Annotated in this window: 112 protein-coding genes and 1 riboswitch (2 of these 113 running past the window's edge); of the genes, 65 read left to right on the top strand and 47 right to left on the bottom strand. The window is 64.9% G+C overall.

What is annotated here, in order from left to right:
* Positions 1-823, bottom strand: the 5' portion of a protein-coding gene (locus tag AC1RNN_RS10070) for an ammonium transporter (protein WP_493088664.1). The gene continues 380 nt to the left of window position 1, outside the view; the window shows 823 of its 1,203 coding nt (coding positions 1-823); it begins with the start codon at positions 821-823; its stop codon lies beyond the left edge, outside the window.
* Between the two features lie 128 nt (positions 824-951).
* Positions 952-1,150, top strand: a riboswitch (yybP-ykoY riboswitch).
* Between the two features lie 6 nt (positions 1,151-1,156).
* On the opposite strand from AC1RNN_RS10070, the gene AC1RNN_RS10065 reads away from it, so the two are divergent.
* The 10 genes from AC1RNN_RS10065 (at position 1,157) to AC1RNN_RS10020 (ending at position 11,239) form a co-directional block, all read left to right on the top strand.
* Positions 1,157-1,714 carry a TMEM165/GDT1 family protein gene (locus AC1RNN_RS10065; RefSeq protein WP_493088663.1) on the top strand — a complete coding sequence of 186 codons (558 nt, stop codon included), beginning with the start codon at positions 1,157-1,159 and terminating at the stop codon, positions 1,712-1,714.
* A gap of 101 nt (positions 1,715-1,815) precedes the next feature.
* Positions 1,816-2,445, top strand: coding sequence for a class I SAM-dependent methyltransferase (locus tag AC1RNN_RS10060; protein ID WP_493088662.1), 630 nt, complete (start codon positions 1,816-1,818; stop codon positions 2,443-2,445).
* 10 nt (positions 2,446-2,455) lie between these two features.
* Positions 2,456-3,430 carry a hypothetical protein gene (locus AC1RNN_RS10055; protein WP_493088661.1) on the top strand — a complete coding sequence of 325 codons (975 nt, stop codon included), beginning with the start codon at positions 2,456-2,458 and terminating at the stop codon, positions 3,428-3,430.
* Positions 3,431-3,574: 144 nt separating this feature from the next.
* Complete coding sequence (gene metX / locus AC1RNN_RS10050) at positions 3,575-4,723, top strand: homoserine O-succinyltransferase MetX (RefSeq protein WP_493088660.1); 1,149 nt, start codon at positions 3,575-3,577, stop codon at positions 4,721-4,723.
* Positions 4,720-5,301 (top strand): methionine biosynthesis protein MetW, encoded by a 582-nt coding sequence (gene metW, locus AC1RNN_RS10045; protein ID WP_493088658.1) that lies wholly within the window; start codon positions 4,720-4,722, stop codon positions 5,299-5,301. Before metX ends, metW begins: the two co-directional genes overlap by 4 nt.
* 5 nt (positions 5,302-5,306) lie before the next feature.
* Positions 5,307-6,134: a 2-oxo-tetronate isomerase gene (gene otnI, locus AC1RNN_RS10040; RefSeq protein ID WP_493088657.1), complete on the top strand. Its 828-nt coding sequence runs from the start codon at positions 5,307-5,309 to the stop codon at positions 6,132-6,134.
* A gap of 77 nt (positions 6,135-6,211) precedes the next feature.
* A complete protein-coding gene (locus AC1RNN_RS10035; RefSeq protein WP_493088656.1) occupies positions 6,212-7,672 on the top strand; it encodes a M20/M25/M40 family metallo-hydrolase in 1,461 nt (486 codons plus the stop codon).
* 17 nt (positions 7,673-7,689) lie between these two features.
* Positions 7,690-8,532: an alpha/beta hydrolase gene (locus AC1RNN_RS10030; protein ID WP_493088654.1), complete on the top strand. Its 843-nt coding sequence runs from the start codon at positions 7,690-7,692 to the stop codon at positions 8,530-8,532.
* Positions 8,533-8,573: 41 nt separating this feature from the next.
* Positions 8,574-10,649, top strand: a complete 2,076-nt coding sequence (locus AC1RNN_RS10025; RefSeq protein ID WP_493088652.1) for a putative bifunctional diguanylate cyclase/phosphodiesterase — start codon at positions 8,574-8,576, stop codon at positions 10,647-10,649.
* Positions 10,646-11,239: a chalcone isomerase family protein gene (locus AC1RNN_RS10020; protein WP_493088651.1), complete on the top strand. Its 594-nt coding sequence runs from the start codon at positions 10,646-10,648 to the stop codon at positions 11,237-11,239. Before AC1RNN_RS10025 ends, AC1RNN_RS10020 begins: the two co-directional genes overlap by 4 nt.
* A 2-nt stretch (positions 11,240-11,241) precedes the next feature.
* Here AC1RNN_RS10020 and AC1RNN_RS10015 read toward each other — a convergent pair whose 3' ends face one another.
* Both AC1RNN_RS10015 and AC1RNN_RS10010 read right to left on the bottom strand, forming a co-directional pair.
* A complete protein-coding gene (locus tag AC1RNN_RS10015; RefSeq protein WP_493088649.1) occupies positions 11,242-11,964 on the bottom strand; it encodes a 16S rRNA (uracil(1498)-N(3))-methyltransferase in 723 nt (240 codons plus the stop codon).
* Positions 11,965-12,033: 69 nt separating this feature from the next.
* Positions 12,034-13,173, bottom strand: a complete 1,140-nt coding sequence (locus AC1RNN_RS10010; protein ID WP_493088647.1) for an aminoglycoside phosphotransferase family protein — start codon at positions 13,171-13,173, stop codon at positions 12,034-12,036.
* A 167-nt stretch (positions 13,174-13,340) separates the two neighbouring features.
* Here AC1RNN_RS10010 and AC1RNN_RS10005 point away from each other — a divergent pair, with 167 nt between their 5' ends.
* From AC1RNN_RS10005 to rsmA, 3 genes are read left to right on the top strand one after another with little or no spacing between them, the layout of a single operon-like run.
* Positions 13,341-15,689 (top strand): LPS-assembly protein LptD, encoded by a 2,349-nt coding sequence (locus tag AC1RNN_RS10005; RefSeq protein WP_493088646.1) that lies wholly within the window; start codon positions 13,341-13,343, stop codon positions 15,687-15,689.
* A 5-nt stretch (positions 15,690-15,694) separates the two neighbouring features.
* Positions 15,695-17,002 (top strand): peptidylprolyl isomerase, encoded by a 1,308-nt coding sequence (locus tag AC1RNN_RS10000; RefSeq protein ID WP_493088645.1) that lies wholly within the window; start codon positions 15,695-15,697, stop codon positions 17,000-17,002.
* Positions 16,999-17,808 (top strand): 16S rRNA (adenine(1518)-N(6)/adenine(1519)-N(6))-dimethyltransferase RsmA, encoded by an 810-nt coding sequence (rsmA, locus tag AC1RNN_RS09995; RefSeq protein ID WP_493088643.1) that lies wholly within the window; start codon positions 16,999-17,001, stop codon positions 17,806-17,808. The genes AC1RNN_RS10000 and rsmA overlap by 4 nt, the downstream gene beginning before the upstream one ends.
* Here the strand turns inward: rsmA and AC1RNN_RS09990 are convergent.
* The 6 genes from AC1RNN_RS09990 to AC1RNN_RS09965 all read right to left on the bottom strand — a co-directional run bounded on the left by AC1RNN_RS09990 (position 17,795) and on the right by AC1RNN_RS09965 (position 24,824).
* A complete protein-coding gene (locus tag AC1RNN_RS09990) occupies positions 17,795-19,888 on the bottom strand; it encodes a PAS domain-containing sensor histidine kinase (RefSeq protein WP_493088641.1) in 2,094 nt (697 codons plus the stop codon). The genes rsmA and AC1RNN_RS09990 overlap by 14 nt on opposite strands.
* Before the next feature lie 75 nt (positions 19,889-19,963).
* Positions 19,964-20,092: a hypothetical protein gene (locus tag AC1RNN_RS09985; RefSeq protein WP_493137390.1), complete on the bottom strand. Its 129-nt coding sequence runs from the start codon at positions 20,090-20,092 to the stop codon at positions 19,964-19,966.
* A gap of 71 nt (positions 20,093-20,163) precedes the next feature.
* Positions 20,164-20,565: a barstar family protein gene (locus tag AC1RNN_RS09980; protein ID WP_493088638.1), complete on the bottom strand. Its 402-nt coding sequence runs from the start codon at positions 20,563-20,565 to the stop codon at positions 20,164-20,166.
* Between the two features lie 34 nt (positions 20,566-20,599).
* Positions 20,600-20,947: a guanyl-specific ribonuclease gene (locus AC1RNN_RS09975; RefSeq protein ID WP_493088637.1), complete on the bottom strand. Its 348-nt coding sequence runs from the start codon at positions 20,945-20,947 to the stop codon at positions 20,600-20,602.
* 196 nt (positions 20,948-21,143) lie between these two features.
* Positions 21,144-23,504, bottom strand: coding sequence for an NADP-dependent malic enzyme (locus AC1RNN_RS09970; RefSeq protein WP_493088636.1), 2,361 nt, complete (start codon positions 23,502-23,504; stop codon positions 21,144-21,146).
* 138 nt (positions 23,505-23,642) lie between these two features.
* Positions 23,643-24,824, bottom strand: a complete 1,182-nt coding sequence (locus AC1RNN_RS09965; protein WP_493088635.1) for an NAD(P)/FAD-dependent oxidoreductase — start codon at positions 24,822-24,824, stop codon at positions 23,643-23,645.
* A gap of 100 nt (positions 24,825-24,924) precedes the next feature.
* Between AC1RNN_RS09965 and AC1RNN_RS09960 the strand changes: the two genes are divergently transcribed.
* Positions 24,925-26,130 (top strand): multidrug effflux MFS transporter, encoded by a 1,206-nt coding sequence (locus AC1RNN_RS09960; RefSeq protein ID WP_493088633.1) that lies wholly within the window; start codon positions 24,925-24,927, stop codon positions 26,128-26,130.
* Positions 26,123-26,806 carry an esterase gene (gene ypfH, locus AC1RNN_RS09955; protein WP_493088631.1) on the top strand — a complete coding sequence of 228 codons (684 nt, stop codon included), beginning with the start codon at positions 26,123-26,125 and terminating at the stop codon, positions 26,804-26,806. The genes AC1RNN_RS09960 and ypfH overlap by 8 nt, the downstream gene beginning before the upstream one ends.
* Before the next feature lie 7 nt (positions 26,807-26,813).
* On the opposite strand, the gene AC1RNN_RS09950 is transcribed toward ypfH, so the two are convergent.
* A complete protein-coding gene (locus AC1RNN_RS09950) occupies positions 26,814-27,200 on the bottom strand; it encodes a hypothetical protein (protein WP_493088629.1) in 387 nt (128 codons plus the stop codon).
* A gap of 1 nt (position 27,201) precedes the next feature.
* Complete coding sequence (locus AC1RNN_RS09945; RefSeq protein ID WP_493088626.1) at positions 27,202-28,596, bottom strand: aminopeptidase P N-terminal domain-containing protein; 1,395 nt, start codon at positions 28,594-28,596, stop codon at positions 27,202-27,204.
* A gap of 194 nt (positions 28,597-28,790) precedes the next feature.
* On the opposite strand from AC1RNN_RS09945, the gene AC1RNN_RS09940 reads away from it, so the two are divergent.
* Positions 28,791-29,252 (top strand): hypothetical protein, encoded by a 462-nt coding sequence (locus tag AC1RNN_RS09940; protein ID WP_493088624.1) that lies wholly within the window; start codon positions 28,791-28,793, stop codon positions 29,250-29,252.
* Between the two features lie 20 nt (positions 29,253-29,272).
* On the opposite strand, the gene AC1RNN_RS09935 is transcribed toward AC1RNN_RS09940, so the two are convergent.
* Positions 29,273-30,055 carry a nucleotidyltransferase family protein gene (locus tag AC1RNN_RS09935; protein WP_493088623.1) on the bottom strand — a complete coding sequence of 261 codons (783 nt, stop codon included), beginning with the start codon at positions 30,053-30,055 and terminating at the stop codon, positions 29,273-29,275.
* Between the two features lie 118 nt (positions 30,056-30,173).
* On the opposite strand from AC1RNN_RS09935, the gene AC1RNN_RS09930 reads away from it, so the two are divergent.
* From AC1RNN_RS09930 to AC1RNN_RS09865, 14 genes are all read left to right on the top strand, one after another.
* Positions 30,174-30,380, top strand: a complete 207-nt coding sequence (locus AC1RNN_RS09930; protein ID WP_493088621.1) for a hypothetical protein — start codon at positions 30,174-30,176, stop codon at positions 30,378-30,380.
* Positions 30,381-30,448: 68 nt separating this feature from the next.
* Entirely contained in the window at positions 30,449-31,483 is a 1,035-nt protein-coding gene (locus AC1RNN_RS09925) for an SPFH domain-containing protein (protein WP_493088619.1), read from the top strand.
* 102 nt (positions 31,484-31,585) lie between these two features.
* Entirely contained in the window at positions 31,586-33,118 is a 1,533-nt protein-coding gene (locus AC1RNN_RS09920) for a DUF4178 domain-containing protein (RefSeq protein ID WP_493088618.1), read from the top strand.
* Positions 33,119-33,159: 41 nt separating this feature from the next.
* Positions 33,160-33,846: a hypothetical protein gene (locus AC1RNN_RS09915; RefSeq protein WP_493088617.1), complete on the top strand. Its 687-nt coding sequence runs from the start codon at positions 33,160-33,162 to the stop codon at positions 33,844-33,846.
* A 43-nt stretch (positions 33,847-33,889) separates the two neighbouring features.
* On the top strand, positions 33,890-34,939 hold the full coding sequence (locus AC1RNN_RS09910) for a hypothetical protein (RefSeq protein ID WP_493088615.1): 1,050 nt from the start codon (positions 33,890-33,892) through the stop codon (positions 34,937-34,939).
* 23 nt (positions 34,940-34,962) lie between these two features.
* The gene (locus AC1RNN_RS09905) at positions 34,963-36,102 is read left to right on the top strand and encodes a transporter substrate-binding and LysM peptidoglycan-binding domain-containing protein (RefSeq protein WP_493088613.1); all 1,140 of its coding nucleotides are present in this window, start codon (positions 34,963-34,965) and stop codon (positions 36,100-36,102) included.
* A gap of 36 nt (positions 36,103-36,138) precedes the next feature.
* Complete coding sequence (locus tag AC1RNN_RS09900) at positions 36,139-36,357, top strand: DUF350 domain-containing protein (protein WP_493088612.1); 219 nt, start codon at positions 36,139-36,141, stop codon at positions 36,355-36,357.
* Between the two features lie 11 nt (positions 36,358-36,368).
* The gene (locus AC1RNN_RS09895) at positions 36,369-37,928 is read left to right on the top strand and encodes a polyamine aminopropyltransferase (protein WP_493088610.1); all 1,560 of its coding nucleotides are present in this window, start codon (positions 36,369-36,371) and stop codon (positions 37,926-37,928) included.
* 50 nt (positions 37,929-37,978) lie between these two features.
* A complete protein-coding gene (locus AC1RNN_RS09890; RefSeq protein ID WP_493088608.1) occupies positions 37,979-38,743 on the top strand; it encodes a CPBP family intramembrane glutamic endopeptidase in 765 nt (254 codons plus the stop codon).
* Complete coding sequence (locus AC1RNN_RS09885; protein ID WP_493088606.1) at positions 38,743-39,204, top strand: thiol-disulfide oxidoreductase DCC family protein; 462 nt, start codon at positions 38,743-38,745, stop codon at positions 39,202-39,204. The genes AC1RNN_RS09890 and AC1RNN_RS09885 overlap by 1 nt, the downstream gene beginning before the upstream one ends.
* Positions 39,201-39,779, top strand: a complete 579-nt coding sequence (locus tag AC1RNN_RS09880; RefSeq protein WP_493088604.1) for a DUF4166 domain-containing protein — start codon at positions 39,201-39,203, stop codon at positions 39,777-39,779. Before AC1RNN_RS09885 ends, AC1RNN_RS09880 begins: the two co-directional genes overlap by 4 nt.
* Positions 39,776-41,398, top strand: a complete 1,623-nt coding sequence (locus tag AC1RNN_RS09875; RefSeq protein WP_493088603.1) for an FAD-dependent oxidoreductase — start codon at positions 39,776-39,778, stop codon at positions 41,396-41,398. The genes AC1RNN_RS09880 and AC1RNN_RS09875 overlap by 4 nt, the downstream gene beginning before the upstream one ends.
* An 88-nt stretch (positions 41,399-41,486) precedes the next feature.
* A complete protein-coding gene (locus AC1RNN_RS09870; protein WP_493088602.1) occupies positions 41,487-43,793 on the top strand; it encodes a penicillin-binding protein 1A in 2,307 nt (768 codons plus the stop codon).
* Positions 43,794-43,931: 138 nt separating this feature from the next.
* Complete coding sequence (locus AC1RNN_RS09865) at positions 43,932-44,561, top strand: PEPxxWA-CTERM sorting domain-containing protein (protein WP_493088601.1); 630 nt, start codon at positions 43,932-43,934, stop codon at positions 44,559-44,561.
* A 43-nt stretch (positions 44,562-44,604) separates the two neighbouring features.
* Here the strand turns inward: AC1RNN_RS09865 and speD are convergent, their stop codons facing one another.
* Positions 44,605-44,976: an adenosylmethionine decarboxylase gene (gene speD / locus AC1RNN_RS09860; protein ID WP_493088600.1), complete on the bottom strand. Its 372-nt coding sequence runs from the start codon at positions 44,974-44,976 to the stop codon at positions 44,605-44,607.
* 8 nt (positions 44,977-44,984) lie between these two features.
* A complete protein-coding gene (locus tag AC1RNN_RS09855) occupies positions 44,985-46,106 on the bottom strand; it encodes an NADH:flavin oxidoreductase/NADH oxidase (RefSeq protein ID WP_493088599.1) in 1,122 nt (373 codons plus the stop codon).
* 159 nt (positions 46,107-46,265) lie between these two features.
* Here AC1RNN_RS09855 and tkt point away from each other — a divergent pair, with 159 nt between their 5' ends.
* Both tkt and gap read left to right on the top strand, forming a co-directional pair.
* Positions 46,266-48,308, top strand: coding sequence for a transketolase (tkt, locus tag AC1RNN_RS09850; RefSeq protein WP_493088597.1), 2,043 nt, complete (start codon positions 46,266-46,268; stop codon positions 48,306-48,308).
* Positions 48,309-48,358: 50 nt separating this feature from the next.
* Complete coding sequence (gene gap, locus AC1RNN_RS09845) at positions 48,359-49,357, top strand: type I glyceraldehyde-3-phosphate dehydrogenase (protein WP_493088595.1); 999 nt, start codon at positions 48,359-48,361, stop codon at positions 49,355-49,357.
* Between the two features lie 42 nt (positions 49,358-49,399).
* On the opposite strand, the gene AC1RNN_RS09840 is transcribed toward gap, so the two are convergent.
* Complete coding sequence (locus AC1RNN_RS09840; protein WP_493088593.1) at positions 49,400-50,329, bottom strand: LysR family transcriptional regulator; 930 nt, start codon at positions 50,327-50,329, stop codon at positions 49,400-49,402.
* A gap of 94 nt (positions 50,330-50,423) precedes the next feature.
* Here AC1RNN_RS09840 and AC1RNN_RS09835 point away from each other — a divergent pair, with 94 nt between their 5' ends.
* On the top strand, positions 50,424-51,611 hold the full coding sequence (locus AC1RNN_RS09835; RefSeq protein WP_493088591.1) for an MFS transporter: 1,188 nt from the start codon (positions 50,424-50,426) through the stop codon (positions 51,609-51,611).
* Here AC1RNN_RS09835 and AC1RNN_RS09830 read toward each other — a convergent pair.
* A complete protein-coding gene (locus AC1RNN_RS09830) occupies positions 51,608-52,312 on the bottom strand; it encodes a Crp/Fnr family transcriptional regulator (protein WP_493088590.1) in 705 nt (234 codons plus the stop codon). The two genes, AC1RNN_RS09835 and AC1RNN_RS09830, sit on opposite strands and share 4 nt — an antisense overlap.
* Positions 52,313-52,431: 119 nt before the next feature.
* Here AC1RNN_RS09830 and AC1RNN_RS09825 point away from each other — a divergent pair, with 119 nt between their 5' ends.
* From AC1RNN_RS09825 to AC1RNN_RS09805, 5 genes are all read left to right on the top strand, one after another.
* Complete coding sequence (locus AC1RNN_RS09825; RefSeq protein ID WP_493088588.1) at positions 52,432-52,962, top strand: Mpo1 family 2-hydroxy fatty acid dioxygenase; 531 nt, start codon at positions 52,432-52,434, stop codon at positions 52,960-52,962.
* Positions 52,959-53,822, top strand: coding sequence for a bile acid:sodium symporter family protein (locus AC1RNN_RS09820; protein ID WP_493088586.1), 864 nt, complete (start codon positions 52,959-52,961; stop codon positions 53,820-53,822). Before AC1RNN_RS09825 ends, AC1RNN_RS09820 begins: the two co-directional genes overlap by 4 nt.
* A 57-nt stretch (positions 53,823-53,879) precedes the next feature.
* Positions 53,880-54,749 (top strand): EamA family transporter RarD, encoded by an 870-nt coding sequence (gene rarD / locus AC1RNN_RS09815; RefSeq protein ID WP_493088585.1) that lies wholly within the window; start codon positions 53,880-53,882, stop codon positions 54,747-54,749.
* A gap of 101 nt (positions 54,750-54,850) precedes the next feature.
* Positions 54,851-55,057: a YgaP-like transmembrane domain gene (locus AC1RNN_RS09810; RefSeq protein WP_493088583.1), complete on the top strand. Its 207-nt coding sequence runs from the start codon at positions 54,851-54,853 to the stop codon at positions 55,055-55,057.
* A gap of 3 nt (positions 55,058-55,060) precedes the next feature.
* Positions 55,061-55,582: an RNA polymerase sigma factor gene (locus AC1RNN_RS09805; protein ID WP_493088581.1), complete on the top strand. Its 522-nt coding sequence runs from the start codon at positions 55,061-55,063 to the stop codon at positions 55,580-55,582.
* 43 nt (positions 55,583-55,625) lie between these two features.
* Here AC1RNN_RS09805 and AC1RNN_RS09800 read toward each other — a convergent pair whose 3' ends face one another.
* Positions 55,626-57,152: a PglL family O-oligosaccharyltransferase gene (locus AC1RNN_RS09800; protein WP_493088579.1), complete on the bottom strand. Its 1,527-nt coding sequence runs from the start codon at positions 57,150-57,152 to the stop codon at positions 55,626-55,628.
* A 142-nt stretch (positions 57,153-57,294) separates the two neighbouring features.
* Between AC1RNN_RS09800 and AC1RNN_RS09795 the strand changes: the two genes are divergently transcribed.
* The gene (locus AC1RNN_RS09795; RefSeq protein WP_493088577.1) at positions 57,295-57,732 is read left to right on the top strand and encodes a universal stress protein; all 438 of its coding nucleotides are present in this window, start codon (positions 57,295-57,297) and stop codon (positions 57,730-57,732) included.
* A gap of 25 nt (positions 57,733-57,757) precedes the next feature.
* Here AC1RNN_RS09795 and AC1RNN_RS09790 read toward each other — a convergent pair whose 3' ends face one another.
* From AC1RNN_RS09790 to AC1RNN_RS09770, 5 genes are all read right to left on the bottom strand, one after another.
* Positions 57,758-58,633, bottom strand: a complete 876-nt coding sequence (locus AC1RNN_RS09790) for a hypothetical protein (protein ID WP_493088576.1) — start codon at positions 58,631-58,633, stop codon at positions 57,758-57,760.
* Between the two features lie 13 nt (positions 58,634-58,646).
* The gene (locus AC1RNN_RS09785; RefSeq protein ID WP_493088575.1) at positions 58,647-59,051 is read right to left on the bottom strand and encodes a 5-carboxymethyl-2-hydroxymuconate Delta-isomerase; all 405 of its coding nucleotides are present in this window, start codon (positions 59,049-59,051) and stop codon (positions 58,647-58,649) included.
* A 92-nt stretch (positions 59,052-59,143) separates the two neighbouring features.
* Positions 59,144-60,568 (bottom strand): MFS transporter, encoded by a 1,425-nt coding sequence (locus AC1RNN_RS09780; protein WP_493088574.1) that lies wholly within the window; start codon positions 60,566-60,568, stop codon positions 59,144-59,146.
* Positions 60,565-60,918: a GFA family protein gene (locus AC1RNN_RS09775; protein WP_493088572.1), complete on the bottom strand. Its 354-nt coding sequence runs from the start codon at positions 60,916-60,918 to the stop codon at positions 60,565-60,567. The genes AC1RNN_RS09780 and AC1RNN_RS09775 overlap by 4 nt, the downstream gene beginning before the upstream one ends.
* Before the next feature lie 11 nt (positions 60,919-60,929).
* Entirely contained in the window at positions 60,930-61,340 is a 411-nt protein-coding gene (locus tag AC1RNN_RS09770) for a VOC family protein (RefSeq protein WP_493088571.1), read from the bottom strand.
* Between the two features lie 96 nt (positions 61,341-61,436).
* On the opposite strand from AC1RNN_RS09770, the gene AC1RNN_RS09765 reads away from it, so the two are divergent.
* Entirely contained in the window at positions 61,437-62,078 is a 642-nt protein-coding gene (locus AC1RNN_RS09765; RefSeq protein ID WP_493088570.1) for a TetR/AcrR family transcriptional regulator, read from the top strand.
* A 140-nt stretch (positions 62,079-62,218) separates the two neighbouring features.
* Entirely contained in the window at positions 62,219-63,067 is an 849-nt protein-coding gene (locus AC1RNN_RS09760) for a pirin family protein (protein WP_493088569.1), read from the top strand.
* Between the two features lie 47 nt (positions 63,068-63,114).
* On the opposite strand, the gene AC1RNN_RS09755 is transcribed toward AC1RNN_RS09760, so the two are convergent.
* A complete protein-coding gene (locus tag AC1RNN_RS09755) occupies positions 63,115-64,578 on the bottom strand; it encodes a GGDEF domain-containing protein (protein WP_493088567.1) in 1,464 nt (487 codons plus the stop codon).
* Positions 64,579-64,788: 210 nt separating this feature from the next.
* On the opposite strand from AC1RNN_RS09755, the gene alkB reads away from it, so the two are divergent.
* Positions 64,789-65,439: a DNA oxidative demethylase AlkB gene (gene alkB / locus AC1RNN_RS09750; protein WP_493088565.1), complete on the top strand. Its 651-nt coding sequence runs from the start codon at positions 64,789-64,791 to the stop codon at positions 65,437-65,439.
* Positions 65,440-65,447: 8 nt separating this feature from the next.
* Here alkB and AC1RNN_RS09745 read toward each other — a convergent pair whose 3' ends face one another.
* The 11 genes from AC1RNN_RS09745 to atzF are packed head-to-tail and all read right to left on the bottom strand — an operon-like array spanning position 65,448 to position 76,073.
* A complete protein-coding gene (locus AC1RNN_RS09745) occupies positions 65,448-66,191 on the bottom strand; it encodes a GntR family transcriptional regulator (protein WP_493088563.1) in 744 nt (247 codons plus the stop codon).
* A gap of 34 nt (positions 66,192-66,225) precedes the next feature.
* Positions 66,226-66,888, bottom strand: coding sequence for a cysteine hydrolase family protein (locus AC1RNN_RS09740; RefSeq protein ID WP_493088561.1), 663 nt, complete (start codon positions 66,886-66,888; stop codon positions 66,226-66,228).
* A complete protein-coding gene (locus AC1RNN_RS09735; protein WP_493088559.1) occupies positions 66,885-68,477 on the bottom strand; it encodes an ABC transporter ATP-binding protein in 1,593 nt (530 codons plus the stop codon). Before AC1RNN_RS09735 ends, AC1RNN_RS09740 begins: the two co-directional genes overlap by 4 nt.
* Complete coding sequence (gene biuH, locus AC1RNN_RS09730; RefSeq protein ID WP_493088558.1) at positions 68,474-69,163, bottom strand: biuret amidohydrolase; 690 nt, start codon at positions 69,161-69,163, stop codon at positions 68,474-68,476. The genes AC1RNN_RS09735 and biuH overlap by 4 nt, the downstream gene beginning before the upstream one ends.
* 15 nt (positions 69,164-69,178) lie before the next feature.
* A complete protein-coding gene (locus tag AC1RNN_RS09725; RefSeq protein ID WP_493088556.1) occupies positions 69,179-70,099 on the bottom strand; it encodes an ABC transporter permease in 921 nt (306 codons plus the stop codon).
* Positions 70,096-71,139 carry an ABC transporter permease gene (locus AC1RNN_RS09720; protein WP_493088554.1) on the bottom strand — a complete coding sequence of 348 codons (1,044 nt, stop codon included), beginning with the start codon at positions 71,137-71,139 and terminating at the stop codon, positions 70,096-70,098. The genes AC1RNN_RS09725 and AC1RNN_RS09720 overlap by 4 nt, the downstream gene beginning before the upstream one ends.
* Positions 71,140-71,175: 36 nt before the next feature.
* Complete coding sequence (locus AC1RNN_RS09715; RefSeq protein ID WP_493088552.1) at positions 71,176-72,282, bottom strand: BMP family ABC transporter substrate-binding protein; 1,107 nt, start codon at positions 72,280-72,282, stop codon at positions 71,176-71,178.
* 56 nt (positions 72,283-72,338) lie between these two features.
* Positions 72,339-72,725 (bottom strand): oxalurate catabolism protein HpxZ, encoded by a 387-nt coding sequence (gene hpxZ, locus AC1RNN_RS09710; RefSeq protein ID WP_493088879.1) that lies wholly within the window; start codon positions 72,723-72,725, stop codon positions 72,339-72,341.
* Between the two features lie 17 nt (positions 72,726-72,742).
* Positions 72,743-74,140, bottom strand: a complete 1,398-nt coding sequence (locus tag AC1RNN_RS09705; RefSeq protein WP_493088550.1) for an AtzE family amidohydrolase — start codon at positions 74,138-74,140, stop codon at positions 72,743-72,745.
* A gap of 6 nt (positions 74,141-74,146) precedes the next feature.
* Positions 74,147-74,359, bottom strand: a complete 213-nt coding sequence (locus AC1RNN_RS09700) for a DUF4089 domain-containing protein (protein WP_493088548.1) — start codon at positions 74,357-74,359, stop codon at positions 74,147-74,149.
* 13 nt (positions 74,360-74,372) lie between these two features.
* Positions 74,373-76,073 carry an allophanate hydrolase gene (atzF, locus tag AC1RNN_RS09695; protein ID WP_493088546.1) on the bottom strand — a complete coding sequence of 567 codons (1,701 nt, stop codon included), beginning with the start codon at positions 76,071-76,073 and terminating at the stop codon, positions 74,373-74,375.
* 143 nt (positions 76,074-76,216) lie between these two features.
* On the opposite strand from atzF, the gene AC1RNN_RS09690 reads away from it, so the two are divergent.
* A complete protein-coding gene (locus AC1RNN_RS09690) occupies positions 76,217-76,561 on the top strand; it encodes a hypothetical protein (RefSeq protein ID WP_493088545.1) in 345 nt (114 codons plus the stop codon).
* A 42-nt stretch (positions 76,562-76,603) separates the two neighbouring features.
* On the opposite strand, the gene AC1RNN_RS09685 is transcribed toward AC1RNN_RS09690, so the two are convergent.
* From AC1RNN_RS09685 to AC1RNN_RS09675, 3 genes are all read right to left on the bottom strand, one after another.
* Positions 76,604-77,359, bottom strand: coding sequence for a tRNA-uridine aminocarboxypropyltransferase (locus AC1RNN_RS09685; protein ID WP_493088543.1), 756 nt, complete (start codon positions 77,357-77,359; stop codon positions 76,604-76,606).
* 13 nt (positions 77,360-77,372) lie between these two features.
* The gene (locus AC1RNN_RS09680) at positions 77,373-77,624 is read right to left on the bottom strand and encodes a hypothetical protein (RefSeq protein WP_493088542.1); all 252 of its coding nucleotides are present in this window, start codon (positions 77,622-77,624) and stop codon (positions 77,373-77,375) included.
* Positions 77,625-77,706: 82 nt separating this feature from the next.
* Positions 77,707-78,291: a DUF1439 domain-containing protein gene (locus AC1RNN_RS09675; RefSeq protein ID WP_493088540.1), complete on the bottom strand. Its 585-nt coding sequence runs from the start codon at positions 78,289-78,291 to the stop codon at positions 77,707-77,709.
* A gap of 75 nt (positions 78,292-78,366) precedes the next feature.
* On the opposite strand from AC1RNN_RS09675, the gene AC1RNN_RS09670 reads away from it, so the two are divergent.
* The 4 genes from AC1RNN_RS09670 to AC1RNN_RS09655 all read left to right on the top strand — a co-directional run bounded on the left by AC1RNN_RS09670 (position 78,367) and on the right by AC1RNN_RS09655 (position 80,819).
* Complete coding sequence (locus AC1RNN_RS09670) at positions 78,367-79,107, top strand: helix-turn-helix transcriptional regulator (protein WP_493088539.1); 741 nt, start codon at positions 78,367-78,369, stop codon at positions 79,105-79,107.
* A 37-nt stretch (positions 79,108-79,144) separates the two neighbouring features.
* Positions 79,145-79,549 (top strand): VOC family protein, encoded by a 405-nt coding sequence (locus AC1RNN_RS09665; RefSeq protein ID WP_493088538.1) that lies wholly within the window; start codon positions 79,145-79,147, stop codon positions 79,547-79,549.
* Positions 79,542-79,961, top strand: a complete 420-nt coding sequence (locus AC1RNN_RS09660; RefSeq protein WP_493088536.1) for a DUF1761 domain-containing protein — start codon at positions 79,542-79,544, stop codon at positions 79,959-79,961. The genes AC1RNN_RS09665 and AC1RNN_RS09660 overlap by 8 nt, the downstream gene beginning before the upstream one ends.
* Before the next feature lie 78 nt (positions 79,962-80,039).
* Positions 80,040-80,819: a substrate-binding periplasmic protein gene (locus AC1RNN_RS09655; protein WP_493088534.1), complete on the top strand. Its 780-nt coding sequence runs from the start codon at positions 80,040-80,042 to the stop codon at positions 80,817-80,819.
* A gap of 4 nt (positions 80,820-80,823) precedes the next feature.
* Here the strand turns inward: AC1RNN_RS09655 and AC1RNN_RS09650 are convergent, their stop codons facing one another.
* The gene (locus AC1RNN_RS09650; protein ID WP_493088532.1) at positions 80,824-82,974 is read right to left on the bottom strand and encodes a TPR end-of-group domain-containing protein; all 2,151 of its coding nucleotides are present in this window, start codon (positions 82,972-82,974) and stop codon (positions 80,824-80,826) included.
* Positions 82,975-83,155: 181 nt separating this feature from the next.
* A complete protein-coding gene (locus AC1RNN_RS09645; RefSeq protein ID WP_493088530.1) occupies positions 83,156-84,055 on the bottom strand; it encodes a LysR substrate-binding domain-containing protein in 900 nt (299 codons plus the stop codon).
* A gap of 152 nt (positions 84,056-84,207) precedes the next feature.
* Between AC1RNN_RS09645 and AC1RNN_RS09640 the strand changes: the two genes are divergently transcribed.
* The 7 genes from AC1RNN_RS09640 to AC1RNN_RS09610 all read left to right on the top strand — a co-directional run bounded on the left by AC1RNN_RS09640 (position 84,208) and on the right by AC1RNN_RS09610 (position 89,306).
* Positions 84,208-84,756, top strand: a complete 549-nt coding sequence (locus tag AC1RNN_RS09640) for a carboxymuconolactone decarboxylase family protein (protein WP_493088528.1) — start codon at positions 84,208-84,210, stop codon at positions 84,754-84,756.
* A gap of 30 nt (positions 84,757-84,786) precedes the next feature.
* Positions 84,787-85,140: a CZB domain-containing protein gene (locus AC1RNN_RS09635; protein ID WP_493088527.1), complete on the top strand. Its 354-nt coding sequence runs from the start codon at positions 84,787-84,789 to the stop codon at positions 85,138-85,140.
* 8 nt (positions 85,141-85,148) lie between these two features.
* Positions 85,149-86,090, top strand: a complete 942-nt coding sequence (locus tag AC1RNN_RS09630) for an HD-GYP domain-containing protein (protein ID WP_493088525.1) — start codon at positions 85,149-85,151, stop codon at positions 86,088-86,090.
* A gap of 3 nt (positions 86,091-86,093) precedes the next feature.
* Positions 86,094-86,717, top strand: coding sequence for a pyridoxamine 5'-phosphate oxidase family protein (locus AC1RNN_RS09625; protein WP_493088523.1), 624 nt, complete (start codon positions 86,094-86,096; stop codon positions 86,715-86,717).
* Positions 86,718-86,801: 84 nt separating this feature from the next.
* Positions 86,802-87,269 carry a CreA family protein gene (locus AC1RNN_RS09620; RefSeq protein ID WP_493088521.1) on the top strand — a complete coding sequence of 156 codons (468 nt, stop codon included), beginning with the start codon at positions 86,802-86,804 and terminating at the stop codon, positions 87,267-87,269.
* An 86-nt stretch (positions 87,270-87,355) separates the two neighbouring features.
* Positions 87,356-88,705 carry a type II toxin-antitoxin system HipA family toxin YjjJ gene (yjjJ, locus tag AC1RNN_RS09615; RefSeq protein WP_493088520.1) on the top strand — a complete coding sequence of 450 codons (1,350 nt, stop codon included), beginning with the start codon at positions 87,356-87,358 and terminating at the stop codon, positions 88,703-88,705.
* A gap of 34 nt (positions 88,706-88,739) precedes the next feature.
* Complete coding sequence (locus tag AC1RNN_RS09610; RefSeq protein WP_493088518.1) at positions 88,740-89,306, top strand: YdeI/OmpD-associated family protein; 567 nt, start codon at positions 88,740-88,742, stop codon at positions 89,304-89,306.
* Between the two features lie 169 nt (positions 89,307-89,475).
* On the opposite strand, the gene AC1RNN_RS09605 is transcribed toward AC1RNN_RS09610, so the two are convergent.
* Complete coding sequence (locus AC1RNN_RS09605) at positions 89,476-91,431, bottom strand: AAA family ATPase (RefSeq protein ID WP_493088516.1); 1,956 nt, start codon at positions 91,429-91,431, stop codon at positions 89,476-89,478.
* A 430-nt stretch (positions 91,432-91,861) separates the two neighbouring features.
* Between AC1RNN_RS09605 and AC1RNN_RS09600 the strand changes: the two genes are divergently transcribed.
* Complete coding sequence (locus tag AC1RNN_RS09600) at positions 91,862-93,022, top strand: GGDEF domain-containing protein (protein WP_493088514.1); 1,161 nt, start codon at positions 91,862-91,864, stop codon at positions 93,020-93,022.
* A 15-nt stretch (positions 93,023-93,037) separates the two neighbouring features.
* On the opposite strand, the gene AC1RNN_RS09595 is transcribed toward AC1RNN_RS09600, so the two are convergent.
* Complete coding sequence (locus AC1RNN_RS09595) at positions 93,038-94,621, bottom strand: methyl-accepting chemotaxis protein (RefSeq protein ID WP_493088512.1); 1,584 nt, start codon at positions 94,619-94,621, stop codon at positions 93,038-93,040.
* A gap of 257 nt (positions 94,622-94,878) precedes the next feature.
* Here AC1RNN_RS09595 and AC1RNN_RS09590 point away from each other — a divergent pair, with 257 nt between their 5' ends.
* The 3 genes from AC1RNN_RS09590 to AC1RNN_RS09580 all read left to right on the top strand — a co-directional run bounded on the left by AC1RNN_RS09590 (position 94,879) and on the right by AC1RNN_RS09580 (position 97,094).
* A complete protein-coding gene (locus AC1RNN_RS09590; protein WP_493088510.1) occupies positions 94,879-95,364 on the top strand; it encodes a GyrI-like domain-containing protein in 486 nt (161 codons plus the stop codon).
* A 5-nt stretch (positions 95,365-95,369) separates the two neighbouring features.
* Positions 95,370-96,230: an AraC family transcriptional regulator gene (locus tag AC1RNN_RS09585; protein WP_493088508.1), complete on the top strand. Its 861-nt coding sequence runs from the start codon at positions 95,370-95,372 to the stop codon at positions 96,228-96,230.
* An 84-nt stretch (positions 96,231-96,314) separates the two neighbouring features.
* Positions 96,315-97,094, top strand: a complete 780-nt coding sequence (locus AC1RNN_RS09580) for a substrate-binding periplasmic protein (RefSeq protein ID WP_493088506.1) — start codon at positions 96,315-96,317, stop codon at positions 97,092-97,094.
* Between the two features lie 6 nt (positions 97,095-97,100).
* Here the strand turns inward: AC1RNN_RS09580 and AC1RNN_RS09575 are convergent, their stop codons facing one another.
* Together AC1RNN_RS09575 and pdxR are read right to left on the bottom strand one after the other, a co-directional pair.
* Positions 97,101-97,724 carry a hypothetical protein gene (locus tag AC1RNN_RS09575; RefSeq protein WP_493088504.1) on the bottom strand — a complete coding sequence of 208 codons (624 nt, stop codon included), beginning with the start codon at positions 97,722-97,724 and terminating at the stop codon, positions 97,101-97,103.
* Between the two features lie 44 nt (positions 97,725-97,768).
* Positions 97,769-99,229, bottom strand: coding sequence for a MocR-like pyridoxine biosynthesis transcription factor PdxR (pdxR, locus tag AC1RNN_RS09570; protein WP_493088502.1), 1,461 nt, complete (start codon positions 99,227-99,229; stop codon positions 97,769-97,771).
* A 101-nt stretch (positions 99,230-99,330) separates the two neighbouring features.
* Here pdxR and AC1RNN_RS09565 point away from each other — a divergent pair, with 101 nt between their 5' ends.
* The gene (locus tag AC1RNN_RS09565) at positions 99,331-99,984 is read left to right on the top strand and encodes a pyridoxamine 5'-phosphate oxidase family protein (RefSeq protein ID WP_493088500.1); all 654 of its coding nucleotides are present in this window, start codon (positions 99,331-99,333) and stop codon (positions 99,982-99,984) included.
* 4 nt (positions 99,985-99,988) lie between these two features.
* Here the strand turns inward: AC1RNN_RS09565 and AC1RNN_RS09560 are convergent, their stop codons facing one another.
* Entirely contained in the window at positions 99,989-100,687 is a 699-nt protein-coding gene (locus tag AC1RNN_RS09560; RefSeq protein WP_493088498.1) for an SDR family oxidoreductase, read from the bottom strand.
* 108 nt (positions 100,688-100,795) lie between these two features.
* Here AC1RNN_RS09560 and AC1RNN_RS09555 point away from each other — a divergent pair, with 108 nt between their 5' ends.
* From AC1RNN_RS09555 to rbp, 5 genes are all read left to right on the top strand, one after another.
* The gene (locus tag AC1RNN_RS09555) at positions 100,796-101,383 is read left to right on the top strand and encodes a TetR/AcrR family transcriptional regulator (RefSeq protein WP_493088497.1); all 588 of its coding nucleotides are present in this window, start codon (positions 100,796-100,798) and stop codon (positions 101,381-101,383) included.
* A 52-nt stretch (positions 101,384-101,435) separates the two neighbouring features.
* Positions 101,436-102,161 (top strand): GntR family transcriptional regulator, encoded by a 726-nt coding sequence (locus AC1RNN_RS09550; RefSeq protein ID WP_493088496.1) that lies wholly within the window; start codon positions 101,436-101,438, stop codon positions 102,159-102,161.
* Entirely contained in the window at positions 102,158-103,285 is a 1,128-nt protein-coding gene (gene nagA / locus AC1RNN_RS09545; RefSeq protein ID WP_493088495.1) for an N-acetylglucosamine-6-phosphate deacetylase, read from the top strand. Before AC1RNN_RS09550 ends, nagA begins: the two co-directional genes overlap by 4 nt.
* A gap of 342 nt (positions 103,286-103,627) precedes the next feature.
* Positions 103,628-103,867: a hypothetical protein gene (locus AC1RNN_RS09540; RefSeq protein ID WP_493088494.1), complete on the top strand. Its 240-nt coding sequence runs from the start codon at positions 103,628-103,630 to the stop codon at positions 103,865-103,867.
* A 101-nt stretch (positions 103,868-103,968) separates the two neighbouring features.
* The gene (rbp, locus tag AC1RNN_RS09535) at positions 103,969-104,265 is read left to right on the top strand and encodes an RNA-binding regulator (RefSeq protein WP_493088493.1); all 297 of its coding nucleotides are present in this window, start codon (positions 103,969-103,971) and stop codon (positions 104,263-104,265) included.
* Between the two features lie 67 nt (positions 104,266-104,332).
* Here rbp and AC1RNN_RS09530 read toward each other — a convergent pair whose 3' ends face one another.
* Genes AC1RNN_RS09530 through AC1RNN_RS09520 form a run of 3 tightly spaced genes read right to left on the bottom strand, consistent with a single transcriptional unit; the run spans position 104,333 to position 107,817 of the window.
* Positions 104,333-105,802, bottom strand: coding sequence for an ATP-binding protein (locus AC1RNN_RS09530; protein WP_493088492.1), 1,470 nt, complete (start codon positions 105,800-105,802; stop codon positions 104,333-104,335).
* A 5-nt stretch (positions 105,803-105,807) separates the two neighbouring features.
* Positions 105,808-106,527, bottom strand: a complete 720-nt coding sequence (locus AC1RNN_RS09525) for a response regulator (protein WP_493088490.1) — start codon at positions 106,525-106,527, stop codon at positions 105,808-105,810.
* 12 nt (positions 106,528-106,539) lie between these two features.
* Complete coding sequence (locus AC1RNN_RS09520) at positions 106,540-107,817, bottom strand: ABC transporter substrate-binding protein (protein WP_493088488.1); 1,278 nt, start codon at positions 107,815-107,817, stop codon at positions 106,540-106,542.
* Between the two features lie 268 nt (positions 107,818-108,085).
* On the opposite strand from AC1RNN_RS09520, the gene AC1RNN_RS09515 reads away from it, so the two are divergent.
* Positions 108,086-108,243 carry the 5' end (the start) of an ABC transporter substrate-binding protein gene (locus AC1RNN_RS09515; protein ID WP_493088486.1) on the top strand. The gene runs 1,090 nt beyond the window's last position, so only the first 158 of its 1,248 coding nucleotides appear in the window; it begins with the start codon at positions 108,086-108,088; the stop codon falls past the right edge of the window.

The following is a 108,243-nucleotide window of genomic DNA, read 5'->3' as shown; positions in this document are numbered from 1 at the left end:
TCAGGTCCGAACCCGCGCACACCGCCACCAGGCCGGCCAGCGGGCCGTTGTGCACAAAGCCGGGGTCGTTTTTGCCCATGAGCAGGGCCACCAGCGTGCCGCCCACCATGGCCATGAGCGAGTTCACGGCGACCAGGCCGCTGATCTTGTCCAGCGTCTGCGCGCTCATGACGTTGAAGCCGAACCAGCCCACGGTCAGGATCCAGGCGCCCAGCGCGAGGAAGGGAATGCTCGATGGCGGGTGTGCCGAGATCGCGCCGTCCTTGCGGTAGCGGTTGCTGCGCGCGCCCAGCAGCAGCACGGCGCCCAGCGCAATCCAGCCGCCCACGGCGTGCACCACCACGCTGCCGGCAAAGTCGTGGAACTCGGCGCCGGTCAGGTCCTTGAGCCAGGCCTGCACGCCAAAGTGCTGGTTCCAGGCAATACCCTCGAAGAAGGGGTAGACCAGGCCGACGATGACGGCCGTGGCAATCAGCTGGGGCCAGAACTTGGCCCGCTCGGCAATGCCACCCGAAATGATGGCCGGGATGGCGGCGGCAAAGGTCAGCAGGAAGAAGAACTTCACCAGCGCATAGCCGTTCTGGGCGGCGAGTTGCTCGGCGCCCACAAAGAAGTGCGTGCCATAGGCCACGCCGTAGCCGACGGCGAAATACACCACGGTGGAGACCGAGAAGTCCACCAGGATCTTGACCAGCGCATTGACCTGGTTCTTGCGGCGAACCGTGCCCAGCTCCAGAAAGGCAAAACCGGCGTGCATGGCCAAGACCATGATGGCGCCGAGCAGGATGAACAAGGCGTCTGCGCCCTGTTTGAGTGCTTCCATACGTTCCTCTATCGTGTTACTGCTGCTTATTGGTGCAAATCCGCTGGGAATTCAACGAATGCACCAAAATGAAGCAAAAACTGCGCCAGTTTGGGACTAGGTGGAAACCCGTGCCTCCGGTTACAATGGCGGCTGTCATTGGGGAGTAGCCGCCCTTCTTCACTGAGAGGGGCTTGCGTCAACAGACTTGTGGTGCCGGGAACGGCGCCCATGGCGCAAGCAGGGCCCGTCACGCGGGTCTTGGCGAGACCTTTGACTGCACGCCTCCGATGTATTTGGCCGGGGGTGTCGTGCAGTCATAGGTATCTGTCCCCGGCCATGGACTTTTCATTCATGGAAGCATTCTTCATCTCCACAGGTATCGTCGCGCTCGCTGAAATGGGCGACAAAACGCAGCTGCTCGCGCTCTTGCTGGCCGCGCGGTTTCGCAAGCCCTGGCCCATCGTGTGGGGCATTCTGGTCGCCACCCTGGTCAACCACGCCATGGCCGGTGCGCTCGGTGCCTGGGTGACCACGGTCATCGGCCCCGACGTGCTGCGCTGTATCCTGGGCGGCTCCTTCATCGCCATGGCGGTGTGGATGCTGATTCCCGACAAGATCGATGACGAAGAGGCTGACGACCAGCCGCGCTGGGGCGTGTTCGGTACCACCGTGATCGCCTTCTTCCTGGCCGAGATGGGCGACAAGACCCAGATCGCCACCGTCATGCTGGCGGCCAAGTACCACGCCTACTTTTGGGTGGTTGCCGGTACCACGCTGGGCATGATGCTGGCCAACGCCCCCGTGGTCTGGCTGGGCGAGCGCATGACGCGCCTGGTGCCGCTCAAGGTGGTGCACATCGTGTCCGCCCTGATCTTTGCGGGACTGGGGCTCTACGCGCTGCTGGCCTGATCCTCTGAAATAGGGGCGTAAGCCCGGCGTTACGCAGGGATGGCGCGCCTGCGCCTCCCATAGACTGCTCCGGGGCCATTCGGCCGTCTTGTGGAGGCACTATGGGTGACGTCAACCAGTTCTTGTTCGCGCAGCGGGTGTTCCGGGGTTTCTCGGGCCGGGTGCTGGAAATCGGCTCCAAGGACTACGGCAACACCCAGCCCTTCCGCGAGCTGTTCAGCCATTGCGAGTACGTCGGTGTGGACCTGGAAGACGGCAAGAACGTCGATTACGTAGTCAACCTCGAGGAGGACCTGGGCCCCATCAAGGACCAGAAGTTCGACCTCATCATCATCTGCTCGGTGCTGGAGCACTCGCCCAGGCCTTGGGTGCTGGCGGCCAACATCCAGACCCTGCTGTCCGAGCGGGGCGTCATCTACTCCTGCCACCCCTGGGTGTGGCGGTATCACAAGTACCCGGACGATTACTTCCGCTTCTCGCCCAAGGGTATCCAGGTGATGTTTGACCAGGTGAACCTGTGGCTGCCCTCCATGTACTCGACCTACAAGGAGGGAGAGTTTCTCTCCTTCAGCCAGGACGAAGGCATTGACAACAAGATGGCCCAGATGGACGACCAAGGCCGCAAGTACCTGCCCTACCTGCAAACCGTCATGGTCGGCACCCGCGACACCTTGCGCTTTGCGGACCTCTACGAGGCTTACCTGGGTTTGAGCGCAGGCGCCCCGGCCTGAGCACGGCCCCATGCGGCACCTGCATTTTCTGATGGCGGGGCACTTCGAGAGTGCCGCTGATCTGGCCCGTTCCAACCTCGCGAGCGTGCGCATGCGCGCGCTGCCCGCCCTGAGGGCGCTGGAGGCTGCGGGCTACACGACGAGCTGGGGCGAGGAGGTGCAGGGTACGCCGGACCGCGTGGTGGTGACCAAAATCGGCGGGCATGACATTGCGGTGCGCCAGCCACAGTGGTTGGCGCAGATTGCGCAGGCCAAAAGCCGGGGCGCTTCCATCTGGGTGGATTACACCGACCACCATCTGGGCTACGCGTCCGTCATGTCGGGCTTCTACGCGTCGGTGCTGCCGCTGGCCGATGCCTATACGGTGCCGTCGTCGTGCATGCAACGCCTGCTGTTTGCCCATTGGCAGGGGCCGGTGCAGGTGGTGCCTGATGCCATTGAAGTGGATTGCGTCGCACCCAAAACAAGCCATGGCGAGCCGGTGACGGCGCTGTGGTTTGGCCACGCCAGCAACGTCGCCTACCTGCGTGCCTTTCTGGAGGAGGGGCTGGTGGCTGACCAGCCCCTGCGCCTGATCGTTCTCTCCAACCAGGCGGGGCTGGAAATACTCACACAGCGGCCCATAGAGGCTAGGGTTCCGCTGGACATTCTGGTGGCCGAGTGGTCCATCGACACCATGTGGGAGGCCGCGCAGCAGTCGGATGTGTGCCTGATCCCGAGTGACCCCCGGGATCCGCGAAAAATGGCGGTCAGCGCCAACCGCCTCGTCACCGCGCTGGCGCTGGGCCTGCCCACGGCGGCGGACCGGCTGGACAGTTATGCCGAGTTCGGTGCGTACTTCACCGACATCCGCAGTGCCGAGTTCGCTTCGCTGCTGGCGCAGCCCACCCGCCATGCCGACAGGGTGGCGGCGGCGCAAACCGCCGTGGTTCCCCGCTTTGCGCAGGCTGCCGTGTCGGCCACCTGGGCGCAGGTGCTGGGCTAGCGAAACAAGGCCCTTTGCTATACTGAATGCTCACAGCGCCAATTTGCTCCAGCTTGCGGGCGCTTAATAAATTCAGCTAAACACGGACCCGCCCTCAGGTATTGCAACCCGGCCCGCGTTTAGCGTTGCCGGGTTTTGTTTTTTATGCTGATTGCCACGCCCCAGTCCATGCGCTTTGACGCCCCTCTGCAGTTGCAGGGCGGGGCGTCCATCCATGGCTATTCCCTGAGTTACGAGACCTACGGCACCCTGAATGCCGACAAGTCCAACGCCGTGCTGGTCTGCCACGCGCTCAACGCCTCCCACCATGTGGCCGGCGTCTATGCGGGGCAGGACAAGAGCGAGGGCTGGTGGGACAACATGATCGGCTCCGGCAAGTCGGTGGATACCGACAAGTTCTTTGTCATCGGCGTGAACAACCTGGGCTCCTGCTTTGGCTCCACCGGCCCCATGCATACGCACCCCAACACCGGCCAGGTCTATGGCGCCGACTTCCCGGTGGTGACGGTGGAAGACTGGGTCAACGCCCAGGCCCGCCTGCTCGACGCGCTGGGCATCCAGACCCTGGCCGCGGTGCTGGGCGGCTCCCTGGGGGGCATGCAGGCGTTGAGCTGGACGCTGCAATACCCGGATCGCATGCGCCATGCGGTGGTGGTGGCCAGCGCGCCCAACCTCACGGCCGAGAACATTGCCTTCAACGAGGTGGCGCGCCGCGCCATCGTGACCGACCCAGACTTCCATGGCGGCCACTTCTACGCCCATGGCGTGGTGCCCAAGCGCGGCCTGCGCATCGCCCGCATGATTGGCCACATCACCTACCTGAGCGACGATGTGATGAACGAGAAGTTCGGTCGCGAGCTCAAGGATGCTGTGCTGGCCAGTGCCAACGGCTACAAGTACAGCACGCAGGACGTGGAGTTCCAGATCGAGAGCTACCTGCGCCACCAGGGCGACAAGTTTGCCGAGTACTTCGACGCGAACACCTACCTCCTGATCACGCGTGCGCTCGACTATTTCGACCCGGCTAAGGCCCATGGTGGCGACCTGAGCCAAGCGTTGGCGCGCGCGGCCTGCAAGTTCCTGCTGGTGAGTTTCACCACCGACTGGCGTTTCAGCCCCAAGCGCAGCCGCGAAATCGTCAAGGCCCTGCTCGACAACCGGCGCGAGGTCAGCTACGCGGAGATTGATGCGCCGCACGGGCATGATGCCTTTTTGCTGGATGACCCGCGTTACATGGGCGTCATGCGCTCCTACTTCGATAGCATTGCGCGCAGCGTGGAGGTCGCAGCATGACGGATATGAACACCTTGCACGCGATTGCCAGTTTGGTGCCCGAAGGTTCGCGGGTGCTGGATCTGGGCTGTGGCGATGGCGCCTTGCTGGACCACTTGCAGCGCGAGCGCGGCTGCAGCGGCTATGGCGTGGAACTGGACGACGCCAATGTGCTGGCCTGCGTGCAGCGCGGCGTCAATGTGCTGCAGCTCAACCTGGACCAGGGCCTGAGCATGTTCGAGGACGCGAGCTTTGATGTGGTGCTGCAGATCGACACCTTGCAGCATCTGCGCAATGCCGAAACCATGTTGCGCGAGACTGTGCGCGTGGGGCGCGTGGGCGTGGTGGCCTTTCCCAATTTCGCGCACTGGCCCAACCGCCTGAGCATCTTGCAGGGCCGCATGCCGGTCACCCGGCGCTTGCCCTACCAGTGGTACGACACGCCCAATATCCGAGTGGGTACCCATGCCGACCTGGCGGTATTGGCGCAGCGCAATGGCCTGCGGGTGCTCGACAGCTTTGGCTTGCAGGAGGGCAGCACGGTGCGCCTGGCGCCCAATCTGCGTGCTGGTACCTCGGTCTACAAGCTATCCCGCTGACTGCCATGCCCCGCTTCGCAGCCAACCTGAGTTTTCTCTACAACGAGCTGCCCTTTCTGGAGCGCTTTGCGGCGGCGGCCGAAGACGGGTTTGCCGGGGTGGAATTCCTCTTTCCCTACGCCTGGGAGCTTGAGGCCATTGGCCAGGCCTTGCGCCAGGCCGGCTTGCAGCAGGTGCTGCTCAATGCGCCGCCAGCGGGGCTAGACCGGGACAGCATGGCGGGTGCCTGGGACCGGGGCGAGCGCGGTACCGCCTGTCTGCCGGGGCGCGAGGCGGAGTTCCGCACCGGCATCCACGAGGCCTTGCGCTATGCCCGTGCGCTGGACTGTCCGCGCATCCACGTGATGGCGGGGCTGGTGGCGCCGGGCGCCGACACGGCCGCGCTGCACGCCACCTATATAGAGAACCTGCGCTGGGCAGCGCAGCAGGCTGCGCCCCAGGGCTGTACCCTGCTGATCGAACCCATCAACCCGCGCGACATGCCCGGCTACTTTCTGCGTCACCAGGCCCAGGCGCATGCCGTTGTTGCCGAGGTAGGGGCAGAGAATGTCAGGGTGCAGATGGACCTGTACCACTGCCAGGTGACCGAGGGCGATGTGGCCAGCAAGCTCCGCCAGTACCTGCCCACGGGGGCGGTGGGGCACATCCAGATTGCCAGCGTGCCCGAACGCCAGGAGCCCGATGGCGGGGAGCTGGACTACGGCTACCTGCTGGAGTTGCTGGACCAGCTGGGCTATGGCGCCTGGGTCGGTTGCGAATACCGGCCCCGCGGCGGAGCCGCGCCTGGCGCGACGCGCGCCGGTTTGCGCTGGCGCAAGTCGTTGGCGCGTTGAGGGTTTGCCACAGCCGAAAGGACTTGCGCCCATGGCATGATGGCGTTTTCGCAATTCCGCCGAACCAGGAGTTCGCTATGAACGCCCGCCTACCATCCGCCGCCTTGAACGCGCCACAAGCGCTGGAACAGGTCAGCCAAGCCTGGGACCGTGACATTGTTCACCGTCTGGAAGACTACATCCGCATCCCCGCGAAGTCCCCCATGTTCGATGCCGATTGGGCGACGGGTGCCTATATAGATACCGTGGTGCGCAACACCGCGCAGTGGATTGAATCCCAGAAGGTCGCCGGCCTCACGCTGGAGGTGGTGCGCCTGGAAGGCCGCACGCCGGTCATCTTCTTCGAGGTTGCGGCCAGCGGCAGTGCCTCGGCCCAGACCGTGCTCATGTATGGCCACCTGGACAAGCAGCCCGAGTTTTCGGGCTGGCGCAATGACCTAGGCCCCTGGACCCCCAAGTACGAAGACGGCAAGCTCTATGGCCGTGGTGGCGCCGACGACGGCTATGCCGCCTACGCCGCCATTGCCGCCCTGCAGGCGCTCAAGAGCCAGAACGTGGCGCACCCGCGCGTGGTCGGCCTCATCGAGACATGCGAGGAAAGCGGCTCCTACGACCTGCTTCCGTATATCGACATCCTCAAGCCGCGCCTGGGCGATGTGGGGCTGGTGGTCTGCTTGGACTCGGGCGCCGGCAACTACGACCAGCTCTGGCTCACCAACAGCCTGCGCGGCATGGCCAGTGGCGTGCTCAAGGTGGAAATCCTCACCGAAGGCATTCACTCCGGCGATGCCAGCGGTCTGGTGCCCTCCAGCTTTCGCATCATGCGCCAGGTGCTGGACCGCCTGGAAGACAGCGCCACCGGCCGCCTGCTGCCGCAAAGCTTCCATTGCGAGGTGCCGGGCGAGCGCCTGCGGCAGGCTCAGGCCACGGCCGCCATCCTGGGGCAGGAGCTGTTCAAGCGCTTCCCCTGGGCGCATTACGACTGCGGCGGTGCTACCACCTTCGCCTTGCCCACTACCACCGACCCGCTGGAAGCCCTGCTCAAGCGCACCTGGCAACCCACGCTGAGTGTGACCGGGGCCGACGGGTTTCCTGACCTGAAGAACGCCGGCAATGTGCTGCGCCCCTACACCGCCTTCAAGCTCAGCCTGCGCCTGCCGCCCCTAGTGGAAGCCGCAGACGCGGTGCAGGAGCTCAAGGCCCTGTTGGAAGACAACGCGCCTTACCAGGCCAAGGTCACGTTTGAAGGCCTCTCCAGCGCCACCGGCTGGAATGCCCCCGACACTGCACCCTGGTTCGAGTCTGCACTCAACGAAGCCTCGCAAGCCCATTTTGGTGCACCCTGTGGTCACATTGGCCAGGGCGGCACCATCCCGCTCATGAACATGCTCTCCAAGGGCTTTCCCAAGGCGCAGATGATGGTCTGCGGCGTGCTGGGGCCCAAGAGCAATGCGCACGGCCCCAACGAGTTTTTGCACGTTCCCTATGCCAAGAAGCTCACTGCGGCCGTGGCGCAGGTGATTTCCCGTTTCCCCTGAACCCTGGACACCCCCGCATGTGCGCTGACACCACCCTCACCACCTTTGTGGCCAGCGATGGCGATAACGTGGTCATTCAGGACTGGCCCCTTGAAGCGGGCGTGCGCCTGCGTGGCGTGGTCATCCTGGTGCACGGTCTGGGCGAGCACGCGGGCCGTTACGACCACGTGGCGCGCAAGCTCAATGAATGGGGCTTTGCGGTGCGGGGGTATGACCAGTGCGGCCATGGGGAGTCTGGAGGTGCGCCGGGTAGCCTGCCCACCGACACCCGCCTGCTCGATGACTTGGCCGACATCGTGGACAGCACGCGCGCCCGCATGGATAAGGACACGCCGCTGATCGTGCTGGGTCACAGCATGGGTGGCTTGGTGGCCGCACGCTTTGTGTCGCTGGGCATGCGTAAGGTGGACGCACTGGCCCTCTCTTCGCCCGCGTTGGACCCAGGGCTCAGCGCCTTCCAGAAGCTCTTGCTGGCGATTCTGCCGAGGTTCCTCCCGAACCTGCGGGTGGGCAACGGCCTGAATGCCGATTACATCTCCCATGACCCGGCCGTCGTCGCCGCTTACCGCGCAGACCGGTTGGTGCACGACCGCATTTCCGGCCGCCTGGCCCGCTTCATTGCCACCGCCGGTCCAGCCACCGTGGCCCTGGCGCCGCAATGGAAAGTGCCCACCCTGCTCATGTACGCGGGAGATGACCGCCTGGTGCGCCCCCAAGGCAGCCGGGATTTTCAGGCGGCAGCCCCCACCGCGGTGGTGAACACGCAGTGTTTCGACGGCCTCTACCACGAGATCTTCAACGAGCTGGACGCCACGCCGGTGTTCGCCGCCTTGCGCCAATGGCTGGACCAGCGCTTTTGAAGCTGGCATCGCCTGTGCTAGGCTGACATGCAAGCTGCCCTATGAACCGCTTTCCCCTGAGCTTCACCAATCTGCGCGCCCGCTGGCGTGCGGGTCTCCCGCTGCGTTACACCATGATGGTGGTGGTCGTGTTGGGCGTGAGCCTGCCCGCCCTGTTGCTGCTTACGCTGGAGCAGGAACTGGCCGAGAAATCGCAGAAAGCCCTGTTGGCGCAGAGTGAGACCGCGCTCATGAAGATTGGCAGCGTCTCTATCGCCGAGCCCATGTGGGTGGTGGACCGGGTGGCGCTGGATGCCGCCGCCGTGCGCCTGCTGGAAAGCCCGCAGGTGGTGGCTGTGCGCATCGAGGATGGGCTGGCCAACACGCCCGAGCTGGAGCGCGTGCGCTCGGACTACGGCAAGAACCTGGTGGCCGAAACTGGCCTGGGTAACCTGACGCGGCGCACCCAGACCGTGGTGCGTTCCGGCGAGGAGCTGGGCACGCTGGTGGTCTGGTTCGACGCCACCTATGGCCAGGGCCTGCTGCAGGCGCGGCGCAGCCAGATGCTGTCGCTTGTGGCCTTGCAGGTGCTGGCGATTCTGGCGGTGCTGATGCCGGTGCTGGTGTCGCGCGTGCTGCGCCCGATTGAACGGCTCAAGGAGCAGGCCTCCGCTCTGTTGGACCATGGGCAGGAAAGCGCCAACGACCGTAGCCGCTTTGTCTGGCGCCGCCAGGACGAGCTGGGCCTGCTGGGCCGCCACCTGAGCCGCGTGCAGGATGAATTGCGCACCCTGTTCGGCCAGCTCGGCACCAAAAATGCGCAGCTGCAGCAGATGGCGTTTTACGACCAGCTGACCGGCTTGCCCAATCGCGCGCTGTTTACTGACCTGGTGCAACGCGAGATGCTGCAGGCGCACCGCAGCCAAGAGCAATTCGGCATCTTCTTCATCGACCTGGACCGCTTCAAGGCCGTGAACGACTCCATGGGTCATGCGGCTGGTGACGAACTGCTGATCGAGACCGCCCGCCGCTTGCGCGATACGCTGCGCGAGGTGGATGTGGTGTGTCGCCAGAGCGGCGACGAATTTCTGGTCATGGTGCGCGATATCGACCACTGGGAGTCGCTGGGCGAGATGGCCGAGCGCATCCTGCGCGTGGTGGAGGAGCCGGTGGAGCTGTCCAACACCACGGTGCGTGTCTCGGCCAGCATCGGCATTGCGCTGTTCCCCGAGGATGCGCAGGACTTCGAGACCCTGGTCAAGCACGCTGACATTGCGGTCTACCAGGCCAAGACCCTGGGCCGTGCGCGCTACAGCTTCTTCCATTCCGAGCTCAACTTTCGCCTGCAGGCCAGCCTGGAACTGGAGCAGCAGCTGGCCCATGCGATTGCCCATGGCGAGCTGGTGCTGCACTACCAGCCCCAGGTGGACGCGAAGACCGGCCGCATGGTGGCCGTGGAGGCGCTGGTGCGCTGGCAGCACCCCACGCGCGGCCTGCTTTACCCGGGCCAGTTCATTGGTCTGGCCGAAGAGTCCGGCAAGATCGCCGAGATGGGCGTCTGGACCCTGCGCGAGGCCTGTCGCCAGCTCGCCGACTGGAAGGCCCGCGGCATCCAGGTGGGCAATATGGCGGTCAATGTGTCGGCGCTGGAGTTCCGCGACCACCGTCTGCTCGACAGCTTGCAGGCCGCGCTGGATGCCAGTGGTATTGCGCCCAGCGAGCTGGAGATCGAGATCACCGAAAGCGTGCTGATGGCAGAAACCGAGACCAGCCAGCGCATCATCGAACGCCTGCGGCAGCTCGGCGTGGGCATTGCGATTGACGATTTCGGCACCGGTTATTCCTCGCTGGCCTACCTCAAGCGCTTGCGCCCCAACCAGCTCAAGATCGACCGTTCCTTTGTGAACGATGCCGATGTGGACAGCGACTCGCGCGCCATCGTGCGCGGGGTCATCGGCCTGGCCGATGCCCTGGGCCTCAACGTGGTGGCCGAGGGCGTGGAGACCGTCGAACAACAGGCATTTTTAAGAGAGAGCGGCTGCCATACCCTGCAGGGCTTCTACATCGCGCGTCCGCTCGCGGTGGAGGCCCTGGAGTCCTGGATGGCGAACCGCCACACCAAGGAGGCTGTTCTATGACATTGATGTACCGCCGCGCTTGCGCAGCCCTGATGGCCGCGACCCTGTCGGGTATGGCGATACAGATGCCGGCCCAGGCCCAAAGCACGGTAAGCAGCACCTTCCCCCCTACACAGGTGGTGCAAGGGACCACGCTGTCCATCAATGGCATGGGCACGCGCTACCGGGCCATCTTCAAGGTCTATGACCTGGCGTTGTACACACCCGCCAAGGTCAGCACCGCCGAAGCCCTGATCGCCCAACCCGGTCCCAAGCGCCTGAACTTTGTTGCCCTGCGCGATGTGCCGGGTACCGACCTGGGCCTGGCGTTCATCAAGGGCTTGAACAGCAATTCCCCGCCGGAACTGGTGCAGAAGCACACCGCGTCCAGCACTCGCCTGATCGAGATTTTCTCAGGCCGCTCCAAGCTGGCCTCGGGCGACACCTTTGCTATGGAGTACGTGCCGGGCAAGGGCACGACCTTCTTCATCCAGGGCCAGCCCCAGGGCGCGCCTGTGGGCGATGCGGAGTTCTTCAACATGGTGCTCCGCATCTGGGTCGGCCCTGTGCCGGCTGACTTCAAGCTCAAGGACGCCCTGCTCGGGCAATAAGCCTAGCTGGCTAGCACCAGTGTGGTCAGCGCGGCCAAGGCCGCCGTTTCGGCGCGCAGTACGCGTGGGCCCAGCGACACGGGCGCAAAGCCGTTGGCCAGCGCTGCATCTTCTTCCGTCAGTGACAGCCCGCCCTCGGGGCCGGACAGAAACAGTGCAGGCTGGCTGGTATCGGCCGGCGCATGCAGGCCGGTGCTGCCTTCGCGCAGCGACAGCAGCAGGCGCGGGCCGCTGGCAGGGGGCAAGGCCTTGAGCCAGGCTGCCAGGCCCTGCACCGGGTGCACGGTGGGTACCAGGTTGCCGCCACACTGCTCGCAGGCGGCCACGGCCACGCTCTGCCAGTGCGCCACCTTCTTCTCGGCACGCTCGCCGGAGAGGCGCAGCACGCTGCGTTCGGTCATCAGGGGCTGGATGCTGGCGACGCCCAGCTCGGTGGCCTTTTCCACCAGCCAGTCCATGCGCTCGTTGGCGGGCATGCCCACGGCCAGGTGCACGCGGCGCGCCGGCTCGCGGGCGGTGGCGTGCGCCTCGCCCACTGCGACCTGCACATCACTGCGGCCCATGCGGGTGACCCGGGCGTCGAACTCGCGCCCATCCTCGCCATTGAACAGGGTGATGCCATCGCCCGGCTGCAGGCGCAGCACCTTCACATGGCGGGCCGCCCCTGCGGGCAGCTCCAGCAGGTCGCCGGTCAGCAGCGGAACGGGACAGAAAAAGCGTGGCATGGACTGGGATTTGCTATGGTTTCAGGAGCTTCTTGCGCAATATCCATGCGGGCTGGGTGCCAAAAAAGCTTAACGCCCGATGACGAAAACGTCGGAGGCCTGGATGCCCTCGATCTGGTCCACCAGGCGCAGCAGAGGCTTGAGCTCGCGGTAGCGGTTGCAGGTGCTGCGGATGTAGTGGATGAAGCGCGGCGTGTCGGCCAGGTATTTCGGCTTGCCGTCGCGCAGGGTCAGGCGCGCAAAGATGCCGGCAATCTTGAGGTGGCGCTGCAGGCCCATCCACTCCACGGCGCGGTAGAACTCGCCAAAGTCATCGCCTACGGGCAGGCCGGCCTTGCGGGCCTTTTCCCAGTAGCGGATGGTCACGTCCAGGCAGAAGTCCTCGTCCCAGCTGGCAAAGGCGTCGCGCATCAGGCTGGCGATGTCGTAGGTGATGGGACCGTAGACCGCATCCTGAAAGTCCAGCACGCCCAAGGTGGTGGCGTCCAGCTTGGCCGGCAGGCCGTCTTGGGGCACCATCAGGTTGCGCGGCATGAAGTCGCGGTGCACATAGACGCTGGGCCAGGACAGGTTGTTCTGGATCAGCAGCGCAAACGTGTCGTCCAGTACCTTGCGCTGGGCGGCGTCCAGCGTCACCTGGCGATGCGCGCCCAGGTACCACTGGGGAAACAGCTCCAGTTCGCGCAGCAGCAGCGCGTGGTCGTAGGGAGGCAGCACGCCGGGCTTGGAGGCCAGTTGCCACTGCACCAGCGTGTCCACCGCGCCCAGGTAGAGCGACAGGGGAGGTGGGCTCAGGGCCTCGCCGGTCACGCTGTAGGCGGGCTTCAGGTCGCCGCGGGCGTCCATGAGCTGCATCATGGTCAGCGTGCCCAGGTCGCTCAGCAGCATGAAGCCCTGGGCCTGGTCCCAGTTCAGGATTTCGGGTGCGCGCAGGCCTGCCCCGCGCAGCAGGGCGGCAATGTCCACAAAGGGCTGGCAGTTTTCCTTGTCCGGGGGCGCGTCCATGATGACCAGCGTGCCGCGCGGGCCCTGAACCCGGAAGTAGCGGCGGAAGCTGGCGTCGGCCGAGGCCAGGCCCAGGGTGGACGAGTCCAGCGTATGCGCGGCCTGCACGCCGGCAAACCAGGAGGCAAAGTGGGCTTGGCGGGTGGTGTCCGCCCAGTGGATGGGGGCGGGAGATGCTGGGGGGGAGAGGGGGCTTGGGCTCATGGATAATCCATTCTACAAAGCCCCCCGGGTCTTAACCCCCTGGAGGCGCCTGCTGCGCCCACTCTTGCCGGGCTGTTTATTTGGACCGAATTGCCGACTCTGCGCTCCGCCCCATGCGTTTTCCCCCGCGCGGCCTGACTCCCAGGCCGCTTTCCTGCCCGCCTCCCTTGACCCGCCTGGTCGCCCTGGTGGCCTTGGCGTGCGCGCAGATGGCCGCGCAGGCCCAGACCCAGGTCGAGCCCGAGACGCTGCCAGCCGAGCCCGCCGCCCTGCGCCCCAGCAGCAAGCTGGACGAATCGCTGTCGCCCGCCCAGCGCACCGATGCGCCCATGTTCCTGCTGGGAGCGCGCATCACGGGCCGCCCGGATCTGGAAACCGTGGTCGAGGGCAATGCCGAGATGCGCAAGCCTGGCACCGTGATCAAGGCTGACCGGCTGGAGTACGACGCCTCCACCGACCGCGCCAAGGCCAGCGGCAATGTCCGCATCAACCGCGGCGGCAATGTGTTCGAGGGGCCGCTGCTGGAGCTGCAGGTGGAGAAGTTCGAGGGCTTCTTCATCGAGCCACGCTACCAGTTCCTGCAGGGCGATGCCCACGGGGAGGCCAGCCGCGCTGATTTCATCGATGCGCAGAAGACGGTCGTGAAGGACGCGACCTACACCACCTGCCGCCGCCAGCCCGGCCCGGGCTGGATGCCCGACTGGGTACTGCGGGCGGCCAACATCGAGTTCGATAGCGGCGAAGACGTGGGCATTGCCCATGGCGGCTACCTGAGCTTCAAGGACGTGCCTATCCTGCCCGTGCCGGCCATCAGTTTCCCGCTGAGCGACAAGCGCAAGTCCGGCATGCTGCCGCCCACCATCGGGCTGGACAACGTGAACGGCACCGAGCTCAGCGTGCCCTATTACTGGAACATTGCGCCCAACCGCGACGCCACCATCACGCCCACGCTGATGACCGCGCGCGGCGTGGACCTGGGCGGAGAGTTCCGCTACTTGGAGCCCAATTACTACGGCGTGTTGCGTGCCAATTACATGCCCAGCGACAAGCTGCGCAGCGCCGACCGCTGGGGCGCCTCGCTGAACCACACCGGCAAGTTCGACACCGATCCGCAGACCGTAGGCGATGTGAGCTACCTGCTCAACATCAACCGCGTGAGTGATGACAACTACTGGCGCGATTTCACGCGTGCCAGCGGTTCATTGACCCAGCGCCTGTTGCCCAGCAATGCCCAGGTGAGCTGGTCGCAAGGGCCTTACTCGGTCAGTGCCAGTGTGCTCAAGTGGCAGACGCTGCAGGACGCTACGGCGCCCATCGTGCCGCCGTATGACCGTGTGCCCCAGCTCGTGGCGCGCTATGCCCAGACCAATGACCATGGCTTTGACTGGTCGCTGGAGGGTGACTTCACCCAGTTCGAGGCGGACCGCACGCTGACGCTGCAGCCCAATGCCCAGCGCGTCTACGGCCTGGCCCAGGTCAGCTACCCCTGGCTGGGCTCGGCGGGCTTTCTGGTGCCCAAGCTGCAGCTGCACACGACGGCTTACCAGTTCGACGCCATGCTCTCCAACGGTGACCGCTCGGCCGACAGCACCGTGCCCACCTTCAGCCTGGACGCCGGCCTGGTGTTCGAGCGCGACACCAGCTACTGGGGCCGGTCCATGGTACAGACGCTGGAGCCGCGCGCCTTTTATGTGCGCACGCCCTACCGCAACCAGAGCCTGCTGCCCAATTACGACACCGGCGCGAACGACTTCAACTTCGCCACCATCTTCACCGAGAACACCTATGTCGGCCACGACAAGATTGCCGACAACAATCTGCTGACGCTGGGCCTGACTACCCGGTTCCTGGACGCCGACAGCGGCGCCCAGCTGGCGCGCTTCGGCATCGCGCAGCGCTACCGCTTTGAAGACCAGCGCGTGACCCTGACGCCCAGTACGGCGCCGGCGCTCGCCGGTTTCAGCGATGTGCTCCTGGGCGCGGGTGTCAACCTCAATGAGCGCTGGATGCTGGATTCCACCGTGCAGTACAACGCCCGCACGGACAAGTCGGTGCGCTCCACCATCGGCGCGCGCTACAGCCCCAGCAGCTACCGCGTGCTCAATGCCGCCTACCGCTTCCAGCGTGACGTGAGCGAACAGATCGATGTGAGTTGGCAGTGGCCGCTCAACGACCTCTGGGGCGACCGTGGCCAAGACCTGGGCGCCGGACGCGGCCAGGGCGAGGGCCGCTACTACGCCGTGGGTCGCATGAACTACAGCATGGACGAAAAGCGCCTGGTCGACACCATTGTGGGGGTCGAGTACGATGCGGGCTGCTGGCTGGCGCGGGTCGTGGTGGGCCGGGTGCAGACCAGCACCTCGTCGGCCACCCAGAGCATCAAGTTCGAACTCGAGTTCGTCGGCTTCACCCGGCTGGGCGTGAGCCCGCTGCAGACACTGAAATCCAATATCTCGCGCTATCAGAACCTGCGCGAGACCAGCGGCGCCAACAGCCGCTTCAGCAACTACGATTGAGAATCATGAAATTACGCCTGTGGGCTGCCGCCCTTGTCTGTGTGTATGGTCTGGCCCTGCCCCCGCTGCAGGCGCAGACCAGCCAGCCGCTGGACTATATCGTGGCGCTGGTCAACTCCGAGCCCATCACCTACCAGGAGCTGGAGCGCGAGACCAAGCGCGTCGCGCAGCAGATGGTCCAGCAAGGCCAGCCTTCGCCTGGTGCTACCGAACTGCGCCGCCTGGTGCTGGAACGCATGATTGGTGACCGTGCCCAGCTGCAACTGGCCCGCGAGACCGGTATCCGCATCGATGCGGCCGCCATTGACCGTGCCGAACAATCAGTGGCTGCGCAGAACGAGGTGGACGTGGCCGGCCTGCGCCAGCGGCTCGCGCAGGATGGCATCAGCGTGAGCACCTTCCGCGACGGCCTGCGTGACCAGCTCATGCTCAACCGCCTGCACGAGCGCGATGTGGAGTCCAGCATCCGCATTTCCGATGTGGATGTGGACCGCGCCATCCAGGCCCAGCAGGCCGCCAACACCGATCCGCTGACCTTCGACATCAACTTGGCGCAAATTCTGGTGGCGGTGCCCGAGAAGGCGACGGCCGAGCAGGCAGCTGGCCTGTATGTGCAGGCGCAAAAGCTGCTCGATCGCGTGCGTGCCGGTGAAGACTTCGAACGCCTGGTCAAGGAATACTCCGCCGCCGACCGTAACAACGGCGGCCAGCTGGGCCTGCGCCGTGCCGACCGCTACCCGCTGCTTTTCGTGGAGGCTACCAAGGCCCTGAAGGCCGGTGATGTGTCGGACATCGTGCGTTCCGGCGCAGGTTTCCACATCCTCAAGGTGGTGGAGAAGCGCGCCCCCACGCGCCTGGTGCAGACCGTCCAGCAAAGCCATGCCCGCCACATCCTGCTGCGGGCAAGCCCGCAGCTTCCGCAGGCCCAGGCTATTGCCAAGCTGGCCGAGGCGCGTCAGCGCATCGTCAGCGGCAAGGCCGATTTCGCCAGCGTGGCGCGCAGCCTCTCGCAAGACACTTCGGCCGAGCAGGGGGGTGACCTGGGCTGGGCCAACCCGGGCATGTTCGTGCCCGAGTTTGAAGAGGCCATGAATGCGCTCAAGGAAGGTGAGATCAGCCCACCCGTGGTGTCCCGCTTTGGTGTGCACCTGATCCAGTTGCTGGAGCACCGCCGTGTGGAGCTCAGCCCGCAGCAGGTGCGGGAGTCGATACGCAACCAGCTGCGCCGCAGCCGCTACGACGAGGCCTACCGCAACTGGGCCCAGGACGTGCGCGGCCGGGCCTACGTTGAAATGCGTGAAGTGCCGCAATGAGCGCCCCCCACATCGCGCGCAAACGTTTCGGGCAGCACTTTCTGTCCGACGGCGGCATCATCGATGCCATCGTGCGTGCCATCGACCCCAAACCGGGCGATCCCATGGTCGAAATCGGTCCAGGTCTGGCAGCGCTGACGCAGCCGCTGGTGGAGCGTTTAGGTCATCTCACGGTCATCGAACTGGACCGCGATCTGGCCAAGCGCCTGCGCAGCCATGGGCAGCTGACCGTGATTGAGTCCGACGTATTGAATGTGGACTTCAGCCGCATCGATACTGTGCAAGCAGCTAGCAAAACAATAGCAACCGAGACACCTGTCAGCCGTCCCAAGTTGCGCGTGGTTGGCAATTTGCCCTACAACATTTCCACGCCCATCCTGTTCCACCTGCTCGACCATGTAGACAGCATTGCCGACCAGCACTTCATGCTGCAGAAGGAAGTGATTGACCGCATGGTGGCCGCCCCGGACACCTCGGACTTCAGCCGCCTGAGTGTGATGCTGCAGTGGCGCTACGCGATGGAAGACGTGCTGTTTGTGCCGCCCGAAAGCTTTGACCCGCCACCGCGCGTGGACAGTGCTGTCGTACGCATGGTGCCGCTGGCCCAGCCGCCGCAGATCGACCAACCCCTGTTCGCCGAGCTGGTGCAGGTGGCCTTCAGCCAGCGCCGCAAACTGCTGCGCCACACGCTGGGCCGCTGGCTCGAAGAGCGCAAGTTTGCCGGCGACTTTGATGTGCAGCGCCGTGCCCAGGAAGTGCCCGTCGCCGACTATCTGGCGCTGGCCAGCCAGCTCAGCCCTCGCTGATTGGCAGCGCGCCCTCCAGGCGCTCTGGCGCGTGCAGCGGCAGCGTGATGCTGAAAGTCGCGCCAGCCCCGGGCCGACTCTGAACATCGATGCGTCCGCCCAGCACACTTTGTACCAAGTTATGCACGATGTGCAGCCCCAGCCCGGAGCCGCCCTGGCCCAGACGCGTGGTAAAAAAGGGCTCGAACACGCGGTGCAGGTTGTCGGGCGCAATGCCGCGGCCGCTGTCGCGGACTTCGATCACCACCTGCTTGCTGTCCTGCGCCCAGGCATGCACCTCGATCTTGCCTTCCTCACCCGGCTCAAAGCCATGGAACACGGCGTTGTTGATCAGATTGGTCAGCACCTGCCCCAGCGGGCCGGGGTAGCTGTCGAGTTCCAGGTCGGGTGCGATGTGCGTGCTCACCGCGCAATTGGTTTTGCGCAGTGCGGGGTTGAGCGTGACCAGGATTTCGCCAACCGCCGCGGCAAGGTCGAATTTGCGCCGCTGCGAGCTGGTCTGGTCCACCGCTACCTGCTTGAAGCTGGCCACCAGTGCGGCTGCCCGGCCCAGGTTGCGCACCAGGATTTCGGAAGCCAGCTGCATGTCGTCGACAAAGCCCTGCAGGTCTGATTTACGCAATCCCCCGCGCAGCAGGGACTGGAAGCCCTCGATGCGGTGTTCAAGTGTGCTGGCCACAGTCAGTCCGTTGCCGATTGGCGTGTTGAGCTCATGCGCCACGCCGGCCACCAGTGCGCCCAGAGCCGCCAGCTTTTCGCTTTGCACCAGCTGGTTCTGCGCGATCTGCAAGGTGTCCAGCGCTTGGGAGAGCTCGCCATTGGCGCCCTGCAGTTCTGCCGTGCGCTGGGCCACACGTGCCTCCAGCCGGACATTGAGCTCCTGAACACCTTCCTGCGCCAATTTGCGCTCGGTGATGTCGTAGTAGGTGAACAGCAACATGGTGCGGTTCATTTCATCGAACAGGCGGGTGGACAGCGAGATCCAGCGCAACTCGCCGTCGCGCCGGCGCATCTGAACTTCCACATCGCTGAAAGCCAGCCCTTCGGCAGTTTGGCGCAATAGCTCAGCGCGTTGGGCGGGGTCTACCCAGACATTCAGCGTGAGGCCAGATTTGCCCTGGTCTTCCACCGGATCAAAGCCAAAGGCATGAAACCAGGCCAGATTCCATTGCGTGGTCTGGAACTGGTTCTCGTTGCTGGTGTAGCACATGGGCAGGGGCGATTCGTCGAACAGCCGCACAAAGCGGGCCTCGCTTTCCTGCAGTGCGCGCGCTGCCCGGCGTGCTTCTGTCACATCGCGCAGCAGTGCAATGATGTAGCGCTCCCCCCGCGTCTCGAAGACGACCGCGTTGAGCAAGGCCTCGCGGACCTGGCCCCTGGCCTGCAGTGCCATGGGGAAGTCGTAGACTGCCCCATCCTGCTCCAGCAAGCGGATCAGGTCGGGGCGTTTCTCCGGCTCGGCCCAGATGTGCAGCTCGGTGGATGTCTTGCCCAGGGCTTGCGCACGCGGGATGCCGGTGATGTGCTCGAATGCGGCGTTCACCTCGATGTAATAACCGTCGCTCACGCGCGAGATGGACATGAAGTCCGGCGTGAGCTGGAATGCCGCGCGGAACTGCTCGTGCGCCGTGTTGTGCTCGGTCACGTCGCGCGCAATCCAGACGGCATGTGATTGCTCCTCGCCATCCAGTGCAATGAGCGCGCAATTAACCATGCACTCGCGCAATGCCCCGTCACGTCGGCGCAATGTCACCAGGTGATCGCGTACCGCGCCGGTGCGCAGCATCTCGGCCATGAGCAGGTCGCGCTGTGCAGGTTGGGCCCAGACCTGCAGGTCGAGCATGCGCTGTCCCAAGGCTTCGTCGCGCCGGTAACCGCTGATGGTCTCGAAGCCGGTGTTGGCTTCCACCACGACGCTGTCGCGAAGCCGTGTGATGACGATCCAGTCAGCACTGGTGTTGAAGACGCGCGCAAACTTGTCCTCTCCGTCCGAGAGGGCGCGCACGATGCGGCGCCTGAGCGCCTTGGGAAGAAGACCAGCCAGAATGCCCATGCCAACGAGTTTGGTTTTGTTTGGCACCAATGGTAGCGCCTCGCCCATAAAAAAAGCCTGCCGAAAGGCAGGCTCTGATAGATGGCAGAGTGCCGGCGCCGCTTATGCGGCGGCCAGCCAGTACCCCGCGTTGAAGGGACTGCTCATGCGCAAGGCCAGGGGAGAGACGTCCAGCAACTTGTCGGTGGGCATCTTCTCGCCGGTCTCTTCAGCCAACTCGATGTTCTCCACTTCGGTGGAGACAGCGATTTCGCTACTTGCCTCGTTCGCCCGTTCTGCTTGGCTGTTTTGTGCAGAACGGGCTACAGAAAAGAATAGAAGCACCTGAACGGTATCTTCCGGTCTCCCCAGTAGTCGGCAGTGTCACGGAAGATGTCGAGCAGTTGCTCGCGTGCTTCCTTGTCAAACTTGACGTTGGCAGGAATGTGCTCCAGCACGGCGATGAAACCAGGCTGCGGGCCCGACTTGTGCACCGGGTCGGTCATGCAGTCGTAGAGCGCATCAAAGTTCTTGCTGACGGTGGTCGGCAGCATGAACTGCTGGCCAATCATGTCCAGCACGTCCTGTTTGGTCTGGGCATTGGCCAGGTTGGCGTACAGGAAGTGGTGACCCAGGCCCCGCGCAGCCTCTTGCAGATCCGACACCCGGAAGGCGCGGATCGATTGCACGATGTTGGTTCTGACCGTTCGAAGTGGCGTATCCATCCCCGATTCTCTTTCTCAAAGTACAAAATTCATTTCAGGGCACGATCTTGCGAAAGCTCGCATAGTGATCGGCCGTGTAGTAACAGGCATCCGGCACCGTGGCTGGGCCACCGCACACAATCCGGCGTGCGCCGCGATCCTGGGATCCCGGGGTTTTGACGGTGTACTCGCGGTAGTAGCCACGGGTGTTCAGGGGCAGCAGGCGCTCCCGGTTGCCGAACACCACGCCATCTTTGGCGTAAGGGAAAGGGCCGCCTTGCCTGACCAACGCGTAAGTGGTTTGGGCTTGGGTCGGCAGACTCCCCAGTGTGACATCGGCAAGGGCTTGCTGGGGTCGTGTGTTCTTGGCAGAGAGAGGGCCGGCGACAAGTGCCGTAGCCAAAAACAAGCCAGTGAGTACTAACTTGATAACACCCTTGCGCACCCTGAATCCTTGAATGACTACTGCGGGTAAACCCGAAAAAGCAAGCGCGTAGTGTCGCGTATTCGGCCCAAAAAAGCAAGGCCTTGCTCAAGAAATGAGCAAGGCCAGCAGGGTCTTTAGTGACTAGAGTGGGTACTAACTATGAAAAGAATGCTTAGCGCGTGGCGTTTGCGTCGGCCACAGTCAAGGCAGTCATATTCACGATGCGGCGCACCGTGGTGCTGGCCGTCAGCACATGCACGGGCTTGGCGGCACCGAGCAGAACCGGCCCGATGGCGATGTTGCCACCCGCTGCGGTTTTGAGCAGGTTGTAGGCAATATTCGCTGCGTCGATATTGGGCAACACCAGCAGATTGGCGTCGCCGTGCAGGGTGCTGTTGGGCATCAGGGTCTTGCGTGCCGCGCTGTCCAGGGCCACATCGCCATGCATCTCGCCATCCACCTCCAGCCAGGGCGCCTGCTGCTGCAGCAGCTCTAGGGTGCGGCGCATCTTGATGGCACTGGGCTCGTTACTGCTGCCGAAGTTGGAGTGACTGAGCAGGGCGGCGCGGGGTTTGAGGCCAAAACGCAGCATTTCCTCGGCCGCCATGACGGTGATTTCGCAGAGCTCTTCGGCCGTGGGGTCGTAATTGACGTGGGTGTCGACCAGGAAGACCTGGCGTCCTGGCAGCATCAGGCCGTTCATGCAGGCGTAGATCTGCACATCCTGCGGGGTGCTGGGGCTGCCGCCGGGGCGCTTGCCGATGACCTGGTCGATGTAGTGCAGGTGCATGGCGGTAGTGCCCCAGGTGCCGCAGATCAGGCCGTCCACATCGCCTTTTTGCAGCAGCATGGCGCCGATCAGGGTAAGCCGGCGGCGCATTTCGATCTTGGCCACCGGCACGGTCACGCCCTTGCGCTCGGTCATGCGGTGGTAGGTCTGCCAGAAGTCGCGGTAGCGGTGGTCCTGTTCGACGTTCACCACGTTGTAGTCCACGCCTTCGCGCAGGCGCAGGCCGAATTTTTCGACGCGCTCGGCAATCACAGCCGGGCGGCCGATCAGCGTGGGCAGGGCCAGGCGTTCGTCGACCACGATCTGGGCGGCACGCAGCACGCGCTCGTCTTCGCCCTCGGCATAGGCCACGCGCTTGCGCAGCGCCTTTTTGGCGGCCGTGAAGATGGGCTTCATGGTGGTGCCGGAGGCGTAGACAAAGCTTTGCAGCTTCTCGCGGTAGGCGTCCATGTCCTGAATCGGGCGCAGTGCCACGCCGCAGTCGGCTGCAGCCTGGGCCACGGCCGGCGCGATTTTCATCATCAGGCGCGGGTCGAATGGCTTGGGAATCAGGTATTCGGGGCCGAATGCCAGTTGTTCGCCCAAGTAGGCGGCCGCCACCACTTCACTTTGCTCGGCCTGGGCCAGCTCGGCGATGGCGTGGACTGCAGCGATCTCCATTTCATCGGTGATGGTGGATGCACCCGCATCCAGCGCGCCACGGAAGATGTAGGGGAAGCATAGGACGTTGTTGACCTGGTTGGGGTAGTCGGTACGGCCAGTCGCCATGATGGCGTCATCACGCACCGCCTTGACTTCCTCGGGCAGGATTTCGGGCGTGGGGTTGGCCAGCGCGAAAATCAACGGCTTGGCGCCCATGGTCTGCACCATGTCGGCCTTGAGTACGCCGCCAGCCGAGAGGCCCAGGAAGATGTCTGCACCAGCGATCACATCGCGCAGGCTGCGCGCACTGGTCTTCTGAGCGAACTGGATCTTGTCCTCGTCCATAAGCTCGGTGCGGCCTTCATAGACCACGCCGGCCAGGTCGGTGACGAAGATGTTTTCGCGTGGCAAGCCCAGTTTGACGAGCAGATTCAGGCAGGCCAGCGCTGCAGCGCCTGCGCCGGAGGTGACCAGCTTGACCTGTTTGATGTCCTTGCCAACCACCTTGAGGCCGTTGAGCAGGCCGGCGGCCACCACGATCGCAGTCCCGTGCTGGTCATCGTGGAAGACCGGGATCTTCATGCGTTCGCGCAGCTTGCGTTCGACGTAGAAGCAGTCGGGCGCCTTGATGTCTTCGAGGTTGATGCCGCCGAAGGTGGGCTCCAGCGCTGCAATGATGTCGACCAGCTTGTCCAGGTCGTGCTTCTCGTCGATCTCGATGTCGAACACGTCAATGCCGGCGAACTTCTTGAACAGCACGCCCTTGCCTTCCATGACCGGCTTGGAGGCCAGCGGGCCGATGTCGCCCAGGCCCAGCACAGCAGTGCCGTTGGAGATCACGGCCACGAGGTTGCCGCGGCTGGTGTACTTGTAGGCGTTGTTGGGGTCCTTGACGATCTCTTCACAGGGTGCAGCCACGCCAGGCGAGTAGGCCAGGGCCAGATCGTGCTGGTTGCTCAGCTGCTTGGTCGGCGTGACGGCGATCTTGCCGGGTGTGGGGAACTCGTGATACTCCAGCGCAGCCTGGCGCAACTGGACTTTTTTCTCTGCGGAGTTCGAGACAGGGGGATGCGGCGTGAGGGGAGCGGATGGCTGGGTCATGAAAAGTCCTCTGCGGCAGAAAGGGCCTGCACGGTGGCAGGCCCCCCGGCGCGTTGATCGGCTCTGGATTGTAGACCTGGCTCTCTAGACGCAGGTTCCGTAGGCGGTCAACATTATGCGAATAAAGAATGGGGTTATTCAGGCTTGCGTGAGCTTGCTTTGTTCCATGCGGCGGGCTGCACCCTTGCCTGTGAGTACAAAGCCGCGCTGCAGACCATCGCTGCCCAGGAACTGCCACAGGCCCTCGCCTTCACCCAGTTGCCACGCACCGGCCTGAGCCGGATGGGGCGCTGCCACCACCATGGGCAGGGCCGGCGTCTTCACGCTCACTGGCATGAGCGGAAACACCAGCGGCGTGGGCGTGCCGGTCAGTGTGGCGGCCAAGGCGCGGGCTGCGTTCATGATGGGCATCACATAGGGCAGGGTCCGCTGGCCCGCCGAGGCGTACTGCGCGCAATCGCCCAGCGCATAGACATGGGGCGCCGAGGTTTGCAGCAGATCGTTGACCACGATCCCGCGCTCGCACTGCAGGCCGGCCTTCTGTGCCAGCGCGATGTCGGGACGCAGACCCACGGCGCTCAGCACTTGGTCGGCCTGTACCGTGCTGCCATCGGCCAGCTCGGCGGTGAAGCCGCCCTCTGCACGCTTGTCGACCCGGCCTACCGTGGTACCCAGGTGCCACTGCACCCCCTGGGCCTGCAGTGCCTCGCGCAGCTGTTCGCCTGCACCGGCCGGCACCAGAAGCGACAGCGGGCGCGCGGCCGGGTCCACGACATGCACGCGCACGCCGGCCTGCAGCAGGTCATTGGCAAATTCGCAACCAATCAGGCCTGCTCCGAGGATGAGCACGGTTTTATCAGTCGCCGACTCGCCGGGCTGAACGCCCAGTGCAGAGTGGAATGCCGTGAAGTCGTCCAGTGAGTTGATGGACCAGACCGCGTCAGCGCCGTTGCCCTCCAGGGGCAGGCGTGTCGGTTGGGCGCCAGTGGCAAGCACCAGCTGGCCATAAGCCAGCGTCTGTCCATTCACTGTGAGGGTTTGTGCTGCCGAGTCCAACGCCTGCACCGTTTGATGCGCCAGCAGCGTGACCTGCAGCGTCTGCGCCATCTGGGCCGCCGGCGTGCTCACCAGCTGGGCCGGGCTGCGTTTCTGGCCATAGGCGTTGGAGAGCGAGGGCTTGGCATAGAAATCGCCGCCATCGGCCGTGACCAGGGTAATCGGGGCCTCGGGGGCGAGTTTGCGGAACTCGCGCGCGGTGGTCCAGCCGGCCAGGCCGGCGCCGATGATGACAAGAGGGGTGGAATTCTGGGGGACGGTCATGGAATGGTGATCAGCAGGGGAATCGCGTATTAGAGCCCAAGCGCAGGCCAGTACCCCCTGGTCAGCATAGGTCAGGGGGGCACGGGTATTCTCCAGCCCCATGAAATCCTCCTTCTTTGGCACCGCTCTGGTGCTCGGCCTCCTGTCGGCCATCGGCCCGTTTGCCATCGACATGTACCTGCCCGCCCTGCCCTCCATCGGGCAAAGCCTGGGTGCGTCCATGGGCGCGGTGCAGGCCAGCCTCATGGCCTTCTTTATCGCGCTGGGCATCGGCCAGATCATTTACGGCCCGGTCTCCGACATGGTGGGCCGCAAGGCACCGCTGTACTTCGGCCTGGTGCTGTTCGCCGTGGCCAGCGTGGGCTGTGCGCTAGCCCCCGATATCCACACCCTGGTGGTGCTGCGCTTCATCCAGGGCCTGGGCGCCTGCGCCGGCATGGTGGTGCCGCGCGCCGTGGTGCGTGACCTGCACACTGGACACGACGCCGCGCGGCTTATGTCACTGCTGATGCTGGTGTTCAGCGTCTCGCCCATCCTGGCGCCGCTGGCCGGTAGCGTGCTGATTGAAACCATCGGTTGGCGCAGCGTGTTCTGGGCCGTCATGGTGGCGGCCGTGCTGGGCCTGATCCTGCTGGCGACCAGCCTGCCCGAGACGCGCCCTCCCGAGGAACGCGTCAACAGCAGCGTGGGGAGCGCCCTGGCAGCCTATGGTGTGCTGCTGCGTGACCGCCACTTCCTGGGTCTGGTCTTCATCGGCGCTTTCGGCATCTCCAGCTTCTTCGCCTATCTGGCCAATTCGTCCTTTGTGCTGATTGACCACTATGGCCTGAGCCCGCGCCAGTACAGCCTGGCGTTTGCAGCCAACGCTGCGTCCTTCATCGGCATCTCGCAGTTCACCGGCAAGCTCAGTGCGCGCTTTGGTCTGGTGCGGCTCGTCAAGTTTGCCGTGGTGGGCTACGCCATCATGATGACGCTGCTGCTGGCCATTAACCTGGCCGGCGTGGAAAGTCTGGAGGTGATGATCGTCATGCTGTTCATTGGCTACGGCTTTCTGGGTCTGGTGGTCCCGACCACGGCGGTGCTGGCGCTGGAAGAGCACGGCGAGATTGCCGGTACGGCTTCGGCCCTGATGGGTACCCTGCAATTCGTGACTGGTGCCGTCGTCATGGCCCTGAGCGGTGCGTTTGCCGACGGCACGGCTCGCCCGATGATTGCGGGCATTGCCGGTTCGGCTATCGTGGCGTTTGTCATGGCCCGCATCACCCTGCGTGGCCATGGGCACAGCAAGGAGGCACATCATGGCTGATATCGTTGTTCAACAACCCGCAGGCCCGGCCCAACAGCTCTTCCTGTTGCACCACGGCGTGGGTGCCACGCCCCAAGGCTTGGTACCACTGGGCCAGCGCCTGGCCGCCGTATTTCCCAACGCGCTCATCGTCGCCCTGCAGTCTCCATTTCCGTCCGACTTCGGTCAGGGCTACCAATGGTTCTCGGTGCAAGGCATCACCGAGGAAAGCCGTCCCGAACGTATCGCTGCCGTGATGCCCCAGTTCGTGCAATGCGTGCAGGACTGGCAGGCGCGCAGTGGCGTGGCGCCAGAGGCCACCGCGCTGATTGGCTTTTCGCAAGGTGCCATCATGGCGCTGGAAGCGAGCCAGGGCGAGACGTTTCTGGCAGGTCGCGTGGTGGCGCTCTCGGGCCGCTATGCGCAACTGCCGCGTGCGCCGCATGCGCACACCACCATCCACATGGTGCATGGCAAGAGCGATGCGATCATCCACTACGGCTACACCGTCAGCGGCGCCGAACACCTCATCAGCCTGGGGGCGGATGTGACGGCCGACGTGCTGCCCTTTGTGGGCCACGAGGTGAATGCGGAGGTGGTGGACACGGTACTGGAGCGCCTGCAAGGCCACCTGCCCAAGCGCCACTGGGAGGCGGTGCAGCGCGCCGCAGCCGAGGGCGAGCAGCAAGAAGACTGAGCGGTTTTTAGCGCGGCGCTTGGCGCAGGCTGCCGTCCAGAAACTCCGCGCCCCAGACCGGAGGGCCGTCACCGCGGGAGCGGCCGGGCGGCAACTCGCCGCTCATGAACACCTTGACGATGGCGGCCCGCACCTCCTGCGCATCCAGCAGTTCTTCATAGGAGCCATTGATGCGCAGGTACTCACCCGTGGGCGATATGGCGAGCAAGCCGTATTCCTGCCCCCAGCGCACCACGCCAATCACCACGTGCTGGTTCTTGGCGATCACAAATGCCTTGACCGCATTGCGCCGCAGCGAGACCGTCAAGGGGTCGCGCTCCAAGCGCAACGAGAGCGCTCCGCGCTGCGGGCGCTCCGTAACCTTGCCGGAAGGGCGTGCGGGGCTGGCGGCCATCTCAGTCGCGCATCAGCGCTTCAATGGCGTCGGGGTCCACCGGCACACCGCGGCTGATCAGCTCGCAGCCCGTGTCGGTGACGATAGCGTCATCCTCAATGCGGATGCCAATGTCGTGGAACTGCTCGGGCACGCCGGGCGCGGGGCGCACATAGATACCGGGTTCAATCGTCAGCACCATGCCGCTGCGCAGCACGCGCGCGGGGCGGTTGATGATCTCTGCACCGGTCAGCGCGTCTTTGCGCACGCTGCCCTGGCCCAGCTCGCTAGGCTCGGTGTAGCTGCCGCAGTCGTGCACATCCATGCCCAGCCAGTGGCCGGTGCGGTGCATGTAAAACTGGAAGTAGGCACGGCTCTCGATCACATCGTCCAGGCTGCCAACTTTGTTTTTATCCAGCAAGCCCAAGTCCAGCATGCCCTGCGCCAGCACCTTGACGGTGGCGTCGTGCGGGTCGGTAAAGCGGGCGCCTGCCTTGGTGGCGTCCACCGCCGCAATCTGCGAGGCCAGAACCAGGTCATAGAGCGCGCGCTGCGGGCCGCTGAACTTGCCGTTGGCCGGGAAGGTGCGCGTGATATCGCTGGCGTAGCCATCCAGCTCGCAGCCCGCGTCAATCAGCACCAGCTCGCCATTGCGCACCTGGCCAGCATCGGCGCGGTAGTGCAGCACACAGGCATTGGCGCCGGCGGCGACGATGGAACCATAGGCCGGGTACTGCGAGCCCTGTTGGCGGAACTCGTGCAGCAGCTCGGCGTCCAGGTGGTACTCCCGCACGTCCTGGCCGGCGCGCAGCATGCGGGCCGAGCGCTGCATGGCGCGAATATGGGCCTGCGCGCTGATCTGCGCGGCGCGGCGCATGGTGTCCTGTTCGTAAGCGTCCTTGATCAGGCGCATCTCGTCCAGCGGGCCGCAGAGGTCGCATGTTTGCTCGGGTGTCAGCGTGCCGTAGCGCACGCGGGCGCGCAGGCCGCTGAGCCAGCCGTCCACGCGGGTTTCCAGCCCCTTGTGGGTGGCAAAGGGGTACCAGACGGCATCGGCCCCGTCCAGCAGGGCGGGCATGCGCTGGTCCAGCTCGTCCACTGAATAGGCGGCGTCCACGCCCAGTGCGGCGGGTGCAGCCTCGGGCCCCAGGCGGAAGCCATCCCAGATTTCACGTTCCAGATCCTTGGGTTGGCAAAACAGCGTGGTCTTTCCATCGCCGGTGATGACCAGCCAGGCCTTGGGCTCGGCAAAACCGCTCAGGTAATGGAAGTAGCTGTCAAAGCGGAACAGGAAGTCGGAATCGCGGTTGCGCTGCTGTTCGGGGGCCGTGGGCAGCACGGCTACACCGTGCTTGCCAATACGGGTTGCCAGCGCCGCGCGGCGCGCGGCGTAGTTGGCGGTAAGGGCTTGGGTCATGGGGCGCCAGTGTAAAGCCCCGTCCGCCGCCTTGTCATCCGGCCCGGGCTTGCCACCGCAGACCTGGGGGCAAAGTACCGCTTGCCGATACCGGTGGTGGCGGGGGCCGCACTTGTGCAGGAATGGGCCGTATCGGGGCACCAGGCCCTTCGACACTGCGCCCACAGGCATGTGCCTGTGCCATCTGGAGTGTTATGCGAGTTTCTTCCCTTCGGGCTGCCGTGTCGCGCAGCGTGGTGTCTTTGGTTGTGCTGGGCAGTGCGGTGGTCCTGACCGGCTGCTATGTGGTGCCGCTGAACCAGGCGCCGGGCTATGCGCCCGTCACCGTGCCGGCCGTGGCCGCCCCGCCGGCGCCACTGACCTTTGCGGCACGGCTGTATCCGGCCAATGACCTGGCCCGGGGCTACGGTATGGTGAGCGCCATCGTGACCAATGACCTGAACGGACGCGGCACCTTTAATACCTCCATCGACGGGGAGAGCTTTTCCGGAGAAGCCACGCGCAGCAGCAGCTCCGCACGTGATGGCATTGCCAACGGTGCGGGCAACCGCGGCAGCTACCTGCAATGCACCTACAAGATGAACAGCCCCACCCTGGGCACCGGAACCTGCCGCCTGTCCAACGGCGCCTTGTTCACCATGCACGTGGGCAATTAGTGCCGCAGGGTGCCGGGCAATCAGGCGTTGAGTTCGGCCAGCCGCTGGGGTGTGCCCACGTCGGTCCAGCGTCCGGTGTACAGCTCGGCGCTGATCTGCCCTTGGGCCATGGCCTTGCGCAGCAGGGGCGCCAGCGGGGCTTTCACGCCCAGCGGGTTGCCAAGGGGGATGTCACACCAGGGCGGCGCAAATAGCGCATGGCGGAACAGCGCAAAGGTGCTGTAGGTGTAACGCGGCGCCGTTCTGTCGGCCGGCGGGTCGGTGCACAGGCCCACGCCCTGGGCGTCCACCTGCTCCAGCCCGAAGTCGCCTCGGGGGTGGTGCGCCGGGTTGGGCACCAGCCACAGGTGGGCCAGCTTGCCGGTGGCGGCAAAGCGGTCCACTGCGGCCTGGGTGAACACAAAGTCGGGGGCGTAGACGTCGCCCGCCATGGACCAGAACACGGGTGCGAGCTGTGGCAGCGCACGCGCAATGCCGCCCGCCGTCTCCAGCGCACCGCCAAAGTCGCGCCCTTCGTGCGAGTAGTACAGGGCAATTTGCTCTGCTTTTGATAGCTGCTCGCGCACATTCGACGAGGGCTGAAGGTCTAAAGCTGTCCCAAACCGGGTTTCGATCTGCTCGCCCAACCAGGCAGTGTTCACCACGGCCTGGGCAAAGCCGCCGTGGGCCAGCGCCTCCAGGTGGTACTGCAGCAGCGGCTTGCCCTGCACTTCCAGCAGGGGTTTGGGGCAGGTGTCGGTCAGCGGGCGCATGCGCTCGCCGCGGCCGGCGGCCAGTACGATGGCGGGGGAGGGGAAAGACATGGGCGCCGAGCATAGCCCAGGCCGCGCCGGCTGTGGTACAACCCGCCCCATACAAAACAAGGTGGGCCCGGCGGATGGATGACGCATCCCGGGCACCGTACACCCGCAGGGAGGGCGCATGGGCGAACAACGTATCCAGGTCGTGGTCGGGCTGATCATCGTCGCGATCGGCATCCACACCTTCATCAAGCGCGAAGCGCGCTTTCGCTGGTGGTCGCGTGACGACGACGACAGCGGTCCCGAGTCCGAGTACACCGGCTTCATGGCCCAGCTCATTGGCGCGGGCCAGGTGGTCATCGGCCTACTCACCATCCACTACGCCTGATTCCCGGGCTTGGGTCTGCCACAGCAGACCGCTATCATCTTCACCACCTTCACGCACAGGAGCGCACCATGGGACTGATGGACTTCATCAAGAAACAGTTTATTGACGTCATTCAATGGACTGAAGAGGACGACAGCACGCTGGCCTGGCGCTTCCCCATGGCGGGCATGGAAATCCAGAACGGCGGCACGCTGATCGTGCGCGAGTCGCAGCTGGCGGTGTTCGTCAACGAAGGCAAGGTGGCCGACGTGTTTGGCCCCGGCACCCACAAGCTCACCACGCAGACCCTGCCGGTGCTGACCTACCTGAAGAACTGGGACAAGCTGTTTGAGTCCCCTTTCAAGAGCGATGTGTACTTCTTCAGCACGCGCCAGCAGATCGACCAGAAGTGGGGCACGCCCCAGCCCATCACCATCCGCGACGCGGACTTTGGCGCGGTGCGCCTGCGCGCCTTCGGCAACTACAACTTCCGCATTGCCGACCCCAAGCTCTTCCACACCGAGATCTCGGGCACCCGCGAGAGTTACACCACGGCTGATATCGACGGCCAACTGCGCGGCCTGGTGCTGCAGAACATCAGCAACGCGGTGGCCAGCAGCGGCATCGCCTTTCTGGACCTGGCGGCCAACCAGCTGAGTTTTGCGCAGGCGCTAACGCGCCAGCTCGCGCCCGAGTTCGAGAAGATTGGCTTGAAGCTGGAAGGCATGACGGTGCAGAACGTCTCGCTGCCCGAAGAGCTGCAAAAGATCCTGGACCAGAAAATCGGCATGGGCATGGTCGGCAACGACATGGGCAAATTCATGCAGTACCAGACTGCACAGGCCATCCCCAAGTTTGCCGAGGGCGCGGGCTCCGGCGGCGGTGTGGCGGGCGATGCAATGGGCCTGGGCGCGGGCGTGGCGCTGGGCCAGGTGTTGGCGCAAAACCTCGCCAGCGGCCTGCAGGGTCAGGCCGCGCCGGCGGCAGTGGCCGCTGCCGCAGGCGTGAAGCCTGAGGACGTGATGGCCACGCTGGAGAAGCTGGGCGAACTCAAGTCCAAGGGCATCCTGACGCAGGAAGAGTTCGATGCCAAGAAGGCGGAACTGTTGAAGAAGCTGGTGTAGTCGTCGACGGGGCGGGCGGAGCGGCAGAGGGTTCTGCTGCGTGTCCCCCGCCCTTCGGGCTCCTCCTTTACCTTCGCATAACCCTCTACCGTCCCACCTTCCTTGGCTAACGCGACCCAACGCGCCTACCAGGCCCCGTGCCCGGGCTGCGGTGCGCCTGTCAACTTCCTCAGTGCGCAGAGCACGCATGCCATCTGCGGCTACTGCCTGAGCATGGTGGTGCGCAATGGCGAGGTGCTCTCGCGCATCGGCAAGATGGCCGAGCTGTTCGACGATCACAGCCTGCTGCAGCTGGGCGCCAGCGGCAGCTGGAAGGGCCAGTCTTTCACGCTGCTGGGCCGTCTGCAATACAAGTATGGCGAGGGCACCTGGACCGAATGGCATGCGCTGTTGGCCGATGGCAGCAGCGCCTTCCTGAGCGAAGACAACGGCGCCTACGTTTTCACCACGACGCAACCGGTGCAGCGCGACATGCCCCCGGCCGAGCGCTTTCGGGTGGGGGGCACCACCGCCATCAACGGCAAGACTTTCGCCGTAGCCTCCAACCAGCAGGTCGCCCTCATTGCCGCGCAAGGCGAGTTGCCGCGTTTGCCGGAACTGGGCCAGAGCTTTGCGATGGTGGAGCTGCGCAGTCAGGCGGCCGATGCCAAGAGCACGGGCGAAGTGCTCAGCGTGGACTACAGCACCCAGCCGCCCGGCGTGAGTCTGGGCCGTGCGGTGCTGCTGGACGACTTGCAGCTCACAGGCCTCAAGGACACATCGGCCAAGGAAGAAAAGGGCCGGCAGTTCAGCTGCCCCAACTGTGGTGCCACGCTGGAGGCGCTGCTGCTCACCACCAAGAGCATGAGCTGCAAGTCCTGCAACAGCCTCATCGACCTGTCGCAGGGCATTGGCGGTGAGCTGAAGCACGCGGTGCAGGATGAACCGATCCAGCCGCTCATTCCGCTGGGCACCACGGGCACCTTGCAGGGCGCGCAGTGGCAGGTGGTGGGCTTCCAGCACCGCATGGGCACCGAGCCTTCAGACCCCGATGAACACTTTGGCTGGGAAGAGTACCTGCTCTACAACGCCAAGCGCGGCTTCATCTTTCTGGTGGACTCCTCCGAAGGCTGGAGCGTGGTGCGGCCTGCGACGGGATCGCCCAAACTCAGTGGCAATGAATTGAATGCGACCTATCTGGGCACCAACTACCAGCTCAAGGAACGCTACACGGCCACCACCAACTATGTGGTGGGCGAGTTTTACTGGCAGGTGCAACGCGACCAGAAGACCGAAAATCGCGACTACCGCAGCGGCAAGAACGTGCTCTCGGCCGAGCAATCGGCCCAGGAGCTGACCTGGTCCGTGGGCAGCGATATTGACAGCAACACCATTGCGCAGGCGTTCAAGCTGCAGGAGAAGAAGGAGCTGCTCACCCGTACCGATGTGGGGCCGCTGTCAGGCTCCCTTGGCGCCAGCAGCAACCCCTTCATGAACCAGAATTTCTGGTGGTTTGTTGTGATCGTGTTGGTGTTCTTTGCCATGTCGCGCTGCTCGTCTGACTGCGACCCGAACGTGGAGAACTGCACCAGCAGCAGCTACCGCTCTTCGGGCGGCTCCTACGGCGGCTTCTCGTCGGGTGGCGGGCACAAGTGAAGCGTTTCTACATTTCTTAACTTTACGAACTGAGGGGCAGCATGTCAGAGAACGAAAACTCCAAGGATGACGGCAACGGCTTGTTGGCAAAGCTCAAAAATGTGTTGTTTGAACCAGAGGTGGCCACCGACAAGCCCGTGGCGGCGCCTGCGCCGGCATCGTCACCTAATGAGGGGTTGAGCAAACCGGTAGTGCCGGCGGCAAACAACCCGATGGCAGACCGCATGATGGCCGTCGTGATGGACCGGACCACGGCGTATACGGCATTGATGGAGGCGATCGTTCCGCTGGAAAGTTACATTCCGGATGAGGGGTCGCGCTACAAGGCGGCTTTCGGGATCGTGGGCAAGACCCGTAGCTTGGAGCAAATCATTCAATCCATCGATATGCAGCACTTGCCCGCGTTGGACGCAGAAACCCAGCGTTTTCAGGCACAGGCTTCGACGCAGCAGGACCAGCAAGTGAACGCCCGTGGGCGGGAGATGGAGACCTTGCGCAAGATCATTGCCGACACGGAGCAAGAGCAGAAGCAGATGGAGCGCCGGCTGGAGCAACTCCGACAGGATGCGGCCAATGCGTTGGCCAAAATTGGCGAAATCGAGAAAGAAATGGCGCAAAAAAAGCGGGACATTGCATTGGTGAACCAGCAATTTGAAGACGCTTTGGGGCTGGTAAAGGGCCGGATGCAAGAAGCCCGAGCCAAAGTCCTGAAATACTTAGGAAGTTGAGCGATGCGGTTCTCACCACTTTTGATTGCATGAAAGACCCACAATGAACGATCTCATTCCGCAGAACTTCAAGCCCAAAAGCTTTTGGGAGCGCCCCGAAGGGGTTACCGGGCAAATAGTCGGTGTGGCCATGGTGGCCGGTGCCGGATACCTGCTGTACAAGGCCTTGCCTTACATCATCACCTTGCTGGAGAACACGATCTACGCCACGCTGCTGGGCGTGGCCGCAGTGGTGCTCGGCTTCGTGATCAGCGACAAGCGCTTTTGGCGCCTGGGCAAGTACATGTACATGAGCTTGATGCGCAAGATCACACAGATCTTCGTGGAGATCGACCCCATTGGCATCATGAAAAACTATGTGGAAGAGCTGGAGGGCAAGCTCGCCAACATGAACACACGCATTGCTAAGTTGTCAGGAATGATCCGTCAATGCAAGGAAGAGATCAGCAGCAACAACAAATCGCGTGACGGCTCCATGCGCCTCATGAGCGAGGCCAAGAAGCAAAACAAGACCATGGATTTGGCCTTGGCCTCCCGCGAAGTGGGGCGCATGAATGAAGTCAATCTGACCTACCAGGATTTGCTGGCCAAGCTGGAACTGCTGTACCGGGTGTTGACCAAATACCAGGAGGTCTCCAGTTTCCTCATCAAGGACATGAAAAGCGAGATCAAGGTGAAGGAGCGCAAGAAGGAGATGATGGACAACGCGTATTCCGCCATCAAATCTGCGCAAGCCATCATCAATGGCGACCCCGATACCCGGGCCATGTTTGACATGGCCAATGAATACCTGGCGGCAGACTACGCCATGAAGATTGGCGAGATCGAAGACTTTGCCCGTATGTCCGACAGCTTCATGCGTTCGGTGGACCTGAACAACGGCATCTACGAGGCTGATGCGATGCAAATGCTGGCGGAGTGGGAAAAGAATGCAGAGTCGTTGGTGTTGGGTGACACCAAGCGCCTCTTGATTGAAAACAACGCATCGGATGCATTGCCAAGCACTCTGACCCAAACACTTCGCCAAGGTGTTCAAACAGGCCCTTCGACTGAAGGCATAGATTGGTTCAAATCCCAATCTGGCAACAAATAATCCAACGTGTTCTGAGACTATCTATGGCTTTAAAACCTTTTCCCCGCCTTGTTCTTATTGCCGCCGCCGTGGGCGGTGCGATGTACGGCTTTATCAGGTTCAACGAATCGCGCAAGCAGGAGGGCAACACTGCCCCCGCACCGGTAGCGGAGAGCGTACCGGTAGCGCCTGCCAAGCCTGCAGCTCAGACCCAACCCGTCGCCAATACCGCGAGCGATACGTACAGCGCCATTGTTGACAAAGGCGTGGTTCGTGCCAGTGTGCAGTCTCCTTCGCCACCGTTCTATTACGTGGAGAATGGCCGCCCGCAGGGCTTCAACTACGAGTTTTTGAAGGTCTTGTTCGCACAGTCGGAATTTGTACAAAAACACAAGCAAATTACGGTGGATACGGACCATGTGGTGGACACCTACCCCGCGGTCCCGGAGGCATTGCTGAAGACCGATAACCGCGGCAAGTCCACGGTCGATATCGCGATTGATGGCCTAACATTTTCGGATGAAGATTTGCCCGGGGTGGTGTATTCGATCCCCTATGTGGATGACTTCGGTTATGCGTTGATCACGCCCAAATCCTCTTCCATCAAGAGCATTTCGGACGTGAACGGTCTAACCATTGGGATTTTGCAGGGTGACCCGGATGTGAAAGCCTATGCGGCCCAACAGTTTCCCAAGGCCCGTTTGGTGGAACTCAGCGATGCCTCCATCAATGGCCAGCGCACCTGGATCCAGCACTTCATCAAAGGTGGCAAGGTAGATGGCATCATTTATGACTACCCGTTTGCGGTTGCCGAAATTCGGGGTACCGATCTCCAGTTCGCTGTTTCCAAGCTCCCTGGCTCCGATCTCAAGTACAAGATTGGCGTGCGCAAGAGCGACGCCCAGTTGTTGGAAAACCTGAATGTGGCAATTCGCAAAGTCAAGGCCAGTCCGGAGTATTTGGACCTTATCAAGAAGTACTTCATGAGTGCCAATTTGGCGCAGGTCAAAGGCGCAGATCGCAACGAAATCGTCTATGTGGTAAAGGTGGGTGATACCCTGTCCAAGATTGCAGCAGCGCAGCTAGGGAACAGCCAGCGATACACAGAGATCGAGGCACGCAACAACCTGCCCAATCCCAACTTAATCCAGGTCGGACAAAAACTGGTGGTGCCCAAGGGCTGATGTTTCGCGCCTCCAACGCTAGGCGTATTTAAGGAGATGACCATGGAATGGCTGAAACCGGATGTGGTGTTGGGCTCGGTGCTGTATGCCGTGGTGGGGGTGCTGATCTTCTGGATCAGTTTCATCATCATTGACAAGATCACGCCCTACAACCTGTGGCTGGAGATTGTGGAGAAGCAGAACAAGGCGCTGGCCCTGGTGGTGGCCGCCATGTCGCTGGGCATCTGCATCATCGTGGCAGCTGCCATCCATTGAAGACGGATGTTTTGAAACCGCGGGCGCAGCATCCCGGACCGCGCCCGGTCGAGGTCGCGCTGCTGGTCTCGGTGTTTGTGGTGGCCGCCTGCGGCCTCGTCTACGAACTAGCCGCTGGTGCGCTGGCCTCCTACCTGCTGGGCGACTCGGTGCTGCAGTTCAGCACCGTCATCGGGGCCTACCTGTTTGCCATGGGCATAGGTTCCTGGCTATCGCGCTTCTTCGAGCGCCAGCTGCCCGCTCACTTCTTGCGTATTGAATTGATGGTGGCCCTCGTCGGTGGTGCGCTGCCAGCTACGCTTTTCATAGCGCATGCCTGGTTGCCAGGGGCTTTCCGCTTTGTGCTTTACGCCCTGGTCCTGCTGGTGGGGACGCTGGTGGGGCTGGAGATTCCGCTGGTCATGCGCATCCTCAAGCGCAATGTAGCGCTCAAGGATCTGGTCTCGCAGGTGCTGACCTTTGACTACCTGGGCGCACTCGCCGTGTCGGTGGCGTTTCCGCTGGTGCTGGTGCCCAAGCTGGGGCTGGCGCGCACCGGGCTGCTATTCGGCCTCATGAATGCGGCTGTGGCCGTGTGGGCCCTGTGGCTATTCCGGCACGAGCTGCGCCGCTTTGCCGCCCACGCCTGGGCTTGTGCGGCCACGCTGGCCGCGCTGGGTGCCGGCATGTTGGCGGCCGACCACATCACCACCTGGGCTGAAGACAAGCTCTACCAGGACAAGGTGGTCATCGCCCAGACCACGCCTTACCAGCGCATCGTGCTCACCCATGCACCCGGCGAGGGCCGCGTGGGCTACCGCCTGTTCCTCAATGGCAACCTGCAGTTCGCCCAGCGCGACGAATACCGTTACCACGAGGCCCTGGTACACCCGGCCATGGCGGCGTTCTCGGCCAGCGGCGCTGCGCCCAAACGTGTGGCCGTGTTGGGAGGGGGCGATGGCATGGCGGTGCGCGAGATCCTCAAGTTCCCTGGCGTGGAACAGGTCACGCTGGTGGAGCTGGACCCGGCCATGACCACCCTGTTCAGCCAGACGCCGGAGTTGGTCGCGCTGAACGGTGGCTCGCTGCAATCGCCCAAGGTGAAGGTGGTGAATACCGACGCCTTCACCTGGCTGCAGGGTACGGACGAGATATTCGATGTCCTCATCGTGGACTTCCCCGATCCCACCAACTTTGCCGTCGGCAAGCTGTTCACCAGTGCCTTCTACGCCTTGCTGGACCAGCATCTGGCCGCCAGCGGCTACGCGGTGGTGCAAACGACCTCGCCCCTGATCGCGCGCAAGAGTTTTTGGACCGTGGTGACCACCATCGAGTCCGTGGGCCTGACAGCCACGCCCTACCACGCGCATGTGCCCAGCTTTGGCGAATGGGGCTTTGTGCTGGCCAGCCGCCGCCCTTGGCGCATGCCCACCGCCCTGCCTGCCGGCTTGCGCTTTCTGAATGTGCCCAGCCTGCCCCTGCTGTTCGAGTTTCCGCAGGACATGGCCCGCGTGCCCACCGAGGTGAACCGCCTTTCCAACCAGGTGTTGGTGACGACCTATGAAGAGGAATGGGGGCGCGTGGCGAAATGACACCGGACCCGAAAACTCCCCCGGAGAGACACGAAAAATTCCCCAGCGCGGTGGAGTCCGTCTTTCTGTTCCTGGCCCTGTTTCTGGCCGAGTACGTGCTCTGTCTGGTGCTGTACGACCTGCGTTCCCTGCTGGACCTGAGCCAGTCGCAGCTGATGGCGCTGGTCATGGTGCTGGGCAATGGCCTGGTCCTCAGCGCGCTCCTGCATATCAAGGGCATGAGCTACCGCAGCTTGCTGCATCCGTCGACCACATCGCTCTGGGCGACCACCGTGTTTCTCGTGCCGCTGGTGGTCTTGCTCATGCCGGCCATGCTGCTGGGCCTGAGTAGCCTGGTCGAATGGGTGGAAATGCTGTTTCCCCTCTCGAATGCGGAGAGGGCCATGTTCTCCCAGATGGACGGACAGGATCTGGCAGTGGCGCTGGCCGTCTGCGTGCTCGCGCCAGTGGTGGAGGAAATGCTGTTCCGGGGCGTGGTGCTGCGCAGCTTTCTGCGGCAGTACGACCGTCGCCAGGCCATCTGGGGCTCTGCGCTGCTGTTCGGTGTGGCCCATCTCAATATTTACCAGTTCGTCGTGGCCTTGGGCATGGGGCTGGTGCTGGGCTGGTTGTACGAGCGCAGCCGCTCCCTGATCCCCTGCATTGCGCTGCACGCGGCCTACAACACGGGGGCCATGGTGTTGGGCGCGGCGCTGGGCGATGCCAGCGATGCGTCCCTGATGTCTGTGCCGGCATCTGCTTGGTGCGCGGCATTGGGTGCCGCTCTGCTGGCCACGCTGGTGCTGCGGCGCCTGCTGGGGAAGGCGGCGACATGATGCAGCCCGCCTATAGCTACCGCAGCGACGCCCGCGTGCCGCCCTTTGCCGATGACAAGCCCGTCATCGTGTTTGATGGCCATTGCGTGCTGTGCTCGGGCTGGGCCAACTTCGTTCTGAAGCACGACAGGCGCAGGGTCTACCGCCTGCTGGCTGCGCAGACTCCCTTGGGCCAGGCGCTGTACGCGCACTACGGTTTGGGTGGTGACGATTACCAGAGCAACCTGTTGATTGCCTCGGGCCAGGTCTTCATCAAGTCCGAAGGCAGCATCCGCATGGCGGAAGGCCTGGGTTGGCCCTGGCGTGCTGCGGGGCTGCTGCGTGCGCTGCCGCTGCCTTGGCGCGACGCGCTGTACAGCTGGGTGGCACGCAACCGCCTGCGCTGGTTTGGCCGGCAGGAGGTTTGCTACCTGCCCCGGCCGGAAGACGCGGATCGCTTTGTGGCGGGGGACGCACCGTGATCCCGCAAGACCCAAGCGGCGCCAGCGTGTTCCAGTGTGTGCTGGGCAGCGCGTTTGCGCAGCTGGCCCCGGCCGTGCAGCGCGGGCACCAGCCGGGTGCGGCTTTGCTGCTGTCAGGTCAGGCTTCGGTGCGGCGTGGTTCGGGTTTGCTGGCGCGCTTCTTATGTGGGCTCATTGGCTTCCCGGTGGAGGGCGACGCCGTCCCGGTCACGGTGCACATGCAGACACAAGGCGGCGGGGAACGCTGGCAGCGGTGTTTCGGCGTACAACGCTTCGAGAGCCGGTTCCGTGCCGGCCAGGGCGCGCAGCAGGGCTTGCTGGTGGAGCAGTTTGGCCTTTTGCGCTTCCACATCGCACTGGCGGTGGTGGACGGCGCTCTGCACTGGACGGTGCGCAGCGGCGCCCTGGGTTTCATTCCCCTGCCCGCCCTGTTGCTGCCCAGCGGGGACAGCCGGGAATACGAATCAGATGGGCGGTTTCATTTCGAGGTCGAGGTGGCGCACCCGCTGGCGGGGCGCATCGTGCAGTACCGTGGCTGGCTGGAGCCCACGGACACCGTACCGGCCATTCCGTGAAGCGCCGTCACTTTCTCGCTGCCGCAGCGCCCTGGCCCCTGTCGGGCTGTGTGCCGTCCAAGACGGACACCGCGCACATCGCCGGCGGTTTTACCGGTATAGACCACGCCCGCGGCCACCGGCTGCGCGACACCTCAGCCTGGCCGGCGCCCGCGGTTACACGCCGCGTGCACACTGTCATTGCCGGGGGTGGCGTCGCCGGGCTGGCAGCCGCGCGGTCCTTGCGCCTGCGTGGGCTGGACGACTTTGCCCTGCTGGAGCTGGAAGACAGCGCGGGCGGCAACGCGCGCGGCGGATCGGTGGGCGGCATCGTCTGCCCGCTGGGCGCGCACTACCTGCCCCTCCCGACTGACGACGCGCCCGAGGTGCAGCACCTGCTGGAAGAACTGGGCCTGCGCCAGCGTGTGGCCGGGCGCTGGCAGTACGACGAGCGCCACCTCTGCCACAGCCCGCAGGAGCGCCTGTTTTTCCAGGGCGCCTGGCAGGACGGACTGCTGCCCGTGCAGGGCGTGGGCGAGTCCACGCTGGCGCAGTACCGCCGCTTTGCCGCGCTGGTGGAGCAGGCGCGGACGGCCGTGCACTGGAGCATTCCTGCGAAAAATTCGCCCTCAGCCCCCATCAAACGTGCGCTGGCAGCTATGACTTTTATAGCGTATCTGGAGCAAAACGGCCTGACCGATCCGCACCTGCGCTGGTACCTGGACTACTGCTGCCGCGACGACTACGGCGCCGGCATCGCCACCGTATCGGCCTGGGCCGGCATCCACTACTTCGCCAGCCGCCACGGTTTCCACGCGCCAGGCACGGAGAGCGTGGAGCGCGAAGGCCTGCTCACCTGGCCCGAAGGCAATGCCTGGCTCACACGCCGCCTGGCTGCGCCGTTGGGCGATCGGCTGCGCACCGGCTGCGTGGTGCTACGCGTGGCCCAGAGCCGCCAGGGGATAGAGGTGGATGCCTTCAATTCCGGGACCCAGCAAGTGGAGCGTTGGCAGGCGCAGCAGGCCGTGGTGGCCCTGCCCCTCTTCATTGCGGCGCGCGTGGTGGAGGGCGCGCCGGACTTCCTGCGCCAGGCGGCGCAGCGCATAGTCTACGCGCCCTGGCTGGTGGCCAATCTCCACATCCGCGAGCCGCTGTTCGACCGGCCTGGTCCCGCGCCCAGCTGGGACAACGTGATCTACAGCGAGGCCGGTGGTGGTCTGGGCTATGTGGACGCGCAGCACCAGAGCCTGCAGCCCGTACCCGGCGCCACCGTGCTCACCCATTACCGCGCGCTGGGGGATGTGGCGGGCAGTCCGGCGGCCGGGCGCAAGCTGCTGCTGGAGCAGCCCTGGGCCACCTGGCGCGACACCATCGTGACCGAGCTGTTCGTGGCCCACCCCGACCTGGCCGCCAAGACCACGCGCATGGACATCACCCGCTACGGCCACGCCATGGCCGTGCCAGTGCCGCGTGTTGATGGTCAAACAGGCCACTGGCCCGCGTGGAATATGCGCAAGCAGCTCTCAAAAAAAGAGCGATTCAGCCTGCGTCACGGGCGTCTAAGCTACGCCCACAGCGACTGGGCGGGCTATTCGGTGTTCGAGGAAGCCTTTGCGCTGGGCCACTGGGCCGGGGCCTGAGCAACCACTTGAAACACTTGTGACACGGCCCCCCGCGCGGCCTGCGCGGCCGACCTGCCCATAATCCGCCCTCAGTACTCTCTTTCCTATGCAAACCAAATCCTGGGGCCCCTGGCCCATGCGCGTACTCAAAGCCGGCCTGCTGGCGGCGGTTCTGGGCGTGCTGTTTCTGCTGGCAGCGGCGGCATTTTTCTACCCGCAGCTGCCTGATACGTCCTCGCTCTCCAACTACCAGCCCAAGCAGCCCCTGCGCGTGCTCACGGCCGATGGTGTGCCCATTGGCGGTTTTGGCGCGGAGCGCCGCGTCTACCAGCGCATTGACCAGATCCCCGCCCTCATGAAAGACAGCCTGCTGGCGGTGGAAGACTCCCGCTTCTACAGCCACGGCGGCTTGGACCCGATTGGCGTGGCGCGCGCGTTGGTGGCCATCGTCACCGGCGGACGCATGCAGGGCGCCTCCACCATCACGCAGCAGGTGGCGCGCACCTTCTTCCTGAGCCGCTCGCGCACGCTGGAGCGCAAGCTCAAGGAAGCCATGCTGGCCTACAAGATCGAGTCTCAGCTCAGCAAGGACCAGATCCTGGAGCTCTACATGAACCAGATCTACCTGGGCGCGCGCTCCTACGGCTTTGAGGCCGCGGCGCAAACCTACTTTGGCAAGACGCTGGCGGCGCTGACGCCGGCCGAATGCGCCATGCTGGCCGGCCTGCCGCAGAACCCCTACTTTGCCAACCCCATCCAGAACCTGGACCGTGCCCGCGCCCGCCAGATCGTAGCGCTGGGGCGCATGCGCTCGCAGAACGTGATTGACGGCGGCCAGTACGCCGCCGCCCTGCTGGAAAAACTGGTGGTGCGCAAGCCCAATGACGTGGATGTGCACGCCGAATACGCCGCCGAAATGGTGCGCCAGCAGGTCTACGCCCAGTACGGCGAGCTGAGCTACACCACCGGCCTCAACGTCACCACCACGCTGCGCTCTGCCGACCAGCAAGCCGCCTACAAGGCCCTGCGCCGTACGTTGATCGAGCATTCGCTGCGCCAGGTCTGGCGCGGCCCGGAAGGGCAGGAAAGCTTGGCCGAATCCCTGAAGGATGAGAACCCCGCCGTCGCCCAGGCCCTGGCCGACTATGACGACGACGAAGACCTGCGCCTGGCCATCGTCACGCGCGCCAGTAGCAAGTCGGTCACCGTGGTGCTGGCCTCGGGCGAAGTCATCACCATCGAAGGCACGGGCCTGCGCCCGGCCCAGAGCGGCCTGGCCGACAACGCGTCGGCCAAGTTGCGCGTTCGCCGCGGGGCGGTGTTGCGCGTGCTGCAACAGGGCAAGACCTGGAGCCTGGTGCAATGGCCCGAGACCGAGGGCGCCATGGTCGCCATGGACCCTGCGAACGGGCAGATCCGCGCGCTGGTGGGTGGCTTCGATTTCCACCGTAACCAGTTCAACCACGTCACCCAGGGCTGGCGCCAGCCCGGCTCCAGCTACAAGCCCTTCATCTACTCCGGCGCGATTGAGAACGGCATGCAGCCCGAAAGCCTGGTCATGGACGCGCCACTGGAGAACGTTGGCGATTGGGCCCCCGAGAACGACGACGGCAGCGCCGACGGCCCCATCACCCTGCGCCACGCGCTGGCGCGCTCCAAGAACCTGGTGTCCATCCGCCTGATGCAGCTGCTCTCGCCCCAGGGCGCGCGCGACTGGACTAGCCGCTTCGGCTTCGACCCCGAGCGCCAGCCCGCCGACCTGACCCAGGCCCTGGGCACGGGTTCCACCACACCGCTGCAACTGGCCGGTGCCTACGCGGTGCTGGCCAACGGCGGCTACCGTGTCAGCCCGCTCTTGATACAGCGTATTGCGCGCGCCAGCGGCGAGGTGGTGTTCGAGGCCCCGGCCCCGGTGGTGGACGAAAGCCAGCGCGCCATCCCCGCACGCAATGCCTTCATGGTCTCTACCCTGCTGCAGGAAGTCACGCGCAGCGGCACGGCCGCGCGCGCGCAGGCCACGCTCAAGCGCCCCGACCTGTATGGCAAGACCGGTACCACCAACGATGTGGTCGACGCCTGGTTCGGCGGCTACCAGCCTGGGCTGGTGGCGGTGGTCTGGGTGGGTTACGACACGCCACGCAGCCTGGGCTCGCGCGCCTCGGGCTCCGCCCTGGCCTTGCCCGCCTGGATCGACTACATGGCCGTGGCCCTCAAGGGCGTCCCGGTGCAGGAAGTGCAGCCGCCTGAGGGTGTGGTGCGCTCGGGCAGCGAATGGCGCTACAGCGAATGGGGCTGGGGTGGTTTCATCACCAGCCTGGGCGTGGACGGCCAGGTCATCAGCCCGGCGCTGCAGGTGCACCCCACCTGGGAGAGTGCATCGGCCCCTCCACCGGCGGCAGCGCCAGCTCCCTGAACGCTGCACAGAGCCCGAAAGTGTGATTTTTCTCACGCAAGAGGCGGGCGATTCGTCCGTTTGACCCGCGGTTTGCGGTTGCGCCTGCCTAAAATCGCGCTTTCGGCCTGCCGCAGGCCCGCGCTAACCAAGGTTTTCATGAAAAAGATCGCCATCGCCGCCGTTCTGGCCGCCAGCTCCTTTCTCTCCGCCCACGCTGCTTCCATCAGCGGCCTGGTCAACACCGGCAGCTTTGCCAGCGGTTCGCAAGACACCAATTACGTGCTCAACGGTTCCGGCTTCGGCTACGTGAGCTATGACAACACCTGGCCCATCAACCCCTGGGTGGCCAACACCAGCGACTCCAAGTGGATCACGCCCACGGCCAGCCAAGGCCAGTCGCTGGATCCTCTGACCAACGGCACCTACACCTGGACCCTGAATTTCAACCTGACGGGCTACAACGCCAGCACCGCCAGCTTCGCTGGCCAGTTTGCCGCCGACAACGCTGCCATCGTCAAACTCAATGGCGTGACCATTGGCACCTCCAGCGGTTTCACGTCCTATTCCAGCTTTGGCGCCAACAGCGGCTTCAATGCAGGCGCCAACACCCTGGAATTCGTGCTGACCAATTACGCCCAAAGTACTGGCAACCCGGCCGGTCTGCGCGTCGAGTTCCTGCAGTCCAACGTGGCCGCTGTTCCCGAACCCGAAACCTACGCCATGCTGCTGGCCGGCCTGGGCCTGATTGGTGCCATCGCCCGCCGCCGCACACAGCGCAAGGCCTGATCGTTACCACGGTCGCAAAAAAGGGAGCCTCTGGCTCCCTTTTTTATTGCCCGCGCAGCAACTGGTGTCGGTGCACCTGTGCCGCATCAAAGTGCTGCAGCAGGGCTTCCAGCAAGGCCTGGGCCTTGGTGCTGTGGTCGCCACCAAAATTGCACACATACACATCCAGCGTCACGGCGCGCTGCTCGGGCCAGGTGTGCACGCACAGATGCGACTCGGCCAGCAGCACCGTGGCAGTCACGCCGCCGGGCCCCTGCGCCGTGCCGGGAAAGGTGTGAAACAGCTGGCCTACAGCCTGCAGCCCGGCGGCTTCCACCGCTTGCACGCAAAAGGCACCCAAGGCCTCGGCCTGGGTCAGGCAGTCCATGGCGCAGCGACAGCCATGCAAATCCGCGGTCAGGTGCAGCCCCTGCATGTTGTGACTCAGCGCCCGCCCACCTTCACGGCGCCAAACACATGCTGCGCTTCGCGTGGCAGGCTGCGCCAGTACACCGGGTAGGCCTCCACCTGCGCGCCTAGCGCGGCAGCGGCCTGCCAGCCCCAGCGCGGCTGGTACAGAAAGGCGCGCGCCAGGCCGGCCAGGTCGGCCTCGCCGCTTTGAAGAATAGCCTCAGCCTGGTGTGGGTCCGTGATCAGGCCCACGGCGATGGTCAGCAGCCCGCTCACCTCGCGGATGCGCTGGGCAAAGCCCACCTGGTAGTTGGGACCCAGCACGATCTTTTGCTGTGGTGACACCCCGCCGCTGGACACATGGATGAAGTCGCAACCCAGGCCCTTGAGTCGCTTGGCGTATTCGGCGCTTTGTTCCACATCCCATGCACCTTCCAGCCAGTCGGTGGCAGAGAGGCGCAGGCCCAGCACGCCGTCATACACAGCGCGCACTGCGGCAAACACTTCGAGCGGGAAGCGGATGCGGTTCTCGAAATTACCGCCGTACGCGTCATCGCGCTGGTTGGCGATGGGCGACAGGAACTCGTGCAGCAGGTAGCCGTGTGCGCTGTGTACCTCAATGGCTTCGATGCCCATGCGTTGGGCACGCAGGGCCGCGTCCACAAAGCCCTGTTTGATACGCGCCATGCCGGCCGCGTCCAGCGCCTTGGGCGGCGCTTCGCCGGGCAGCTGCGGCAGGGCGGAGGGGCCGAAGGTCTCCCAGCCGCCCTGTTCGGCCGACAGCAGCTGCCCGCCATGCCAGGGGATGTCGCTGGACGCCTTGCGCCCTGCGTGGGCGAGCTGGATGCACACCGGCACCTTGGGCGCAATGGCGCGGGCCCGCTGCAACGTGTTTGACAGCGCAGCCTCGGTGGCGTCGTCCCACAGGCCCAGGCAGGCTGGCGTGATGCGGCCCTCGGGCAGCACGGCGGTGGCCTCGATGGTGAACATGCCAGCACCACCGTTGAGGAGGTTGGCCCAGTGCATCAAGTGCCAGTCGGTGGCGCGGCCGTCTGTGGCCTGGTACTGGCACATCGGCGCGATGACGATGCGGTTGGGAAGCGTGAGCCCTCCGCGCGGCGAAGGAAGGGTCAGGGGAGTGAAAAGCAGGCTCATGCACAAAAGCATAGCCCATGGGTCAAATTCCGTACGGTACCGGCACGTAACGCTCGCAAAGCGCGCCCCGGTAAAATCGGGGAAGTTTCTCGCTTCTCATCCTTTCCCAACCTTTTCCCGGAGTTGCCCCGCATGGCCCCCACCCCCAATACCCTGAACATGGCAAATGCCATTCGCGCACTTGCCATGGACGCAGTGCAACAAGCCAATTCCGGCCACCCCGGTGCCCCCATGGGCATGGCGGACATGGCCGTGGCCTTGTGGGGCGAACACCTGAGCCACAACCCCGCGAACCCCCACTGGGCCAACCGCGACCGCTTCATCCTCTCCAACGGCCACGGCTCCATGCTGATCTATGCGCTGTTGCACCTGACCGGCTACAAGCTGCCCATCAATGAGCTGAAGAACTTCCGCCAGCTGCACAGCAAGACCCCGGGTCACCCCGAATTCGGCTACACCGCCGGCGTGGAAACCACCACCGGCCCGCTGGGCCAGGGCATCACCAATGCCGTGGGCTTTGCGCTGGCTGAAAAGCTGCTGGCCAAGGAGTTCAACCGCGAAGGCCATACCGTGGTGGACCACCACACCTATGTGTTCATGGGTGACGGCTGCCTCATGGAAGGCATCAGCCACGAAGCCGCCGCACTGGCCGGCGCCTGGAAGTTGGGCAAGCTGATTGCCCTGTACGACGACAACGGCATCTCCATCGACGGACAGGTCGCTCCCTGGTTCATCGACAACACCGCCCAACGCTTTGTGGCTTACGGCTGGAACGTGATCGGTCCCGTGGATGGCCATGACGTGGCTGCCGTGTCCGCGGCGATTGCCGAAGCCAAGAAGACCGAAGACCGCCCCACGCTGATCATCAGCAAGACCCACATCGGCAAAGGAAGCCCCAACCGCGCCAACACCTCCAAGGCCCACGGCGAACCCCTGGGTGCCGAAGAAATCAAGCTCACCCGCGAAGCCATCGGCTGGAGCCACGCGCCCTTCGTGATTCCCAAAGAGGTCTACGCCGACTGGGACGCCAAGGAAAAGGGTAAGGCTGCGGAAGCCGCCTGGAACGACAAGTTCGCCGCTTACAAGGCCGCCTTCCCCGAGCTGGCCAAGGAATTCCTGCGCCGCATGAAGGGTGATCTGCCCAAGTCCTTCGTGCAGACCGCTGTGGACACCGTGATCGCTGCCCACCAAAAGGGCGAGACGGTGGCCAGCCGCAAGGCCAGCCAACTGGCGCTGGAATCCTTCACCGCCGCGCTGCCCGAGCTGCTGGGCGGCTCGGCCGACCTGACCGGCTCCAACCTCACCAACACCAAGAGCACGCCCAACCTGCGCTTTGACGCGCTAACCGGCGCTGTGGTGACCAACGACGCTGGCCAAGGCGGCCGCCACATCAACTACGGCGTGCGCGAATTCGGCATGGCCGCCATCATGAACGGTGTGGCCCTGCATGGTGGCTTCATCCCCTACGGCGGCACCTTCCTCACCTTTAGCGACTACAGCCGCAATGCCATCCGCATGGCCGCGCTGATGAAGCTGCGCGTGGTGCATGTGTTCACCCACGACTCCATCGGCCTGGGCGAAGACGGCCCCACCCACCAGTCCATCGAGCACGCCGCCAGCCTGCGCCTGATCCCCAACCTGGACGTGTGGCGTCCGGCAGATACGGCAGAAACTGCCGTGGCATGGACTGTGGCCCTGCAGAACAAGGCCAAGCCCACTGCGCTGCTGCTGAGCCGCCAGAACATTGCCTACATTGCCAAGGGCGACTCCGCTGTGGCCCCTGATGCTTCCGGCCTGGACGCCATCAGCAAGGGTGCATACGTGTTGGCTGAGCCCGCAGACGCTGGCATCAAGAAGAAGGCCCAGGCCGTCATCATCGCCACCGGCTCCGAAGTGCAATTGGCCATTGCCGCGCAAAAGGTATTGGCTGAGCGCAAGATCGCCGTGCGCGTGGTCTCCATGCCCTCCACCACCACCTTCGACCTGCAAAGCGCCGAGTACAAGTCTGCCGTGTTGCCCGCCGGCCTGCCGCGCGTGGCGGTCGAAATGGGCTCCACCGGTGGCTGGTGGAAGTACGGCACCGCAGCGGTTGTCGGTCTGGATACGTACGGTGAATCCGCGCCCGCACCGGTATTGTTCAAGCACTTTGGGTTCACCGCGGACAACGTGGCTGACACCGTAGAAAAAGTGCTGCGCAAGTAAGTAATTCTGGTTTCTGTGTCCTACGATTTTTTAATTGAAGAGAGAAGCAAATGACAATCAAGATTGGTATCAACGGCTTTGGCCGCATCGGCCGCATGGTGTTCCGCGCCGCCATTCAGAACTTCAACGACATCGAAATCGTTGGCATCAACGACCTGCTGGAGCCTGACTACCTGGCGTACATGCTGCAGTACGACAGCGTGCATGGCCGCTTCAAGGGCGACGTGTCGGTGGACAACGGTGTGTTGATCGTGAACGGCAAGAAGATCCGCCTGACGCAAGAGCGTGACCCTGCGAACCTGAAGTGGGCCGACGTCGGTGCCGACATCGTGGTCGAATCCACCGGCTTGTTTCTGACCAAGGAAACCGCCCAGAAGCACATCGACGCCGGTGCCAAGAAGGTCATCCTGTCGGCTCCCTCCAAAGACGACACCCCCATGTTCGTCTACGGCGTGAACGACAAGACCTACGCTGGCCAGGCCATCATCTCCAACGCGTCCTGCACCACCAACTGCCTGGCCCCCCTGGCCAAGGTGATCAATGACAAGTTCGGCATCAAGCGCGGCCTGATGACCACCGTGCACGCTGCCACCGCCACGCAGAAGACTGTGGACGGACCAAGCAACAAAGACTGGCGCGGCGGCCGCGGCATTCTGGAAAACATCATTCCTTCCAGCACCGGCGCAGCCAAGGCCGTGGGCGTGGTGATTCCTGAGCTGAACAAGAAGCTCACCGGCATGGCTTTCCGCGTGCCCACCAGCGATGTGTCGGTGGTCGACCTGACTTGCGAACTCAACACCGCTGCCACCCTGGCTGAAATCAATGCCGAGCTGAAGGCGCAATCCGAAGGCGCGCTCAAGGGCGTGCTGGGCTACACCGAAGACAAGGTGGTGGCCACCGACTTCCGCGGCGACAGCCGCACTTCCATCTACGACGCGGAAGCCTCCATCGCCCTCGACGGCACCTTCGTCAAGCTGGTGAGCTGGTACGACAACGAATGGGGTTATTCCAACAAGGTATTGGAAATGGCCCGTGTCGTGGCCAAGTAAGCCAACCGTGCTTCCCCAAAAACGCGCCTTTGGGCGCGTTTTTTATGGGCGTTGCACCAGCAACTCGCCCGGCAGCGCCTGGGGCAGACCGGCGCGTATGACTTCTAAAAAACGGCGCAGCTTGGCCGGGTAGAAGCGGGCGTAGGGGTAGAGCAGGTACATGGGCAGGGGCGTGGCGCTCCAGGCCGGCAGCAGGTGTAGCAGCTGGCCCCGGGCAATGTCCTCTTCCACCGCCCAGGCTGAGGCCACGCAGACACCCACGCCTAGCAGCGCCGCATTGCGCAGCGCAAAAAGGCTGTCGGTCACCATGCGCGGTTGCAGGGCCAGGCGTTGCTCGGCCTCGCTGGTGTGGTGCAGGGTGATGTCATTGCGATAAAAGGTGCGCAGCGCCAGCCAGGGCAGGGCGCCCAGCTCGCTGGGGTGCTGCGGCAGCGTGGTGCCCGCCATCAAGGCCGGTGCGGCCACCACAATGCGCGGAATCTCGGCAATCTTCACGGCCACCACCGAGGGGTCTTCCACGGCCCCCACGTGGATGGCGCAGTCGATGCCATCGGTGATGAACTCGGGCGTGCGGTCGTGCAGCAGCCATTCCACCGCCACGCGCGGGTGGCGGCGCAGGTAATCGGCCAGCGGCCCCACCAGTTGTTGCTGGCCGATGGCGTGGGGCACGACCACGCGCAGCGTGCCCTCGGCCACCTCGGTGCTGCCGCGCAGGTCGGCCTCGAATGCATCCCAGTTGCCCAGCAGCTCCCGCGCCCGGGCGTAGCAGCGCTCGCCCTCTTCGGTCAGCTTCATGGCGTGGGTGGAACGCTGCAACAGGCGTATGCCTAGCGACCGTTCCAAGGCCTGCAGACGACGGCTCACCGTGGGCTGCGTGGCGCCCATCTGCTGGGCTGCAGCCGAGAGGCTTCCCGCCTCCACGATGCGCACAAAGGTTTGCATCAGCTCAATCCGGTCGGGCACGGTCTTCATGCGTCAAGCGTATAACAATTCTGCCTAACGTGGGTGTTCCCAGAAGTTCTACGCCAAAAGACACTTGCGTACCGTCAAAAACAAGGGTTTTCGCATGTCTACCATTTCCATTGCGCATAAGCAGGCGCCTGCGGCCTTGCCGGCTGTTCTGCTGTTCCTGCTCGCTACCGGCGCCGGCCTGGGCGCGGCCACGCTGTACTACGCCCAACCCATGCTGGGCGTGCTGGGCGGCGAATTCCAGGCCACGCCGGGCGCCATTGGCCTGGTGCCCACACTCACCCAACTGGGATACGCGTTGGGCATCCTGCTGCTGGCCCCCCTGGGAGACCGCTTCGACCGCCGCCGCATCATCTTGGGCAAGGCGGCCGCCCTCACCATGGCCCTGCTCACGGCGGCTGTTGCGCCCTCACTGGGCGTGCTGCTGGTGGCCAGCCTGGCTGTGGGCTTGGCGGCCACGCTGGCGCAGGACATCGTGCCTGCCGCAGCCACTCTGGCCCCCGAGGCCGAGCGCGGCCGCATGGTGGGTACGGTGATGACCGGGCTGCTCATGGGCATTCTGCTCTCGCGGGTGGTCAGCGGCTGGGTAGCGGAGCAGTGGGGCTGGCGCGCCATGTTTGTGCTCGCGGCCGGCAGCATCGCACTGCTGGGGCTGGCTGTGTGGGCGCGCCTGCCGCGCTTTGTGCCCACCACCAGCCTGGGCTACCTCGCCCTGCTGGGCTCGCTGCTGACCCTGTGGCGTCGCCACCCCGCGCTGCGCCGAGCCGCGTTGGCGCAGGGCCTGCTGAGCATTGGCTTCAGCGCCTTTTGGTCCACGTTGGCGGTGATGCTGCATGCCGCGCCTTTCCATCTCGGCAGCAGCGCGGCTGGCGCCTTCGGGTTGGCGGGGGCGGCTGGCGCGCTGGCGGCGCCGCTGGCCGGTCGGGTGGCCGACCGCAAGGGGCCGGAGCTGGTGACCCGTCTGGGCGCAGCCTTGGTGGCGGGTGCTTTCCTGGCCATGGCCTTGGGTGGCAATCATTTGTGGCTGATTGCATTGGGGGCGGTGGTGTTCGACCTGGGCGCGCAGGCCGCGCTGATTGCCCACCAGTCCATCGTCTACAGCATCGAGCCTGCCGCACGCAGCCGCCTCAACGCCGTGCTGTTCGTGGGCATGTTCACCGGCATGTCCAGCGGCGCGCTGCTGGGCAGTGTGGTGCTGGGGCAGTGGGGTTGGCAGGGCGTGTGTGTGCTGGCCCTGGGCTCAGCACTGGCCGCACTGGTGGTGCGCCTGCGCCGCGCAGCTTAACTGCACAGCGCGCGCAGCGCTGGCAGGTCCAGGATTTCCAGTTCGCCGCGCTGCAGGCGCAGCACGCGGCGGCTCTTGAGTTCGTTGAGGATCTGGTTGGTGGTCTGGCGCGAGACACCAATCATCAGCGCCAGCTCCTCCTGCGTGATGGCCAGCACCCGGCGGGTACTGCCGTCCTCGGTGCGCTGGCCGTAGCCTTGGGCCATGCCCACCAGCCGGCGCGCCAGGCGCAGCGGAGCGCTCAGCACGGTTTGCTCCTCCATGCTTACGAAGGCGATGCGCAGCTTGTCGGCCATCAGCACAGCCAGGTCGCGCCAATGCGCGGGGTGGGCCTGCAGCCAGGCCAGCAGTTCTTCGTGTGGCACCTGTAGCACGGTGCTGGGTTCGGCAGCATGGGCGTGGTGGGTGCGAGGCGAGCCATCGAACACCGAAATCTCGCCAAACCACTGCGGCGGCGTCAGCACCACCAACAGCGCCTCGCGTGCGTCATTGCGCTGCCCGCCCTGGCCCGAGATGCGGATGCCGCCAGCCACCAGCGCGTACAAACCGCATGGCGCGCTGTCGCGCAGGAACAGTGCATCGCCAGCCTGCAGCGTGCGCACCTTGGCCATCTGCAGCAGCGCCTGCGCAAATTCGGAAGGCAGCTGGGCGAACCAGCGGCCGGACTGGAGCACAGGGAGGTAGCGCAAGGGATCGGGCATGGGCGCGAAGCTGGGGTTTATACGGATGACGCAATTTGTGTCGGGTACCCGACAGACATGACCCCGAGGCTAAGCCCATCATGGGGCTTCGTCAATCCACAGAAGAACAGGAGACCGCCATGAAGACCCTTACCGACCACCTCGCCCAATACGCGGCCTACCACCAGGACCACCGCAACGTCGTCACCCACTTTGTGGGCATTCCCATGATCGTGCTGGCCGTCACCATCCTGCTGGCGCGTCCCACGTTCCTGATGCTGGGCGGGCTGGCTGTCACGCCGGCCTTGCTACTGGCCGTGCTGGTCAGCATCACGTTCTACCTGCGGCTGGACCTGCGCTTTGGGCTGGCCATGGCCGCCGAGCTGGCCCTCAGCGTCTGGCTGAGCCAGTGGTTTGCCGCCATGTCCACCGCCGCCTGGCTGGGCTGGGGCGTGGGCCTGTTTGTGGTGGGCTGGGCCATCCAGTTCCTGGGCCACTACTACGAGGGCAAGAAGCCCGCGTTCGTGGATGACCTGGTGGGCCTGCTGGTCGGTCCCCTGTTCCTCACTGCCGAAGTCGCCTTTGCCCTGCACCTGCGCCAGGACCTGAAGGCAGAAATCCAGCGCCGCTTGGGCACCGCACCTGCTGCACCCGTGGGTGCGGCCGCATGAACTTCACCGCGATCCTGCCCAATCTGCTGCTGATCGCGCTGGCCCTGGTCATGTTTGGCCTGGGCCTGTCGCTGTCGCTGCAGGACTTTGCCCGCCTGCGCGAGCAGCCGCGTGCCGTGGTCCTGGCCCTGCTGATCCAGATGCTGCTGCTGCCCGCCGTGGCCTACGGGCTCATCGTTGGCCTGCAGGTGCAACCGGTCTATGCCGTGGGCCTGATGCTGCTGGCGGCTTCGCCCGGCGGCGTGTCGGCCAACCTGTTCAGCCACCTGTTTGGCGGCAATGTGGCGATGAACATCTCGCTCACTGCCGTCAACACCGTGCTCTCCATCGTCAGCCTGCCGCTGATTGCCAACTGGGCCATCGCCAGCTTTGTGCAGACCGGCCAGGTGGTGCCCCTGCAGTTTGGCAAGGTGTTCGAGGTGGTGGGCGTGATCCTGCTGCCCGTGGCCATCGGCATGGTGGTCAGCAGCAAGCGCCCCGCCTTTGCCGCGCGCATGGGCAAGCCCATGAAGATCTTCAGCGCCCTGGTGCTGGCGGCCTTCTCGGTGATAGCCATTGCCAAGGAATGGACGGCGCTGACCGAATCCTTCAGCAGCCTGGGTCCGGTGGTGCTGGCTTTCAATCTGGCCAGCCTGCTGGCGGGCTACTACCTGTCGCGTGCGGCGGGGCTGGACAAGTCCATGGCCACGGCGGTGAGCTTCGAGATCGGCATCCACAACTCCACGCTGGCCATTTACGTGGCGCTCTCGGTGCTGGCCAACTTCCAGCTGGCCCTGCCGGCTGCCATCTACTCGGTGAGCATGTACCTCACCGCCACGGCCTTCGGCCTGCTGGTACTGCGCCGCAAAAACCCGGGCTGAGCGCCCGGCCGGGTGGACGGGTAAGCTAGCGGCCCGTTCACCCTCTCTCCCCTTTTCATGCAGCTCGGCGTTTTGTACGCGGCCCTGGCCTATGTGGCCTGGGGCCTGTTCCCCGCTTTCTTCAAACAGCTCACCGCCGTCAATGCGTTCGAGGTGGTGATGCACCGCACCGTCTGGTCGCTGGTGTTCCTGCTGGGCGTGCTGGTCTGGCGCAAGCACTGGGCCTGGTTGGGTGCCGTGTGGCGCACGCCGCGTGTGCTGGGCGCCTTCGCGCTCTCGGCCCTGCTGCTGGCGGCCAACTGGTGCACCTATGTCTGGGCGGTGCAAAACGCCCATGTGCTCGACGCCAGCCTGGGTTACTTCATCCTGCCGCTGGTGAGCGTGGCGCTGGGCTATGTGTTTCTGCATGAGCGCCCGCGCCCCGGCCAGTGGCTGGCCGTGGCTGTGGCGGCCGCCGGTGTGCTGTGGCTGACCGTGCGGGCCGGGCGCCTGCCCTGGGTGGCGCTGGTGTTGGCCCTGACCTTTGGCTTCTACGGTCTGCTGCGCAAGATCGGCGCGCTGGGTGCGCTCGAAGGCCTCACGCTGGAGACGCTGGTGCTCAGCCCCGTGGCGGCGGTGTGCCTGGTCTGGTGGACGGTCCATGGTCAGGGCGCCTTTGTGGAGGCTGACGCGCGCACCTTGGGCTGGCTGCTGCTGGGCGGGCCGCTCACCGCCATTCCCCTGCTGCTGTTCGCGGCCGGCGCACGCCGCGTGAGCCTGGCAACCATGGGCCTGCTGCAGTACATCTCGCCCACGCTGCAGCTGCTGCTGGGCGTGCTGCTCTACAACGAGCCCTTTGCCGGCCCGCGTGTGGTGGGCTTTGTGCTGATCTGGGCTGCGCTGGTGGTCTACAGCCTGGAAGGCTGGTGGAACAGCCGCCGCGCCTGAGGCCGGAAAATTTTTTTATGCAGTCCGCGAATCCAATGCGCACTTTGCCGCCTCTAGTGGGGTGGGAATGTTCCCGTGTATGGATCGCAAAGGAAACTGCAATGTCTGCTTGGTATGTCAAAAACGTCCCCGTCTGGGAGCGCGTGTTGCGTGTGGTGGTGGGGCTGGGCGGTGGCGTCGCTGCCGTCTTGCTGGTGCCCGGCGCGCTGGGTTGGGGCTTGGGTGCGGCCGTGGCGGGGTTTGCCGTGACCGGCCTGGTCGGTTACTGCCCCATGTGCGCCATGGTGGGCCGCAAGCCGGTGGGCTGAGCCATGGCGCTGCTGCCCGAAGGTGCACAGGTGCTGCAGCTGGCCCACGCCGGCGACCCAGCCGCGCTGGACACGCTGCTGCGCCTGAGCCGCCCCGACATCCGCCGCTACGCGCAGCGCCACTGCCTGGTCAGCGACGTGGACGACGCGGTGCAGGAGGCGCTGCTGGTGCTCTCGCGCAAGCTGCAGGCGGTGCGCACGCTGGCGGCGTTTTCGGGCTGGCTGTTCCAGGTGGTCAAGCGCGAGTGCCGCCGCCTCGGGCGCCAGGCCTTCGCCTACGACCCCTGGGACGAGGCCGCGGTGGAGGCCTGGGCCGCCCGCCACAGCGACGACGCGTTGCGCCTGGACCTGGCTGCCGCGCTGGCCTCGCTGCCGGCCAACTACCGCGAGATCATCCTGCTGCGCGACCTGGAGGAATGCACCATCGCCGAGATCGCGGCCCAGCTGAACCTGAGCGTGCCCGCCACCAAAAGCCGCCTGCACCGGGCGCGCACGCTGACGCGCGAATACCTGCTGGCGAGTTGATGGTTAAAAGTGCCTCTAGCCCCCATGGATAGTGCGCTAGCAGCTACCAAATCAGTAGCAAATCAGGGTGCTCTTTGAGTGCTTCGCCGTAGATGGTCTGCCACTGCGCGCGGATATGGCCGGTGGTGGCATCGTCGCGGCCCAACAGCCGGGCACTCTCCAGCAGCACACCGATCACCTTGGGTTCTGGCGAATAATGCAGGCTCTGCAGTGCATCGGCGTAGAGGCTGGCTGCATTGGCTGGCGTGGGCGTGGTGGTGGTGACACGGGCAAAGCGCACAGCTTCCCGGAACAGCCAGGAGCCCTGCACCTTGGCCAGCGTGTCCTCGCGGTAGGCGGCGGCGCGCTCAGTCTGCGGCAGGTAGAGCTGGCTGACGCGCCAGTAGTCCCAACCGGCGTAGGCCATTGCCGCCAGCAGCCAGACCGCTGTCCCCAGACCCAGGCTGCGCAGGACGCTGCGCTGGTGGACCGGCGCGGCGCCAGGCCAGAGCAATGCCACGCTCAGCACGGCGGCCAGCTGGAAGGGGCCGTACCACAGCGGGTACTCCAGCAGGCTGTGCAACAGGATGATGGACAGGGCAGCCCAGGCCAGTTGCCGGGCCGGGTCGGCCTCGCGCCAGGCGCGCGCGCGCACCACCAACCACAGGGCGCCGCCGCACAGCAGCAGTGCCGCCGGCAGGCCCAGCTCCACCGCCAGGTGCAGCGGCAGGTTGTGCGCGTTGTCCAATAGCTGGCAAAAGCGTTCGCCGCGGTAGGGTGTCATGAAGTGGGCAAATTTCAGTTCGCCCCAGCCCCAACCGCCCCAGGGTTTGTGGGCAATCAGCTCCAGCATGTTGTGCCACAGCACGCTGCGGTCGCCACAGCCCGAGTCTTCGTGAAAACGCTCCAGCGCATTGCTGCCGGCCATGCCGGTGCGCCACTCCAGCGTTTGCGGCAGCAGCAGTGCCGCCAGCAGGTAGGCCAGCACGGCGACGGCGCTCCAGACCAGCAGCGCGCGCGCGCGCTGGCGCCGCCACAGCAGGGCCAGCAGCAGCACGGCGCCCCACTGCAGCGCGCCGGTGCGCGAGCTGCTGGCGGCATTGCCCAGCGCCAGCAGCAGCACGGCCAGCCCCGCAGCCGCCTGTTGCCAGCGCAGGCGCGGTGTGCCGGTGTGCAGCAGGTAGAGCAGGGCGACCAGCCCCAGGCTGGTGAGCGAGGCGAACTGGTTACGCTGGCGCAGGTTGGCGTAGGCCAGGCCGGCGTCGGTGGGGCTGATCCAGGGTGCCAACGGCGCGGCCACGCCAAAGTACTGCAGCAGCCCCGCCCAGGCGCTCAGCAGCGCCGCCGCCAGCCAGGCCCAGGCCAGGCTGTGCACCAGCGTGCGCAGGGGCTGGGCCGCACCCCATAGCGACCAGCCCGCCAGCAATGCCGCCGCACAGGCCAGCGACAGCAGGCGCTGCACCATCTCCGGGTTGGGTCCCCAGGTAAAGGGGCTCACCCAGGGCAGCAGCATCGCCAACAACACCAGCCACCACCAGGCTGTGGGCCGGACCGGGCCGGCGGAAACAGGGAGGTGGGTGGGGTGCTGCATAAGCGCCTATTGTCCGAAGTTTTATGCCCTGTTTCGGGGCGCCGTGTGCAGGCGGGCCGCCCCTGTTGCCAGCGCGGGCAAATCCGCCTATACCTGAGGCAGGGCTGCGCCGCAGTCTGTCCATCGTTGGAAGGAGGTCACCATGTACAAGCGCATTGTGTTGGCGTATGACGGATCGCCCAGCGGGCAACAGGCCCTGCTGGATTGCCAGGATCTGGCGCAGTGGTCGCAGGCCGAACTCACGCTGGTGGCGGTATTGCCATCGCAGGTTACTTTCGCGGCAGCCGAGGGTGGCATTTATGACAGCAGCCTCATGGAGCGTGAGAAGGAGGCCATGCAGCGCGTGCTGGACGATGGCATCGCCCGCCTCAGCCAGGCCGGTCACCAGGCCAGCGGCGTGCTGCTGGTGGGCGACACGGTGGACGAGATCTGCCGCCATGCTACCGACGTAGGCGCCGATCTCATCGTCGTGGGCCACCGCCATCTGGACAGCTGGGCCGCCCGCTGGTGGAAGAGTCCGCTGTCCAAGGCCCTGATCGCACACGCACCCTGCAGCGTGCTGGTGGCCATTACACGTTGAGACGCGCTGAGGGCGCAGGGCGGTCTTAGCTGCCGCGCCAGCAGTTGGCGGAGGGGTTGAGCGGGTTGTGCACCCAGTACTCCATGCTGCCGCCCAGGTGGACCACGCCGCTGAGGCTTGCGGCCTCCACCACGCGGTAGCCCGCGCCCAGGGCTTGGGCGCAAACGGCATCGGCCTCTGCGCGTGTGGCCAGGCTGTTGCCGCGGTAGTCGGTGGGCGTGGCGGCAATCTCCTGGCGGCGGCTGTTGCCTTCGTCCACCAGCGTGGCGCATGCCAGGGGGCGTGGCGTGACGCAGCTTTGCGGCTGCACGCACTGGAAGCCGCACTGGTTGAGGTCCTGGGCCGTGGCCGGCACCACGACCACGCTGCCGGTGGGCGTGCCAGGCGCCAGTGCCGTACCGGAGGCGCTGTGCACCGGCGGCAGCGTCGCCAGCACCTGCGCATTGGAATCCAGCTGCGCGGGCACGTCGGCCACCGATTTCAGCACCTCGGCCCGGCACACGCGGCCCACCTGGACAGGCGAGGCCTCACTCACGCAGTCGTAATAGATACCCGTTGCATTGCGCACGATGGGCACATAGCGCAGCCGCACCGCGCGCCCGTCCACCTTGGCGTCCAGCTCCACCAGCAGCGTGCTGTCGGCCTGCAGTACCCAGCGTTTCACGCCGCTGTGGGCGGGGATGGCGGGCAGCGCCAGATCACCGGCCGCGGCCGGTTTCTGCTGCTTCAGAAAATGGGTGTGCAGCGGCTGCATCAGTTGGGCCAGGTCGCGGGCCTGCCAGGCCTCGTAGCGCTCCAGGTTGATGCGCGATGTCTCGCCGCCCAGCCGCGACCAGCTGAAGAAAATCAGCAGCGGCACGGCCACCGCCAGCAGCAAACCCCAACCGCGCATGCGTCCCATGGTGCGGTGCCGCTCAGGCCTTGTTGAACAGGGGATGCAGGGTGCTGTGCTTGCCGTCAAACACTTCGTGGCCCTCGTCCACCTGTAGCGTAATGCCCAGTGGCTTTTGCGCCAGCAGGGCGGCAAAGTGCGTGCCCACCGCAGCGGTGAGTGCGTCGCCCATCTGCTTCTGCACCGCCGGACTGCGCCCGCGCGCAATGCGCAGGTTCAGGTAGACAAAGCCATAGTCGCCCTTGCCATCGGCCACCGCATAGTGCGCCGCCGGGTAGGCCAGTACGCGCACGCCGCCGGTGGGGAAGACCTGTTTGCCGTTCTCGTCGCGCTGCGCCAGCATGGTGTCGGCCATGGTGCGGCACAGGGCCGACATGTCGGTCTCGCGGTCCAGGTTGGCGGTGTAGAGGATGACCAGATGCGGCATGCAGCCTTCTTTCGCGGTGATGAATGAAAGAGGCCATTGGCCCCGTGGAATCTGCGCAAGCAGCTCCTGAAATCATAGCGCGAAAGGCGGCATCAATGCGCAGCTGTCGGGGCCACCCCCGGGCTCGCCGGCCGCAGCCACCACACCAGGGCTGCTGCCAGCGCCGCAATCACCGCACCTGCCCAGAAGGCCAGCTGGTAACCGCCGGCCAGCGCAGTGGCCGCATCGGCCCCGGCGGTGCGCAGGCTGCTGCTGCGCGCGTCTGCCAGGCTGGCCAGAATCGCCAGGCCCAGCGCACCGCCCATCATGAAGGCGGTGTTGAGCACGCCCGACGCCAGACCCGAGGCATCGCTGTCCACGCCTTCCATGGCAATGAGTAGCAGCGGGTTCAGCGCCATGCCGGCGCCCAGGCCCAGCAAGAGCATGCCGGGCAGCACGTCGCGCCACAGATCGCCTTGCACCGGCGCCGGCGCAAACAGGGTCAGGCCGAGGGCCGCCAGCAGCAGGCCCACAGCCAAGGGCGCGCGGGCACCCCAGCGCATCACCATCTTGGCCGAGAGGCCCAGCGAAAACGCCGCCATCAGCAGGTTGGAGGGCAGAAAGGCCAGGCCCACCTGCATGGCGCTGTAGCCCTGCACCAGCTGCATGTACAGCGCCGACACAAAGAACCAAGCAAACATGCCTGCCGACCACAGCATGCCGATGACCGCTGAGATCGACAGGTTGCGCAGCCGGAACAGGCCTAGCGGCACCAGCGGCGCGATCACGCGCGACTCGATGCCCAGAAACAGCAGCAACAGCGCCACCGCACTGCCCAGCAGGCCCAGCGTCTGCCCCGAGCCCCAGCCCGCTGCATTGCCGCCCACGATGGCATACACCGCCAGCATCAGCGCGGCGGTGATGCTCAGCGCGCCCGCCACGTCCAGCCGCTGTGGCGCGTGGTCGCCACCACCCGCAGGCAGCAAACGGGTGCAGGCCACATAGATGGCCACGCCCACGGGCAGGTTCACCAGAAACACCCAGTGCCAGTTCAGCGCGCTGGTGAGTAGGCCGCCCAGCAGCACGCCCACGCTGCCGCCTCCGGCGCAGACGAAGCCGTAAAAGCCCATGGCCTTGGCACGGTCTGCCGGCTCGGTAAAGAGGTTCATGATCAGCGAGAGCGCCACCGCAGACACCACCGCCCCGCCCATGCCCTGCACGGCACGCGCGGCAATCAGCATCCACTGCGTGGTGGACAGGCCGCAGGCCAATGACGCTAGCGTGAACAGCACAATGCCCGCCAGAAACAGCCGGCGGTGCCCGTACAGATCGCCCAGGCGTCCACCCAGCAGCAGGCAGCCGCCAAAGGTCAGCATGTAGGCATTCACCACCCACACCAGCGCCGTGTCACTGAAGCGCAGGTCGGCCTGCATGGAGGGCAGGGCCACGTTCACGATGGTCGTGTCCAGCACGATCATCAGCTCGCCCAGGCATAGCAACACCAGGGCGGGCCAGCGTTTGTCGGGGCCCACGCTCACCGCGAGCGCCCGTCGTAGTGGTGTACCGGGATGTCGTAAATGTCCACGCCTTCCAGGCAACGCACATTCACCGCCGCCATGGGTTTGCCCTCGGGGTCGGTGGCCTCGCCAAAGGGATGCATGCCGCAGGTGGGGCAGAACTGGTGGCGGATCACATGTTTGTGGAAGGTGTAGGTGCGCATGTCTTCCGGCGGTGTCAGAAGCTGTAGTTGGGTACGTGGCACAAACCACATCAGTGTGCCCTTGCGCTGGCAGATGGAGCAGTTGCAGTCCACCACGCCGGTGAGCTCACCCTGCACCGCGAAGCGGATCTGCCCGCAATGGCAGCTGCCTTGGTAGGTCTGGTTCATTCGGTTTCCTTTCAGGGGGCAATCACCATCCAGCCCACGCCAAACTGGTCTTCCAGCATGCCAAAGGCGGGCGACCAGAAGGTCTTGCCCAGCGGCATGGTGACTTTGCCACCGGGCAGCAGCGCCGCAAAGCGCTGTGCGGCTTCTTCCGGATTGGCCACTGCCAGCGAGAGGCAAAAGCCCTTGAAGCTGGGCGGCGTGTTGCTGTTGCCATCCGACAGCATCAGCATCGTTCCGCCGATCTGCAGGTTCGCGTGCATCACCTTGTTGTCAAAGCCTTCCGGGATCGCACCCGGCGGCGGTGGGTCCGGCGCATCTTTCATGCGCATCAGAAACGTCACCTCGGCGCCCAGCGCCTGTTGGTAGAAGGCGATGGCTTCATCGCAGCGGCCATTGAGGAACAGATACGGTTCGACTTTCATGGAAATCTCCTGCGGGGACAGTGGGGAAATGTATTTGTGTACGCCGTCCACAAAAGAATAGCAAAGATAATGGACACTGTCCACATTCGATGTTTCATGCCTGCAGCTCGCCCCCTTGCTCGTTCCACCTACCGCCATGGCGACCTGCGCCGTGCCTTGCTGGAGGCCGGTATCAGCCTGGCCCGGTCCGGCGGACCTGTGGCCATCACCCTGCGAGAAGCCACCCGCCGCGTGGGTGTGGCGCCCAATGCCGCCTACCGCCATTTCGCCAGCCAGCAGGACCTGTTGCTCGGCGTGCGGGCCCATGCCTTGTCGGGCGTGGCCCGCTCCATGGAGGCCGCCCTGGCGGCCTTGCCCAGCGACCTGTCGCCCCAGGACCGCGCGCGCGCCAGCGTGCGCGCGGTGGGCACTGGTTACCTGCGCTACGCCAAGGCCGAGCCCGGCCTGTTCCGAACAGCGTTTGCCCTGTCGGACCGCCTGATCCAGGCCACGCCCGAATGGCCTACCGTGGGTGACAGCGGGCGCAACCCATTTGAGCTCTTGTGCGACGCCCTCGATCTGCTCGTGCAGTCTGGCGCCTTGCCTGCGGCGCGACGGCCTGGCGCCGAAGTCCTGGCCTGGTCGGCCGTCCACGGCTTGGCCCTGCTGGTGATAGACGGCCCCCTGGCCACGCCCGTGGGGCCCCATTTCGAGATGTTTGGCCAGCGCCTGCTGGATATGGTGGAAAAGGGTTTGTAGCGGGATTTGGGGTGCGATTCGCCTCAAAAACAGGACAGTGAATGCCGGCGCCCACCCCTAGCAAAGCGGGTGGAGCACCCTTACCCTTGGTGCATCGGCCTGCATTCGGCGGCCCCACCCGTTTGCACCAGGAGTTCCCCATGGAAGCCACCCTCGCTCCCCTCCCTACCCGTTCCATCGTCCACCAGACCCGTGGCAGCACCCACGGTCCCATCACCCGCCTCGTCAGCCCCGGCGACTTGGGCGAGGTGCTCAAGCCCTTCATCTTTCTCGACCGTTTCGAGGTAGCCGCCGGCGGTCAGCCGCCACGCTTTGGCATGCATCCGCACTCGGGCATTGCCACGCTCACCTACCTGATGAGCGGCCAGACCGCCTACGAAGACACCACTGGCGAACACGGCGCGCGCGGCGTGCTGCCCAATGGCGGGGTGGAATGGATGATGGCGGGCGGCGGTGTCTGGCACACCGGCGCGCCCGACAACACCGAGCGCGTGCTGGGCTTCCAGCTCTGGGTGGCCATGCCGCCTGAACTGGAACTAGCCGAGGCGCACAGCATCTACCTGGGCCCCGAGGGCGTGCCCCACGCGGGCCCGGCTCGCGTGCTGCTCGGCACCTACGAAGGCCAGACCAGCCCCATCCCCGCACCGTCCGACATGACCTACCTGGGCGTGCATCTGAAGGCTGGTGAAACCTGGCGCTTTGTGCCCCCGGTCGGCCACACCGTGGCCTGGGCTGCAGTGGGTGAAGGCGAGCTGACCGCGCCCGCCACGTTGCGCACCGGCGACCTGGCCGTGTTTGACGACGCTGGCGGTGCCGTTGCATTTGAAGCGCAGACCGACACCGCCTTCGTGCTCGGCTCCGGCGTGCTGCATCCGCATGAGCTGTTCACGGGCCCCTACTCGGTCCACACCAGCGAAGAAGCGCTGCACCGTGGCCAGGCCGGCATCCGCGAACGCGCGCAGCTGCTGCGCCAGCAGGGTCGGCTGTAGTTTCAAGGGAAATCAGTCGCTGGCCCTCGCAGAATATGCGCGAGAAGCTATTGAATTGATAGCGGCCCCATGCCCGCCAGGTAGTGGGGCGCGGCGCTCGCTGTCGCCGTATCGCCCGCCACAGGATCGGCGGCGACGTGCACGCGGTCCCGCCCCAGGTGCTTGGCTTTGTACAGCGCCCTGTCCGCCTGGGACACCAAGGCGGCGGGCTGCTGCGCCTGGCTCGGCTGCGTGACTGCCACCCCAATGCTGACCGACACCCTGCGCGGGCTGGATTGCGGGTGCGGCAGCCCCAGCGCGGCCACACCGTCGCGGATGCGTGTGGCCAGGTTGGCGGCGCCGGCTGCATCGGTGTTGGGCAGAATGACCGCGAACTCCTCGCCGCCGTAGCGCGCCGCCAGGTCCCCGGGCCGCGCACCGTGCGCCGCAATGACACCCGCCACGCGGCGCAGGCAGTCGTCGCCGCCCAGGTGGCCATAGGTGTCGTTGTAGAGCTTGAAGTGGTCCACATCCAGCATCAGCAAGGCCAGCGGCTGCTGCAGGCGCTGCGCACGCCGCCATTCGGTGGCCAGCATGTCGTCAAAGGTACGCCGGTTGGCCAGCCCTGTCAGCCCGTCCCGGCTGGCCAGCTGGGCCAGCATGGTGTTGACCTGCTTCACCCGGCGGTACAACGAGGTCAGGTCCACAAACAGCGACATCAGCACCGCCATGGAGGTAAACAGGCTGCCCACCTTGGCGAGGTACCAGCCCATGGAGAAGCGGGTGGACCCGTGGAACGTGAGCCACACATCCAGACACGCCGCGATCATGCCCACGGCCAGCCAGACCTGCTCCGACGTCTTGTTGCGGATGCGCGCTACGCTGAGCAAGGCCAGGACGTTCACGCCCAATACGCCCCAGGCAATGAGTTGCATGGGCCCTTCAAAAAACGTCTTCCCGTTGGCAAACAGCGCCGGCAGCCAGGGCAAGCCCGCCGTGGCCACGCCTGCCAGCACCAGCACCGTGGCCACCACGGCCACGCATTCGCGCATCGGCCAAAGGCGCTTGCCGTGGTGTCCTGCCGCCAGGCGCTGCACATCCCTTGCGTAGCGCAAGATCAGCGCCGCAAAGCCGGCGTGCCAAAAGCTCCACAGCCACACCGCGCTCACCGGTGCACCGATCAGGTTGCCAGGCACAAAGGCATCTGGAAACGCCGCCATCAAGGGCAGGAAGATGGCCGCCACATACAGGTAGGCGGCCCCCAGCTTGACGGTGGCTGCGCTGCGCTCGGCCACACCGCGGTTGAACAGCAGCGCCGCCAGCAACACGTTGGTCACGAACATGGCCGCACCAAAGGCCGTCATATAGCCAGGAACCGGGAACCACGGACTGTTGGCAAAGGGCGTGAGCACCACGCCCCAGGCAATCAGCCCCATGCTGATCAGAAAGGCGTACCGCCGTTGCCGTACCGATACGGCGCTTGCTTCGCTCACCGGGCTGACCGGCGGCGTGGTGGGAACAGGGCCACTCATGGAACACTTTCCAACGAACTTCTTCGCCTGTGTGTGCACCCTTCTGCGAGGGCGTCTGGCGGCAAGTGCCAGCGGACGACATCAGGAGGAATCCCCAGGCCCCGATTCTCCGTGCTTCGTTTCTTGATGGCAAGCAAGACGTGCTGGGGCGTTGCAAGCCAAATACTGTGCAAAAATACAGTGCTTCAATTCCACCTCCGCACCCACCCCGTGGACCTGTTTGACGACCTGCCTTTGGCCACCGAAGACCTGCGCACCACCATCGCGCCCGGTGCCGTGCTGCTGCGCGGCCTGGGCCGGGCGGACGACGCGCAGCTGCTGGCCGCAGCCGAGTCCGTCATCGAGCAGTCGCCCCTGCGCCACATGCAAACGCCGGGTGGCCACACCATGTCGATCCAGACCACGCGCTGCGGCAGCGTGGGCTGGGTGTCCGAACCCGGCGGCTACCGCTACGCCCCCTACCTTCCCGGTACCCGCCAGCCCTGGCCTGTCATTCCCGAGTGCCTGCAGCGCTTCGCCGTGCATGCTGCCGCCGAGGCGGGTTACCCCGGTTTTGTGCCGGACTCCTGCCTCATCAACCAGTACCTGCCCGGCAACAAGCTTGGCCTGCACCAGGACCGTGACGAACGCGACCTGCGCGCGCCGGTGGTGTCTTTGTCATTGGGTTTGCCTGCCACCTTCCTGTTCGGCGGCCTGCAGCGCACGGGCAAGACCCAGCGCTATCGCCTGGCCCATGGCGACGTGGTGGTCTGGGGCGGCCCCTCGCGGCTGGCCTTCCACGGCGTGCTGCCCGTGGCCGATGGCGACCACCCGCTGCTGGGCCGGCGCCGTATCAATCTCACGTTTCGCAAAGTCGCGTAGATGAGGGGCTAGGCGCCGCCGGCGCGCTGGCGTGCCAGGTGCACCTGGTGCAGCGTGATCTTGCGTACCTCGGCCTGGCTGCTGCCAATGTGGGCACGCAGCAGGCGCGTGGCCTCGTCGCCGCGCTTGCGCAGAATGGCCTTGAGGATCTTGGCGTGCTCGTCGTAGGTGGCTTCGATGCGCGCCTGCTTGGTGAAATCCAGCCGGCGGATGATGCGGATGCGGTCCGTCACATCGCGGTGCACCCGCGCCATCTCCTCATTGCCGGCGGCCGCCACCAAGGTGCTGTGGAAGGCCTCGTCCCACTGGCTCACCTGCTGCGTGTCGGTGCTGCGCTGCGCCGGCGGCACCATCCAGATGGCGCTGAGCTGGTCCAGCAGCGCGTGGTTGATGGGGCGGCGCGGTGTGCCGTCTTCGCACAGCGTGTGGGCGGCTGCGGTCTCCAGCACCATGCGCAGGTCGTAGAGCTGGTCAAACTGGTCAAAGTCAAACGGCAGCACGCGCCAGCCGCTGCGAAACAGCACCTCCACCAAGCCCTCCTGCTGAAGCCGTGTCAGCGCCTGGCGCACGGGCGTGCGTGACACGCCCAGGCGCTCGCTGATTTCGTTCTCGGTAAAGCGGTCGCCTGGCACCAGGCGGAATTCGCCCACGTCGGCCTTGAGCTGGTCGTAGACCTCGTCCGCACGCGAACGCCGTTCGGCGGGAGGGGTGGTGGGCGCCGGGGTCTTGGGGGTGCGGGTGGTCGTTGGCATCGCACCAAACTCTAGCAGCGTTCGCCGGGGCGCATCAGCCTTGCAGACCCTGCAGCAGCAGCGCGCTGGGCGTGGTCCAGCCCACAATGCCGCCTTGGGCGTGCACCATGGCCACCGTCGCCGTCTTGAAGGCCGGGAAGTAGCTCTCGGTGCAATCCTCCAGCAACAGGGCCTCGTAGCCGCGGTCATTGGCCTCGCGCATGGAGGTCTGCACGCAGACCTCGGTGGTCACGCCCATGAACAGCAATTGCTGGATGCTCCGTTCCTGCAGCATCTCGTGCAGGCCGGTGGCGTAGAAAGCACCCTTGCCGGGTTTGTCGATGACGATTTCGCCCTCCACCGGCGCCAGCTCGGGAATGATCTGGTTGCCCGGCTCCCCCGCCACCAGCACGCGGCCCATGGGCCCCACATCGCCAATGCGCAGCGTGGGATTGCCACGGTTGCGCTTGGCTGGCGGGCAGTCCGACAGGTCGGGCACATGCGCTTCGCGCGTGTGCACCACCAGGCCGCCCCGGGCGCGCCACGCCGCCAGCACGCGTTGGCAGGCCGGAATGATGGCTTGCAGCAGGGACACATCATTGCCCAGGCTTTCGCCAAAACCACCGGGCTCCACAAAGTCGCGCTGCATGTCGATGATGACCAGCGCGGCCTGCGCGGGCTCCAGCGAAAAATCAAAGGGCTGTGCGGCAATCTTCATGCGTGTCCTCCGCCCATGTGGGCACCTATCTCCTTGCGGTCTGCGCTGGCGGCGGCCGTCTCAAACACCACGCGGCCTTCGCTCATCACCACGATGCGGTCCGCCAGCTCCAGCAGCTCGTCCAGGTCTTCGCTGATCAGCAGCACCCCCGCGCCACGGTCACGCACCTGCCGGATGCGCAGATGGATGTCGGCCACGGCCGAGAAGTCCAGTCCGAACACCGGGTTGGCCGCAATCAGCACCTTGATGTCACCCGCCAGCTCGCGCGCCAGCACCGCGCGCTGCACGTTGCCGCCGGAGAGGCTGCGGATGGGAGCGTCCTCACCCTGCGTCTTCACGCCCAGGTCGGCAATCCAGGCGCGCGCGCGGTGGCGCCAGGCGGCCTTGCGCAGCCAGCCGCCGCGCGACAGCGGGGGCTGGTCAAAGTCGCGCAGCGCCATGTTGTCCGACACTGAGAGTTCGCCCACGCAGGCATTGCGCAACGGCTCCTCGGGCAGGCTGCGCACGCACAGCCGGCGGTTTTCTTCGCGCGTGGCACTGTAGGGCTGGCCGGTGACCTGCACCACGCCATTCAGCCGCGGACGCTGGCCCACCAGCGCCTCCACCAGCTCGCGCTGGCCGTTGCCCGAGACACCGGCAATGCCCAGGATCTCACCCGCCTGCACCTGCAGATGTACGCCGTCCAGCGCCAGCTTGCCGCGGTCGCCCATGGCACGCAGGTCGTGTACCTGCAGGGCCGGGATTGTGTTGCTTGCTATGGTTTCACTAGCTTCTGGCGCAATGGTTTCGGGGGCTGGAAGCCCATTTGGCTCCATAGCGGGTGTGCCCGCGCCGCTTTCGCCCATCATGGCCTGGGCCAGCAGGGTGGGGTTGGTGTCGGGCACCAGGGCGTGCTGCACGGCGCGGCCGCGGCGCAGCACGGTGACCGCGTCAGCATAGGCCATCACCTCGCGGAACTTGTGCGTGATGATGATCACCGAGCACTGCCCGCTGTGCGCCAGTTGGCGCACATGGCCCAGCACGTCGTCGGCTTCCTGCGGCGTCAGCACCGACGTCGGTTCGTCCAGGATCAGCAGGCGCGGCTTGAGGTAGAGCTGCTTGAGCAACTCCAGTTTCTGTTTCTCGCCCGCCGCCAGTTCGGCAGGGCGGGCATCCAGGTCCAACTGGAACGGTGTGGTTGCCAGAAAGGCCTGCAGCTCCGCGCGCTTGGCCTTCCAGTTCACCAGTGCCGGAATCTGGTTGCCCGCAAGCAGCAGGTTTTCGGCCACGCTCATGCCTGGTGCCAGCGTAAAGTGCTGGTACACCATGCCAATACCCAGGGCGCGTGCCACCACCGGGTTGGTAATGTCGTGCTCGCGTGCGTCGATCAGGATGCCGCCGCCATCGGGCCGCTGAAACCCGGCCACGCACTTCACCAGCGTGCTCTTGCCTGCGCCGTTTTCGCCCAGCAGTGCATGTACGGTGCCCGGCTCCACGCGCATGCTGACCTGGTCCATGGCGGTGAAGCTGCCAAAGCGCTTGGTCAGCGCATAGGTCTCCAGCGCCATGGCGCCGGTGGCGGGGCGGGGTGGGGGAATTAGGTCGCTCATGTGAGTGCCTCCAGCAGCGCGCTGGTGGGGGCATGTGCGCCAAACACGCCGCCTTGCATGGTGATCATCTTCAGCGCGGCGTCGTGGTTGCCCTGGTCGGTGGCGGCGGTGCCGTCGCTCAGCAGCAGGCATTCAAAGCCGCGGTCGTTGGCATCGCGCATGGTGGTGTGCACACACACGTCGGTGGTAATGCCCGCAAGGATGAGGTTGGCAATGCCGCGCGTGCGCAGCACCAACTCCAGGTCGGTGGCGTAGAACGAGCCTTTGCCGGGCTTGTCGATCACCACCTCGCCGGGCAGCGGCGCCAGCTCGGGAATGATTTCCCAGCCTGGCTCGCCGCGCACCAGGATGCGGCCGCAGGGCCCGACGTCGCCAATGCCGATGCCGTTGCGCCCAATCTGCTGCGAGCGCCAGCGCTTGTTGGCCGGCAGATCGGCCAGGTCGGGGCGGTGGCCCTCGCGCGTGTGCATCACCGCGTAGCCCAGGCTGCGCATGCGCGCCATCAGGCGCTGCAGCGGGGCGATGGGCGCGCGCGTCAGCGCGATGTCGTAGCCCATGTTGTCCACATAGCCGCCGGGGCCGCAGAAGTCGATCTGCATGTCGATCACCAGCAGCGCGGTGTTGTCGGGCCGCAGGTCACCGTTCCAGGGCCAGGCGTAGGGGTTGGCGTGTACGTGGAGGGGCATAGGAAACTCGCAGTGCTATTTGACGGAGGAGAGCTCGCCGGGGCTGCCCTGCACCACCTGGTTGGGTTTGCAGGTGATCACCAGAATGACCAGCGTGAGCACATAGGGGAAGGTGTTGAACAGGTGGTAGCCCCAGCCAATGCCGGCCGACTGCAGCGCCGGCCCCAGCGCGCCCGCACCGCCGAATAGCGCCGCCGCACCAATGCAACGCAGCGGGCTCCAGCGCGCAAAGATGGCCAGGGCCACGGCAATCAGGCCTTGGCCGCTGGAGATGCCCTCGTTCCAGCTGCCGGGGTAAAACAGGCTCAGGCTGGCGCCACCGAGGCCGGCAATCATGCCGCCCAGCGTGGTGGCAGCGAGGCGAATGCCGTTGACTGAGTAGCCCAGCGCGCGCGCCGCATGCGCCGAGTCACCCGCCATGCGCACCAGCAAGCCGTAGCGCGTGCGCGTGAAAGCCCAAGCCAAAAAGATGGCGATGCCCAGGCCCACCGGCAGCAAGGCATTCACCTTCAGTGCCGAACGTATTGCCGCCGAATCACTCCATTCGCCCAGTGCAATCGCGGCTATTTGCGGCGCCTGCGGCTGGATTAGCGGCTTGCCCAGGTAGAAGGCCAGGCCCGTGCCCAGCAGCATGAGCGCAATGCCCGTGGCCACGTCATTCACGCGCGGCAGCGCACACAGCAGCCCGTGCAGCGCCGCCAGCAGGCCACCCGCCAGCGCGCCACACAGCACGCCCACCAGTGCCGAGTCACTGACATAGGCGCCACCAAAGGCCGCCATGGCGGAGAGCACCAACACGCCCTCCAGCCCCAGATTGATGCGACCGGACTTCTCGGTCAGGCATTCGCCCAGGCTCACAAACAGAAACGGCACGCCCACACGCAGGGCACCGCCCACCAGGCCCGCGAACAGGGCAATCCATTGGTCTGCAGTCATGCGGCTTTCCTTCCCGGCAGGCGCAGCCAGTCGCGGTCGCGCAGTGCCTCGCTGGCCAGAATCAATACAAAGGCAATGCCCTGCAGCACCAGCACCGAGGCATCGGGCAGGCCCAGGCGGCGCTGCAGCAGGCTGCCCGCCGCGCCAAAGCCGCCAAACACAATGGCCACCGGAATGACGGCCCACGGGTTCTGCCGCGCGATAAAGGCCACCAAAATGCCGGCGTAGCCATAGCCTGCGATCAGCGAAGCGTTGGCGTTGGTGTGCACAGCCACCACCTCCACCGCGCCGGCCAGCCCGGCGCAGGCACCGCCCAGCGCGCAGGCCACGATGATGAGGCGGGAGGCGGGAAGCCCCACCAGCTGCGCCGTGCGCGGGTTACCGCCCACCACGCGCACCGCAAAGCCCGAAGCCGTTTGTCCCAGCCACAGCCCCAGGCCCACGCAGGCCAGCAGGCCCAGCACCAGGCCCCAGTGCACATCGGAGCCGCCCATGCCCCCCATGAGTAGACCCGCATCCAGCGTGTGGGTGGAGGGTTTGTTCAGGCTGGCTGGGTCGCGCAGCGGCCCCTCCACCAGGTGCTTGAACACGCCGATGGCGATGTAGGCCAGCAGCAGGCTGCTGATGGTCTCGTTGATGCCGCGCATCTGGCGCAACCAGCCGGCCAGGCCTATCCACAGCGCACCGGCCAGCGCACCCGCCGCGCACACCACCGCGGTGCCCAGCGCATTGCCGGGCAGTGGCAGCGCGTGGGCCACGGCCGCACAGGCCAGACCGCCCAGCACCAGCGCACCTTCGCCCCCAATGATGACCAGCCCCGCACGCGCCGGAATGGCCACGCACAGTGCGGTCAGCATCAAGGGTGCTGCGCGCTGCAGCGTGTTCTGCCACGAGAACCAGTCCCCAAATGCGCCCTTGAACAGCGTGAGCCAGACATCCACCGGGTTCACCCCGGCAAAGCTGACAAAGCCGCCAAACAACAGCAGGGCCAGGCCCACCGCCATGGTGGGCAGGAAGATGTCTTTGAGCGTGGGGTGCATTGAAATGTGGTCTCCGAAGTGCGTGCGGGCCGGTGATCAAATGCTGCCGATGACGCCTTCGACCAGGTAGTTCATGCCTTCGAGCTTCAGGTCGGTCTGGGTCAGCACGGTGCCTGCGGGGATCACCACATTGCCCTTGTTGTCCTTCAGCGGGCCCTTGAAGATGTCGAACTTGCCGGCCATCATCTGCGCCTTGATGCCATCGGCTGCCTTCTTGGCTGCGTCGGTCACAGCCGGGCCGTAGGCCGAGGTTTTCACGTAGCCGTCTTTCAGGCCGCCGCGCAGGAAGTTGGGGTGGGGCTTGCCGGACTTGGCGGCTTCCACCATGGTCTTGTAGGCGGTGAGCCAGTTCCACTCGGCACCGGTCAGGTAGGCCTGGGGCGCCAGCTTGGCCTGGCTGGCGTGGTAGCCGCACACCATCTTGCCGCGCTTGGCCGCGGTTTCCACAATCACCTTGGGGCCGTCCACGTGCATGGTGAACACATCCACGCCCTGGTCGGCCAGGCTGTTGGTGGCTTCGGCCTCCTTCACGGCCATGGACCAGTCACCTGTGAAGATCACGCTGCAGGTGATGCCGGGCTTGACCGAGCGCGCACCCATGAGGAAGGCGTTGATGTTGCGCAGCACCTGCGGAATGGGCTTGGCCGCCACAAAGCCGATCTTGCCGCTCTTGCTCATGTGGCCGGCCACCACGCCGTTGAGATACTGGCACTCGTCGATGTAACCAAAGAAGCTGCCCACGTTCTTGGGGTGCTTGCCCTCGGTCCACAGGCCGCCGCAGTGGGCAAAGCGCACATCGGGGTACTTGGCCGCCATGGCCAGGATGTGCGGGTCAAAGTAGCCATAGGAGGTGGGGAACAGCAGCGATGCGCCGTCCTGCGAAATCATGCCGCCCATGGTCTTTTGCACCACGGCGGTCTCGGGCACGTTTTCTTCCTCCACCACCTTGATGCCAGGCATCTTCTTCAGTTCGGCGGCGGCTTCCGCCTGGGCTTGGTTGTAGCCAAAGTCATCGCGTGGGCCCACGTAGATCACGCCCACAGTCAGGGGCTTCTGCGCAAAGGCCAGGGGGCTCAGGCTGGCGGCGCCCAGGGCGGCCAATGATTTCAGGGAGTCGCGGCGATTCAAAGTGGGGTGGCTCATGGTTCTCTCTCCGGTTCAGGTTGGTGAAGGACTATCGGGAAGGGGATAAAGGCTTGTCAGGGGCCAGACTCGGTGAGCCAGCTCACGTGCGCGGCCACCACACGCCAGCCCAGCGGCGTGCGCATCCAGGTCTGGCTTTGGCGGCCGGTCTTGCCACTGCCGGTGCGGCGGAACTCGCAGTTGGCGGTGGCAAAGTCCTTGCCGTAGGTGGTGATGACGGTGCGCAGCAGCTCGCGCGCCAGGCCTTGCGAGGGCCGCGCTGCCCGGAAGGCCTGGATGGCGGCGTAGCCGTACAGGTTTTCGGTGGCGCCGTAGCGCAGGGTGTGGGGGCTGTCCCAGAACAGCTCGTCGAGCACGGCCACGTCGTTGCCCACCAGGGCCGCTTCGTAGCGCTCGAATACCGCGGTCACCTCGGCCACCACATCGGGCAGGTTCACGGGCAGGGGCAGTGTGCTGATGCTCACAGGGCGGGCTCCTTCAGGTGGGCCAGGCCCGCCATCTGCAGCACCATCGCCGCACGCAGGGCCAGGTCTTCGCGCCAGGGTGCGGCAATGATTTGCACCGCAATGGGCAGGCCGCCCGTGCCCTCGGGCCACAGCGGTGCGGCCACCACGGGGCAGCCCGCAAACGACACCGGCTGCGTGAGCAGGCCAATGGACGGGCGGCAGGGCAGCTGCTGGCCGTTGATGTCGATCCACTCCGCACCCAGCGGCGGCGCGCTGACCGGTGTGGCCGGGGCCAGCAACACGTCCCATTGCGTGAACAGTGCGTTCACCTTGTCGCGGTAGATGCGGCGAAAGCGCTGTGCCTGCAGGTACCAGGCTGCGGGCTGTAGCGCACCTGCCAAAAAACGGTCTACCGACAGCGGCTCAAAGTCGTGTGCGCGGGTACGCAGGTCATCCAGATGCAGGTTGGCGCCCTCGCTGGCCGTGGTGATAAAGGCCGCTGCGCGCCCTAGCGCCGCGTCGGGCCACTCCACCAGGTCCGACGCGCCCAGCGCCTTGGCCGCAGCCATGGCGGCGGCGCGCGCTGGTGGCGTGGCGTTGTCGTGGAAGTAGCCCCCCAGCAGACCGACACGCAAGCCCGCCATGCCTTGCCGCAGTACAGGGGTTACGGGCTCAACGTGCGTCGCGTGGCAGCCCGGGTCCAGCGGGTCGGGGCTTTGCATGGCGTCGTAAGACCAGGCCAGCGCCTCCACCGAATCGGCCAGCGGCCCCAGGTGGTCGATGCTCTGCACGAAGGGGTAGCTGCCGCGGCGCGAAAGCCGGCCAAAGGTGGGCTTGAGCCCCCACACCCCGCAAAACGATGACGGCACGCGGATGGAGCCATTGGTGTCCGAGCCCAGCGCGATGGGCACCTGCCCTGCTGCAACGGCCGCGCCCGAGCCGCCCGAGGAACCACCCGCCGTGCGCTGCAAGTCGTGCGGGTTGTGGCACGGCCCTTCGTGGCTGTTCTCGGTGGTGAAGCCGTAGGCGTACTCGTCCATGTTGAGTCCGCCTACCAGCACTGCTCCGGCAGCCTGCATGCGTTGCACCAGAAAGGCGTCGCTGGTCGCTGGCGCATGGCCTCGGTTGATCTTGGAGCCAGCCAGCGTGACCTCTCCGGCCATGTCAAACAGGTTCTTCACTGCATAGGGCACACCGGCCAGCGGTGGCAGCGCTTCGCCGCGGGCGCGTCGCGCGTCGATCTGCGCAGCTTCGGTCCGGGCGCGGGCGTAGCCTCTGCTGGTGAAGGCGTTCACGCGCCCATCGGTGGACTCGATGCGGGCAATGCTGGCCTCCAGCACTTCAGCGGCGCTGCGCTCGCCACTGGCCACCTGGCGGGCGATGTGTTGGGTGGTGGTTGCTACGGTATTCATAGCTGCTCACGCAGATTCAACGGAGGATGAAGGCGTATTTGGCTTGTAAATCTCGGCCAGCTCAGCCTCGGGTGGCAGGGCCAGCGTGTCCAGCATCTGGGCCATGGCGGCGGTGCGTTGCAGGTGCGCGGCCACGCGCACGACCTGCGCGTCGTCCAGCGGCAGGCCCAACACGGCGGCGCTGGCGCGCACATAGCTCAGGGCGTCGGTGTCGTTCATTGGGGTCTCCGCGTCAGGCCTTGAGGGAGGCGACGTAGTTGCGCCAGCCGCCCAGGTGGGTGATGTCGGTGGCGCCCTGGGTCGCCACGGCCTCGCAGACGAAGCCTTGCACGCTGCTGCCATCGGCCAGTTGCAGGGTGCCTATGCCCAGCGACGTGGGAATGAGGGACACGAACGAGCCGTAATGCGCCGCTGGCATTTCCCAGATCTCCAGCGCAATGCGCCCACCCGCACCGTCTGCTACGCGCACCAGACCCGGCTTGGGGGGTGTGGTGCCGGGCAGTGCATAAAAGCGGTAATGGGGCGCCGTCTCGGCGGTGGTGATCAGGCGCGCCCCACGCTCGGTAAGCTGGTTGTTCAGCGGCATGCCCGAGAGGTGGGCCCCCACCACGGCCACGCGCACCACGGGCTCGGCACGCAAACCGGCGATGGGCTGGGGTGCGGGCAGGGGCTGGCCGGTAGCACCCAGCGGCAGGCCCGTGGCGTGGTGGTAGCGCTGGCCCAGTTCGGCCAACTGCAAGTCGCTGGCGCATGGGCCGATGAGCGTGATGCCAAACGGCAGGCCATCGTCGCGCAGGCTGCTGGGCACGGACAGCGCCGCGTAGTCCAGCAGATTCACAAAATTGGTGTACGCGCCCAGGTTGCGGTTCAGCACCACCGGGTCGGCCTGCATGGCGGCAATGGTGTAGTGCGTGGGTGCGGTGGGAACCAGCAGCACGTCAATGCGGTCCCACATGGCATCGGCCTTCTGGCCCAGCGCGCGCAATTGCGTTTGGGCCTCGAACACATCGGCCGCGTTGAAGTTGCGCCCCTTGGCGATGATGCTGCGCACCGGCTCCACCACCTGGTCTTCCTGCGTGTCAAAGAAGGGGCGGATGGCGGCGTAGCGTTCGGCCACCAGCGCGCTCTCGTACAACAGCGCAGCGGCCTGGGCCAGAGGCTGGTATTGAATGGGCACCGCCGTACCGCCCAGCGCGGTGAGCTGGGCCACGGCCTGGGCAAAGGCCGCCTCGGCCTGTGCGTCGCCGTCAAAGGTCAGGGCGTCAGGCACCCCGAAGCGGAACTGCGTCGGGAAGGCCGTGCTGCGCAGCGCCAGCGCGCGGGAGTAGGGGTCTTTCGCGTCATGCCCCAGGGCGGCCTGCAGCACCTGGGCGGCCAAGCCCACGGTGCCCGCAAAGATGGACACGCAATCGGCACTCTGCGCCGCTGGCAGCACCCCGTGGGCGCTGATCAGGCCCTTGCTGGGCTTGAGGCCCACGATGTTGTTCAGGCCTGCCGGCACCCGGCCCGAGCCTGCGGTGTCCGTGCCCAGCGCAAAGTCCACCTGGCCCGTAGCCACCACATAGGCAGAGCCCGAACTGGAGCCGCCCGATACATACAGCGGGTTGAAGGCATTGGGCACGGCGCCGTAGGGCGAGCGCGTGCCGTTCAGGCCGCAGGCAAACTGGTCCAGATTGGTTTTGCCCAGCAGTGATGCACCGGCATCGAGCAGTTTCTGCACAACCGTGGCGTGCGCCGCAGGCTGGCGGCTAAAGGCCGGGCAGGCCGCGGTCAGCGGCAGGCCCAGCACATCAATATTGTCTTTGGCTGCAAAGCGCAAGCCCGCCAGCGGCCCCTGGCTCGCACCGGCCACGGGCGCGGCAGGGCGGTTAATCCATGCCTGGGGCGCCAGCGCGGCATCGTCGGGGCGTGAGGGAGAGAAGGTTTGCACCATTTTGAAGCATCCAATCTTGTATCCAAGAGCGAATGCAAGTGGCGTGCCAGCCATCTTTCATCGTGTTTGCCGGCGGCGCGTCAACATCACGTGTCGCAAGATCTCCTGAGTTCTTGCGCACGAAGGCACAATGGCGGCAGGGAATGCACACCAAAGAGATCACCATGCGCCACGCCGTAGCTATCCGCCACACGCTGAGTTTTGCCGTACTACTGGCCTCGCCCTGGCTGGCAGTGGCGGGCTCCTTGCACAAGTGTGTGCAGGGCCAGACGGTGGTTTACAGCGACAAGCCTTGCCCTGAGGGTGTGCAGGCCTACTCGGTGACGGGTGGCAGTATCAGCACCACCGACTCCTTGCCAACACCCCGGCAGAGCGACTACTCCGGTTATTACTACTACCAGGGCATCTCTGGCCGTCCCCAGGTGCCTTACCTCTCGAAGCAGAAAAGCGTCGAAGAGTCGCTCAGAGAACGATCCATTCGGCGCTAGAGTCCGTAAATACTGCGCCAGCAGCTCCTGAAACGATAGCAATCAAGTTGACGAGGCCAGTGCCTGCAGGCGCTGGTGCGCCTCGCTGTCCCACAGCGGGGGCAGCTGGTTCTTGGCGCGCAGGTAGTGCAGGCTGAAGACCTCCAGCCAGGCTTCCAGCACCTGGGCCGCGTGCGGCTCGCCGGCCAGCTCCAGGCACAGGGCGCCCACCTCGCTGGTGCAGAAGTGGTCGTCGCGGCGGCTGCGGCGCAGTTGGTAGCGCGAGATCTGCTCGGGCTGCAGGCTCAGCACCGGAAAGCGGTCCAGGTAGGGGCTCTTGCGGAACATCTTGCGTGCTTCCGGCCAGGTGGCGTCCAGCAAGATGAAGAGTGGGCGCTTGCCCGCCGCACTCTCTTCCACCGGCGGCAGCGTGTTCACCACCCGCCCTTCCGCTACAAACTCGCCGGGGAACACCACATAAGGCTGCCACTGCGGGTCGGCCAGCAGCTCCAGCAGCGCCGGGTCCACCTCGGTACGCGCCCAGCCAAAGGCCCAGGTGTCGGCCACCACATCGGCAATCAGCCAGCCCGTGTTGCTGGGCTTGATGGGCTCGATGTCCGCCATCAGCAGGCACACCCCCACGCGCGTGGGCACCCGCGGGCGCAGCGCGCAGATGCAGTGGGCGGGCGCCACCCGGCAGTCCGGGCAGCGCTCGGCCTTCATGCCGCCGCGCGCCAGAAAGGGCTTGGCGCTGCGGGCCAGGCGGGCGGCACGCAGGCGGGAGACCGCGTGGGCTTGTGTGGGAGAGGGCGGCTGCATGGTCACGGCGCGTTCAGCGTCGTGGCAGAGACCAGCCTGCGCGCTGGTTGGTCTTGTCGTTCTCGTAGTCCCAGACCGAGGCACAGCGGTCACAGCGGTAGCGGGTGACCGTCACGCTGCGCTCGCCACGCAGCTCCTTGCGGCTGTCGCCCTGCACCAGTTCCGGGTGGCCGGGCGCGCGGCGCCAGTTGCGCTGTATGCCCCGGCAAGATTCACACAGTGCGGCTTCGCGGGCTTCTGCAGCTATTTTGTAGTTGTCGGTCATATGCATGTCGCCTTGGCAGCGTGGTGAGGAAGGGGGATGATTGTCGCCGCCCCGCTGATTTGCTTTGCCAAGCTGGCAAAAATCAGCTCAGCGGCTTGGGCACAAAGCCGATGCTCAGCCCGGTTTCGGTCACCGTGATGCTGCCGGGCTGCATGCCCAGGCCGTCTGGCAGGGCCAGGTCTTGCGGGCGCATGCGGTGCACCACCACCTCCAGCAGCGTGCGCTCCGCCAGGGCCGGGGCATAGGCCTTGATCAGCGCCATGGCCGATGGCGGCAGGGTGGGAAAGTCCAGGCGCTTGAGGCGCAGCTGGTGCGCGCGCACCGTGCGGTCGCTGGCCTCGTAGCGCAGCGCAAACTCCACATCCAGCGTGCCCTGGTGGCTGCGATTCAGCGCTGGGCCGGCGGCTTCCACCTGCGCCTCCGCACCCAACCGGTTTTGCGCCGGCAGCAGGCGCAGCTGCGGCACCTGCACATCCAGGTTCAGAATGCCCGGCACCGGGTAGCGCAGTGGAAAGCGCTGGCCCACCGCCGCCTGCAGCGCCGCGGCAGACACCTTGTAGCTCGGCGCAGCCGCTGGCGCGTCGTCCGCCTCGGGCTCCGATTCCGCCCAGGCCAGGCGGGCCAGCGGCAGGGTCAGCAGGGTGGACAGGGCAACACGGCGGTGCATGGCAGAAATCTTAGGCGCTAAGTGTTGCGGCATGGCTGCCGCTGTGTAAACAAATGCAGCACTATCATCCGCCGCATGTCCCGCTCCTCCCGCCTCTTCGACCTGATCCACCTGCTGCGCAGCCACCGGCGTGCGGTGAGCGGGCAGGCATTGGCGGAGCAGTTGGGGGTAAGCATTCGCACGCTCTACCGCGACATTGCCAGCCTGCAGGCGCAGGGCGCGCAGATCGAGGGCGAGCCCGGCGTGGGCTATGTGCTCAAGCCCGGCTTCGTCTTGCCGCCGCTCATGTTCACGCCCGAAGAGGTGGAGTCGCTGGTGCTGGGCGCGCGCTGGGTGGCGCAGCAGACGGATGACGGCCTGGCCGCCGCGGCGCGCAGTGCGCTGGCCCGCATTGCAGCCGTGCTGCCGCCCGAGCAGCGCCATGATCTGGAGGTGTCGGCCCTGCTGGTAGCCACCAGCCGCGCCAACCAGAGCGCAGACCAGGAGCCCCTGCCCCAGACCGCGCCGCCCGAGCTGCTGCGCCAAGCCGTGCGCATCGAACACAAGCTGCGCATCAGCTACCAGGACGCCCAGGGTGCACCGTCCGAGCGCGTGGTCTGGCCCTTCGCGCTGGCCTACTTCGAGCGGGCGCGCGTGCTCATGGGCTGGTGCGAACTGCGGCAGGACTACCGCTACTTCCGCACCGACCGCATTGCCAGCGCCGAGCTGCTGGAGGCGCGCTATCCCCAGCGCAAACAGGCCTTGCTCAAGGCCTGGCGGCAGACGCTCGCGCCCGACAAGCGCTACACCATACTGCCGGAAACTGACAGCATGTAAACCTAGTCTTGGCTCCTTCCCAACCCTGGAGCCCCTGATGAAATTTGCCTCTGTTCGCCTGGTCACCGCCGATGCTGCCAGCGTCGACACGCTGGCGTCCTTCTACACGCGCCTGACCGGCGTGACCGCCACCCGCCCCGTGCCCGACTTTGCCGAGCTCCGCTTTGCGGGCCTTGTGCTGGCCATCTCTTCTGAGCGCATGGTCCAGCAGTTCAACGCCGGCGCTGCCCGCGCTGCGGCCAACCAGTCCGCCATCCTCGAATTTGAGGTGGACGACGTAGACGCCGTGCACCAGCGCTTGGGCGATTCGGCGAACACCGCCATGCCCCCCAGCACCATGCCCTGGGGCAACCGCTCCTTGCTGCTGCGCGACCCGGATGGCAATGTGGTCAACGTGTTCTCGCGCCACGTGGCCCATGTGCAGGAGGCCGCCCGTGCTTGACGCCTTCCGCTCCATCCCCTGGCTGGCCGTGCTGCTGGCCGCTGTGGTCGCATCCTTCGTTCTGGGTGGCGTGTGGTTTGCGCTGCTGTTTGCCAAGCCGTATGCCCGCGCCCTGGGCAAAGAGAACGCGCCGCCGCAAAAGCTCACGCCCATCTTCATCATCGGCCCCTTCGTGTGCAGCTTCGTTGTGGCCGTCACCAGCGCCATGTTGCAGCCGCTGCTGCATATCGACACCGCCAGTGCCGCCGTGGCCTTCGGCGCGCTGCTGGGGCTGGGCTATCTGGGCGCCACGGCCACCAACGTGGCCATCAACCCAAACATGCCCCGCCCCCTGCTCTACGCGCTGGTGAACGTGCCCTACTTCGCCCTGTCCAGCATCGTCATCCAGCTCGTGCTCGTCGCCCTGCGCTAGCCCAGCCGCCAGCACGGGGGGCTGGTGCACTGTCATCGTGCGTGTCTATACTCCGCCCAAAACTATTACGTTGGGCGAATGCACCTCCTCCTGCGTCCCGTTGTTTGCATCGCTGCGAGTTGCCTCGCCCAGATGGCGCTGGCCTGCCCGTTCAGCATCGTCTATAGCGACCAGGCCTCCCCGCCCTACTACCTGGGCGACGGCGAGACCATCCCCGCCAACCCCGGCATTGCGGTCGAAATCGTCAACCAGGCCGCAGCCAAGATGGGCTGCAAGGTCGAGTGGAAACGCCTGCCCGGCCGCCGCGCCCTGCGCGAGCTCGAGAGCGGCGCTGCCCAGGCCATGCTGCTGCTCTCCTACAGCCCCGAGCGCGCCGCCTACGCCGTTTACCCCATGCTGGGCGACGCGCCCGACCCCAGCTACAGCCTGGCCACGCTGAGCTACAGCGTCTACGTCAAAGCCGGCTCCACCTTCAAGTGGGACGACAAGAAGTTCACCCCCGCGCAGGGCCTGGTCGGCGTCAACTCGGGCTACTCGGTGGCGGACGAAGTGCGCAAGCTCGGCCCCACGGTAGAAGAAGCCCCCAGCACCGCCAATAACCTGCAAAAGCTGCTCATGGGCCGCATCACCGCCTATGTGGGGCAAGACCTGCAGGTCGATCTGGTCATCGAAGACAAGCGCATCACCGGCGTGCAAAAAATGCCCATGCCTTTCTCGTCCAAGGACTACTACCTGCCCTTCTCCAAGCAGTTCTTCGACAAATCCCCCGCCAGCGTCCACCAGCTCTGGAAGCTGCTGGCCGAAGTGCGCAAGGCACAGGGCAAGGCGCTGATGAAGAAGTACCTGGACCTGTACTAGGCCCTCAGCCCGCAGGCTGGTCGGCCAGCGCCTTCAAAAAGTCTGCATCCTTCCAGTACTTCTCGAAATCCGTGTCCGCCATGAACTGCGCCATCGGCTTGCCCAGCCGGCGCGCGGCGGCAATGCTCTCCAGCATGTGCGGCTTGTCACCGCTCACCGCGTAGTAGCAGGCCAGGTTGTACATCAGCGTGCCGTTGGTTTGCTTGGCGAGGTCAAACTTCGGGCCAATCAGCGTCGCCATCACCGCGGGCACCAGGTCCTTGTCCTGCGGCGCCAGCTGGCTGTGGATGGCCAGCGTCTGGCTGGCAATCACGCCGATGTTGTAGGGCTGGCCGGGGTCCTTGCTGTAGTGGCCAATGTGCGGGTGTACCTCTTTCAGGTAGTGGCGCACCAGCGTGGCCGCCGCCTTGAAGTCGCGCTGACGGTTGTAGTCGTTGATCAGCTCCGCGTAGGACGCTGTCACGTTGGGCGCCAGCGCCTCTGCGTGCTCCTTGTCCTGCGCCAGGGTTTGCGTCAGCTTCAGAAAAGCCGGCAAGCCCGCCGCACCCGGCGCCTTGGCCGCCGTCCGCACGGCTTGCAGCTGGTCGCGCTGCGCCTGGTCAGACACACGCTCGGCCGGCGGCTTGGCCACATAGGCAAAGCGCGCCTTTGCCAACGGCGCCTGCTTGTCGCCGCTGCGCAGCAGCACCTGCATGCCCTCCAAGGGCCCGGTAATGTCGGGCACCTTCACCACCAGCTCCAGCGGCGTGGTCTGTATCTTGTTGGTTCGCAGCAGGTTGAAGGCCGTGGCCGTCTCCTCCGCATCCAGCGTCACGCGCAGCACTGCGGTTTCTTCGTCATAGCTCTTGTTCCACTGCACCACCAGCGCCGAAGGCACCTGCCGCAGCACCGGCCACAGCGCGCGCACCTCCACCTTCGGCCCCATCTCGGGAATGCGCGGGCCCTTGGCCGGGTCGCGCAGCCAGTAGTGCACGGGTGCAGACACGGGCGCCTGGGCAGGCGGCTGCGCGCCAAACTCCACCAAACCCGTCACCGCCGCGCCATTGGCCTTCGGCCCCTCAAACACCGGGCGCCAATCGGGCATCAGCCCCTTGACCGCGGCGGGCTGGCCCGTGCCCTTGGGCCGCACCACATACAGGCCAATGTCCTTCTCGTAAAACGGCACCAGCGCCGATTCGCCCGAGCGCTCCTGGTAGGTGCGCATGTGCTGCGTGAACCACGGGTTCATGCCGGGCGCGGCCGCTGCCGGCGCCCACCAGCGCATGTCGGAAAACCGGTATTCGCCGCCCCTGGAGGCCACAAAGGCCTTGAACTGGATCACCTCGCCCCCCACGCGCAGCTGCGTGTAGGCGTCGCCAAACCAGTAGCGCCCAGGCAGCCCGCCGGGCACACCCATGGCCTTGAGCGCGCGGCCAATCGTGGCGCCAAACACCTGCCCGCCCAGGCCTTCTTCCAGGTGGTATTTGCGCTTCTCAAAGTCCACCACCTGCACGCGCGGGGGCGTACCTTCGCTATCGGCAAACTCCTCTGGCTCCACCTCTTGCCAGGCCTGGGGCCGCGTCTTGTAGCCGTTCAGGCAGGTGGCCTCCCAGCGCAGCGCCTCGGCCGAATGCGTGCGCTGGTTGCAGTAGTCGTCCACCGCGTCGTGGTGGCGGGTGATGTTCATGATCTGCGCCTTGCCTGCCTTCCAGATGTAGGCCCAGGCCGTCGTATCCGTCTTGCCAAACTCCACTACCTCCGCCTTGTCCAGCGCGGCCCAAAGCTCCGAAGGCGACAGCGCATTGCCGTTGAGCGGCGCGCCATAGGTCTTGCGCTGTCGCTCGCCGGTAAACACCCAGTCGATGTAATACAGCGGCGTAAACGCCACGCCCGAGGTGAACAGATGCGAGGGCTCGCGCAGCGAATCCACCAGCTCGCCCTGCGCGCTGAACTTCCACAAATACCCGTCCGCCGCAGCCACCACCTGCCGCGTGCGCGGAATGGCAAACAGGCCCTCCACATCGCCATGCAGCACCTTGCGCGCCTCCAAGTTTGCAGAGGCCGCCAGGTTTTCAGACAGATGCGGATAACCCGCGGGCGGCTTGGCGCCGAGCAGGGCGCTGAAGAAGGTCAACATGGCAAACGCGCCCAGGGCGCGGGCAGAAGGAATGGACATGGCGCGATTAAACCCCCTCGGCCCCATCGGGTCTGCCTTCTGCCCACGACACCGCGCAGCGGCGCAGTTACTCAAGGCCCGCTCACCCTGCGCTTCTTTGGCAAGCACTTGGGATAAATGTGCCTCGAGGCCTTGTGAAATATGCGCCGGCAGCTATTGTCTTGATAGCAAACGCAGCGGGCTAGTTCAACGCAGGGTCCTCGCGCAGCCGCTCGATGGCCATGTCTATGAAGGCCCGCACCCGGTGCGAGGCTTGGCGCCCTTCGCGGTGCACCACATGCACCGGCAGCGGCGTGGGCTCAAAGGCGGTCAGCACGGTCTGGAGCTTGCGCGCAATCAGGTGCTCTGCCACCTGGTACGACAGCAGGCGCGTCAGCCCAAAGCCGCCCACCACCGCCGCGATGGCAGAGTCATTGGTCGTGGTGGTCATGCGGGCCTGCAGCCGCACCGTGAGCGGCTCTCCCTTGTGCTGCATGCGCCACTCGGGGTGGGGCGTCACGCTGTTGGCAGACACGATGGCGTGGCGGTGCAAGTCATCCGGGGTGAGCGGTATGCCATGCGCCTTCAGGTAGGCGGGTGATGCGCACACCACCCGGCGCACCTGCCCCACACGAATGGCCTGCATGGTCGAGTCTGGCAGCTCGCCAATGCGAATCGCCACGTCCACCCCCTCATCCACCATGTTCACCACGCGGTCCAGAAACATGCAGGTCGCGTTCACCTCCGGGTAACGCTGCAGGTACTCGCTCACGATGGGCGTCACAAACTTGCCCCCGAACAACACCGGCGCAGTGATGGTGAGCCGCCCGCGCGGCGCGCCGTGCTGGCCGGTCACCGACTCATCCGCCTCTGCCATTTCGGCCAGGATGCGCCGGCAATCCTGCACATAGCGTTCACCCGCCTCCGTCATGCGCACCGTGCGGGTGGTGCGCGTCAGCAGGCGCAAGCCCAGGTGGGCCTCCAACTCGTTCACCGCCCGAGTAACTGCGGGCGGCGAGATGGCCAGCTTGCGCGCCGCCCCTGCAAAGCCCTGGGCATCCACCACGGCCACCAGCACATTCATCAGGTGAAAACGGTCCATATTGTTCTGCTAAATGGAAGAGTGAATTAAGTATGGCGCTGATTCTATTTGTTGCGCCATCTAAATACAGTACACCCATTCGCTGACCACTGCTGTTTTTGCAGACGCAGCGAATCCAGGTAATCCGCCCTTAACTTTTGAAAGAAACCACCATGTCCCGTATCAGCATCCCCTCTGTCGAACACTCTGTTGAAGCCTCCAAGCCCCTGCTGGCGGCCGTGCAAAAGTCCCTCGGTGTCACCCCCAACCTGATGAAGCTCGTCGGCCACAGCCCCGCCGCGCTGGAAGGCTACCTGTCCCTCAACGGCGCCGTGGGCAAGGGCAAGTTGCCGGTGCAGCTGCGTGAGCGCATTGCGCTGGCGGTGGCCGAATTCAACGGCTGCGACTACTGCCTCTCGGCCCACGACTACCTGGGCGCCAACGTAGCCAAGCTCAGCCGCGCCGAGCTCGATGCCGCCCGCGACGGCCATTCTGAAGACGCCCAGGTGGAAGCCGCCTTGCACTTCGCCCTGCAAGTGGCCCAAGCCCGTGGCCGTGTGTCCGACGCCGACCTGGCCGCCGTGCGCCTGGCCGGTTTTGACGAAGCCGCCATCGTCGAGATCGTCGTCAACGTGTCCCTCAACGTGCTGACCAACTACGTCAACAACGTGGCCCAGACCGACATCGACTTCCCGCAAGTCCACGCCAAGCTGGCCGCGTAAATCCACCCACGCCACCGGAGAAGAAAGACCATGGACCTCAACAATGCGGCGCAAACCCATGCGCAATGGAAAGTGAAACTGCGCGCGGCGATCGCGAAGCGCGAACAAATGGACATCGCCACCCTCTCCCGGGACGATTGCTGCGAGTTGGGTCAATGGTTGCACGGCGAAGGACGGGCCCAGTTCGGCCGTCTGGTCTCGCACACAGACTGTGTCAAAAAGCATGTGGTGTTTCATGCCGAAGTGGCCAAAGTCGCCAAGGCGGTCAACGCCGCCCGCTACCAAGCGGCTGAAACCATGCTGGGTGCGGGAACGTCCTATGCGCAGGCGTCCAGCGCCATGGCGGTGGCTTTCATGAACCTGCGCAAAGAAGCCAACATCTGAGGCACTCCATGACCCCACACGACCCCATTTCCCCCGCCAGCGAACTGGCAGCACTGCGGGCTCAGCTGGAGCACCATCGCCGTGCCCTGCTCAGCAGCTTGCTGATCTCTGCCTGGATGGTAGAGGCGCGCGACCCCTACACCGGCGGCCACCTGTGGCGCGTGGCCCGCTTGACCCACGCGCTGGCTCTGGAAATGGGGCTCCCGGCGCGGCAAGCCAGCCAAATGGCCTTGGCGGGTTTTCTGCATGACCTGGGCAAAGTGGGGGTGCCCGATGCCGTGCTGCGCAAACCCGGGCGTCTGACCGACGAAGAGTTTGCGCAGATTCGCACCCACCCCCGGCTTGGCGCCAGCATGATCGAAGGCCATCCCTTCGCGCCGCTGATTACCAACGCCATCTACCACCACCATGAAATGCCCAATGGCAAGGGCTACCCCTCGGGCTTGGCAGGCGATGCCATTCCGCTGGACGCAAGGATGGTGGGCCTGTGCGATGCGTTTGACGCCATGACCAGCACGCGCCCCTACCGCAAAGGCATGCCCATTGAAAAAGCCCTGGCCATCATCGAGTCCGAGCTCGGCCGCCAGTTCGATGCAGACCTGGGGCGTACCTTCGTGCGCATGGGCCGGGCCGGTGCCTTCCACCACATCGTGGGCCACAGTGATGATGGCATTGCGCTGGAGCAGTGCCCCGTCTGCGGGCCCACCCTTGTGCGCTCGCGCGACACCTTGGCGGGCCACTACCAAGGCTGCCCCTCCTGCCAAGCGCAGTTCCGGTGGGAGCTGCAAGGCGACAAACTTTTGCCCGTGCAAACCGCGCCCCAGGCCAGTGCCGAAGAGTTGGAGCCCCGGCTGGACCGCGCGCAGGTCGAAGCGCTGGTGCTCGATTGGGCCCCCGCCCTGGCACCCGTAGGGCATGTGTCGTTAGATCCACTGCCACAAGGACACTGAGCCATGGCCGCCCAACCCATCTACACCAGCGACGTCGCCTTCACCCCCACCGTCAAAGCCATCCAGGCGCGCAAGGGCTCGCGCCACGGCTACGCGCGCATGGAGCAGTCGGGCGGCTGGCAAGCCACCATCAGCGAAGAGCTGGCTGCCTTCATCGCCGCGCAAACCAGCGTGTTTCTGGCAACCGTGAACGCCGAGGGCCAGCCCTACATTCAGCACAGGGGCGGCCCGGCAGGCTTTCTGCATGTGCTGGACCCGCGCACCATCGCCTTTGTGGACTTTGCGGGCAACAAGCAATACATCAGCACCGGCAACCTGTCGGAGAACCCCAAGGCCCACCTTTTCCTTATGGACTACGCCCACCGCCAGCGCGTCAAGATCTGGGGCGAGGCGCGTGTGGTGGAGGGTGACGACGCGCTTATGGCGCGCCTCATGCCCGCCGGCTACAAGGCCAAGCCAGAGCAGGTCATGCTCTTCACCGTGACCGCGTGGGACGCCAACTGCCCGCAGCACATCCCCGTGCGCTTCGAGGCCGCTGACGTTACCGCCGCCCTGGACGCCCGCGACGCCCGCATCAAGGCGCTGGAGCTCGAAGTGCAGCAGCTGCGCGCGCGCCAGGCGGGCTAGGGCCGCCGCATCGAGGGCGAGCGTGGTGCGGGCGTCTGGGGTCACAATGCCCCATCCCCAAAACTACCGCCACGAGAGCCCGCCATGAAACACTCCATTGCCGCCCTGCTGCTCAGCACCCTTGCCCTGGCCGCCAGCGCCGAAACCGTTGGCAGCGTCAGCACCACCTTCAAACTCCTCAGCCCCAACGACAAGGTGGTGGTCGACGTGTTTGACGACCCCGAGGTGGCTGGCGTGGCCTGCTACCTGTCGCACGCCAAAACCGGCGGCTACGCAGGCGCGCTGGGCCTGGCCGAGGACACGTCAGACGCCGCCGTGGCCTGCCGCCAGGTCGGCCCCATCAGCTTCAAAGAGAAGATCGACAAGCAAGACGAAGTATTCAAGGCCAGTGCCTCCTTCCTCTTCAAGCATGTGCGCGTGGTGCGCATGGTGGACGTCAAGCGCAACACCCTGGTCTATCTCTCGTATTCCGACAAGATCATCGACGGCAGCCCCAAAAACACGGTGACGGCCGTACCGGTGCCGGCGGAGCTGCCCATTCCGGTGAAGTAATAGCCCTCAATATCTATTCACAAAGTGTCATAGATGATTGATTTGTAATGAATTTTGTAATAATAAATCTATTCATATAATCATTCATGCCTGCCGCCTCAGACCTCTCCGCCAGCGTCCTGCAGGCCCTGCGCCGCCAGGGCGGGGCGCTCAGCAGTGCCGAGCTGCAAACGGCCTTGGGGGTGAGCCAGCCCACCGTGTCGCGCGCGCTGGCCCCGCTCATCCAGGCGGGCGAGGTGCAAAAAGTGGGCGCCGCTCGCAAGCAGCGCTATGTGCTGCCACGCACCGTGCGCGACGTGGGCCGCAGCGTGCCCATCATGCGCATCAACGCGCAAGGCCAGCCCAGCCCGTTCGGCCGCATGGTGCCCCTGGCCAGCGGCGCGGTGTGGGTGGACGAAGAAGACGGTCTCTCCAAGCGCTTTGACGGCCTGCCCTGGTTTCTGGACGACATGCGCCCCCAGGGCTTCATGGGTCGCACCTTTGCCAATACCCACCCCGAGCTGCAGCTGGGCAACGACCCCCGCTTCTGGAGCGACGACGACGTGCTGCGCGCCCTGGCCCTGTGCGGCGACGACCTGCCCGGCAACCTGGTAGTGGGCGAGGCCGCGTTTGCCCGCTTCCACACGCTGCCCCAGCGGGCCAGCCGCGCGGCGTCCATCGCCGACTACCCGGCCCTGGCCGATGCCGCCATGCAAGGCAGCATGGGCGGCTCGTCCGCCGGGGGCGAGCAGCCCAAGTTCTGCACGATAGTGGGCGAGGGTGACGCCGCCCGCCACGTACTGGTCAAATTCTCCCCCGCAGGCGACGCCCCCACCGACCAGCGCACCCGCGACCTGCTGGTCTGCGAACACCTGGCCCTGCAAACGCTGGCCAGCGCGGGCATTTCCGCCGCCGCCAGCCGCATCCACACCGGCGCGGGCCGCGTGTTTTTGGAAGTGGAGCGGTTTGACCGCTCGCCCATCAACGCCGCCAACCCCCTGGGCCTGGGGCGCATCGGCATGGTGTCGCTCATGGTGTACGACGCCGAATACGTAGGCGCCATGGACAACTGGGCCGCCACCGCCAACCGCATGCAAGAGCGCGGGCTGCTACGCCCCGCCGACGCGCGCACCCTGCGCCTGCTGGAAGCCTTTGGCGAGCTGATTGCCAACACTGACCGGCACTACGGCAACATCTCCCTGCTGCTGGACGACGACGACTGGGCCCTGGCCCCCGCCTACGACATGCTGCCCATGCTCTACGCCCCCGTGGGCGGCGAGCTGGTGCCGCGCAACTTTGCAGACCGCCCCCTGCAGCCCACCGCCGCCACCCTGCCCGAATGGCCGCAGGCCCTGGCCCTGGCCCGCAGCTTCTGGGCGGCCGCCAGTGGCGATGCGCGCATATCCGCAGGCTTCAGGCAGGTAGCGGCGGAGAATTTAAGCCAAATCAGTCGCTAGCCCTCATGAAATATGCGCGAGCAGCTATCAATACATGAGCAAACCAACGCACCACGCGTTTGAAACCCCCGAGCAGCTCCACGCCTGGCTGCGCACCCACCACGCCAGCGAGACCGAGCTGTGGGTGCGCATCTTCAAAAAAGGCACCGGCCAGACCACGGTAACGTGGGACGACTGCGTGCTCGCCGCCCTCACCTGGGGCTGGATCGACGGCATCCGCAAAGCCCTGGACGACACCTCATTCCTGCAACGCCTGACCCCACGCCGCGCGCGCTCCGGCTGGTCGCAAAAGAATGTGCAACACGCCGAACGGCTTATTGCAGAGGGGCTGATGCAAGCCTCCGGCCTGGCGCAGGTAGAAGCCGCCCGCGCCGACGGCCGCTGGGAGAGCGCCTACGCGGGCAGCGCCACCATGGAAATGCCCGAAGACTTATTGGCGGCTCTGCAGCAAGACCCTGCTGCTCTGGCTTTCTACGCCACCCTGAAGCGGCAGCAACTGTTCACCATTTACTACCGCCTCACTAGCGCCAAGCGGGCGGAAACGCGGGAGAAGCGGATGGTGGAGATACTGGCGAAGCTGGGGCGGGGGGATAGTTCCTAGCGTTTTGCCGGTGTGATCATGATCGCCCGGTCGTTAGATCTTGCGCGCCCCAAGCGTTTGCTGGGTGGCAAGGTTTTCAAGGGACGGAGAAACAATCAGTGGGTGACTTCACACCAGAGACGCTGGACAACTAAAAATACGCCATCAAGCAAATGTCACAAATTCAATGCTATTTCGGAGTCTTTTTTGTCTTGCGGTGACTATCGCCGTCAGTAATTAAGCCCTTCAAGCTAGTAATCCAGGCCGGGACACAATTACGCTCGGGATCTTGAGCTACATAGTTCTTTGCAAAACTAACTTTGTTGTCATCCACATCAAAAAAATCCACCATGAGACGAGTTTTATTCTTCGGAGATAGGTTCAAAAAATCGTATAGATTTGTGGCGCCGAAATCCACTTCGGTGGATTCAAAAATATCTTTCAATATTTCAAAGTTGGTAAGTGGAAAGGATAGCTTCGAACTCAACACGGATTGAAATACTTCTCCGCGCATTCCGAATTCAATTTCCGTGGGAAAAGATAGTTGATGATTAACATCAACAAGCTTGACTATATTGTCACTTTCATCTCTCACTATCCTCTTGAAATGTAAATTTTTAATTGCCGCATCTGTTTCGGCAACTTCCTTCTGCGAGTCCGTGTCTACTAAGCATACAGCGACACCTCGAAATCCACCCTCTTTGTCGGATAGTGGTGCATTCAGATATTTATAAACACGTCGAACTTCTTTAAATCCACCCAGTGGAACTATTCGCAAGTTGTGTTCAGTTGCTATATCGGAGAGGTAGTGATCTAGATAGATCTTGTCGGACAGGCCTTCGCAGAAAATCCAGTTATATGGTTTGTCTCGGACCATGCTTACTACCACGGATTGAATCATGTCTTGGTAGCTTTTTAGCTCCACTTCAGTGGGGTACTGGCCAGATGACGCTTTAACTTTCTGATTGATATGCTCTCGGAAATTCTTAAGTTCAAATGAAAAGAAATCAATTTTCTCATTTGATTTTGAAAGAGAGTGCGCTACTCCATTTTGAAGTATTGGAATAAATCCATACCAATGTGTATTTATTAAAACTTGTGTCGGTGGAGTGCTAATGTTTGAGATTCGAGATATTTTTTCAAACTGATCGTGGCAAGCAGAAATATGCATGGATGCATCAGGTTCGTCGATCGCCAGAATTATTTGATAGTCTTTCTTGGGTGCTCGAGAAATCAATGAATAGGAAAGATCAATTAGTGCCTGCCTTTTTTCTCCTGCACTCAGGTCTCCAATTGCGATATCACCTGTTTTTTGCTTTTTATGTAATATTTTTATTCCGAAATAAGCCTCAAACACTCGTTCGACTAGATCGTTGACTGTTAGCTTATTTTTGAATTTCCCTTTGTATGTGTAGCGACTTAGGGTTGTGTTTATTTCATCAATAAAATCTTGAAGCTTCTGATTGATGTCAAGTACTGTCTTTTTTCCAATGGAGTCTTGAATTTTCTTTTTTATGTCTTCGTCGAGCAGTTTCTGAACATATACAGACTCCATATTTGTGTAGTATTGTGAGTCTGCCTCTGCAGGAAGGTATATGTACCGATAGTAAGACTTGATCTCGCGAAGAAATATATCGTAACTCTCTTGTGTGATGTCTGCGAGTTCTTCTGATATAGCAGATTTTATTGAATTGTCAAATGGGCCGAAGTAGCATTCATTGCTCTGGTGTTTTTGTCCCGCCATGAACAAATAATGAGTTTCTTGCGTTATTTTGTTGGTTTCTAAGTTGGTGCGTGCCTCTTTGAATTGCTGGACATAAGGTGCAAAATTCGCCTCAGAAAACCTCCACATGTAGTTGCTTAATGTCTCTGCAATTATTTGAATTCCTTTTGAGAAATTGTGCGATTTGTTGATCACAAATAAAGGAATGATGTATGGATCTTTGTCGATGTTATTGGATGCTTTGGACTCATTATTTATGCTCCATTCACCTCCATTGAAGAATTTGTCTAATGCATCAAATATTGATGTTTTTCCAATACCATTGGCACCTAAGAATGCTGAAAAAGTTTCACCCGAGGAAATCGGAATAAAGTTTAGATTTTTATAGACTTTGTAGTTGCGTAAATATAGACCGATAATCATTTTCTTAATTAATGTTAGGTTATAGATTGTTGTCTTTGGGTTGTGAGAGTATCGAGACGATGAGCCGCTTTTTGGGGTTGATGCGGGAGTCGTGACCAGACTTTCTGCGGCCCCCTAGGCACGTCGTACCAGCGCCGGTAGTAGTCGTCGAGTTTTTGCTCCAGCCGGCGTTCGCCGGTGGTCATGCGTGAAACGCAGCTGCCCAATGAAGGAATGAGAGTCGCCATTCCAGTTCACCCTCCCTGAGTGACTTGTATCTTTATGTAACGATGATGCCAATAAAGTGACCGGGCGGCTAGAGGGCTACAACGGGGTGTGGGCTTTTTGAAACGAAAGTAGCCTATAGCCCCCGTGGAATGTGCGCAGGCAGCTACTAAAAGCATAGCGCGTATGATGGCTTCAGTACGCGTCAGACTGAAGGACCAGAACCATGCGTGACCCTATCGCTTCCGAAGATGCCCCCGCTGCGGCCTCGGCTGCCGCAGCCAGCGACGCCATGGTGCGCGCTGACACGCTGGCGCTGCTGTTCCAGCAGTCCTTCCCCGCGCTGTTCCAGAGCCTGGTGATCGCCTGCATCATGTGCTGGACCTTGTGGGGGCGGCTGGACTCGGCCAAGCTACTGGGCTGGCTGGGCGTGTTGACGGCCACGGCTGTGGTGCGGCTGGGTATGTACCTGCTGTATTTCCGCGCCAAGCCCACAGGCCAGGCCATCCTGGCCTGGGAGCGGCCCTACGCGGTGACGCTGCTGCTGTCGACAACAACCTGGGGCGTGGGCGTCCTGTGGCTCATGCCTCCGGGCGAGACGGTGGAGCTGTTCGTCATCCTCTTCTTCGTGGCGGGCCTGGTGGGCGGCAGCATGATCACGTATTCCGCCCACCGCGGCATGACGGTGGCCACCATGCTGACCATTCTGGTGCCCAGCACGGTGTGGCTGTTTATCCAGCCGGGTCACCTGGCCTTGGGCATGGCGGTGGCGGCCAGCACCTTCATGGCCGGCGCGCTGCGGGGGACCAAGGTGCTGTCGCAAGCCATGCAAAGCCGCCTGCGCCTGAGCTACGAGCTCAAGCTGGCCAACGAGGTGGCCGACCGCATGGCCCGCACCGACGAGCTCACCGGCATCAACAACCGCCGCTCCTTCATGGAGCTGGGCGAGCAGATGGGCAAGCTGTGCCAGCGTCAAGGCAAACCGCTGAGCGCGCTGCTGATCGACGTGGACCACTTCAAGCAGATTAACGACACCTACGGCCACGGCGCGGGCGATCTGGTGCTGCAGCAGCTGGGCGCGGTGCTGGCGCAGCAGTTCCGCGCGGCGGATGTGTGCGGGCGCCTGGGCGGGGAGGAGTTTGCCGTGCTGCTGGCCGATACCGACGCCGCCACGGCCACCGCCGTGGCCGAAAAGCTGCGCCAGGCCGTGGCCGCAGTGGCCGTGCCCTGGCATGCGCAGACGCTGCAGCTCACCGTGAGCATCGGCGTGGCCAGCCACAACGCCCACCTGGGCACCCTACTGCAACGCGCCGACGCCGCCATGTACGAGGCCAAAGGCCGCGGCCGCAACCGCGTGGTCTGCCACGCGGAGCCGCTGGCGGCGTAGCCCGCCTGCCCGGGCCTAGCCGAAGGCCAGCGCGCGGTGCTCGTCCGCGCCGCCCAGCTTGAAGGTGGCGACCACATGCACCAGGTCTTGCGCCTGGCTCTTGAGGCTGCTGGCTGCGGCGGCCATTTGCTCCACCAGCGCAGCGTTCTGCTGGGTGGTGTGGTCCATCTGCGTCACGGCCTCGCCCACCTGGCTGACGCCGGCACTCTGCTCGCTGCTGGCGGCGCTGATCTCGCCCATGATGTCGGTCACGCGGCGGATGCTGGCAACCACCTCGGTCATGGTCTCGCCTGCGCGGTCTACCAAGGCGCTGCCTTGCTCCACGCGCTCCACGCTGGTGTTGATGAGCTGCTTGATCTCTTTGGCGGCCTCGGCGCTGCGCCCGGCCAGACTGCGCACCTCGCTGGCCACCACCGCAAAGCCGCGCCCTTGCTCACCGGCCCGCGCGGCTTCCACGGCGGCGTTGAGCGCGAGGATATTGGTCTGGAAGGCAATGCCGTCGATGACGCTGATGATGTCGCCGATCTTGCGGCTGCTCTCGTTGATGCCTTTCATGGTCTCCACCACCTGGCCCACGACTTCACCACCCTGCACGGCCACGGTAGACGCGCTGCTGGCAAGCTGGTTGGCCTGGCGGGCGCTGTCGGCGTTGGCTTTGACGGTGGAGCTGAGCTCTTCCATGCTGGCGGCGGTTTCTTCCAGCGCGCTGGCCTGTTGTTCGGTGCGGGCGCTCAGGTCGTGGTTGCCCTGGGCGATTTCGGAGCTGGCGCTGGCCACGGCTTCCGAGCCCTGGCGCACCCGGCTCACCACGCTGCGCAGGCCGTTTTTCATGGAATCCATGGCGCGTAGCAGTTGGGCCAGTTCGTCGCCACCACGGGTGTCCACCTGCACGGTCAGGTCGCCAGCGGCCACGGCCTCTGCCAGCGTGACGCCCTTGGCCAGGGGCCGGGTGATGCTGCGGGTGATGGTGTAGGCCATCACGATGCAGACCAGCACCGCCAGCGCAATGGTGGTGCCCACGGTCAGGCGCGCGTTGCGGGCTACCACCTGAGCGTCGGCCCAGCCGTCGGCGGCGATCTTGGAGTTGTCGTCATTGATGGCGGTGATGTCGGCCAGCGCGGCGTTGAAGGCCACGGCGCTTTCTTTCTTGTACATCTCGACGGCTCTGGCTTTGCCTTCGGGGCCGCTGCGCACTTCGGCGATGAGCTTCTGGTTGAGGTTCAGCCAGGTGCCACGGTGGTCCAGGAACTTGGCCATGGCGGCCTTCTCGGCGTCAGAGTCCGTCAGGGCCTGCAGCTTGCCCTCCAGCTCGGCCAGTTTCTTTTTGCCGGTGGCCATGCGGGCTTCTTGGTCGTCAATCTCCTTGGGTGTTTCGGAGATCAGCAGCCGGGCCTCGGCGCGGCGGACGTCGTTGATATAGCCGCGTATTCCGGAGCTGACCTCTACGCCCGGCAGAAAGTTGGTGGCCAGGTCTTCGGTGTTCTGGGTCACCTTGCCCAGCTGCATCAGGGCCACCAGCCCGAGCACGATGGTTAAGAGGGCTGCGACAACAAAGGCAAAGCTCAGTTTGACGCCGATCTTGATATTGGCCAGGGGCATGTTCGACTCCTTGATTCAACTGGTGACACAGTGTGGGAAGCGCGGCGGTCATATTGCGCTTTTCACCTGCTTTGCGCAAACGCTGGCTGCGTGGGCGGTTCCGGGTGGCCGCCGGCGCTTGTGCGTCAAATTGGCACTTGGCCCTCGTGGAATCTGCGCGAGCAGCTAGCAAAACCATAGCAATTTCAACTCCGCAAGATTTGTCAGACCGGCGCTTCTAGACTGCCGCTGTGTCCAACCCCACAGGATTTCGCGCCATGCCAAGCACCGCCACCGCCCAGGAGCAGTTCCCCCATCACTTTGCGCCCCAGCCCGACGCGATCACCGTCGTCGGCATTGAGCTGCGCACCACCAACCTGGAAGCCATGCAGACCATTCCGCCGCACTGGGCGCGCTTTGGGCAAGAGGGCGTGCTGGACCGGATTGCCGACCGGGTGGATGGCGATGTGCTGGCCGTGTACACCCACTTTGCCCACGCGGGGCGCGACAACACGGGCCTGTATTCGCTGGTGATCGGCGCGCAAGTGGCGCCGGATGCGCCGGTGCCCGCGGGCATGGTGCGCGTGGTGGTGCCGGCGGGGCAGCGTGCCATCTTCCCTGTCCTGCCCGCCCGCTTTGACAGGGTGGGCCCGGCCTGGGGTGCGGTGTGGGCGCAGACCGCGCTGCCCAAGACCTTTGTGGCCGAGTACGAGCGCTACGCGGCCAATGGCGACATCATCATTTCCATCGGTTTGGCACACTAGACCGGATGAACAAAACCCACAGCTGGACCGATTACCAGGAGCGCCTGAGCCGCGTGCAGGCCTATATCCACGACCACCTGGACCAGCCGCTGGACTTGGCCCGCTTGGCCGAGGTGGCGCACCTCTCGGCCTACCACTGGCACCGCGTGTACAACGCGCTGTATGGCGAGACGATTGCCGCCACGGTGCGCCGCCTGCGCTTGCACCGCGCCACGGGCTATCTGGCCAACACGGCGTTGCCCATCGAGCAGGTGGCGCGCAAGTGCGGCTACCCCAATGTGCAGTCCTTCACCCGGGCCTTCAGCGGGCTCTATGGCACCAGCCCTTCGCGCTACCGCGCCGAGGGCAGCCACACGGTGTTTCGCCAGGGCGCAGCGCAGCCCTTGGCGGCTGGCTACACGGTAGAGCTGCGCGAGGTGCCACAGGTACAGCTGGCCGGTGTTTTGCACAAGGGCTCCTACATGCGCATGGGCAAGGCGTTTGCGCAGGCTTACACCAGCATGTCGGCCCAGGGGTTGATGGCGCCCACAACGCGCTGGATGTCGGTGTACTACGACGATCCCTTTGCCGTGCCCGAGGCGCAGCTGCGCAGCCGCGCGGGCCTGAGCCTGCCGCCAGGCCACAACGGCGATCTGGCCGCGCCGCTGGAGCCGTTCACGCTGGGTGGCGGCCTGTGCGCCGTGTTGCACTACCAGGGGCCCTACGGCTCCATGCGCGCAGCCTACCAGTGGCTCTATGGCCAATGGCTCATCCAGTCCGGCCACGAGGCGGCCGATCTGCCCGTGTTTGAGGACTACCTGAACAACCCGCGTGATACGGCACCAGCGGATTTGCTGACAGACATTTACCTGCCGCTGGTGGGGTGAGGCGGGTGGTGGCAGACCACTATTGACGCTCCCGCAAACGTGGGGATACTGGGGGCGATGCGAGCACTACTACAACACCCTACCATGAGACATCTCGCATTGCTGCCCCTGCTATTTGCGTTGGGGGTTTGTGGCCCCGCGTGGGGGCAGAAGCATTTGCGTTTGGTGTATTCCGATATCCAGGTGGCGCCGTACCAGATGGGCAATGGCCCCGAGGTACCCCCAGTGCCCGGTGCCATGGTGGAAATGCTGCAACAGGTGGGGCGTGATCTGGGCTTGGAGGTGGTGCTGGAGCGCGCGCCGCAGTTGCGGGGCTTCAAGCGCCTGCAGGCGGGAGAGGTGGATGGCGCGTTCATGTTCTCTTTCGTGCCGGAGCGCCAGCAGTACGGCGCCTACCCCCTCAAGGACGGCAAGGCCGACGAGTCTGCTCGCGTGTTGAGCATGGCCTATGTGTTTTACCGGCGCAAGGGCTCCAGTTTTCAGTGGGACGGCAGCGCGGTGCGCGGCCTGGACGGGCGCTCCATTGGCTACAACAGCACCTTCTCTGTGGGGGACGCGCTGGCCAAGGCGGGGCTGCCGGTGGAAGACGCCAAGACCACCGAGCAGAATTTTCAGAAGCTGGCGCTGGGCCGCATTGCAGCGTTTGCCATGCAGGAGGATGTGGCGGACGGCTTCATCACCCAGATGCGCCTGCAGGACATCGAAAAACTGCCTGTGCCGTGGGAAACCAAACCCTATTACCTGATGCTGAGCAACCAGTTTGTGGAGCGCAGCCCTGCGCTGGCTGAAAAGATTTGGGCGCGCGTGGGCAAGCTGCGTCAGGAGCGCTTGCCCGAGCTGCTGCGCAAATACGCGCAGCCCTGAGCGCGGCTACAGGCCCAACTGCCCCTTCACCACCGCCAGCACTGTGCCACCGGCCGCCTTGGCTGCGTCCTTGGCAAAGTCCATCGCGATGCCCTTGAAGAACTTCTTGCGCTCTGCGGCGTCCTTCACGCCCTTGGCTTTCTCGTAGCCGGTGCGGAAGGCCGTCAGCTCTTTCTTGCCGAAGAGCGATTCGAGCACCTGGAACAGCCCGTCGGCCGAGACGCGGATGATCTCGGTGCTGAAGGGGTGGTCAAAGATGTGCTGGTGGATCTTGAGCTGGCCCTGCAGCCAGTTCTTGGCCAGCGTGTCTTCGATGATGAGGCAGATCTTGTCGCCCTGCGGCTCCAGCGATGCATGGGCCAGTGCCGCCAGCAGGCGCCCGGTGGCCTGGTCTTCCACCCGGCCGCCGAACTTGAGCGCGGCCTCGTAGCGCAGCTTCTTCACCTTGGCCACGGGCGTCTTGAGCCGCTCGCTCACGGTCTGGTTGTTCAACTGCGCCAGCGGCCCCGAGCCGCCCATGCCATGCCGGTCCAGCAGGTGCATCACCAGCGCATCCACATCCGCCTTGGGCATGGAGCCCAGGCCGAACTTGAGGTAGTTGTCGAGAAACTCGATTTCAAAGCTGGACATGGGTGCGCCTCTCAAGGGTCTTTGGATGTGACAGAGCGGCAACTCTAGCCGAAGCGCTGGACGGCTTCGGCCAGCTTCTTCACCAGCCGGGGCATCTGCTCCACCGGTACCTGCGCATAGCCCAGCAGAAAGCCGCGCCAGGGTTGTACGCGCTGGCCCACGGCCTGCTCGCTCAGGGCTGGGGCCACGATGCCTTGTTCGCGCAGCCAGGCGCTCATCTGTGCGTCGTCGGCCTTGGGGTTGCGCAGGCGCAGGGCCAGGTGCATGCCGGCGGAGCCGCCGTACACATCGGCAACATCTCCCAGCTGCTGCTCCAGCGCGGCCACCAGCGTATCGCGCCGCTGGCGGTAGAGGCGGCGCATGCGCCGCAGGTGCAGGCTGAACTGGCCGCTCTGCATGAAGTCGGCCAGCGCCAGTTGGTCGGCCGCGCGGCCGCGCGGCGCGGTGCGCGCCAGCATGGCGCTGAGCGGCGCCACCAGCACCGTGGGCACCACCACAAAGCCGATGCGCAGCGCGGGGAACATGGTCTTGCTGAAGGTGCCCAGGTAGAGCACGGGTGCGTCCGCCTCCAGGCCCTGCATGCAGGAGAGGGGTGGCCCGTCGTGGCGAAATTCGCTGTCGTAGTCGTCTTCGATGATGAGGGCCGAGGCTGCGCGTGCATTGGCAATCAGAGCCAGGCGCCGCTCCAGGCTCAGCACGCTGCCGGTGGGGTATTGGTGCGAGGGCGTGACGTAGATGAGCTTGGGCGGGTGGCGCTGCCAGTCTGCGGCAGTGGGGGCCATGCCCTCGTGGTCCACCACCATGCCCACGGGTTTGAGCTGCGCGGCCTTGAAGGCGGCCAGCGCGCCCTGGTAGCCGGGGCTTTCGATCCAGACCTTGTCGCCCGCGTCAGCAAAGGCGCGGGCGCACAGGTCCAAGCTGCCCTGGGTGCCGTCGGTGATGATGACCTGGGTGGCGTCCAGCCGCGCGCCGCGTGCCACGCGCAGGTGGTTGGCAATGGCCTCGCGCAGCGCGGGTTCGCCGGTGTGGGGTGCGTAGTTGAGCTGCTCGGTGCGCAGGCGCTTCCAGGCGCGGTCCAGCAGGCGGCGCCACAGGGTGGCGGGGAATTCCTTGAGCGCGGGCACGCCGGGGGCAAAAGCGGCCGGCGTTTCGGGCGCGCTGCGCGTGGGCACGGCCAGCGCGCGGCGCGATAGGCCTGCGCGCAGGGGCGCGGCGGTCTGCACGGGTGCTTGGGCCACGCGCGCGGCCAGCTCGGCCACCACAGTGCCCCGTCGGTCGGGCAGCACAAAGCCCTCGGTGGCGAGCTGGTCGTAGGCGTAGAGCACGGTGTTGCGCGACACGCCCAACTCCTGCGCCAGCGTGCGCGTGGCGGGCAGGCGCGCGCCGCTGCCCAGGGTGCCGTTGCGGATGGCGTGGCGCAGGCATTCATGCAACTGGCGCTGGCGCGACCAGTGGGCGTGTGCGGGTGCGGTGGTGTAGCGGGAAAACAGCAGTTGGTAGTCCACAGCGGGCCTTGGTTCGTGGTACTAAAAAATAGTACAGAGGTGGATCTTAATTTGGAACCACATGCACCCTACAGTCCGGCCCTTCATTCACTTGCATTGCCATGACCACCACGACCATGCCCACTGCCCCCAGCGACCGCACCCGCATCCGCCGCATTGCCGAGAACGCGCACTATGACCGCGCCACGCTGCACGCCATACTGGACGCGGCCTATGTGTGCCATGTGGCATTTGTGGACGAGAAAGGCACGCACTGCATTCCGACCGCCTGCTGGCGCGAGGGCGAACACCTCTACATCCACGGCTCCAACGGCGGACGCCTCATCAAGCTGCTGGCCAAGGGCACGCAAGCCTGCGTGACGGTGACGCACATCGACGGCCTGGTGCTGGCGCGCTCGGCGTTCAACCATTCCATGAACTACCGCTCGGCCATGGTCTATGGCCAGTTCGAGAAGGTGGAAGAGAAAGCCGCTTCGCTGGATGTCTTCATGCGCCACCTGGCGCCCGGCCGCGAGCTGGAAGCCCGCCCCGGCAACAGCAAAGAGCTGGCTGCCACCACGGTGATGCGCATCAGCCTGGACGAGGCGGCCTGCAAGGTGCGCAGCGGCGGGCCGAATGATGATGCAGAAGACCTGGACCGCCCGGTGTGGGCGGGTGTGCTGCCGCTGCGCAGCGTGCCCATGGCGCCAGTGCCAGATGCGTTGAACACCCAGCCTGCGCCGGCGTATGTGCAGCAGTGGGGCGCCGGTGCCTGAGGGCTCAGCCCGGTTGGCCGAGGTAGACGGAAGCCGAGAGGCCCTGCTTCACATTGCGGCTGAGTTCGTCAGCCAGCACTTCGTCCTGGCCCGCTTCCACCGCGGCCAGCGTTTGGCGTGCCACGTCCAGCGGGTTGGCTTTGGGGGCATCCAGGCCGCGTGTCATATCGGTATCCATATAGCCCACGTGCACGCCCACCACTTGGGTGCCCTGCGCGCGCAATTCACCGCGCAGGCCGTTGGTCAGCGACCAGGCGGCTGCCTTGGAGGCGCTGTAGGTGGCGGCGCCACTGAGGTTGAGCCAGCTCAGCACCGACAGCACATTGACGATGGCACCGCCGCCGTTGGCCTTAAGTGCGGGGGCGAAGGCCTGGCTCAACGCCAGCGGGCCGAAGAAATTGGTTTCCAGCTCGGCGCGTGCGGCGTCGGCACTGCCTGCGGCCAGGAAGCTGGAGCCGCGGCCAATGCCGGCGTTGTTGATGAGCAGGGTGACATCGGTGCAGCGCGCGGCGGCCGCTGCAATGTCAGCGGCATTCGTCACGTCCAGTTGGATGGGCGTGACGCCGGTCAGCGTGATGCTGGCGGGGTCACGCGCGGCGGCGTAGATCTTGGCGGCGCCGGCTTCCAGCAGCGCGTTGACAAAGGCCTGGCCCAGGCCACGGTTGGCTCCGGTGACGAGAACGACGGCGTTTTTGACTTGCATGGTGTTTCCTTTGGGTGGTTGTTTAAATGATGTTCGTCATGTATAAATTATATGATGATCGTCATTTAAAATGTCAAGACCTTTTGTTTTCACCCCACGGAGCCGCCCATGAGAGTCAGCCGCGAACAAGCCAGCCAGAACCGCGAACGCGTCCTCGATGTCGCTGCGCGCCTGTTCCGCGAAAAAGGGTTTGACGGTATTGGTGTGGCCGACCTGATGAAGACGGCAGGCTTGACCCACGGCGGTTTCTACGGGCAGTTCGCCTCCAAGGAAGAGCTGATGGCGCAGGCCTGCGAGCGCGGCTTTGTGCGTGCGGAACAGGTCTGGGAGCAGGTGGCCGCGCAGGCGCCGGATGCGCCCATGGCTACCGTGATGCGCACCTACCTGAGCCCTCAGCACCGCGACAACCCCGGCGAAGGCTGCGTGCTGGCGGCGCTGGGGGCCGATGTGGCGCGCCAGGGCCCGGCGCTGCGCCACGCCGTCACCGAAGGCATGCGCCGCATGGTGTCCCAGTTTGCAGCGCTTATGCCCGGGCGCAGCAAGGCGGTGCAGCGCGAGCGCGCGCTGGTGGCCTACGCCAGCATGGTGGGCGCCCTGGTGCTGGCCCGTGCGGTGGATGACGAAGCCTTGTCGCAGGAAATCATGGATGCGGTGGTGGCGACCGCCCCGATTCCAGCGACAAAACCACGGGTCTAGCCTCAAGTGGTATTGAAGTGGTACTATCAATGTGCCACTTCAAGCACCACCCGTGACCCTCTCCAGTTCACCCACTGACAACTCCCCGCTCTACCTCCAGCTGGCGCGCCGGCTGGAGCAGGACATCCGCACGGGCACCTACCGTGTAGACCAGGCGCTGCCTTCTGAACGGGTGCTGTCCGAGTCGCTGTCGGTATCGCGCATCACGGCGCGCAAGGCCATCGATGTGCTGGTGGACCAGGGCCTGGTGCTGCGCCGCCACGGCTCGGGCAACTTCATTGCGCCGCGCCTGGAGCAGCCGCTGTCCAGCCTGGCCAGTTTTTCCGAAGAGCTGCGCCAGCGTGGCTACGTCCCCAGCAGCCAGTGGATTACGCGTGAAGTAGCCGTGGCGACACAGGCTGAGCGCGATGCGCTGGAGCTGCCGCGTGGTGCGCGCGTAGCGCGGCTGGAGCGCCTGCGCCTGGCCGATGGTGTGCCCATGGCCTACGAGTGCAGCGCGGTGCTGCTTAGTGCCCTGCCCAAGCCGCAGGGGCTGGATGGTTCGCTCTACCTGCACCTGGCACGTATTGGCCAGGCACCAGTGCGTGCGGTGCAACACATCCGCGCGGTGAATGCCAAGCTCACCACGGCAGAACAGTTGCAGATTGCGGCGGGCGACGCACTGCTGTGGGTTACCCGCACGGCGCGCCTGGAGAGCGGGGTGGCGGTAGAGCATACCCAGTCCTGGTGCCGCAGCGATTACTACGACTTTGTTGCCGACCTCCGAAAGACACCATGAGCACCACCACTTTGCACGGCCACATCCTCACGCCCCAGGGCTTTGTACGCGGCAGCCTGAGTAGCACGCCCGATGGCCGGATTGCCGCAATCACCGGCGAGCCGGTGGACAGCTGTGCGGTGCGCGACAGCGCGGAACCCATCGTGCTGCCCGGCTTCATCGACCTGCATGTACACGGCGGCGCGGGCCACGACATCATGGAGGGGGGCGACGCAGCCCTGCATGTGGCCACCCTGCATGCGCGCCACGGCACCACGTCCCTGCTGGCCACCACCATGACTGCGCCACAGAGCGACCTGGACGCCGCCTTTGCCGCCATGGGCCCGCTGTGCAAACAACGCGCACCCAACGCTGCGCGCGTGCTGGGCGTGCATCTGGAGGGGCCCTATATCAGTGAGGCGCGGCTGGGCGCGCAGCCGCCGTTTGCGCGGCCCGCCAGCTTTGACGAAATCCACCGCCTGCACGCCATGGCGCCCATCCGCCTGATCACGCTGGCGCCCGAGGTGGGTGGCAACCACGACCTGATTGCGCAGCTGGTGACCGAGGGTTTCAAGGTGCAGCTGGGCCACACCACCGGCAGCTACGAGCAGGGCGTGGCTGCCATGCGCTGCGGCGCCACGGGTTTTACGCATTTGTTCAACGCCATGTCGGCCCTGCACCACCGCGAGCCGGGCATGGTAGGCGCCGCGCTGGCGCATGCCGAATTTGCGGAGATCATCCCCGATCTGCTGCATGTGCACCCCGGCGCCATCCACACCGCACTGCGGGCCATCCCCAAGCTCTACTGCGTGACCGACTCCACGTCGGCCGCCGGCATGCCCGATGGCGACTACAAGCTGGGGCGCCACACGGTGACCAAGTGCATGGGTGGCGTGCGCCTGGCCGACGGCACACTGGCCGGCTCGGTGCTCAGCATGGACCAGGCTCTGCGCAACCTCGTCAACACCCTGGGCCTGGACCTGGCGGATGCGTCCAAACGTGTCTCCACCTATGCGGCCGACCACATGGGCCTGCCAGACCGTGGCCGCCTGCAGCCCGGTGCTTGGGCCGATGCGGTGGTGCTGGACCGGGACCTGGCGCTGCAATCCGTGATCGTGGAAGGCGGTGAGGTGCTATTGAATTGATAGCTGTCTGCGCAATGTCCATGGGGCAAAGGAGATTTTTCACCGCTTTTTCTCGCAAAACCGTAGGATGCAGCAGGGCGCACGAGTACAGCCGCACTAAGGTGTTTTATTTCTCATGGAAATAAAAACATTGACTTATATTTCAATATGAATATAATTCGAAGCAGGTACTCGCTCTGCACCCAACGCAAAGCTGTTCCACGAGACCCCTTCAAGAGATGCTCTTGAACCCGGTCCCGGCATATTCGACACCTGTCGACCACGCTGATCTGTAGAGCTGCAGTCAGCCGATCCTCTTCTAGCTCCAGCCGGCCGCCCCGATGCAGGCCCGCAACCCTCTCCATGAACCAGATTCCCCAATCCGCCATCCCCATGGGCAACTACATCGTTTCGCCCACCACGCACGCAACCGGCAATGGCCGTTTCCGTGCTTCCTTCTCCATCCAACGTGCCCAGAGCAAGGGCGCGTACTGCCGGGTGTTCAACTTCGACAGTGAGTTCGTGTCTCGCGAAGCCGCCCGCGTCTATGCCGTCAGCCAGGCTTGGCTGGAGAGCTGCATGCCGCGCACGCAGGTTTGCTGAGCCCACGCCTTCACCACAGTTTCTTTACCGCCTCGCAAGAGGCGGCCTCCCCCGCGCATGCAGCACCTTTGCAACCATGCGCTTTCTCTGAAAGGCTCATCATGAGCAGCAAAATTTATGTGGGCAACCTGCCCTATTCCGTCACCAACGACAGCCTCCTGAGCAACTTCTCCGAGTTCGGCGAAGTGACCTCGGCCAAGGTGATGATGGACCGAGACACCGGCCGCTCCAAGGGCTTCGGCTTTGTGGAAATGGGCACGCCCGAATTTGCACAGGCAGCCATCTCTGGTTTGCACGGCCAGTCCGTGGATGGTCGCTCCATCGTCGTGAATCTGGCCCGCCCGATGGAAGACCGCGGCAACAGCGGTGGCTACCGCGGCGGCCGCAGCAGCTACTAAGGCTGTTTGGCTCCAAGAAAAACCGGCCCCAGCGGCCGGTTTTTTTATGTCCGCGTGGCGGCGCGCTTCACGCCTCCTGTGGCAGCGCCGCCAGCAGCACCGTGACGACGAGGCCGCTTTCGGCATGGTTGTGCAGCCGTATCTCGCCGCCATGTGCCTGGATGATGTTGCGCGCAATACCCAAACCCAGTCCGGTGCCAGTGCGGTTTTGCTGTTGACCATGACTGAGGCGTACATGGGGCTCAAACGCGGCCGACATGCTGGCCTGCGCAATGCCGGGGCCGAAGTCGCGCACTTCCACCAGCGCGCGGGAGCCCTGCAGGGTAAGCCGCACTTGCACCCGCTCGCCGTAGAGCACGGCGTTGTCCAGCAGGTTGCTGAAGGCGCGCTCCAGCGCCAGCGGCTTGCCCAGCACGCTGATGGGCTCGGCAGTGCATTCAATCGAGGCATCGGGGTGGATGGGGCGCTGGGCCAGGCGGGCCAGCAGCGTGTCCAGTCGCACGGGGGTGAGGTTCTCGTGGATGTCAGTGTCCTTCACGCTTTGCAGCGCGGCCTTCACCATCACGTCCAGGTCGTCCAGATCCTCGTGAAACTCGGTGCGCAGGGTCTCGTCGTCCAGCAGCTCGGTGCGCAGCTTGAGCCGCATGATGGGCGTCTTGAGCCCGTGGGAGATACCCAGGAACAGGCGTTCGCGGTCGACCAGGTAGCCTTGGATGCGGGCCTGCATCTCGTTGAAGGCGCGCGCGGTGCGGCGCAGCTCGGCGGTGCCGGTTTCGGGCACGCTCTCGGGCGCGGTGTCGCTGCCAAAGGCGTTGGCGGCGGAGGCGATTTTGTTGAGCGGGCGGATCAGCCCGCGCACCAGCAGCACGCTGAGCAACAGCACGGTGATGAGGGTGACCAGCTGCAGCGTCACGCGGTCCCAGGTCAGTGGGTTGGCGTTGTCCAGAAAGTAGGGGTCGGGCATGGGCGCGGCCAGGTACAGCCAGCGCCCGGGCTCAAATTCGGCCTGCACCACCAGCACTGGCGCGGGGCGCGGGCGCAGCAACAGCGTGGCCTCCACCCAGGACTCGGGCAGGTCCGTCACCATACGGCCGTCGTCCGATACCTGCAGGCTGTCGGGCCAGGCAAAGGCCACTTCGGGGGCCTGTGCGGCGTTGAGGTTGCGCACCAGATCGTCGCGCACCACGTCCACCACGGCGTCCACCAGCGCGTTGCCGCCCAGCGGGTGAATGGGAACCTTGGCCTTGTTCACGTTGACGAAGAAGCGGGTGCCGCCCATGGTGCGCAGCTGCTCGATGAGGATGGGGCGGAACTGCGGCGGCAGGTCGCGGAAAAAGCGGATGGCGCCGGCCGCGTTCAGCGCCAGGTGCTTGCCAGCGCTGAGCGCCTCGGTGCGCGCGCTTTCGCGCAACTGGCGCGCCCACAGCAGGGTGCCCACCAGCTGGGCGCTGACCACACCCAACGCCATGACCACCACGATGCGGCCCAGCAGGCTGTCGGGCAGGTAGCGGCGCGACCAGCGGCGGCGCTCAGACATAGGACTCAAGCATCGCCGTGCTGCGTGACGTCGGCCGAGAACACATAGCCGCTGCCGCGCACGGTCTTGATGAGCACGGGCTGTTTGCCATCGTCGTTGAGGCGCTGGCGCAGGCGGCTCACCTGCACGTCCAGAGAACGGTCCAGCGGGCCGAGGTCGCGCCCGCGCGTCTGTTCCATGAGGCGGGCGCGGTCCAGCGTCTCGCCCGCGTGCTCGGCAAAGAAGCGCAGCAGGTTGAAGTCCATGCTGGTCAGCACCACGGGCTGGCCTTGTGGGTCGGTCAGCACGCGCTCCACCACGTCCATGCTGAAGCCGGCAAAGCGCAAGGTGCGTACCGGCGCGCCAGGCGCGCCCAGCTGCATGCGGCGGTGGATGGCCTTGATGCGGGCGAGTAGCTCGCGTGGGTTGTAGGGCTTGGCGATGTAGTCGTCGGCACCCAGTTCCAGGCCGACGATGCGGTCGGTGTCGTCGGCACTGGCGGTGAGCATGATGATGGGCACGGGCGACTGGCTGCGTACGCTGCGGCACAGGGTGAAGCCGTCGGTGTCGGGCAGCATCACATCGAGGATGACCAGGCTGAGTTCATCCTTGAATCGTTCGAACTCGGCGTTGAAGCTGGCGCCGTCGTGCGCCACGCGCACGTCGTACTGGTGCTTCTCCAGATAGGTCTTCAGGAGGTTGCGGGTCTTCTGGTCGTCGTCCACGACGAGGAGGGTGCGGTTCATGGCAGGTCGGTTTCAACGCTCCGCGCTGGGCGCACGGATGATGGCGGCCAGGCGGCGCTGGGCCTCGGGTGGTTCCATGCGCGCATCGGTCAGAAAGCGCCACAGGGTCTGGGCCACGGCGTCCTTGGTGGCCTCGTCGGCGGCCATGCGGTGGGCCAGGCTGGGCACGCGGGCGCTGCGGGCGGCGGCAAAGGTTTCCCAGGAGTCGCGCGCGCAGCTGTCCAGGGTGGAGGGGTCAATATCGCGGCGTACCGGTACGGCGCCCTTGATGCGGTTGTAGGCCAGCTGGGTCGGAATGCTCGTCACCACTTCGGCCATTTTTTCCTGCGCGGCTTCGCGCTGGCGTGCGCTCACCAGCATGGCCAGCGTATCCACGCTGTAGAGGTGCATGCCCTCGGTGCCTGGCACCACCACGCAACCAAAGTCGCGCGTGGGGCTGGCGCCCCAGGCCATGAGTTCGCCGCGGGCCCAGTCGCCCATGATCATCATGCCGGCGCTGTCGTTCATGAGTTCTTTGGCGCCGTCGGTCCACGCCTTTTCCTGCGGGTTGTCGCCCGCCAGCGTGCGCAGCCAGCGCAGGCGTTGCAGGGCGCGTTCCACGCGCGGGTCCATCCAGGCGCTGCTCTTGCGTTGCACGATGAGCTCGCGGTATAGCGTGGGACCGGCTTCGCCCAGCAGCAAGGTTTCGAACACGGTGGCCATCTGCCAGGGCTCGTCGCTCCAGACCAGCGGGCGCAGGCCCTGGGACTGCAGCTTGCGCGCGGCATGCTCGAACTCGCCCCAGCTGCGCGGCGGCGTGAGGCCCAGGCGGCTGAACAGGCGACGGTTGTAGAGCAGGGTGTTGATGCGTTGGATGCCCAGCGGCGCGGCAATCACGTCGCCCTTGTAGCTCACCAAGTCCAGCACCGTGGGGAACAGCACCTGTGACCAGCGCTGGCGCTGGGCCACGGCATTGAGCGGCATGACCAGGCCGATGTCGGCCCAGTCGGTAAGCGTGGTACCTATGAGCTGGGCTACATCGGGCGGGTCGCCCATGAGCACGCGGCTCTTGAGCACCTTGACCGCCGCCATGCCGCCGCCGCCAGGAATGGCGGCGTCCTTCCACTGCACCCCGGCGCCTGCCAAATGGGTGCTGAGCTGGTCGGCCGCGCGGCGCTCACTGGCGGAGGTCCACCAGTGCAGCACATCCAGCGGCACGCTGGCGGGCTGCGCATGGGCAGCCGGAGCGGCGCACAACAACAGCGCCAGCCAGGCGCTGGCGCTGCGGATGTGGCGGGCCAAAGCTTTCATTTGCTGTCGATTTGTAATGTTATGTATGCCTGCCGTGCGCAGCCCTTGAAATCAGCCCTTGGCAACGGGGCGTTAGCGTAAGGAAGCGTAAGACGGATGGGGCCGTGCATGACGAAATCTCTATGTAAATCAACGACTTATTTCTGTAACGCCGCCCTGCTAAGAGCGTTTGATGTTACAGGGGTCACAGCATAACCTCCGCCTCACTGATTGGTCACCGCGATGCACGGGACCGGCAGTTTCATTCAACCGATGACCAGGAGAATTCATGTCCCAACCCCTTCGCATGGCCGCTGCCGCGGCTGCGCTGGTTTGCAGCAGTTTTGCCGGTGCCGGCACCCTCACCATTGAGAGCTGGCGTGTTGACGACAAAGGCCTGTGGGAGGACGTGCTCCTGCCCGCCTTCTACAAAGCCCACCCCGGAAT

It is taken from the genome of Rhodoferax sp. GW822-FHT02D07, from assembly GCF_058802405.1.
Note: the sequence above shows the minus strand (reverse complement) of the source record. Positions and strands in the feature narration are given on the sequence as shown.

What these genes read in the sequence shown, in the direction of transcription:
- AC1RNN_RS10065 (WP_493088663.1), top strand. Translation starts at nt 1,157, where the DNA reads ATGGAAGCATTCTTCATCTCCACAGGTATCGTCGCGCTCGCTGAAATG.
- AC1RNN_RS10060 (WP_493088662.1), top strand. Translation starts at nt 1,816, where the DNA reads ATGGGTGACGTCAACCAGTTCTTGTTCGCGCAGCGGGTGTTCCGGGGT.
- AC1RNN_RS10055 (WP_493088661.1), top strand. Translation starts at nt 2,456, where the DNA reads ATGCGGCACCTGCATTTTCTGATGGCGGGGCACTTCGAGAGTGCCGCT.
- metX (WP_493088660.1), top strand. Translation starts at nt 3,575, where the DNA reads ATGCTGATTGCCACGCCCCAGTCCATGCGCTTTGACGCCCCTCTGCAG.
- metW (WP_493088658.1), top strand. Translation starts at nt 4,720, where the DNA reads ATGACGGATATGAACACCTTGCACGCGATTGCCAGTTTGGTGCCCGAA.
- otnI (WP_493088657.1), top strand. Translation starts at nt 5,307, where the DNA reads ATGCCCCGCTTCGCAGCCAACCTGAGTTTTCTCTACAACGAGCTGCCC.
- AC1RNN_RS10035 (WP_493088656.1), top strand. Translation starts at nt 6,212, where the DNA reads ATGAACGCCCGCCTACCATCCGCCGCCTTGAACGCGCCACAAGCGCTG.
- AC1RNN_RS10030 (WP_493088654.1), top strand. Translation starts at nt 7,690, where the DNA reads ATGTGCGCTGACACCACCCTCACCACCTTTGTGGCCAGCGATGGCGAT.
- AC1RNN_RS10025 (WP_493088652.1), top strand. Translation starts at nt 8,574, where the DNA reads ATGAACCGCTTTCCCCTGAGCTTCACCAATCTGCGCGCCCGCTGGCGT.
- AC1RNN_RS10020 (WP_493088651.1), top strand. Translation starts at nt 10,646, where the DNA reads ATGACATTGATGTACCGCCGCGCTTGCGCAGCCCTGATGGCCGCGACC.
- AC1RNN_RS10015 (WP_493088649.1), bottom strand. Translation starts at nt 11,964, where the DNA reads ATGCCACGCTTTTTCTGTCCCGTTCCGCTGCTGACCGGCGACCTGCTG.
- AC1RNN_RS10010 (WP_493088647.1), bottom strand. Translation starts at nt 13,173, where the DNA reads ATGAGCCCAAGCCCCCTCTCCCCCCCAGCATCTCCCGCCCCCATCCAC.
- AC1RNN_RS10000 (WP_493088645.1), top strand. Translation starts at nt 15,695, where the DNA reads ATGAAATTACGCCTGTGGGCTGCCGCCCTTGTCTGTGTGTATGGTCTG.
- rsmA (WP_493088643.1), top strand. Translation starts at nt 16,999, where the DNA reads ATGAGCGCCCCCCACATCGCGCGCAAACGTTTCGGGCAGCACTTTCTG.
- AC1RNN_RS09980 (WP_493088638.1), bottom strand. Translation starts at nt 20,565, where the DNA reads ATGGATACGCCACTTCGAACGGTCAGAACCAACATCGTGCAATCGATC.
- AC1RNN_RS09970 (WP_493088636.1), bottom strand. Translation starts at nt 23,504, where the DNA reads ATGACCCAGCCATCCGCTCCCCTCACGCCGCATCCCCCTGTCTCGAAC.
- AC1RNN_RS09965 (WP_493088635.1), bottom strand. Translation starts at nt 24,824, where the DNA reads ATGACCGTCCCCCAGAATTCCACCCCTCTTGTCATCATCGGCGCCGGC.
- AC1RNN_RS09960 (WP_493088633.1), top strand. Translation starts at nt 24,925, where the DNA reads ATGAAATCCTCCTTCTTTGGCACCGCTCTGGTGCTCGGCCTCCTGTCG.
- ypfH (WP_493088631.1), top strand. Translation starts at nt 26,123, where the DNA reads ATGGCTGATATCGTTGTTCAACAACCCGCAGGCCCGGCCCAACAGCTC.
- AC1RNN_RS09950 (WP_493088629.1), bottom strand. Translation starts at nt 27,200, where the DNA reads ATGGCCGCCAGCCCCGCACGCCCTTCCGGCAAGGTTACGGAGCGCCCG.
- AC1RNN_RS09945 (WP_493088626.1), bottom strand. Translation starts at nt 28,596, where the DNA reads ATGACCCAAGCCCTTACCGCCAACTACGCCGCGCGCCGCGCGGCGCTG.
- AC1RNN_RS09940 (WP_493088624.1), top strand. Translation starts at nt 28,791, where the DNA reads ATGCGAGTTTCTTCCCTTCGGGCTGCCGTGTCGCGCAGCGTGGTGTCT.
- AC1RNN_RS09935 (WP_493088623.1), bottom strand. Translation starts at nt 30,055, where the DNA reads ATGTCTTTCCCCTCCCCCGCCATCGTACTGGCCGCCGGCCGCGGCGAG.
- AC1RNN_RS09930 (WP_493088621.1), top strand. Translation starts at nt 30,174, where the DNA reads ATGGGCGAACAACGTATCCAGGTCGTGGTCGGGCTGATCATCGTCGCG.
- AC1RNN_RS09925 (WP_493088619.1), top strand. Translation starts at nt 30,449, where the DNA reads ATGGGACTGATGGACTTCATCAAGAAACAGTTTATTGACGTCATTCAA.
- AC1RNN_RS09915 (WP_493088617.1), top strand. Translation starts at nt 33,160, where the DNA reads ATGTCAGAGAACGAAAACTCCAAGGATGACGGCAACGGCTTGTTGGCA.
- AC1RNN_RS09910 (WP_493088615.1), top strand. Translation starts at nt 33,890, where the DNA reads ATGAACGATCTCATTCCGCAGAACTTCAAGCCCAAAAGCTTTTGGGAG.
- AC1RNN_RS09905 (WP_493088613.1), top strand. Translation starts at nt 34,963, where the DNA reads ATGGCTTTAAAACCTTTTCCCCGCCTTGTTCTTATTGCCGCCGCCGTG.
- AC1RNN_RS09900 (WP_493088612.1), top strand. Translation starts at nt 36,139, where the DNA reads ATGACCATGGAATGGCTGAAACCGGATGTGGTGTTGGGCTCGGTGCTG.
- AC1RNN_RS09885 (WP_493088606.1), top strand. Translation starts at nt 38,743, where the DNA reads ATGCAGCCCGCCTATAGCTACCGCAGCGACGCCCGCGTGCCGCCCTTT.
- AC1RNN_RS09870 (WP_493088602.1), top strand. Translation starts at nt 41,487, where the DNA reads ATGCAAACCAAATCCTGGGGCCCCTGGCCCATGCGCGTACTCAAAGCC.
- AC1RNN_RS09865 (WP_493088601.1), top strand. Translation starts at nt 43,932, where the DNA reads ATGAAAAAGATCGCCATCGCCGCCGTTCTGGCCGCCAGCTCCTTTCTC.
- speD (WP_493088600.1), bottom strand. Translation starts at nt 44,976, where the DNA reads ATGCAGGGGCTGCACCTGACCGCGGATTTGCATGGCTGTCGCTGCGCC.
- AC1RNN_RS09855 (WP_493088599.1), bottom strand. Translation starts at nt 46,106, where the DNA reads ATGAGCCTGCTTTTCACTCCCCTGACCCTTCCTTCGCCGCGCGGAGGG.
- tkt (WP_493088597.1), top strand. Translation starts at nt 46,266, where the DNA reads ATGGCAAATGCCATTCGCGCACTTGCCATGGACGCAGTGCAACAAGCC.
- gap (WP_493088595.1), top strand. Translation starts at nt 48,359, where the DNA reads ATGACAATCAAGATTGGTATCAACGGCTTTGGCCGCATCGGCCGCATG.
- AC1RNN_RS09840 (WP_493088593.1), bottom strand. Translation starts at nt 50,329, where the DNA reads ATGAAGACCGTGCCCGACCGGATTGAGCTGATGCAAACCTTTGTGCGC.
- AC1RNN_RS09835 (WP_493088591.1), top strand. Translation starts at nt 50,424, where the DNA reads ATGTCTACCATTTCCATTGCGCATAAGCAGGCGCCTGCGGCCTTGCCG.
- AC1RNN_RS09830 (WP_493088590.1), bottom strand. Translation starts at nt 52,312, where the DNA reads ATGCCCGATCCCTTGCGCTACCTCCCTGTGCTCCAGTCCGGCCGCTGG.
- AC1RNN_RS09825 (WP_493088588.1), top strand. Translation starts at nt 52,432, where the DNA reads ATGAAGACCCTTACCGACCACCTCGCCCAATACGCGGCCTACCACCAG.
- AC1RNN_RS09820 (WP_493088586.1), top strand. Translation starts at nt 52,959, where the DNA reads ATGAACTTCACCGCGATCCTGCCCAATCTGCTGCTGATCGCGCTGGCC.
- rarD (WP_493088585.1), top strand. Translation starts at nt 53,880, where the DNA reads ATGCAGCTCGGCGTTTTGTACGCGGCCCTGGCCTATGTGGCCTGGGGC.
- AC1RNN_RS09810 (WP_493088583.1), top strand. Translation starts at nt 54,851, where the DNA reads ATGTCTGCTTGGTATGTCAAAAACGTCCCCGTCTGGGAGCGCGTGTTG.
- AC1RNN_RS09805 (WP_493088581.1), top strand. Translation starts at nt 55,061, where the DNA reads ATGGCGCTGCTGCCCGAAGGTGCACAGGTGCTGCAGCTGGCCCACGCC.
- AC1RNN_RS09800 (WP_493088579.1), bottom strand. Translation starts at nt 57,152, where the DNA reads ATGCAGCACCCCACCCACCTCCCTGTTTCCGCCGGCCCGGTCCGGCCC.
- AC1RNN_RS09795 (WP_493088577.1), top strand. Translation starts at nt 57,295, where the DNA reads ATGTACAAGCGCATTGTGTTGGCGTATGACGGATCGCCCAGCGGGCAA.
- AC1RNN_RS09790 (WP_493088576.1), bottom strand. Translation starts at nt 58,633, where the DNA reads ATGGGACGCATGCGCGGTTGGGGTTTGCTGCTGGCGGTGGCCGTGCCG.
- AC1RNN_RS09785 (WP_493088575.1), bottom strand. Translation starts at nt 59,051, where the DNA reads ATGCCGCATCTGGTCATCCTCTACACCGCCAACCTGGACCGCGAGACC.
- AC1RNN_RS09775 (WP_493088572.1), bottom strand. Translation starts at nt 60,918, where the DNA reads ATGAACCAGACCTACCAAGGCAGCTGCCATTGCGGGCAGATCCGCTTC.
- AC1RNN_RS09770 (WP_493088571.1), bottom strand. Translation starts at nt 61,340, where the DNA reads ATGAAAGTCGAACCGTATCTGTTCCTCAATGGCCGCTGCGATGAAGCC.
- AC1RNN_RS09765 (WP_493088570.1), top strand. Translation starts at nt 61,437, where the DNA reads ATGCCTGCAGCTCGCCCCCTTGCTCGTTCCACCTACCGCCATGGCGAC.
- AC1RNN_RS09760 (WP_493088569.1), top strand. Translation starts at nt 62,219, where the DNA reads ATGGAAGCCACCCTCGCTCCCCTCCCTACCCGTTCCATCGTCCACCAG.
- AC1RNN_RS09755 (WP_493088567.1), bottom strand. Translation starts at nt 64,578, where the DNA reads ATGAGTGGCCCTGTTCCCACCACGCCGCCGGTCAGCCCGGTGAGCGAA.
- AC1RNN_RS09745 (WP_493088563.1), bottom strand. Translation starts at nt 66,191, where the DNA reads ATGCCAACGACCACCCGCACCCCCAAGACCCCGGCGCCCACCACCCCT.
- AC1RNN_RS09740 (WP_493088561.1), bottom strand. Translation starts at nt 66,888, where the DNA reads ATGAAGATTGCCGCACAGCCCTTTGATTTTTCGCTGGAGCCCGCGCAG.
- AC1RNN_RS09735 (WP_493088559.1), bottom strand. Translation starts at nt 68,477, where the DNA reads ATGAGCGACCTAATTCCCCCACCCCGCCCCGCCACCGGCGCCATGGCG.
- biuH (WP_493088558.1), bottom strand. Translation starts at nt 69,163, where the DNA reads ATGCCCCTCCACGTACACGCCAACCCCTACGCCTGGCCCTGGAACGGT.
- AC1RNN_RS09725 (WP_493088556.1), bottom strand. Translation starts at nt 70,099, where the DNA reads ATGACTGCAGACCAATGGATTGCCCTGTTCGCGGGCCTGGTGGGCGGT.
- AC1RNN_RS09720 (WP_493088554.1), bottom strand. Translation starts at nt 71,139, where the DNA reads ATGCACCCCACGCTCAAAGACATCTTCCTGCCCACCATGGCGGTGGGC.
- AC1RNN_RS09715 (WP_493088552.1), bottom strand. Translation starts at nt 72,282, where the DNA reads ATGAGCCACCCCACTTTGAATCGCCGCGACTCCCTGAAATCATTGGCC.
- AC1RNN_RS09705 (WP_493088550.1), bottom strand. Translation starts at nt 74,140, where the DNA reads ATGAATACCGTAGCAACCACCACCCAACACATCGCCCGCCAGGTGGCC.
- AC1RNN_RS09700 (WP_493088548.1), bottom strand. Translation starts at nt 74,359, where the DNA reads ATGAACGACACCGACGCCCTGAGCTATGTGCGCGCCAGCGCCGCCGTG.
- atzF (WP_493088546.1), bottom strand. Translation starts at nt 76,073, where the DNA reads ATGGTGCAAACCTTCTCTCCCTCACGCCCCGACGATGCCGCGCTGGCG.
- AC1RNN_RS09690 (WP_493088545.1), top strand. Translation starts at nt 76,217, where the DNA reads ATGCACACCAAAGAGATCACCATGCGCCACGCCGTAGCTATCCGCCAC.
- AC1RNN_RS09685 (WP_493088543.1), bottom strand. Translation starts at nt 77,359, where the DNA reads ATGCAGCCGCCCTCTCCCACACAAGCCCACGCGGTCTCCCGCCTGCGT.
- AC1RNN_RS09680 (WP_493088542.1), bottom strand. Translation starts at nt 77,624, where the DNA reads ATGACCGACAACTACAAAATAGCTGCAGAAGCCCGCGAAGCCGCACTG.
- AC1RNN_RS09675 (WP_493088540.1), bottom strand. Translation starts at nt 78,291, where the DNA reads ATGCACCGCCGTGTTGCCCTGTCCACCCTGCTGACCCTGCCGCTGGCC.
- AC1RNN_RS09670 (WP_493088539.1), top strand. Translation starts at nt 78,367, where the DNA reads ATGTCCCGCTCCTCCCGCCTCTTCGACCTGATCCACCTGCTGCGCAGC.
- AC1RNN_RS09665 (WP_493088538.1), top strand. Translation starts at nt 79,145, where the DNA reads ATGAAATTTGCCTCTGTTCGCCTGGTCACCGCCGATGCTGCCAGCGTC.
- AC1RNN_RS09655 (WP_493088534.1), top strand. Translation starts at nt 80,040, where the DNA reads ATGCACCTCCTCCTGCGTCCCGTTGTTTGCATCGCTGCGAGTTGCCTC.
- AC1RNN_RS09650 (WP_493088532.1), bottom strand. Translation starts at nt 82,974, where the DNA reads ATGTCCATTCCTTCTGCCCGCGCCCTGGGCGCGTTTGCCATGTTGACC.
- AC1RNN_RS09645 (WP_493088530.1), bottom strand. Translation starts at nt 84,055, where the DNA reads ATGGACCGTTTTCACCTGATGAATGTGCTGGTGGCCGTGGTGGATGCC.
- AC1RNN_RS09640 (WP_493088528.1), top strand. Translation starts at nt 84,208, where the DNA reads ATGTCCCGTATCAGCATCCCCTCTGTCGAACACTCTGTTGAAGCCTCC.
- AC1RNN_RS09635 (WP_493088527.1), top strand. Translation starts at nt 84,787, where the DNA reads ATGGACCTCAACAATGCGGCGCAAACCCATGCGCAATGGAAAGTGAAA.
- AC1RNN_RS09630 (WP_493088525.1), top strand. Translation starts at nt 85,149, where the DNA reads ATGACCCCACACGACCCCATTTCCCCCGCCAGCGAACTGGCAGCACTG.
- AC1RNN_RS09625 (WP_493088523.1), top strand. Translation starts at nt 86,094, where the DNA reads ATGGCCGCCCAACCCATCTACACCAGCGACGTCGCCTTCACCCCCACC.
- AC1RNN_RS09620 (WP_493088521.1), top strand. Translation starts at nt 86,802, where the DNA reads ATGAAACACTCCATTGCCGCCCTGCTGCTCAGCACCCTTGCCCTGGCC.
- yjjJ (WP_493088520.1), top strand. Translation starts at nt 87,356, where the DNA reads ATGCCTGCCGCCTCAGACCTCTCCGCCAGCGTCCTGCAGGCCCTGCGC.
- AC1RNN_RS09610 (WP_493088518.1), top strand. Translation starts at nt 88,740, where the DNA reads ATGAGCAAACCAACGCACCACGCGTTTGAAACCCCCGAGCAGCTCCAC.
- AC1RNN_RS09605 (WP_493088516.1), bottom strand. Translation starts at nt 91,431, where the DNA reads ATGATTATCGGTCTATATTTACGCAACTACAAAGTCTATAAAAATCTA.
- AC1RNN_RS09600 (WP_493088514.1), top strand. Translation starts at nt 91,862, where the DNA reads ATGCGTGACCCTATCGCTTCCGAAGATGCCCCCGCTGCGGCCTCGGCT.
- AC1RNN_RS09595 (WP_493088512.1), bottom strand. Translation starts at nt 94,621, where the DNA reads ATGCCCCTGGCCAATATCAAGATCGGCGTCAAACTGAGCTTTGCCTTT.
- AC1RNN_RS09590 (WP_493088510.1), top strand. Translation starts at nt 94,879, where the DNA reads ATGCCAAGCACCGCCACCGCCCAGGAGCAGTTCCCCCATCACTTTGCG.
- AC1RNN_RS09585 (WP_493088508.1), top strand. Translation starts at nt 95,370, where the DNA reads ATGAACAAAACCCACAGCTGGACCGATTACCAGGAGCGCCTGAGCCGC.
- AC1RNN_RS09580 (WP_493088506.1), top strand. Translation starts at nt 96,315, where the DNA reads ATGAGACATCTCGCATTGCTGCCCCTGCTATTTGCGTTGGGGGTTTGT.
- AC1RNN_RS09575 (WP_493088504.1), bottom strand. Translation starts at nt 97,724, where the DNA reads ATGTCCAGCTTTGAAATCGAGTTTCTCGACAACTACCTCAAGTTCGGC.
- AC1RNN_RS09565 (WP_493088500.1), top strand. Translation starts at nt 99,331, where the DNA reads ATGACCACCACGACCATGCCCACTGCCCCCAGCGACCGCACCCGCATC.
- AC1RNN_RS09560 (WP_493088498.1), bottom strand. Translation starts at nt 100,687, where the DNA reads ATGCAAGTCAAAAACGCCGTCGTTCTCGTCACCGGAGCCAACCGTGGC.
- AC1RNN_RS09555 (WP_493088497.1), top strand. Translation starts at nt 100,796, where the DNA reads ATGAGAGTCAGCCGCGAACAAGCCAGCCAGAACCGCGAACGCGTCCTC.
- nagA (WP_493088495.1), top strand. Translation starts at nt 102,158, where the DNA reads ATGAGCACCACCACTTTGCACGGCCACATCCTCACGCCCCAGGGCTTT.
- AC1RNN_RS09540 (WP_493088494.1), top strand. Translation starts at nt 103,628, where the DNA reads ATGAACCAGATTCCCCAATCCGCCATCCCCATGGGCAACTACATCGTT.
- rbp (WP_493088493.1), top strand. Translation starts at nt 103,969, where the DNA reads ATGAGCAGCAAAATTTATGTGGGCAACCTGCCCTATTCCGTCACCAAC.
- AC1RNN_RS09530 (WP_493088492.1), bottom strand. Translation starts at nt 105,802, where the DNA reads ATGTCTGAGCGCCGCCGCTGGTCGCGCCGCTACCTGCCCGACAGCCTG.
- AC1RNN_RS09525 (WP_493088490.1), bottom strand. Translation starts at nt 106,527, where the DNA reads ATGAACCGCACCCTCCTCGTCGTGGACGACGACCAGAAGACCCGCAAC.
- AC1RNN_RS09520 (WP_493088488.1), bottom strand. Translation starts at nt 107,817, where the DNA reads ATGAAAGCTTTGGCCCGCCACATCCGCAGCGCCAGCGCCTGGCTGGCG.